Consider the following 115343-nt stretch of genomic DNA (forward strand, 5'->3'; position numbering starts at 1 on the left):
GTGGGCGAAGTTGTAACGCTGACCTACACGCTTGAAGTCGACGATCTGGACGGCGGCGTGACCAGCCGCGACTTCGTTGTGACCGTGACCGGCACCAATGACCAGCCGGATATTTTTGTTGATACCGGCGACAGCGCAGCTGAAGCGCTGATTGAAGGTAATGCGACACTGGGCACTGCCGGGACCCTGACTGTCAGTGATGTCGACGTAACCGATGTTGTCACATCGGGCGTGACGGGTGTCACCTGGACGCTGAGCTCGGGCACGGTGATGTATTCCAACGCCGGCCTGTTGAACATGTTCTCCATTGACCCGACACCAACGGTTCTTCCTTCGGGTGGCACGCGCAGTGCGGCATTGGACTGGACTTTCGACAGCAAGGGAGCGGCCTTCAACTTCCTCGGTGAGGGCGTTGTCGCCAAGCTTTACTATACGATTGAAGTGTCCGATGGCATTGCTGACGATGCCCAGGTCGTCGAGATCACGATCACCGGGACAAACGACGTGCCGGTTATCACCGGTTCGGTCAACCCGGCCAACATCAGCGAAGTGGTTGGTGATTCCTCTGCGCAGGACATCTTTGCCAGCGGCGGCACTTTCAGTGTCACTGATGCGGATCGTGGCGATACACTGACAGCGTCGGTCAGCGGCCCTGGTGTGGCGCTCTTCAACGGCGGCGCACTGCCGGTCGGCGTTGACGTGTCGGCTCTCATTGATGCGGCAGCGGTGAAGTTCTCTGCAGCGCAGGTATCAAATTCCGGGGCGCGGACCTTTACCTGGGACTATGATCCGACCGTCGCAAATCTCGATTGGCTCGGCGAAGGCGAAACCCTGACGATCACCTATAATGGCCAGATCAATGATGGCCACGTCACTGTCGACGGGCAGAATCTGGTTATCACGATCAAGGGCACCAATGATGCGCCGGTGATCGAAGCCACTTCTGAAATCGCCGGTGCGGTTACTGAAGGTGGTGACATTGCCGGTATCAACGAAGCTGGCTTTGGAGGCGCGCTGAGCTCGGATGTGGTTCTGACCGGCGGCTCCCAGGCGCTTCTGGCCGGGCTGGAAGTTGATGGCTCCGGGCTTGAGGCTGCACTGACCGCGATCACCGGTGAGCTTGGCGATGCGAGCCAGGCGATTGCCGTGATCTGGAACTATCTCGACGAAAACTACGTCAATGGCGGTCCGACCCAGGATCCGATCAACGAAGCCTTCATCCGTCTGGGTGCGGCCTATGCGGGTCTACTCAAGGCTGGCACGATCAGCCCTCTCGTCGATGTGACGGCGAAGTACACAGCGGACAACAACGGCAACAGCATTCCGCAGCGGGTGCAGAGCTTGCATGACAACCTTCTGGGCAACGTCAGCAGTGCGGCAATCACGCAGCGCTTTGCCGGCGACCCGCAGGAAACAACGCTGATCAACCTGGTCACAGGCGTCGACGCCAACCTGCTGACCCGTCCCTACTACTCAGGCAACGAGGGCACCTCGGACACCGATGTGCGGAACTTCGACATCGCCAACGGCTATGTCGAGGCGGCTTCGGGCCAGCTGACGGCTACCGATGTCGACAATGGCGAGACCGCGCAGCTGCTGTGGACGGGCAATGCTTCGGGTACCTACGGCACCTTCTCGATTGATACGAACACCGGCGAATGGGTCTACAAGCTCGACAACAGCCTTGCCTCGACGCAGGAGCTGACCGAAGGGCAGATCGTCACCGACAGCTTTGTTGCGACCGTCACCGATCCGCAGCTTGCGACCGACACGATCACGGTCACCATCACAATCACCGGCAGCAATGATGCGCCGGTGATCGAAGCCACTTCTGTCGTGACCGGTGCGGCAACGGAAGACGCCGATTCGGCAGCTCCGTCGACAGCCATTGCCGATTTCACCGCCATTAGCGGCGATATTGCGGCTCTGCTTGCGTCTTCGGGCTACAATGACGATATGGCCGGACTGCTGCAGAACGTGCTCGGCCTGCCGGGTGTAACCTCGATGGCGGACGCGATCACCGCAGTCTGGCAACACCTGGATACCCAATACAGCTCCTACTACGTCAACACGGTTAACGAAGCCTTCGTCCGTCTCGGACTTGAATATGCCGAGTATATTCAGGGCGGCGGAGCACCGCTGATCGATGTGATCGCCAAGTTCCAGGCCGACAACAACGGCAATGGCATTCCGCAACGGCTGCAGAGCCTGCACGACAATCTGCTGGGCAATCTCGATGGACCGTCGCTCGCCGACAAGTTCCTCGCCGCACCCGATGGCTCCAACAATACTGATCCGCAGGCTGCACTGCACGCCGAGCTCACCCAGGCGATCGATGATCTTGGCCTTACCGGCCGGCCGATCTATGGCGGGTATGAAGGACAGGCCAACAATGCGCTTGGCTTCGATCAGGCAAACGGCCTGCTGCCGGCTGCCTCTGGCCAGCTGACAGCCACAGATATCGACAGCGGCGAAACGGCGCAGCTGGATTGGTCGGGCGATGCCGCCGGCACCTATGGCAACTTTGCCATCGACGTCGATACCGGCGTGTGGACCTACTTCGTTAACAACAGCGCAGCTGCAACGCAGTCGCTCGCTGCAGGCCAGACCGTCACGGAAACCTTCACGGCAACCGTGACCGATCCGAACGGTGCGATCGACACGATCGACGTGACCATCACGATTACCGGCACCAATGACGCTCCGGTAATTGCGGCCAATGCGACGCGCGAGTTTGTCCGCGGTTTTGATGGTGCGGGCGACTCGATCGATGACTCCACCGGGTCAGGGTGGGGCCTGGTGGAACTGGTGTCGTCCAGTGATGCCGGTTACGTGCCGACCGAGGACGGCTCGGGCCATGCCCTGATCAGCGAAGCCGGAGGCAACGGACCGTTCACGCGGTTTGACGGTTACCGGACGGACTGGACCGGCGACTGGACGGCCGAGGTCAAGGTCTATCTCGATACGACCTGGGCCAATGGCACCGGGTTCGACTATACGGTCGCCGCGAGCGGCACGGATGGATCGCACCAGCGTGATTTCATCTTCCATGTTCTCAAGGCTTCCGACGGATCGCTGTATGTTGCGGGCAGCAACAACACGGATTTTGGTGCTAATGACGGCAAGATCCTCGGGATTGCCAACAAGGTGGCGGTGTCGACGAGCGGTTGGTACACGCTGCAGCACCAGTTCCATGATGTTGGCGGCGTTCTGAGCGTTGATCTCAATCTGGTTGACGCGAACGGCAATGTTGTGTGGACCGAGACACGGACCAATGCGCTTGACACGATCCCGGCTGAAGTTGGCGGCAACCGCTACGGCTGGTTCACCTTCGTCGACGTTCCAGGAGGACTGGCGGTTGATGGTCTGGGCTTGAATGTCGATGGCACTGAAACCAGCGTGGCCGAATTTGCCAGCGGCACCGGAGGCCTGCACACTGCGGGCGGCGAGATTCCGTTCACCGATGTTGACCTTAATGACGGCCATACAGTCGGTATTGCACCGCAGCCTCTTGGTTATGTCGGTGACTTCACTGCGCAGATCAATGTGGGTGACGAGGCCACGGGCGGCAACACCGGCGTGATTTCGTGGAATTTCGAGGTGGCCGAAACGGCGATCCAATCGCTGGCTGCTGGCGAGAGCCTGACGCAGGTCTATACAATCACTGTCAATGACGGCAATGGCGGCACAGACACCCAGGATGTGACCATCACGATCACAGGCACAAATGACGCGCCGGTGATCACCGAAGGTCCGGTTTCCGTTACCTATGCGGAGGCTGTGGATGTGGCGGGTGCGACCGGAAAGGGTGTCCTGACCGGAGATTCACTTACCGGATCGCTGGCCTTCAATGACGTCGATGTCAGCGACGTGCAGACGTTCAGGGTGGTTTCTGCAACGCGTCTTGTCGGGGGTACAGGCGACCTGTCCACCGCAGCTTTCGATGCGGCAGCACTTGCGCTGATGAGCGTTGGCGGGTCGGTTTCCTCAACCGCTGCAACTACCGGCGGCAGCATCAACTGGGAGTTCAACGCCAGCGATGATTTCTTCGATTACCTGAAGACGGGAGACGCCGTTGAGATCGAGTACGTGGTTGAAGTCGCCGACGGCAAGGGCGGTACGGCGACCCAGACGATCACGGTGACCGTCAATGGCGCCAATGACGTGTTGTTCAGTAGCGGTGACGACACCGTCGATCTGAGAGTGCTGACTGCAGCAGATGCACAGGACGACAAGTATCTCGACGCGATGGATGGGGACGATACCGTATATCTGCCGAACGCTGGTGACGCGCTCGCAGGTGAATATGGCCCGGGCAACGTCTTCAACGCCGGTGGCGGCTCCGATATCGTCAATGGCGGCGACATGGATGACACCATCAATGGCGGCTCCGGCGCGGATCAGCTCTTCGGCAATGGCGGCGATGACGTTCTGCGCGGCAACAACAATGCCGACGAACTGCACGGCGGCGCCGGCGAAGACAACCTGCAGGGCGGGGCGGGTGCAGACCGCATGTTCGGGGACGACGACAATGACGAACTGGACGGCGGTACCGGCAACGATCTGCTGGACGGCGGCACCGGCACCGACACCGCGGTCTATTCCCACACACTGACACCTGACATGGTCACTTTCGTCGCCGATGCCGATGCGGCTACAGCGGGCGACCAGGCCGGCTGGACGGTTGCGACCGCAAGCACCGAAGGCACCGACGGACTGATCGAGATCGAGATCATCGAGCACGGCGGCAGCGGTAATATCCTGCTGGTCGGCAATGGCGGTTTCGACAGCCTGCAGGACGCGGTGAATGCGGCAACTGCCGGCGACACGATCATGATCGCAGCCGGCACCTTTGTCGGCGACACGACCATCGACAAGGCGGTTACGATCCTTGGCGCGAACTGGGGCACAGCCGGCAACGGCGTGCGCTCGGCTGAAACGGTCATCGAGGGTGAAATCACAGTGACTGCGACAACCGGCACGGTTGTCATCAATGGTGTAGAAATCTCCAACACCAGCGGTCCGGCTGCGCAGTTCGACGGCGTGACCGTCGACGGCGGCGCTGATGTGACTATCGAGAACAGTGTTTTCCATGCAACCAGCACTGGTGTGGCTAACGGCGACCGCGGCATTTACCTGACGGTGAATGCAACCGGCGCTGTCAGCATCACGATGAACAGTTTTGGTGGCGCCGGTGGCGGTCATTACAACACCAATTTTGATCCGGCGATCAGGTCGGATGGCGCAGGCGTCGACCTGACCATCGATGACAATGTTTTCGGTCTGTCGCTGGGCTCGGCGATCAGGCTCGCGACCTATGATGAAGCAACAGGTTCGATCTCCGACAACTTGTTTACAAAGGTCGCCTATGGCCTGGTGATTGATGCGATTACCAACGGAACTGTTATTGACAGCATCAGCGGGAACGAATTCAGCAATGTTCTCGGTGAAATCAGCTTCACCAACGTTACCACCGATATCGACATTGACCTGAGTTCTGTGGCAACGAACAATTTCTCCAGCAATGGTGTTTTGAACATCTCGACTGGCAGTGGTGATGATGAAGTCACCGGTACAAGCGGCCAAGACAACATCAAGGGCAATGGTGGCGACGATACCTTCTTCGGCACGGGCGGCAATGACAGCTTTACCGGCGGCGAGACAGGTGAAACAGCAGGTATCGGCGATACGGTGGAGTATGCCGGCGACCGTGCCGGCTATGAGCTGACGCTGGTCACCGATGCCAATGGCTTTGTCGTTGACATCACCCAGGTAAAGGATGTGGCCCCGGCTGTTGACGGCGACACAGGAACCGACAGTCTGGCGGAAATCGAGATCGTCGGCTTTGGCGACTTCTCCATCAACCTGGCCCATGGCGTACAGCTGTTTGATGCCGGCGGCGTGCTGATTGCCTCTTTCGAGACAATCCAGGAAGCTGTCGACGCTTCGGCTGGCCGCTCCACCACGGACGATGTCATCCGGCTTGCGGAAGGCACCTACTCTGGCGATGTGCTCATCGGCCATTCGGTGACCATCGTCGGTCCGAATGACGGTGATCTGGCCAGCCTTACCCGGACCGGCGAAGCCGTTATCAGCGGTGAAATCACGGTCAACGGTGCGGCAATCGATGTCACACTCGATGGTGTGCGGCTGGAAAAACCTGCCGGTCAGCCCTCGCTGACGGTTGAAGGCGGCTCCAATGTCACGCTCGAGAACAGCGTGGTCTACCACCCGAACACGCCTTCAGGCGGAGTGGGGATTCTTGTCGACGCGGCGGCAACCGGCGCAGTCGACATCTCGAACAATGCCTTCGGCGGTGCCGGCTCAGGCCATTACGGCGTCAACTGGACCTTTGCGATCCAGTCCGATGCGTCGGGCCTTTCGGATCTTGTTATCTCGGGCAATGATTTCAACAGCGGCCACAGCGCCATCCATCTCGCTGTGTTTGATGCCGGCAATGCGCCCGACAACACACCGTGGACAGTCACCGACAACACCTTCTTCCGGGTGGTCAACGCGATCAAGATTGACGCGCTCGTTAACGGACCGGAACTGACCACGCTCGAAGACAACGTTTTCACCAATGTGATCACCGAGTTCAACTTCAGCGCTGTAACGTCCAACATCGTGTTCGATGCCGGGGGCAACCCGGATGCTGACGCAGCAACCAATACCGCATCGGGAAGTCCGATGAACATCGTCGGCGGCAGCGGCAACGACACGCTCACCGGCACCGGCGGCACGGACACCATAAATGGCGGGGCAGGAAATGATCGCCTGACCGGCGGCGGCGGCAATGACACCATCAAGGGTGACGCTGGCGATGACGCCATCGTCTGGAATGTCGGCGACGGTTCCGACAATGTTGATGGAGGCGCGGACAATGATACGCTCGAGGTCTCTGCGACAGCGGCAGGCCAGACCGTCACGCTGAACGCCGTTTCAGGAACGCCAGGCTTCACCGCCGCGTCGGGAACGGGCACGGTTTCCGTCCAGAACGTTGAAGAAGTCGAAATCGACTTCACCGCGGGAAGCGGCACACTCAACATCACCGGTGATTTCGCCACTTCCGGCGTCGCGGTCTCGACCATCAAGTTTGAAGGCGGGTCGGGCGATGACGTGGTCGATGGATCCAGCATGACCAGCACAGTCCCGGCATCGGACGTGCGTATTGTCGCGCACGGCCATGACGGCAACGACACGCTGCGCGGCGGAGTGGGTGACGACCAGCTTTACGGGGACGGCGACAACGACGTTCTCGCCGGCAATGACGGCGACGACCTGCTTGATGGCGGCGCCGGCAATGACCAGATTTCTGGCGGAGCAGGCAGTGACACCATGATCGGTGGCTCCGGCGACGATACCTTCTTCATCAATGGCGGCAACGACACCATCTTCGGCAACGGTTCGGACACGGGCGTTGCAGACAACGTCAACGCCGTTTCCAGCGAGAACGATACGGTCGTCATCTACGGTAACCAGAACGACTACGCGATTAGCCGTAACGGCAATGGCTCTTGGCAGGTCACCAAAGCTGGTTCGGGCGAAACCGATACGCTGAATGGTATTGAAGGCATCAACTTCAATGGCGGGGCCATCGAGCTCGACCTGACAGCCAATGTGCTGGTGTTTGATGCCAGCAACAATCTGGTCGGTACATTCGCGAGCATCGGCGCGGGCATCGCTGCGGCTGATGCGGGCTATACTGTGGAAGTGCACGAGGGGACCTACGTCGAGAACCTGACGATCGCCGAAGGGATCACTCTCAAGGGTGTCGGCAATGTTACTGTTGACGGCGCAGGCAGCATAGCACTGACGGTGAATGGTGGCGGCGCAGGCCAGACGCTGAGCATCGACAACATCGACTTCACCGGTGCGGGCAACCAGGTCATTCTGGTGAACTCGGCTGCCGTGTACGACAGCATCAGCCTGGAAGACGGCACGGTGACAGGCGGCAAGTACAACGGCCTGCACGTAAACAACGCCACTGGCGTGGCTGCGATCAGCCTCGACACAGTTGTCTTCACCGGCAACGCGACCACTGACTCGGGCGGTTCGGGCGAAGGTCCTGTCTCGTTCTACCTCTACAACGGCAATGTCACGCTGACCGGTGTGACTGTGGAGAACCCCGGTGCTGCTGCCGAGAACGGCATCCAGTTCCGCGGCGTCAATGCACCGTTCCAGCCGATGGGCACTGTTACGCTCGACGACGTGAACATCACCGGCACCTATTCCAAGGTCGGTATGGCAATTTACAATTTCGCCAACGCCAATGGTCTCAACATCATCGGTACCGGCCTGACGATCAACGTCACTGCCAAATGGCATGGCCTGAACATCGATGGCATCGACGGCAATCTGGATCTTTCCACCCTGCCGCTGAGCGTCACCAACAACTTCAGCACCAACGCTGACGACATCGCCATCCAGGGTCTGGGCGGCAACAACACCTTTGTCGGTGACGACAGCGATGATCTGCTGATCGGCGGCGCGGGCACCGATGTGCTGCGCGGCGGTGCCGGCAACGACTATCTGGTCGATGGCGGTGGAACCACCTTCGATGGCGGCTTGGGCGTCGACACGGTCGACCTTTCGGCTCTCACCGGCAAGGTCACGGTCGACCTCAATGATGGCGGCTCTGGTGGCGGCTATGCAGCCCATGGCGCAACCTTCACCGGCATCGAGAACCTGATCCTGAACGCAGCTGACGTCAGCGCTGGACCTGCCAGCCAGGTGATCGGCAACAGCTCCGACAACGTGATCGTCGGCTCGGGCCGGGATGACATCATCCAGGGCCGTGCAGGCAACGACACGATCTCGGGCAATGACGGCAATGACATCATCGACGGCGGCGCCGGCGCGGATGTGCTTTCGGGCGGTGCAGGCAACGACACGCTGCGGCTGTCGGTGGGCGGCGCAGCATCGCTGATCCACACGGTCAACCTGACCACCAACACGGTCTCGGGCGGCGAACTGGACGGCGACACGATCTCGGGCTTCGAGAACGTGACGGCGGCACACAATTCCACCGCTCACTTCACCGGCGACGCAAATGCCAACATCCTGACCGGCAGCAACAACGGCGACGAGTTGCGTGGCCTTGGCGGCGATGACACGCTGATCGGCGACCTTGGCTACAATGGCGGCACCGGCGACATCCTGGTTGGTGGAGCGGGCAATGACATGCTCAAGGGCGGTGGCGGCAGCGACACGCTGTACGGCAACGAGGAAAACATCGGGCTTGACGTCAACCGCCTGGCCCAGGCCGGCGAAAGCGACACCGCGCTATATGACGGTGTTGCGGGCAACTATAATGTCACCCGGGACACCAACGGCAACTGGCTGGTGGAAGACATCTCCGCTGGCAAGACCGACACGCTCTACGGCATCGAAGGCATCGACTTCGGCAGCAATGGCGTAGATCTCAACCTTCTTGCCAACGTCTTCGTGTTCGACGATTCCGGTAACCTGATCGGCACCTACGAGAAGATCCAGGAAGCGATTGACGCAGGCTCGACGATGGCCGGGTACACTGTCGAGGTGCATAAGGGCACCTATAACGAGAACATTACAATCGACAAATCGATCACTCTGATCTCGTCGGATGGCCGTGACGTGACCTTCATTGACGGTGTCAACAGCGGCTCCGAACTGGGCACGATAGAAGTCGATCCGAATGTCAACAATGTAACTATCGGTGGGATCGGGCACGGCTTCACGATCCGCGGGATCAATGGAAATGGCCCGATAGAGAAGGGCGCTGTCTACCTGCAGGGCGACCACACAGGTATCACCATCCAGGGCAACGATATCGTCGCACGTGGCGATGCGGGCCTGATGTCAGAATCTGCCGGTGCGGTGACCGATACGCTGATTGATGGCAATATCTTCTCGGGCCAGACATTCGAGGGGACGAATCCGTCCGGAGTTGGCTTCGGGACGCAGTTCGACGTGGGCAACAATGTGCCGCGGCAGCTGGTGGTGCTGGGCAATGGTGGCAGCGGGCCCTACACCTCGAACACGATTACCTTCTCCAACAATCTGGTGACCGGCACTGCCGGTGGTACCAGCTCGGATGATAGTGTGTCAGCGCAGGGCAATACGCTTGTTACAATCGATGCGGCGGATTCGGTGATCTCCAACAACACCTTCACCGGCTTTACGGATCGGTTTGGCACCGCGCTTCGGGCTCGTGGTCCGAACACTGATGTGACAGACAACACGCTTGATCATAGTCTGACCGGCGACAGCCGCGGGATGTTCATCGACAACAAGGGCGTTCCGGGAACCTACAGCGGCAACGTCTTGACCGGCGGCGCCGGAGGCGACGTGATCTTCGACATGACGCCTGGTGCGGATGTGCTCAACGGCAACGGCGGTAACGACATACTGATCGCAGGTGCCGGCGCTGATACCATCAACGGTGGCGATGGCGATGATGTCATCTACTGGAACACCGGCAATGGCGACGACAACGACGTTATCGACGGCGGCGACGACGCAACTGCGGCGGGAGATGTGCTGCGGGTCGTCAACGACAGCGGTGCACAGCAGACCATTACGCTCGATGCACCAGTCGCCGGTGGCTTCACGGTGAATGACGGATTTGATACCGCCACTGTCCAGAACGTCGAGGAGGTTGAACTTACGCTGTCGGCCTTTGGCGATACGGTCACGGTAACCGGCGACTTTGTGGCCTCCGGTGTGAACACCTCCACGATCCATATCGAGGGCGGTGTCGGTAACGACGTTGTCAATGGCTCAGGGATGACGGACACGGACCCCGATTCGAAGGTCGGTATCGACTTCAACGGCAATGGTGGGAACGACACCTTCACCTCCGGTGTCGGTAATGACACCTTCGACGGCGGCGCCGACATCGACACATACGTGGCAACCGGCGCGGCTTCGGGCTACACCATCTCGGTCGCCGCGGACGGAACGGTTACGATCACAGATCTGTTCAGTGGCGCGGTCGATACGGCCAATGCCAATGTCGAGTTCCTGGATATTGGCGGTCAGATCTTCGACATGAATGCTGATGTCTTCGTGCTCAATGCCGACGGCTATCTGGTCGGTACCTACGACAAGATCCAGGACGCGATCGATGCGGGTTCCACGCTTGACGGTTATACGGTCGAGGTCCACGAGGGCACTTACGACGAGAACGTGTCTGTCACCAAGGCGCTTTCCTTCGTCGGTGTCGGTGACGTATCTATCGACCCGACCTCGGGCAACGCCGTAAGTCTTGCCGGTGATCTGGGTGGTGGCAATGTGGCCATCGACAATATCGATCTCATCGGCGGTATTAACGGCGTTTATGTTGAAACCACGGCCAATGCCGGCAAACTGACGATTTCGAACAGCGAGATCAGCGGCAACTCCCAGCACGGCGTCTATCTGGTCGGCGATGATCCGGACAATGACGGCAATGGGCCGATCGTCGCCGGAATCACGGAATTGGAGATTGTCGATACCGACTTCGCCAACAACGGTTTCCAGACCAACTACAATGGCACCAGCCACGTCAAACTGTTCGGCTACCAGGGCGATGCTTCGTTCCAGGGCGTGACCTTTGTGGGTGCGACAGCTGCCACTGCACAGAACGACCGGCCTGACTTTGCCGTCGATATTACCGGCTATGTGAACAATGGAAGCGGCAACCCGGGCATACCGTATGTTGCACCGAATATCGGTACGGTCATCTTCAACGACGTTGAAGTGACGGGCGCTTACCACAAGAACCCGATCGCGATCTTCAACTTTGGCGAGATCAATGGTCTTTCGATCACCGGAACCGGCCTTGATCTCTCGGGCGCCGAAAGCAATTGGGGTCCGCTGTTCAATATTGACGGCGTGTCGGATGACACCATTGATGCGTCAGGTTTTGTGATCACGCTGCCGACCAGCGGCATCGTCACCGAGATCCAGGGCGACAAGCCAGGCCAGACGGCTGTTGACCAGGAGATCACGGGAACGGACTACAACGACCGGATCATCGGCAAGGGCGGCAACGATATCCTGCACGGTGGCGACGGCGATGATGAGCTTTATGGCGCTGACAAGCCGGGTCAGCCACTCGAGAACGAGGTCGGCAACGACACGCTCTACGGCGATGACGGCGACGATCGGCTGTTTGGCGGCGCGGGCGATGACACGCTCGTTGGCGGCAAGGACGACGACCTGCTCGACGGTGGTGAAGGCGACGATACCTATCTCGTGAAAACAACGAGCCATGGTTACGACACCTATCAGGACAGCGGTGCAGGTGGAACGGACCGTATTCTCGCGGACGGCAACAACACCCGGATCGGCCTGGCTGGGAACTTCTCCCAGGCCTCTTCCGGCATCGAGGAAATCAGCCGCAACGGACACAGCAGTGTGGTTGTTATCGGCGACAGCGGTGACAACACGCTGAACTTCTCCGGCATTGCCATGGACGTCGACGCCATTGATGGTGGAGACGGCGCGGACACGATCACCGGCACTTCGGCCGCCGATACGATCATCGGCGGCAAGGGAAATGACACCCTTGATGGCGGCGACAGCGGCGATACCTACGAAGTGTTCAGCACCGGCCACGGCTTCGACACCTATCAGGACAGCGGAGCCAGCGGCACCGACCGGATTGTTGCGACAAGCAACAACACCCAGATCGGCGTTGCAGGCGATTTCTCGAAAAACACATCGGGCATCGAGGAAATCACCGCAAATGGTCACAGCCAGGTTCGGGTTTCGGGCGACAGCGGTGACAATGTGCTCAATTTTGCGGGCATGACCCTCACGGACGTTGCCATTGTCGGCGGCGGCGGCAATGACACCATCACCGGCACCGACGGTGATGACACCATCAGTGGCGGCACCGGCAACGACACGATCACCGGCGGCAAGGGAAATGACACGCTTGACGGCGGCCATGGCAGCGACACCTACATGGTGCGTACCACCAGCCACGGCTTTGACACCTATCGGGACAGCGGCAATACCGGCACCGACCGCATTCTTGCTGCCGATAGCAACACCCGCATAGGCCTGGCTGGCAACTTCTCAAAGAATACCTCCGGCATCGAAGTCATCGACAGCAACGGGCACAGCAGTGTCGTGGTCTTTGGTGATGGCAATAACAACACGCTCGATTTCTCCGGGATGAGTGTCAACGTGGCCGCAATAAATGGCGGTTCAGGCGAAGACACGATCACCGGAACCTCTGCTGCGGATACGATCATCGGCGACCGGGACAACGACGTTCTGGATGGTGCAGGGGGTGGCGATACCTACGAGGTGAAGGGAACCAATCACGGCTTTGATACCTACCAGGACAGCGGCACATCGGGCGTCGATACCATCGTTGCGACAAGCGACGGGACACGGATCGGCCTGACCGGCAATTTCGGTGGTTCTGCTTCCAGCAACATAGAAGTCATCGACAATGGTGGTCATTCCAACGTCTGGGTATCAGGCGACAACGGTGACAATACCTTCGACTTCACCGGCATGACGGTCAATGTCGACCGGATTGAAGGCGAGGCTGGCAACGATATCATTACCGGAACAACCGCGGCAGATAAGATTGGCGGCGGAACCGGAGAAGACCAGCTCTTCGGCGGAGACAATGACGATACGCTTAGCGGCGGTGCGGACAACGACCAGCTCTTTGGCGGTTCGGGCTTCGATACGGCTGTCTATGACGACGGCGTCGCGAACTACGACGTTCAGGTCACCCGGGATGCCAACGGCTTTGTCACCGGCTTCTCCAGCGTTACCGAGACCACTGTGTTTGGCTTCAATGAGGGGACAGACACGCTGACCAGCATCGAGGCGCTTGAATTCAGCGACATCACCCTCGATCTGAGCGACAAGGTGCAGCTGTTTGATGGCTCCGACAACCTGATCGGCACGTTCGACACGCTGGACGCGGCAGCCGCTGCGGCAACGAGCGGTCAGACAATCCGTCTGTCGGCTGGCACTTATCAGCTTTCCGATACGCTGGTCATCGACCAGTCCATCTCTATTGTTGGCGCAGGTGAAGGCAGCGTTACGGTCGAAACGTCGGCTGACAACTACGGGATTCACGTGACGGCCAGTGATGTCACCATCAGCGGCCTCACGCTCGATGCATCCAACAGCTCGGTTTACGGCATCAAGGTCAATCCGGCGACCTCGGGCGGCTCCCTCACGGACTTCACCCTGCAGGATGTGACAGTCCAGGGTGCAGGCCGCTCCGAGATCGACCTCAACGGCGTCGACAATTCGAGCCTGACCAACGTCACTGCCGATGGCATGGGAACGGCCGGCGTCGGCATTGCGCTCACCGACAGCACCGGCATCGAGTTGACCGACATCACCACAACCGGAAACGACTGGGGCTCCATTGGCCTCTATTCGAAGGGTCAGTACTATCCCGTCGCCGGTACCAACGGCATCAGCTTCAATGGCGACTACACCCATAGCGAGGCGACCGGGATCTACGCCGATGAATCGGTTTATCTCGGCAACGAGACGTTTGTGACCAATATCGACTTCAGCGGCATTTTCGCGAGCGGCGATGTCTATGTGGTGCAGAACGACACGTTCCGCGGCGGAGAAAGCACGAATTTCACGTTCTTCTTCGAGACCCAGCCGGAGGCCGTTGCCTTTGCCCTTGGCCTGCAGGCCGGCGGCAACACCGACTCCGTCATCACAGGTCCGTTCGACGCGGGATTGCCCATCGATGCCGATCTCGGAACGCCGCTTCCCGGCGGCGCCACATTCATCGTGGCCGACGGGATGTCGATCCAGGAAGCAATCGATCACGCACAGGACGGGGACACGATCATCGTCCAGGCCGGCACGTTCACCGAGAATCTGACCATCGACAAGGACGTCACCATTACCGGCGCAAACAGCGGTGTCGCCGGTGACGGCGCGCGCGGCGCGGAGAGCTCTCTCGTCGGCGGGATTATCATCCTTGCGGACGGCGTGACCCTTGATGGTCTGCAAATCGTGGACGGCGCGAAGGTATCGTCTGCCTTCGAGTTTGCCGGCATCCATGTTCAGGCCGATAATGTCAGCCTGACCAATATGCTGATCGAGCGGACAGGCGGATTTGACGGCTATCGCGGTATCGTGACATCGGTCGGCGATGCTCAGGGTCTTGTTGTTTCGGGTTCGAAGATCACCGGTTTTGCCACTGGCATCTACGTCAATCCGGGTTCGGATGCGACGATCACCGGCAACGTTCTGGAAGCCAACAATGTCGGCCTTTCCAATGACGGTCCGGATGCTTCGGATATTTCCGGCAACAGCTTCGTCAACAACGTTCTCGAGCAGATCGGCGTCGGTGTCACGAACCCTGGCGCGACCAATGTTGGCGATATCGTCGGCGCCAACAGCTTCACGGGCAGTGCACCGGAAGTCTCGATCTATGGCCTCGACAATACGGGCCAGAACATCGAAGGCACGACGCATGATGACATTGTGTTTGGTGGAAGTGGCAATGACACCCTGCGCGGTCGCGGCGGAAATGACGAAATTCATGGCGGCGACGGTGACGACAACATTAATGGAAATTCCAATGTTGACGTGCTGTATGGTGATGCGGGCGATGACACGATCAATGGCGGTGGCGGCAACGACACCATAACCGGCGGTACTGGCGCTGACTTCATCCTCGGCGGCGGCGGCAACGATACAGTGATCTGGAGCGTTGGCGACGGGGCAGACGAGATCGACGGACAGGGCAATGGCGCTGCCGGAGATATGCTGATTGTCAAGAGCACCGGTGCGGGTCAGACCATCACGCTTGACGCCACCGCCGGAGACGGCGGCAATGGCTTCACGGTCTCCACAAACGACGGCAGCGGTGATGTCGTCGATGTCGACCGGATCGAGGAAGTGACCGTCGACTTCTCGGCGGGCGCAGGAACCCTGAAACTCGTCGGAGACTTCGCGGCCTCAGGCATCGCCGTCAACACGATCCACATCATCGGCGGTTCCGGTGACGATACGGTCGATGCGTCGGAGATGGTTTTCGGCACCGATGATTCCAAGATCGGTATCAAATTCGAAGGCGGTGGCGGCAACGACACATTCATCGTTGGCGGCAACGAGGCAGCCTATACCCAGACCTTGAACCCGAACGGCTCGATCACGCTTTCGGGACCTGGCGGAACCTATGTTGTCTCGGGCAGCGTGGAGACCATCCAGTTCGATGATAATTCGGTCACTGTCGAACCAATCTGGGTCATAGACGGTACAACAGGTGACATTTCCCAATTTGCGGACCTTGCCAGCGCCATTGCGGATGGTACGACGACAGATGGCGACACGGTGCGGATTGCAGCCGGCGAGTACTCGCTGACAAACGTGCTCAACATCTCAAAATCGTTGACGATCATCGGTGCCGGTGAAGGCGATGTGCTCATCCACAGCGCCACCGGAAACGGGTACGGCATCAACGTGACAGCTGATGACGTTCGCATCAGTGACCTGACATTCGATGCATCGGGAACGACCAGCTACGGCATCAAGGTCGCTCCAGGCGGTGCTCCTGAGAGTTCGCTAACCGGCTTCCAGCTGGAAAATGTGACGGTTCAGGGCGCGGGCCGTTCTGAAATCGATCTGAACGGGGTTGATGGCGCCAAGCTCATCAATGTGACGGCTGATGGCATGGACACGGCCGGTGTCGGAATTGCCATGTCGGACTCTACCGGCATCGAACTGACTGACATCAGCACCACTGGTAACAACTGGGGTTCGGTGGCTCTCTATTCAGCTGGCCGCAGCTACGAGCCGGGCACCAATGATATCAGCTTCAAGGGCAGCTACAGCCACGACGAGCCGATCGGTATTTATGCTGAAGAGGAGCCTCTTCTCGGCGCCGAGACTTTCGTGGCAAATGTCGACTTCGGCGGGATTTTCCCGGGTGGTGTCTACGCGGTGCAGAATGACGAGCATCGCAGCAGCGGAGAAGACTTCACCTTCTTCTTTGGGTCTGAATCCGACGCTGTGGATTTTGCACTGGGCCTGCAGGCGCTGAACGGCGGTAACACCGCTTCGGTTATCACAGGTCCGAATGGCCCCGACGATGTCGATGCCGAGCTGGGTTCGACCTTCATCGTGGTTGAAGGCATGTCGATCCAGGCAGCGATCAACAACGCATCGGACGGCGATACCATCATGGTCCGGGCGGGCACCTACAATGAAAGCCTGCTCATCGACAAAGCGGTCACCCTGATGTCAGCCGATGGCCCCGGCACCGCGGTGATCGAAGGATCGCTGCTGTCGGATCTCGGTGTGCCCCCGGGCATGGGGCTCGACGAATTCTTCGAGGCAAACCACCCTGCCTACTCGGCCAGCAACGGGATTACGATCGGTTCGGACGACGTCACGCTCAATGGCTTCACCGTCACCGGCTTCTCGGTTGGTGTTAACCTCGGGTCCTCCGATGGCGTGTCGATCACCAACAACGTCTTCACCGACAATGTGACCGGCGTCCGCAAGGGAACGGCAGCCGACGTGACCGATGTCACCATCAGCGGCAATACCTTCACCAACGGCATCCACGGACTGAATATCTATGCCGCATCCAATGGTGACGGCGCCTTCGACGGCGTGAAAATAAACAACAACGCCTTCTCCGACATGTCGGAAAAGGGGATGTACTTCGAGCAGCTGTCTAATGCGGCGCTGGCCGGGAACACGTTCGACGGTGTCGGCAATTATGGCCGCGTCTCGCCGCCATTCGGCGGAACCGATGGCGAGTTCGGACAGGCGATCGACATCAACCTGAAATACGAGACCTACGAGAATGTTAAGTTCGTGGACACGATCATAACAAACTCAGGTAATTCCGATCTCAACGGCGCTGGTGCATCCGGCCAGTTCGGTGCAGCCATAGGTGTCAAAATCCGCGACGACGGAACTACCTACGGCGCAAATCCGGCCTCGTTTAACGGCGAGATCGAATTCCAGGGCGGCAGTATCGATGGCACCAGCACCGGTTTCCGTATTGGTGAACCGGGCAAGGACAACAATGGTCCGCACGTGCTGATCGACAGCGTTCTCATTCAGAATGCGTCGGTGACCGATGTTGAAAATGCCACAGACCCGGCAACCGGCGGCGTGGTGACGGTCAATATGGACCCGATGCAGGGAACATTTGATGGTTCCTTGTCTCAGGCGGAACTGGTGATCAATGGTTCGGACAACAACGACACCATCATCGGCGGGGAAGCCGGTGACACGATGACGGGCGGCCTGGGCGACGACATCTATGTCGTCGATGGCAGCGACACGGTCGTCGAGGCGGCTGGCCAAGGCACGGATGAAATCCGGACCAGCGAGAGCTACACGCTGGGCGACAATGTCGAGAACCTGACGCTGCTCGATCTGGCGTCCAACACGGAGGACTTTGAGGACTTCGATCTCGGCGCTATCCAGGATGGCGAGAACGGCTGGAGAAGTGCCGGCACAACGCGCGACCAGAGCGTCGTGAGCGATGGCGGCGACCAGGCTTACCGGGTCTCTTCCGATCCCCATTCAGGCGACTTCGGCGGGCCATACACCCCGGAACTTGCCATCGCTGCGGGAGAAAGCTCCACCACGGCCGGGGCAGATTCGATCCAGGCGAAGTTCACCTTCAAGGCGGTCGATCCCAACCCTGCCGACAATTCGACACTGGAGGTCGATTTCGCAGTCGCAGGACAGAATGACCGCAACAACTACATGCGGATCGAGAACACCGGAGCCGGTATCCGCATCGCGGTTGCGCTTCCGCTCCTTGACGGGAACTGGGATACCGGTTCAAGTCTCAACGACTTTGATGCCTTCACCGGCAACAAGACGCTCATCGAAGGGGTGGATCCGACGGTCCAGCACACCATGACGATGGTTCTCAACCACGTTGATGGTCAGGACAATGATGTGATCAGCTACTACCTGGATGATCAGTTCATCGGTCAGTCCACGTCGTTCGAGAACTATCGGGATACCTTCCCTGGCTCCCATGAGTATCATGCCGAAGCCAACCAGACGGCCGGCCTGTTGTTCCGGACCTCTGCATCGGACGCGCCCACGGACGGGCCCGGCGGTGTCAACGAAGGCTTCATTTTCGATGACATTACCTACTCGACCTTCGACAAGGATGGTCCTGACGGCACCGGCAACGAGCTTGGCAACACAATCACCGGCAACAGCGGCGACAACACGCTGCTGGGTCTTGGCGGCGAGGACCTGCTGTTTGGCGGGTTCGGTGACGACATCCTCAATGGCGGTGAGGGCAACGACATCCTCAATGGCGGTCTTGGTCATGACGAGCTGACCGGTGGTCTCGGTGGCGACACCTTCGTCTTCGACGCGGAGGCCTTGTCCAACGCCATGGGCGCTGACGGCATTCTTGATATGATCGCTGATTACAACTTTGCGGATGGCGATGTTGTAGATCTCTCGGCGCTCCTCGGCTCCGAAGATGTCACTGATACCAATGCCAACGACTATGTCAGGATGGATGGGAAATTCCTGACGGTTGACGTTGATGGCACCACCGGCGGAGAGAATTTCGTCCAGATTGCCGAGTTCTCGGTCGCTCCGGGTGCGGAAGCACTCAAGATCCTGGTTGATGATGATACACACACAGTGACCATCTGATCCGACTCTGCCGGCCTTCAACCTCAGCGGGTTGATGGCCGGGCTTACACAGCGGATTTCAAAATGCTACAGCGTCACGTCATGATTGATGTGGCGCTGTAGTGCTATCATCGAGGTTGTTCGGGGGAAGTGCGTTGTTTCGGGGTTTGACAGCAAGAGAGATTGACGGTGACGGGATGGCGGCGGCCGCAGGGGCGTGGCCGGCGCGTGCCCTGCGTGCGCTCTTCCTGATGGCGTGCGTTGGACTGGCCGGGTGTCAGTCATCGAAGATGGGGGATGCGCTGGACACAGCGGGTTCCAACATCTCTGCGCTCGGCAACTCGACCTATGGCAGCGGGCCGGTGACGGTGACCATGCTGCTGCCGACGGATGCCGGGCTGAGGAAGAAAGCCGCCGACATCGCCGATGGTGCCAAGCTGGCACTCGATGACCTGGGCGCAGGGCAGCTCACAATTGATTTTCAGGCCTTCAGCTCGACCTCCGGGCAGGCCGCCAGCAAGGTTCAGGCCGCCACCGCCTCGGGTTCCAAGCTGATCATCGGGCCAGCGACAAACGGCGAAGTGTCGAGCATCATTTCAGGAACCAGCCAGCCGCGGCCGCCGATACTGGCGCTGGTGGCGAACAATTCGGCCGGCGGCAGCAACATCTGGCCGCTTTACGGTGATGCCATCGACAGCGCGCTCGAGGGTGTGGGTGTCGCGGTTGCGGCGAAGCAGAAGAACATCGTCGTGGTGCATGAAGCAGGCTTTCCGGCTGAAAACCTGCTGCGGCTGCGCGAGGGCATAAAGCTCAAGGGCGGCAACACCATCGGCTTCGTGCCCTATCCGGTCAGCGGCATCAATCTGCAGGCGGCCTTCGCCAAGGGCAAGGTGGTCTTCTCCAAGGCCAACACGATCGTGCTCCTGGGCGGCGGTGAAGCCATCGGTCAGGTGATCGACATTCTGGCGGCGGGCGAGTTTGGGCAATCGATCGCCACGGCAATCGCCACCTCGCTGATCCCGGAAGAGATCTACAAGCGGCCATCGGCGCAGGGGCTGATGGTGGCGATCCCTTCGACATCAAGCGTCGGCGTGATTTCCGACCGCTTCAAAGCCAAGTTTGGCCGCAGCCCCAGCTATGACGCGGCGATCGGCTATGATTCGATCGCCATTGCAGCGGGGCTGGTGCGCTCCGGTGGACCGGATGCGATCACGGTGGCAAACCTCACTTCAAGCCAGGGGTTTCGCGCAGCGACCGGACTGTTCCGGTTCCGCGCCGATGGCCGGATCGAGCGGCGCATGATTGTTCACCGCATCGAGAACGGAAGCCTGACCGTCATTCAGGAAGAGGGCGACGGCTTCTAGAATCTGGCTTTGCTAAGTTTTTCTGGTCCTCAGACGCTGGTTTTTGGCGGGCGGCGGTGATCTTTTCCTGACATGCACGCTAGCCGTGGACCGGTAATTGACCTCGCCAGAGGATTGCGCAGACTAGCGCTCAACACAGAATCAGGGTCGGGGAACCGTAAATGAGCATGAACATGACGGACGTTGACGACGCGCGCGGCCGCGGCGCGCTGCTCTGGCTCTATCCGGTTCTGATCGTTTTCGCGCTGGTTCTGTTTGCCCTGCAAACCTTGCCCCTGGTGCTGCCCATCGGGCCGATGAACTGGGACGTTCTGATCTATTACGATGCGATTGGCCGTATTGCGCAAGGCCAGTGGCCGTCCGTCGATTTCTTTGCGCCCGTCGGCCCGCTCGAGTATTTTCTGGCGGCGTTTTCCAACTGGTTGTTTCCCAACGCGCAACCGGTGCTTCTGACCCAGTGGATCTGGCTGCCGATCACGGTGCCGGTGATGGCGCTGATCCTGTGGGACACGGCGCACGGCGGCCGTGGCAGGCTGGCGTTCTGGCTGCTGCTGCCGTGGATGCTGTTTACGCTGCTGCCCTATAATGTGGTCGGTTTCTATCCCTATCCGGGGACTGATGCCTTCGGGATCTACAACCGGCACGGGGCGCATCTGATCTACCTGCTGGCCGTCACCGTGCTGTTCGTACGCGGGCCGGTGATACAGACGGTGCTGCTGTGCGTGCTGGTGCTGGCGCTGGCTTTCTGCAAGATCACGGCGTTTCTGGCTGCCGGGCCTATCCTGCTGTTTGGTCTGGTGCTTGGCCGGATCCGGCTGATAACCGCGATCATCACGGCGCTGGTCTGCGTCGGCGCGACCGGGATTGCGGAACTTACGACCGGGATGGTGGTGCCTTACGTGCAGGACATCATTGTGCTGGCATCAGATAACAGCGGTGCCTTGCTGCCGCGGTTCCTGACGGCGGCGTCGCTGCACTTCAACGTGCTTGGTGCAGGCGGTGTGTTGGCGATTGTCCTGCTGGTGGCAGCGATTTCCGGCCATTCCGCAGCCGGTGGCCGGACGGAAGGCAACCGGATTGCCCGGATGATCGATGCGGACTGGTTCTGGGTCGGTCTGCTTTTGCTGTGCGGACTTTTCTACGAGACGCAGAACACCGGCAGCCAGGCGTTCCTCCTGGTCTGGCCGGCGCTTCTGGTGATCTTGTCACGACCGAAGGCGGCTTATGGGCGTTACGGCGCAGCGATCCTTGTGCTGATAGGGTTCACTGTCGTGCCAAATGTCAGCACTGTGCTGCACAAGGCGGCGCGGGCGATGGCCACGGCGCCGGGATATATCGAGCTCGATGCGCCTGATCTGGGGCCCTTGGGGCGGTTTTCGGCCAAGGATGTCTTCGTCGAACAGGCGGAGCGGATGCGTGGCATCTATATCGCCGACAGGGACACCTATCAGGCGATTGCCGAAACCGAAGCACTGCCGTCATTCCTGCTGTTTTCAGATCCGGACTACCAGTACCTTCTGTTGAAGGAAATGCAGGCGGTGACCGTTGCCATCAAGCGGCTGGAGCGGAAGAACCGCCGGCGGTTCGAACGGGTTTTCGATCTCGATTTCGCCAATCCGTTTCCCTACATTCTCAACAAGAAGGGCGCGGAATATGTTGCCATCGGCGCGGATCCTAGCAGGGCGCTTCCCGCGCTTGACGCCAAGACGCGCGATGCGGTGGCGCAGACCGATCTGGTGCTGATGCCGACATGTCCGGTTCACCATGCGCGAAAGGAATTGCTGGAGCATTATGCCTCGGCCCTGACAGAGCATGAGCTGATTACGCTGACGCCCTGCTACGACGCTTTCATTCTGCCCGTCACTCCGTGAGGGGCATGGGTTGTGCGTAACCATTTGGGTGCGGCATTTGTGATCTTGACGGTTACAGCATGGCGCATGACAGTGCGGGTCTGAAACCAATCCAAACGTTCGGAGTATGTGATGGTCATCGATCCGCCCTATCTGATTTTTCTTGGCGATGTGCCTGACGCGCTTGCGGCCAAAACAGGCCTCGGGATCGTGGACTGGCGGCCCGAGTGGTGTGTCGGCCAGTTGCGCCTTGATGGCTGCCAGGCGGACGCGAACATCCCCGATCTGACAATTGAAGCTGCGGCGTCACAGGGTGTAAAAACCATGGTGGTTGGTGCGGTGAATGCCGGCGGTGTGCTGCCGCAGCACTGGATCGCGTCGATCGTCGCAGCGCTTGAAGCGGGGCTTGATGTGGCAACAGGCCTGCACACGCGGCTGGCCTCGATCCCGGCGATCCGTGACGCGGCCGTGAAGAGCGGAGCAAAGTTGCATGATGTCCGCTTTTCAGACCAACGCTTTGAGACGGGCAAGGGGACCAAGCGTCCGGGCTTGCGCTGCCTGACCGTTGGGACGGATTGTTCGGTGGGCAAGAAATACACGGCGCTGGCGCTTGAACGCGAAATGCGGGCGCGTGGAATGGATGCAGATTTTCGCGCCACCGGGCAGACCGGCGTGTTCATCTCAGGCCGCGGGGCCGCTATTGATGCCGTCGTCGCCGATTTCATTTCGGGCGCTGTCGAATGGATCGCGCCGGCGGCTGAACCCGATCATTGGGATCTGGTCGAGGGGCAGGGGTCGTTGTTCCACCCGAGTTTCGCCGGGGTGTCGATGGGTCTGCTGCACGGGTCGCAACCCGATGCCTTTGTGGTCTGCCACGAGCCGACGCGTACGACCATGCGCGGGGTCAAACATGGCCTGCCAAGCATTCGCGAAGTTATCAACATGACGATTGCCTGCGGACGGCTGACCAATCCGGCCATTACCTGTACGGGGATCGCGGTCAATACACAGAAACTGGGCGAAGCCGAAGCCAGGGCTTTGCTGGAAGGACTGGAGAAAGACTACGGCGTGCCGGCAACGGATCCGATCCGTTTTGGTGTATCCGCTCTGGTTGACCGGCTGGCAACGATCACCTCAAAAGCGTGAGGATGAGCGAAAGTAGTACTTGCAACGGCGGCAAAGGCGCATAAGGTAAACGAGCGTTCATTTAATTGATGGGCGCTTTGGGAAACGGCAGCTGAGAGGACGGCTGCCGGATCCGACAAGAAGACAGAAGTCGGCTTTGGCCGGTGGAAGTGTGGCCAACGGGAATGGCCAAATGCATGGGGTGAGAGCCATGCTTCCGGACAAGGCTGAAAGCCGTCCGGACAGGGAGGAGAGTGGAGGAATGGAAGCCACAGGCGTGACCGCCGGCGGCAAGCCGGTTACGTTTCCGCAGTATTTGCTGCTGAACGCCAAGCGTTTTTCAGCGCGGCCTGCGATGCGGATCAAGGATTACGGTATCTGGCAGACATGGACCTGGTCGGAGCAACGCGACGAAATTCGCGATTTTGCTCTTGGCTTGAAGGCCATGGGGCTTGCTGAAGGCGAGCGTATCGCCATTGTCGGATCCAATCGCCCGCGGCTCTACTGGGCGTTCTGCGCAGCTCAATCGCTCAAGGCTATTCCGGTGCCCGTCTATGCGGATTCCGTGGCGGAAGAGATGGCCTATGTGCTGCACAATGCGGGCGTGCGTTTCGCCGTTGTTCAGGACCAGGAGCAGGTGGACAAGGTCCAGTCTGTTCTGGACGAGATCCCTGCGCTGACCGACATCATTTTCGATGAGCCACGCGGATTGCGCGACTATGAGCGCACGCATCTGCACGATTTCGCCGCGATCCAGGAAAAGGGCCGGAAAGCTGCTGCGGCCGACCCGTCGGCTGTGCCTGACTGGGAAGCCGGGATCTGGGCTTCGACCGGTAACGAGATTTCGGCCATTCTTTACACGTCCGGCACCACTGGCCGGTCCAAGGGCGTGATGCTGACGGCATCGGCTTCGGTGAAGGCTGCTCAAGACACAGCCAAGTTCGATCACATGAGCGAGCAGGACGAGGTTCTTGCCTATCTGCCGCTGGCGTGGGTCGGCGACCACTATCTCAATTATGCGCAAGGTTATGTTGTCGGGTTGTGCATGAGCTGTCCCGAAAGCACGGAAACGGTGGCGCAGAACCTGCGCGAAATCGGTCCGACTTTCTATTTCGCTCCGCCGCGGGTTTTTGAAGGCCTGCTGACCAGCGTGATGATCCGAATGGAGGATGCGAGCAAGCCGAAGAAGTGGTTGTTTGACCATTATCTCGGCGTTGCGAAGGCTTACGGCGAAAAGATCCTGGAAGGCCGTCCGGTTCCGTTGTCGGGGCGGATTTCCTACTGGATCGGCGACAAGCTGATCTACGGTCCGCTCAGAAACGTTCTCGGGTTCACGCGCATCCGCACGGCCTATACCGCTGGCGAGGCGATCGGGCCGGACCTGTTTTCATTCTTCCGCTCGCTCGGCATCAATCTCAAGCAGCTATACGGCCAGACAGAGGCGTTCCTCTACGTGACCTGCCAGAAGGATGGGGAAGTGCGCCCCGACACCGTTGGTCCTGCAGCTCCCGATGTGGAGATCCGGATTGCCGACAATGGCGAGGTCCAGTTCAAGTCCCCCGGCATGTTTGCCGGCTATTACGGCGACGAGGAGAAGACCAGGGAAGCGATGACACCGGACGGCTGGGTGATGACCGGCGACGCAGGCATCTTTGATGCCAAGGGGCATCTCAAGATCATCGACCGGGCAAAGGATGTCGGCAAGCTGACGACCGGTGCGCTCTACGCGCCGAAATATATCGAGAACAAGCTCAAGTTCTTCCCCAACATCAAGGAAGTGGTGGCCTTTGGCGACGGGCGGGATTTTGTTGCGGTGTTTCTCAACATCGATCTGACAGCGGTCGGCAACTGGGCCGAACGCAACAACATCTCCTACGGCTCCTATCAGGAACTAGCGGGCCTGCCGCAGGTCTACGAGATGATGACCGGTCATATCAACCAGGTGAACCGGGATCTGGCCGCAGAGCCGATGATGGCCGGCGCGCAGATCAAGCGCTTTTTGGTCTTGCACAAGGAACTCGACGCCGATGATGGCGAACTGACCCGGACCCAAAAGGTGCGACGGGGCTTCCTTGCGGAGCGCTACGGTCCGCTGATCGAGGCGCTCTACGACGGATCGGCAGAGAAATTCATCGAGACGGAGATGACCTTCGAGGATGGCCGCAAGGGCGCTATCCGCGCCACGGTGAAGGTGGCCGATGCGGAAACCTATCCCACCTCAGATGCAATGCCGGAGGCTGCCGAATGAATGCGCGAATTCAACGTGTCGAGCTTCATGCACAGGATGATGGTCTCACGCCCGGCGACGTGATGCTGAAGATCGAAAACGTGTCACTGTCGTTTGGCGGCGTGAAGGCGATCTCCGACATTTCCTTCGATATCCGCAAGGGCGAAATTCGCGCCATCATTGGTCCGAACGGCGCCGGCAAGACATCGATGCTCAACGTGATCAACGGCTTTTATCATCCGCAGGAAGGTGTCATCACGTTTCGCGGTGAGGCCCGTTCGCGCATGCAGCCCTATGAGGCTGCCGCCTCGGGCATTGCCCGCACGTTCCAGAATGTGGCGCTTTTCAAGGGCATGTCGACGCTCGACAACATCATGTCGGGCCGGACCCTGAAGATGCACAAGAACTTCTTCTGGCAGGTTCTCAATGTCGGGCCTGCGCGCAACGAGGAAATCGAGCACCGGTTGAAAGTCGAGGAAATTATCGATTTTCTCGAAATCCAGCACATCCGCAAGACCCCGGTCGGCAAGTTGCCTTACGGGCTGCAGAAGCGGGTTGAGCTTGGCCGGGCCTTGGCGATGGAGCCGGATCTTCTTCTGCTCGATGAGCCGATGGCTGGCATGAATTTGGAAGAAAAAGAAGACATGAGCCGGTTCATTCTGGATGTGAACAGCCAGATGGGCACGACCATTGCGCTGATCGAGCACGACATGGGCGTGGTGATGGATATTTCCGACCGCGTCGTGGTGCTCGATTATGGCCGCAAGATCGGCGACGGGCCGCCTGAAGAGGTGAAGAACAACCAGGACGTCATCGACGCCTATCTGGGAGTGTCGCACTGATGGACATCTTGTATGCAATTCTTATTGATCCGTTTGTCCAGATGGCCGACCTGCCCGACTTCTTCCTGCAGGTTCTGTGGGAAGGGTTTGTCGCAGGCGTGCTTTACGCGCTGATCGCGCTTGGTTTCGTGCTGATCTACAAGGCTTCGGGCGTTTTCAACTTTGCCCAAGGCATCATGGTTGTGTTTGCCGGCCTGACGCTTGTCGGCCTGCACGAAAAGGGCGTTCCGGCCTACCTGGCGCTGATCCTGACCATCGGGGTGATGGGACTTCTGGCGCTCGCGGTCGAACGTTTCGTGATGCGGCCGCTGGTCAACCAGCCTGACATCATTCTTCTGATGTCGACCATCGGTCTGACCTACTTTCTGGTGGGATTCGGAGAGTTCGTCTTTGGCGGCGAACCCAAGCAGATGATCACCAGCGAGTTGGGTTTGCCAACGGGATCGACGGCCTTTGAAATTGGTGATGGCGGTCTCCTGATCCTGCAGCATATCGACATTGCGGCTGCAGTGATCGCGCTGATCATGGTTGGCGCGCTGGCGGTTTTCTTCAACAAGACCAGGATTGGCCGCGCGCTGCGCGCAGTGGCGGATGATCATCAGGCCGCTTTGTCGGTCGGGATTTCGCTCAACCAGATCTGGGCGATCGTCTGGTTCGCAGCCGGTATCGTCGCGCTGACGACAGGCATCATGTGGGGTGCACGTTCGGATGTGTCCTTTGCGCTCGAGATCATCGCCTTCAAGGCTCTGCCGGTGCTGATCCTAGGCGGTTTCACCTCGATCCCCGGCGCTATTGTCGGTGGCCTGATCATCGGTATCGGCGAGAAGGTCGGGGAGATCTACTGGGGACCGCTGGTGGGCGGCGGTATCGAGAGCTGGCTTGCCTACATGATTGCGCTGATCTTCCTGCTGTTCAGGCCGCAGGGCCTGTTTGGTGAACGCATTATCGAGAGGGTGTAACGATGCACAAGAGCAGACTTTCCGCTATCGTGATTGATGTTCATACCGACCACATCGAGCACTCCGCCGGGTTCTGGTCGCAGCTGCTGGGTCAGCCCTCGCATGTTGACGATGATGGCCAGCGGGCCACCATCCTGGCTGCGGACAAGGGTGTTTCGCTCGTCATCGAGGCAGTTCAGGACGAGGCGCGGATCCACTTCGATATTGAAACCGATGATCTTTCAGCCGAGATCCATCGCATTGAAGCGCTTGGCGGCCGCAAGGTCAGCGTTGTCGATCATTCGGTGATCATGGAAGCGCCGACCGGACACAGGTTTCGCCTGATTGGTCCGAATTCGCATCTGCTGCCGTCGAGCGGAAATGTCTGGGGAGACGACTGATGCTGTACCGCGAATCCGGCCAGTACAAGACCAACTATATTTCCGACCAGGCGATCTTTCCGATCAGGGAAGACCGGATCGGGATGGTGATCATCGGTCTGTTTGCCCTTGCCATCCCGTTTTTCGCAAGTGACTTCTTCCTCAACGCGATCATGACGCCGTTCCTGATCCTGGCGCTGGCAGCAATCGGGTTGAACATCCTGACCGGTTATGCCGGGCAATTGTCGCTCGGTTCCGGCGCTTTCATGGGCGTTGGCGCCTACAGCTGCTACAAGCTGACGACGATTTTCCCGGACACGAACATCATTATTCTGGTGCTGCTTTCGGGGCTGTTTTCCGCCGGTATCGGTGTGATTTTCGGATTGCCGTCGCTCAGGATCAAGGGGCTGTATCTGGCGGTGACGACGCTTGCGGCACAGTTCTTTCTCGAGTGGTGCTTCATCCGCATTCCGTGGCTCTACAACTACAATGCGTCCGGTGCGATCGAGGTGCCCGAGCGGCGTGGTTTCGGCGATATCATTTTGACCGGGCCATCGGCTGCGCCGATGACACAGTATTTTGTCGTGCTCGGCGTCGTTGTCGTCGCCACGCTTGCGGTCAAGAACATCGTCCGCGGACGGATCGGCCGGCAATGGATGATGATCCGCGACATGGACATCGCCGCTGAACTGATGGGCGTGCGACCGTTGACCGCCAAGCTCTCGGCCTTTGCCGTATCGTCCTATCTCTGTGGCGTCGCGGGTGCATTGTTCATCTTCTTCTATCTCGGTGCTGCCGAACCGTCGGCGTTCTCGATCACGCTGTCCTTCCAGATCCTGTTCATGGTTATTCTGGGCGGGCTGGGCAGTCTGGTCGGCTCCTACTTCGGTGCGGCGTTCATCTGGGGCCTGCCAATCGTGCTGCGTGCCGGACTTCCGGCCATGGGCATCGACATCGGCGCCGAGACTGTCTTTCACATTGCGACCATGGTTGTGGGCGCATTGATCATCATCTTTCTCATTGTCGAACCGCACGGGCTGGCAAGGCTCTGGTCGCTCGGCAAGGAGAAAATGCGCGTCTGGCCGTTTCCATACGGCTGACCAACTGGTGCTTTGCGTCGTGCCTGAGGAGGCAAGACGGAGAGGTTCCATAAACGACATCGTCCGGGCATGGGACCCGTCCGGACCAGACATGTCGGGAGGATCAGGGTCCCCGGACTGGTGCGGAAATCGCACCTAATGGGAGGAATACAATGCGACTGAAACGTCTGATTGCCGGAACCATCATGGCCGGTACATTGGCGGGCGCAGCGTTGCCGGCCTTCGCCGACGAACTGTTTGTACCGCTGTTCAGCTACCGGACCGGCCCCTATGCCGGCTCGGGCATCCCGATTGCCAACGGCATGCATGACTACCTCACCATGCTCAACGAGCGTGATGGCGGCATCAACGGGGTCAAGCTCCGGATCACGGAATGTGAAACCGGCTACGACACCCAGAAGGGTGTGGAATGCTACGAGCAGGTCAAGGGCGAAGGCGCGCTGGTCATCAGCCCCTATTCGACCGGTATCACGCTTCAGGTGATCCCCAAGGCATCCGTTGACAAGATCCCGGTTCTGTCGATGGCCTATGGTCTTTCGGCCGCGGCCGTGGGCAATACTTTCCCATGGGTGTTCAATCCACCGGACACATACTGGGATGGTGCGTCTGCCATTATCACCGACATCGCCCGTCGCGAAGGTGGCGCGGACGCGATGAAGGGCAAGAAGATCGGCTACATCTTCCTTGACGCCGGTTATGGACGTGAGGCGATCCCGCTTCTCGAGCAATTGTCCAAGGACATGGGCTTCGAGCTGCTGCAGTACCCGGTTCCAGGCAAGGAAATGCAGAACCAGTCATCGCAGTGGCTTAACATTCGCCGTGACAAGCCTGACTACATGGTGATGTGGGGCTGGGGCGCGATGAGCCCGACAGCTGTCAAGGAAGCCACCAAGATCCGCTACCCGATGGACAAGTTCTACGGTGTGTGGTGGTCCGGCGGCAATGATGATGCGGGTGCAGGCGGCGAAGCAGCCAAGGGTTACCGCACGCTCAACTTCCACGGCGTTGGTGCCGATTACCCGGTGATCGCTGACATCAAGAAGTACGTTGTTGACGCAGGCAAGAGCGAGGTCGATCCGGCCAAGTTCGCCGACAACCTCTACAACCGCGGAGTCTACAACTCGATGCTGATTGCCGAAGGTATCCGCAAGGCCCAGGAAATGTCTGGCAAGACGGTCATCGACGCCTCCGACATGCGCAACGGCCTTGAGAACCTCGACATCACCGAGGAACGTCTCAAGGACATGGGCATGGAAGGCTTTGCGCTTCCGATGAAGCTGTCCTGTGAAGACCATTCCGGCCACCACAAGGTCTATATCGTGGAATGGGATGGCAAGGATTGGCAGAAGTCGGGCGACTGGTTCTCACCGGACGTCGACATGGTCAAGCCGATGCTTGAAACGGCTGCAGCCGAATATGCCAAGAGCAATGCTCCCTGGCCTGAGCGGACTGAAGCCTGCGCCAACTGATGGCATGACGAACACCCCTCGCGCGCAGCATCAGCTTCGCGCGAGGGCAACCGCCCTGACGCTTTTTCAGACCGGAGAGGGTCCATGACGATGTCCACTTCCGTATCAACCGATGCGACCGCACAGCCCAACATCCTGGCAGTGAACAATATCGAGGTGATCTACGATCACGTGATCCTTGTGCTCAAGGGTGTGTCGCTGGTGGTGCCGGAAGGCGGGATCGTGGCTCTCCTGGGCGCCAACGGGGCCGGTAAATCAACGACGCTTAAAGCGATTTCCAACCTTCTGCGCTCCGAGCGCGGCGAGGTGACCAAGGGATCGATCGAATTTGAAGGCAAGCGGATCGAGGCGCAAACGGCCAATGAGCTGGTGCGACGCGGCTGCATCCAGGTGATGGAAGGCCGGCATTGCTTCGGCCACCTGACCGTTGAGGAAAACCTGCTCACAGGCGCGTTCACGCGGCGCGACGGCAATGCTGCGATCAAGCGCGACATAGAGATGGTGTACAACTATTTTCCGCGGCTGAGAGAACGGCGGACCAGCCAGGCCGGTTACACATCGGGCGGCGAGCAGCAGATGACGGCGATCGGCCGCGCGTTGATGAGCCGTCCGAAGATGATCCTGCTGGACGAGCCCTCGATGGGGCTGGCGCCGCAGTTGCAGGAAGAGATTTTCGAAATCGTCAAACAGCTCAATCAGGAGCAGGGCGTGTCGTTCCTGCTGGCTGAACAGAATACCAATATTGCGCTCAGATACGCGACCTACGGCTATATTCTCGAATCCGGACGCATTGTCATGGATGGCGTCGCCAAGGATCTGCGCGAGAACGAGGACGTCAAGGAATTCTATCTTGGCGTGGGCGGCGAAGGGCGGCGCTCGTTCAAGAACGTCAAGCACTACAAGCGGCGCAAGCGCTGGCTGGCCTGATAAACGGCCCCTCTTGATGCAAGGCAGCGGGCAGTTGTCGGCTGTAACGATTGTAAGGGGCACTTGCGGATTGATGCGGAAGTCGATAAAATAAACGAACGTTCATTTAATTGTGTGGGCCATGGCGCGACGAGCGGGAACAACTGGAGCTGAAACAGCGGAGAAGCTGCGCAACGCAGCGCTCGAACTGTTTGCGCGTTCAGGCTACGCTGCGGTGTCGATGCGCGAGATCGCCGCAGAAACCGGAGTTCAGGCCGGGGCGATCTACAACCATTTTCCGACCAAGCAGGACCTGCTCAACGATCTGCTGCAGGTTCACATGGAGACGCTGCTCACGGCCTGGGCCGAGGCAGAGGAGCCGGACCTGGCGCCGCCGCAGGCGCTGGAGCATTTTGTCCGGTTTCACATTCGCTACCACCTTGCGAGATCACGCGAGGTGTTTATCTCCTACATGGAGCTGCGCAATCTCGAGGGCGAGAATTTCGGTGCCATCGAGGCGCTCAGGCGCAGATACGAGAGTGTGCCGCGCGCCATTCTCGACCGCGGTGCCATGGACGGAACATTTGACATCATGGACCCGCAGGTCACCACCATGGCGATCATCGCCATGCTCAACGGCATGACCACCTGGTATCGCGAGAGCGGTCGGCTGTCGCTCGATGAAATCGAGACGCTGTATGTTCGTCTGGTGGCGCGCCTTGTGGGGCAAAAGAAGGAAGACTGAAGTGTTTACGACAGGCATGAATTTCGGGTTGGGCGAAGACATCGATGCGCTCAGGGACATGGTTTCCCGTTTTGCCAGCGACCGGATTGCGCCGGTTGCCGAGCAGACGGACCGCGACAACCAGTTTCCCATGCATCTCTGGCAGGAGATGGGCGCGCTCGGTCTTCTCGGCATGACCGCTGACCCCGATTTTGGCGGCACCGGCATGAGCTATCTCGCCCATGTGGTGGCGATGGAAGAGATCAGCCGCGCCTCGGCCTCTATCGGCCTGTCCTATGGCGCGCATTCCAATCTCTGCGTCAACCAGATCAACCGTTGGGGTACCACCGAGCAGAAGCAGAAGTATCTGCCCAAGCTTTGCTCCGGCGAGAATGTCGGTGCGCTGGCGATGAGCGAGCCGGGCTCGGGCTCTGACGTGGTGTCGATGAAGCTCCGCGCCGCGAAACGCAATGACCGTTACGTCCTCAACGGCAACAAGATGTGGATCACCAACGGGCCTGACGCCAACACGCTCGTGGTTTATGCCAAGACCGACCCCGAGGCGAAATCGCGCGGCATCACTGCGTTCCTGATCGAGAAGGGCATGGCCGGGTTCTCAACCGCGCAGAAACTCGACAAGCTCGGCATGCGTGGCTCCCACACCTGCGAACTTGTGTTTGAGGACTGCGAAGTGCCGTTCGAGAATGTGCTCGGCGAAGAAGGCCAGGGCATCAAGATCCTGATGTCCGGGCTCGACTACGAGCGTCTGGTGCTGGCCGGTGGGCCGCTTGGCATCATGGCGGCGGCTATGGACGTGGTTGTGCCCTACTGCCATGAGCGCAAGCAGTTCGGCGAACCGATCGGCAATTTCCAGCTGATGCAGGGCAAGCTCGCCGATATGTACACGACGATGAATGCTTGTCGTGCCTACGTCTACTCCGTGGCACAGGCCGCCGACCGCGGCGAGACCACGCGCAAGGATGCCGCCGGCTGCATTCTCTACGCTGCTGAAAAGGCGACGCTGCTTGCGCTGGAATCGATCCAGACGCTGGGCGGCAATGGCTATATCAACGATTATCCAACAGGTCGGCTGCTGCGCGACGCCAAGCTTTACGAGATTGGCGCGGGAACCTCGGAAGTGCGCCGCATGCTGATAGGGCGCGAAATGATGGCGGAAACGGCGTGAGCATCATCCAATCCAAAATCTCCACCGGCTCGCAAGCGTTCAAGGACAATGCGGCGCGGATGCATTCGCAGATTGCCGAAACAGCGCAGGCCGCTGAACTGCACGGGCAGGGCGGGCCGGAGGCGTCGCGCGAACGCCATGTCGGACGTGGCAAGCTGTTGCCGCGTGACCGGGTGGCGACGCTTCTGGATGCGGATTCGCCGTTTCTTGAAGTTGGCCGCTTTGCGGCGCATGGGCTTTATGGCGGCGACATTGCTTCTGCGGGGGTGATCGCCGGTATCGGCCGTGTCAGCGGTCGCGATGTGATGGTGGTGTGCAACGACGCCACGGTAAAGGGCGGCACCTATTATCCGTTGACGGTGAAGAAGCATCTGCGCGCCCAGGAAATCGCGCTCGAGAACAATCTGCCTTGCGTCTATCTGGTGGATTCCGGCGGCGCCAACCTGCCCAACCAGGACGAGGTGTTTCCCGACCGGGATCATTTCGGCCGGATATTCTTCAACCAGGCCAACATGAGCGCCAAGGGGATATCGCAGATCGCCGTGGTGATGGGGTCGTGCACGGCGGGCGGCGCCTATGTGCCGGCGATGAGCGACGAGACCATCATCGTGCGCGATCAGGGCACGATCTTTCTCGCCGGTCCGCCGCTGGTCAAAGCTGCTACCGGCGAGGTGGTGAGTGCGGAGGATCTCGGCGGCGGCGATGTGCACACGCGGCTTTCGGGCGTGGCCGATCATCTGGCTGACAATGACGCCCATGCGCTGGAGCTTGCGCGCCAGGCTGTGGCCAATCTCAATGGCCGGGGCAGGGCAGGGCTCTGCCAGATGGATTGTCTGACGCCCGAGGATCCGCTCTACGATCCGGCGGAAATCGCAGGCATCATTCCTGCTGATACGCGGCAGCCTTATGACATTCGCGAAGTGATTGCCCGCCTGGTTGATGGTTCGCGCTTTGACGAGTTCAAGGCGCGCTATGGCACCACGATTGTCTGCGGCTTTGCCCATGTGATGGGAATGCCGGTCGGCATCATCGCCAACAATGGCGTGCTGTTTTCCGAAAGTGCGGTGAAGGCTGCGCATTTCGTCGAGCTCTGCTCGCAGCGCAAGATCCCGCTGGTTTTCCTGCAGAACATCACCGGCTTCATGGTCGGCCAGAAATACGAGACCGGCGGTATTGCCAAGGACGGCGCCAAGATGGTGACGGCGGTTGCGACGACGCAGGTGCCCAAGATTACCATGATTGTCGGCGGTTCGTTCGGCGCAGGCAATTACGGCATGTGCGGTCGGGCCTATTCGCCCCGCTTCCTCTGGACATGGCCGAACAGCCGTATTTCGGTGATGGGCGGCGAACAGGCGGCGGGCGTGCTCGCCACCGTCAAGCGCGACGCCATCGAGCGCAAGGGCGGCGAGTGGTCAGCGGCGGACGAGGCAGACTTCAAGCGACCGACCATCGAGATGTTCGAAACTCAATCGCACCCGCTCTACGCCTCTGCGCGGCTCTGGGACGACGGCATCATCAACCCACTCAAGTCACGCGAGATCCTGGCGCTCAGCCTGTCAGCGGCGCTGAATGCGCCGGTGGAAGAGACCAAGTTCGGCGTGTTCAGGATGTGATGGAGATGGATTGGCAAACGCCGGAAACGTTCCACTTCGAGGAATATAGCATCCGATGGGGTTCGCTTGGTACAGGCGAGCCTCTGGTGCTGATGCACGGCACGCCGTTCTGGTCTTATGAATGGGCCCGATTGGCACCGCTTCTTGCGAAAGAGCGGAAGGTCTATTTCTACGACATGCTTGGCTACGGCAATTCGGACCGACCGGATGGCGACGTTTCGCTTGGCATCCAGAACCGGATTTTGGCAGCGCTCATCGCCCACTGGGGGCTGGTCAGCCCCGATGTTGTTGCTCATGATTTTGGTGGTGCGACGGCCTTGCGGGCGCACCTGATTGATGGCGTTGATTACAACAGCCTGACGCTGATCGATCCTGTGGCCATACGTCCGTGGGGTTCGCCGCTGGTGCAGCACGTCAAGCATCACGAACCGGCATTCGCGGGGATGCCCGGCTACATGCATGAAGCAATCTTGCCGGCCTATCTGCAGTCGGCCATGAAAAAACAAGCGACGGCTGAGGTGTTGGCGCCATATACTGACCAATGGATTGGCACGGAAAAACAGGCATCGTTCTATCGGCAGATCGCACAGATGGACCAGCGTTTCACCGACGATGTGCAGGATCGTTATGCGGATATACGCTGCCCGGTTCAGATCCTCTGGGGTGAGGACGACGAGTGGATCCCGATCGAGCGTGGACGGGAACTGCACTCAATGATCCCGGGATCAGATTTCATTTCCGTCCCCGGAGCGGGGCACCTGATGCAGGAGGATGCTCCGGAAGCCATTGCCTTTCATCTCCAGGCGTTTCTTAAATCAAAAGGACGGCAGTGATGCTCAAGAAAATCCTCATCGCCAACCGGGGCGAGATTGCCTGCCGGATCATTCGCACGGCGCGGAAGATGGGCATTGCAACGGTCGCGGTCTATTCCGAAGCCGACGCCAAGGCGCTGCATGTCGAAATGGCGGACGAGGCAGTGCTGATTGGCCCGGCTCAGGCTTCAGAGAGCTATCTCAAGGGTGACGCGATCCTGAGTGCCGCCAAGCGCACAGGTGCGGATGCGATCCATCCAGGCTACGGCTTCCTGTCGGAGAACCCCGGCTTTGTCGATCAGGTTGAAAAGGCCGGGCTGATCTTCATCGGGCCGTCGGCCAAGGCAATCCGCGCCATGGGGCTGAAAGATGCGGCCAAGGCGCTGATGGAAAAGGCCAATGTGCCGGTCGTGCCGGGCTATCACGGCGAAGCGCAGGAGCTGGTGGTGCTCGCAGGCAAGGCCAACGAAATCGGGTTTCCGGTGCTGATCAAGGCGCGCGCAGGCGGCGGTGGCAAGGGCATGCGCAAGGTTGACCATCAGGGTGATTTTCCGGCAGCACTTTCCTCGGCAAGGCGCGAAGCCAAGGCCTCGTTCGGCGATGACCGGGTGCTTGTCGAGAAATATGTGGCCACGCCACGTCATATCGAGATCCAGGTGTTCGGCGACAATCACGGCAATGTGGTGCACCTGTTTGAGCGCGACTGCTCGGCGCAGCGACGGCACCAGAAGGTGATCGAGGAAGCGCCGGCACCGGATATGCCCAAGGAGATGCGCGCGGCGATGGGTGCTGCAGCAGTGCAGGCCGCAAAGGCAATCAATTATTCGGGCGCAGGAACGGTGGAATTCATCGTCGACGCCAGTGACGGGCTCAAGGCTGACCGGTTCTGGTTCATGGAAATGAACACGCGGCTGCAGGTCGAGCATCCGGTGACCGAACTGATCACCGGTCTTGATCTGGTCGAATGGCAGATCCGTGTTGCAGGCGGCGAGGCCCTGCCGCTCAAACAAGACGAGCTTTCGATCAACGGGCATGCGGTAGAAGCACGGATCTATGCCGAGGACGCGGAAAAAGGGTTTCTGCCTGCCGTTGGCCGGCTAATTCATCTGCGGTTTCCAGGCGGCGACATCAGGGTCGATGCTGGCGTACGCGCCGGCGACGAGATCACGCCGTTTTATGATCCGATGATCGCCAAGGTGATTGCGCATGGCAAGACCCGCTCCGAGGCGCTTGGCAAGCTCGCCGGAGCGCTGGGCCGCACCGAGATTGCCGGGACCGTCACCAATACCGCATTCCTTGCAAGGCTTTGCCGGGACGCGGATTTCGCTGCCGGTCGTCTGGACACTGGTCTGATCGATAGGAACATTGCCAGCCTGACGGCGCGCGCGGCAGCGCCCACGCCAATCGCTGCGCTGGCAGTTCTTGCGGCATCAGGGATGGTGCCCTCCGGAACGCAAAAGGCCGCGTCGGTCATGGCGATCGGTCCTTTCGAAATCTGGGGTGCTCCGAAGCGGTCGGTGAGCCTTGTGATCGAAGGAACGGAGAGGGGCTTCACCGTTGAACGTGAGGGCTCGGATAAATGGCGCATTGCCGGTGACGGGCTTGATCAAGGTGAACTGCACTTGCAATCGGTTGTCCGAACAGATGATGACTGGACATTCAGTGCCGGCGGTGTGACGCAGCGGTGCCGGCTGGTTCAGAGTGGCATTGAAGTGACGGTCTTCCATGAGGGACTGACGCACCGGTTCGGCAAGCCGCAAGGCACGCGTGGCGATGATCTGGCTGCGGGCGGAGATCAGGTGGTCTCGATGATGCCGGGGATCATCAAGCAGGTGCTTGTGGCTCAGGGCCAGGAGGTCAAATCCGGCGAGGCGATGGTGATCATCGAAGCGATGAAAATGGAGATGACCCTGTCGGCGCCGCGCGATGGGGTGGTGGCCGAAGTGCTGGTGAGCGTTGGTGCGCAGGTGGCAGACGGGGTGAGCCTGGTGCGGCTGGAGGTGGAAGCCGCAGCAGCCTGACCTTCGATAATTATTGCCCGTAGAAGCCATACCGGTTGGAAATCGGCAGCTGGCTGGTTGAAGTTGCGCCTGAAATGGCCCACTTCAATCTTCGGCCGAGCCCTCAAGGACAGGAATTTTCATGACCGAAACACCCGAAACCGTACTGGACTTCTGGTTCAATTCGCTGACGCCGAAGGATTGGTTCGTCAAGAGTGACGATATCGATCAAACCATCACCGAGCGGTTTTCGAGCCTGCATCTGGAGCTTTCGCGCGAGATAAGCGACGAATGGCGTGCGACCCCCGAGGCACGGCTGGCGCTGATCATCGTGTTCGATCAATTCCCGCGCAACATCTATCGCGGCACACCATTGGCTTTCGCAACCGATGGTCTTGCGCTGAAAGAAGCCAAGGCTGCGCTGGCGATGGGTGCCGACAAGGCGACCGGCGAAGACCGGCGGATCTTTTTCTACATGCCATTCGAGCACTCCGAGGATATTGTCGAGCAGGAGCGTTGCGTGGCGCTTTGCGAGGCGCTGGGCAATGAAAACTTTCTCGACTACGCCAACCAGCACCACGACATCATCAAACGATTTGGCCGTTTCCCGCATCGCAATCCGATTCTCGGACGGGCATCGACACCTGACGAGAAAGCCTATCTGGCCGAGCCTGGCGCCGGCTTCTGAGCTTACCGGCAAAGCCCGCTCGATCATTGGCACACTTGAACAATTGCCGTGCTGGCGCAGTCACCATTTGAGAAGCGCCAGCAGCCTGCTATGAATGACGCAGTGTTGGTGAAATGGACAGGGTTTTCATGCGTTTTGATGGGTTGATCGCGGCAATCTTTGCAGGCGTCATGCTGGCTGTGACTGCCGCATCCGTGAGTGCGCAAACGGCTCCTCCAGCCGAAACCTCGCAGCCGGAACTGCCGAGTGCTGCCGCTGTCGACAATCCAGCACCACCTGCGGCGTCGGCGGCAGCCCCCACCCAGGTTGCACCGGTCGACCCCATTGCATCACCGGCGATTGCGGCGGCTGAAGACAAGCTTACCTCGGCGGAAACCAGCATCGCGCGGTTGACCTCCAGGGTGGAGGAGAACTCGGGCAACGACAGCTCGCTGGTCGAGCTCAAGGTTGAAGTCGAAACCCTGGCGCGCAGCATGCTCGATATCGGCGTGTCGTTGCGTCCAAGGCTTACTGAAATCAAGGCTCGGATCGACCAGCTGGGACCTCCACCCGCCGAGGGAGAGCCGGCCGAGCCCGAGGCAGTGATTGCGGAGCGAAACCGCTTGGCCGTGGAGCGGGCGCAGATCAACGCCCTGACTGGCAGAGCCGAGGCAGTTTCTGTCAGGGCCAATCAGCTCGGTGACCGGATTACAGAAGCGCGGCGGGACCTTTTCACCACGACCCTTTTCAAAAGGACCGAAATCGGCCCGGCGATGCTGTCTCAGGCACTGATCGCGCTGGACGATGAAGGCAGCGATGTGCTGCGCACCTACGGATCCTGGGTGAAATTCGTCTGGGCCTTCAAGTGGCACGCGCTGCTCGCCTGGGTGTTTTTCTCGCTTCTTGCCGCGCTTGTGTTTGTGCCGGGAGCCTACCGTCTGTTTGGCGGGCTGATTGACCGTGATCCTGGCAACGAGGCGCCTGCCTATACAAGCCGCTTGTCGGTGGCGTTCTGGTCGACGGTGATACCGACAGCGGCCATGACTGCGCTGGCGGGGACAGTCTACGTGCTGGCGCAGAGTTTTTCGATTCTGCGCGTGGATGTTGCGCCGGTCATCGTCAGCGTGCTTGTAACACTGGTGGCGATTTTCTTTGTCGGCAAGCTGGCGCGCGGAATTCTGGCGCCGCGGATGTCTGCTTGGCGACTGGTCAATGTGTCCAATGGTGGCGCTCGGGTGCTCTACCTTCTGGTGGTGGCGATGATAATCGTCAACGGTCTCGATATTGTAGGTGACCAGCTCAGCCAGTCGCTCGGATCTCCGGTGGTGCTGACGGTTTTCAAGGGCATTGTCTCCGTCTTCCTGATGGCACTCATTCTGATCGGCATGGCGCTGGTCAAGCCGATGGTCGCCGCATCGGGAAATCCGGCTGACTCAGGGCGCCCCTGGCCGCGGGTTATCTCGGTCACGCTTTTAGGTGCCGGTTTCGGCCTTATGGCAACCGCAGCGCTGGGCTATGTCGGGTTTGCCCGTTTCGCTGCAACCCAGATCGTGGTGACCGGCGCGATCCTGACGACGATGTATATCGGCTATCTTTCAGGCAAGGCGATCTCCGAGCCCGGAGCCTTTGCACAAACTGCGATCGGGCGACGCATCGAAGACCGGTTCGAGCTCGGGTATCTTGCTCTCGACCAGTCAGGGTTGGGAGCGGGGCTGCTGATAAGCCTGGCCGTGCTGCTGGTCGGCATACCCATGATCCTGCTGCTATGGGGCTTTCAGGTTCAGGATATCGAGCTGTGGTTCTACCGCCTGATGACCGAGATCCGCATCGGCGGGATCACCATTTCCATTGTCGGCATCCTTTTCGGTATCCTGCTGTTCCTGCTCGGTCTGTTGGTCACCCGGTGGTTCCAACGCTGGCTCGACGGCAGTGTCATGGCTCGTGGACGGATGGATACGGGCGTCCGCAATTCGATCAAGACCGGGGTTGGTTATCTCGGCGTTGCCATCGCGGGACTGATCGGCATTTCCGCTGCCGGCATAGATCTTTCAAGCCTGGCTCTGGTTGCCGGTGCGCTGTCGCTGGGTATTGGTTTCGGACTTCAGAACATCGTCAGCAACTTTGTCTCGGGTCTGATCCTGCTGGCCGAGCGGCCATTCAAGGTTGGCGACTGGGTGGTGACCGGCTCGACCGAGGGGTTTGTCAAGAAGATCTCGGTTCGCGCCACAGAGATCGAAACATTTTCGCGGCAATCCATCATCGTGCCCAATTCGGAACTGATCAACGCACCTGTTGGCAACTGGACCCATCGCAACTCGCTCGGGCGTGTCGATGTGCCGATCGGTGTGAGCTATGATGCCGATCCGCGCAAGATCATCGAAATTCTGACCGAGGTGGCCGAGGGCCATGAACTGGTGCTCAACAATCCGGGGCCTGTCATCTACTTTGCGGGCTTTGGCGATTCATCACTCGATTTCGAAGTCAAGGCGCACGTGGCCGATGTGCTCACAGGCCTGTCAGTGCGCACCGAACTGCGGTTGCGTATTTTTGAAAGATTGAAAGCCGAAGGCATTGAAATTCCGTTCCCGCAACGCGATCTGAACCTCAAGATTGGCGATCAGGGTGAGCCTGTGACGGTGCTTGCGGAAAAGCTGATGAGCGGCAAGACGAGATCCGTCATGGCGTCGGCTGTTGCCAAACCTGTCGATAGCAAGCCTTCCGGGCGCAAGAGCCCCAAGCGGAAGACAGAAGCCAAGAGCAGGCAGGACTCCATGGAAGACGACTCCGGTCCTGACGGGGGTGACCGCTGATCATGTCCCATTCAGGCTGCGTTCATTTTCAAAATGCAATAAAGCATCCATACCGAGCCAAAGACGGCTCGAAAGAGTTCCAACAGGGAGCGGCGGTCTGACCGCCGAACACCGATGAAAAATATCATTCTTGGGTTGGCCTTAAGTCTCGCAATGGTTGGTGGCGCAACGGCCGCAAGCATCACCAATAAGGATGCGCAGTCGCAGGTGTTGATCGTCACCGAATCCGGCAACAAGATAGAAATGGCTGTCGAGGCAGGTGCCACTGTCAATTTCTGCCCGACTGGGTGTTTTGTGACGATGCCCTCGGGCGATCGCGAAACGCTTGCCGGCGGCGAAACCATCGACATTGTCAACGGCGCTGCGGTTATCAAGTAGTCTGTAGCCAGACATTCCTGACAAAGCCGCGGCTCTCCAATGAGAGTCGCGGCTTTTGCTGTTTTTGCCTGACTGTTTTTGCCTGGCTGATTGTCCGCAGCATCTGTACCCGAAATTGGTGGTCCGATTGTCGCTGGTCGTACAGCATGGCGATAATGTCGTAGACAGGCTGTAGTTTTAGTACGGCAGAATCTAAATTCTGTTCAAAGCGCAATCAGGGCAGACTTCAATGGCAGAGTTTCCGAAGCAGGCAAAGGTCGTCATCATCGGTGTGGGCGGGATCGTGGGGGCGTCGATCGCCCATCACCTGATCGAGCGCGGATGGGACGACATCGTCGGAATCGACAAGTCCGGCGTGCCCACCGATATCGGCTCGACGGCGCATGCGTCTGACTTCTGCTACACGACCAGCCACGACTATCTTTCTGTCTGGACCACCCAGTATTCGATCGATTTCTTCGAAAAGATGGGCCATTACGCCCGCATCGGTGGGCTGGAAATCGTTCGCGCCGGCGACGATGCATGGATGGAAGAGGTCAAGCGCAAGATCTCCTCGGGCAAGGCCTTTGGCACGCGGGCCAGCTTCATTGGTCCGGCAGAGGTGAAGGAAAAATTCCCGCTGGTCGAAGAAGAGATGGTGGCTGGTGCCCTTTGGGACCCGGACGCCGGTCTTGTCATTCCTCGCTCTCAGACAGTCGCGGGCAAGCTCGTTGATGCTGGCGAGAAGAGCGGCAAGCTGAATGTCTTTGCCAACACGCCCGCGCAATCGCTTATCGTAGAAGGCGGTCGGATCAAGGGTGTCGTCACCCATCGCGGCACCATCATGGCTGATCATGTCATCGTTTGTGCCGGCATCTGGGGCCGACTGATCGCCGAAATGGTGGGCGAGGACCTGCCGGTCATGCCGGTCGACCATCCGCTGACCTTTTTCGGCCCCTACAATGAATTCCAAGGCACCGGCAAGGATATCGGCTATCCGCTCATGCGCGACCAGGGCAATTCGGCCTATATGCGTGACACGGGTGACCCGAAGACCGCCGAAGGTGGCCAGATCGAGTGGGGCTACTACGAGACCGACAATCCGCGTCTCTGCCATCCGCGCGAGATTCTTGAAAAGCACGAGGCACGGCTTTCACCCTCACAGCGCGATCTCGACATGGAACAGATCCTAGAGCCGCTCGAGCGCGCCATGGAACTCACCCCCATTCTCGGCGAGCTCGGCTATAACGAGAGCCATTCCTTCAATGGCCTTCTGCAGGTGTCCGCTGCCGGTGGCGCTTCCTGTGGCGAAAGCCAGAAGGTACGCGGTCTGTGGTATTGCGTTGCCATCTGGGTCAAGGACGCGCCCGGTTACGGCAAGTTGATTGCCGACTGGATGACGGATGGCCGTACCGAGATCGACCACAACTCGATCGATTACGCCCGCTTCTATCCCCATCAGATGACCGAGGAATTCATCAGGAATCGCTGCTACGAAGCGGCCCAGAAGATCTATTTTCCGGCTATCCATCCGCGCGAACCCTATGCAACGAGCCGTGGCGTCAAGCGTTCGCCGTTTTATGAGCGCGAAGTCGAACTTGGCGGTCACTTCATGGAACTCGGCGGCTGGGAGCGTTCGCATGGCTACGCGTCCAACGAACACCTCTTGGAAAAATACGGCGACAAGGTTCCTGTTCGTGCAAACGAGTGGGACAGCCGTCACTTCTGGCGCGTGTCGAATGCCGAGCACCTGGCGCTGTCTGAGGATTGCGGCATCATAAACCTGTCGCACTTCCACATGGTCGATATCGAGGGGCCTGACCACGTTGCGCTGATGGAATGGCTGTGCGCGGCCAAGATCGGCGGCGACAACAATATCGGCAAGGGCATCTACACCCATTTCCTTGATGATGAAGGCATGGTGCGCGCCGACTTTACCGTCATCCGCATGCAGGATCGCTGCCGGCTTATCAACGGTGCCGATGCCGGCCCGCGCGACTTCCACTACATGAAACGCATCGCCGAGGACAAAGGCTATGACGTCACCATTACCGATGTCACCGAGAAGTTCATCACCATCGGTATCTGGGGCCCGAATGCCCGCGATACGCTGAAAAAGGTGGTGGCAGATCCGGCTGGTCTGGACATCGAGAACTTTGCCTTTGCGGCGATCAAGCCGATCGAGATTGCAGGCAAGACGGTGTCTGCATTCCGTCTCTCCTATGTCGGTGAGCAGGGGTGGGAGCTGCACATGAAGTACGAAGACGGGCTCGCCGTCTGGGACGCGCTCCGGTCAACCGGCGTTATGCCGGTCGGTGTCGAGACCTACGCAAACTCCCGCCGCATGGAGAAGAGCCTGCGTCTGCAGAATGCGGATCTTCTGACCCAGTACAACCTGATTGAAAGTGATCTGGCCCGTCCGAAGGTCAAGGAGGCCGATTTCCGCGGCAAGGCCAAGCACCTTGAATACAAGGCACGCGAGCACCAGCCAGCGATGCTGTGCACGCTGGTGATGACAGACAATGTCGATGCGAAAGGGGTGGCCCGCTACCCCGTCGGCGCCATGCCGGTAATGGATCCAGAGACGGGCAAGACGCTTGTCGACGAGCTCGGCCGCATTTCCTACACGACTTCGGTCGCCTACGGCCCGACCATCGGCAAGAACATCGCGCTCGCCTACCTGCCATGGAAATATTGCCAGGTGGGGCGCAAGTTGAACGTCGAATATTTCAGCGAAGCCTATCCGGTTGAGGTGGCTGCAGTTGGCTACAAGCCGCTTTACGATCCGGAGAACCTCAAGCCGCGGAGCTGACGCCAAGCTTTTCGACACCTGTTACCGGGTGGCTGGTGATTGGCCTTGCCGTGCGATCCGGACAGTGCTGCGCTCAGGGCATAGATTGACAGGCATCTGCTCCATCGATGCCTGAAAATCTGGTTCTGCCTTCGATCCTGTCATGCTAATTTGAGCCATGACTGGATGGATCAGGGTGGCCCTTGTGGCTGCGGGTTTGCTGACAGCCTTGTCCGGCGCGCAAGCGCGGGAGCCTGTTGATGTTGCGCTCGTGCTGGCGGTGGATGTGTCGCGCTCGATGTCACCGCGTGAACTGGCCATCCAACGCGAGGGATACGCCGCTGCGCTCAATCATCCGGATGTCGTCCGTGCCATCAGTCAGGGCGCCTATGGCCGCATCGCCGTTACCATGTTCGAATGGGCTGGCGAGAGTTCGATCGCCGAGGTGTTCGACTGGACGCTTGTGGAAACAGGTGCTGATGCGGACAGGCTTTCGGCGATTGTGAGCAGCTCCAAACCGGTCGGGCTGCGGCGGACATCAATCTCCGGCGCGATTGTGCACGCGCTCAAGCGTCTGGACGAGGCGCCATTCGACGGTTTCCGGAAGGTCGTTGATATCTCCGGTGATGGCCCCAACAATCAGGGGCAACCGGTGCTGGCCGCGCGAGAGGAAGCCTTGGCAAAACGCATCGTCATCAACGGATTGCCGCTGATGACCAGCGATGGACCGGGCAGCGGGTTCAACATTCAGGATCTTGACGTCTATTACGGCGAATGCGTGATTGGCGGGCCGGGGAGTTTTCTGGTGCCGGTGACGAGCTGGGATCAATTCCCTGAAGCCATCCGGCGCAAGCTGATCCTCGAGATCGGCGGATTGCCTGCCATCGACCCGGCAATCCTCCCGGCACAGGCATTACCCTCACAGCGGCTGCTGACATCATCCCAGCCCTATGATTGCCTGATCGGTGAGAAGATCTGGGAGCAGCGGCAATGGATGTTCGATGACCGGTAGTTGCCGGGCGGTTTCATGAAAGACTGCTGCTGATCTGGACGTTAGACGCTCCCGTGTGAGCGTTACCTGTTCCAAGCGCCACATCAGGGACGTCAGGTGGGAACCCGACAGCAAAGCGCTCGCCGATCCTGAGTGGCTGCTCTCAACGCGGGATTTTATGCTGGTAACGTGGCGCATTTCGTCGCGCCAGACGATGAAAATAGTGCCGCTGGTTGGTTTGATGTTAACCGAAATTCAATCCCGGCATGATTAGCGTATCCTAAGAAATAGGGGCGCGCGCATGTTTATCGGACTTTCGGGAATGCAGTACAATGGTGGGTCTCTTAATGAGCACCGCATTATCGTGGCGGAAGACTCAAATGTCTTCACCTCCATGATTGGTCAGAAGCTGAAGGAAAGCTTTGATATCGACATCGAAATTTGCCGTAGCTTTGAAGACCTTCAACTGGCCTTCGACTACAATGATCGCCCGATTACGCTGGCAATTTCGAACGTCAATCTGCCCGGTGCGGAAAATGGCGAGGCGCTGGCTTACCTAGCTGGCCTGTCGATCCCGATCATTGTCTTCACCGGCACATTTCACGAGAAAACACGCGAAGGCATCCTTGCCCGTGACATCGTCGACTATGTGATCAAGGACAGCATCCTGGCGATCGACATGCTGGAGGAATCGGTCTGCCGGTTCCTGACCAATCATCGCCACCATGTGCTCATTGTTGATGACAGCCCGACGGCGCGCGCGCTTCTGCGAAGCCGCCTCGAGCGCTTCAACTTCAAGGTTACTTCCGCCGAAAGCGGTGCGGAGGCTTTGAGCCTTCTGAAAGTAACTCCCGATATCGGATTGGTCATCACCGACTACAACATGCCCGATATCGATGGTTTTGAACTGACGCGGCGTCTGCGCGCGGTTCGTGGCAGCCACGAGCTTCGGATCATCGGCGTCTCCTCATCTGACAATCGCCTCCTGTCGGCTCGGTTTCTGAAAGCCGGGGGCAATGATTTCATGCTGCGCCCCTATGTGGACGAGGAATTCTACTGCCGCGTAAACCAGAACCTGGATACGCTTGACCAGATCCAGTCCGCGCGCCGAATGATTGGAAAAACACCCGGAGCGAAGGTCGCATAGCTCGGCCCGAAACCGCGCCACCGACCGTCTGGTTGGCCCGCGCACAAATGGAGTAGCCGATTTGCCAAGAGCTTCAAAAGACCTCGAATTCAAAGCCAACCTGTCGCCAACCGGGGAGCGGCTTCGTGTGTTGCTGGTCGAAGACTCGCGGATGTTCACCTCGGCGCTCAAGTTTAGGTTCGAAGCAGATCTCGGGGTTGAGGTCGTCACCTGCAGTTCGTTGGCCGAGATGAAGCAGGCTGCGCGTGATGCCAATCATGGCTTCTTCGTTGCTGTCACTGATCTCAACCTGCCTGATTCACCTCATTGCGAGGCGCTTGATTACGCTCTTGAGATCGATTTGCCGACGATTGTCTTCACCGGAAAATTCGACTTCAACACGCGCGCCAGCATTTTGAAGAAGAATGTCCTCGACTACGTGATCAAGGATACTGACCGGGCATTCGATGAAATCGTCTCGGCGGTCAAACGGATCATAACCAACCGCAATTATCGTATTCTGGTCGTGGATGACACGAAGACCCAGCGCAGCATTCTTTCGGCCATGCTGCTGGCGCAGAAGTTCGAAATAGTAGAGGCCGCCTCCGGGCAGCAGGCCCTGGAAGCCATCGCGGCAAATCCGGATATCAAGCTGGTTCTGACCGACTATCACATGGGTGACATGGACGGCTATCAGCTGACGCGCAAACTGCGCCGGGACCATTCCGATGACACACTCCGCATCATCGGAATTTCCAATTCCAACGACCCGGAGTTGTCGGCCAGCTTCCTGAAGGCAGGCGCGAGCGATTTTCTCTATCGCCCCTTTGTCCAGGAAGAGTTTCAGTGCCGCATCGCGCAGAATATCGGCATTCTGACGAAGATGGAGGCTTTGAAAGAAGCCTTGGCATCTTATTCAGACCTGGCGGTACCCGCCTGAGCTGACCCAAGCATACCCTGACAGGGATTGTGCGGACTTCACGCTGCGGTGAGGTACTGCTTGCGCTCGGCGCGTTCTTGCTGCGGCGAGCGGTTGTAGAGTTCGCGGTAGCACTTGGAGAAGTGCGAGGCGGAGACGAAGCCGCAGGCAACCGCCACTTCGACAACCGGCATCGGTGACTGGATCAACAGGTGCCGTGCCCGGTCAAGCCGGATTTCCAGATAGTAGCGCGCCGGTGATCGGCCCATTTCCTGGCGGAAGAGACGCTCGATCTGGCGCCGCGAAAGGCCCGCGTCATCTGCGATCTCGATCAGTGACAACGGTTCGGACAGATTTGCTTCCATCAATTCGATGATCGACAGAACCTTGGCGTTTTGCACCCCGAGACGCGCACGCAGCGGCAGCCGCTGGCGGTCATGGGCGTTGCGGACACGATCGGTCAACGCCATTTCGCAAATGCGGTTGACCAGGGTGTCGTCATGATCTTCACCGATCAGGCTCAGCATCATGTCGAGCGCAGCCGTGCCGCCTGCGCAGGTATGAATGGTGCCATCGATTTCATAAAGGTCGGCAAAGACATTTGCCTTCGGGAAGGCTTCGGCGAAGCCGGGCAGATTTTCCCAGTGGATGGCGCAGCGGCGGCCCGACAGCAAGCCTGCCTGAGCAAGGATATGTGCGCCGGTGCACAGTCCGCCGACGGCGACGCCGCGGTTGTGCTCTTCACGCAGCCAGGCCAGCACCGACTTGTTCTGGAACTGATCGACATTGACCCCCGAACAGACGAAAACCATCGTTGGCCGGTTTTCACCCGACAGGCTGCGCCGCTCGTCTGCGAGCGACGTGTTGACGCCGACCACAACCTGGTTTGACGCAGGCACAGGTTCGCCATCATGCGACGTCAGCCGCCACTTGTAGCATTCATATCCGAGCATCCGGTTGGCCAGACGCAATGGTTCGATCGCCATCGAGAAGGCGATCATGGAGAAATCCGGAACCATGAAAAATACGATCGACCGCTTGTGCTTATTCTGTGAGGCCATGCCCAAAACCCTGTGCGGGCCTCGGCGAGGCCCATGTCGCGATCAGGCCATAAAAATCGTGATTTGTCACTGGCGGGACAGCGAATTTTTATGGCTTGCGACATGGGCGGGCTGGCGATCACAGCATCGGGCGGGTATGAATATCCTGCTGTATACGGTTCGCCGAGGGGCGATCTCTTGGAGCTTGCCAGCCTATGTCCTTCTGCAGTTCAAGCGGAAGGTTGAGCATGGTGCTTTCCATGACCGCGCGCTGGTGGTTGGCATGCCACCGGCGGGCATGGCGGACGATGCGAGAAATACCGAACATGTCTGATGTCTCCTTGATCGGCGTTGACCAGTCAGGCTGGATTGACAACACCATCACTCCGATGCATCATTCAATCAAACGAAATGAATTGACTTCATCGATCAATGGAATTGAACCTTATGAACGCTCCCTTGAACCACCCTCTGCTGATGCTGGATCCGGATGTGCTGCGCAGCTTCGTCGCGATCGCCGAGACGGGCAGCTTCACTGCTGCCGCGGCGCGGATTTACCGGACGCCGTCGGCGGTCTCCATGCAGATCAAGCGGCTTGAAGAACAATTGGGTGTATCGGTGTTTCTGCGCGATGCGCGCAATGTCTCTCTGACCCATGATGGTGAGGTGCTGCTGGGCTATGCCCGGCGGTTGATCGCGCTCAACCGGGAAGCGATCTCGCGCTTTGTGACATCTGATGTGTCCGGTGTGGTGCGGATAGGGTCGCCATCCGATTATGGTGAGGCGGTGCTGCCGTCGGTGCTCAAGCTGTTTGCAAAGTCGCACCCCTCGGTGGTCGTTGACGTGGTGATCGACCAATCCTCCAGCCTGCTGAAGCGGTTTGCATCAGGTCACATCGATATCACTCTGGTCAGTTGCATGAGGAACCACACGCCGGGACCTGACGAAGTGATGATGACTGATGATATCGTCTGGGCCGGCGCCAAGGGTGGACAGGCCTGCCTGATGGACCCGCTGCCGGTTTCGATGTGGGATGAAGGCTGCGTTTGGCGCGAAAGTGCACTGACGGCGCTCGAAAAGGTTGGGCGGTCCTACCGTGTGGCTTTCATGACGTCACATATGGCCGGCCAGCGGGCGGCAATCCTGGCGGACCTGGCAGTCGCGCCGATGGGGCGGAGCTTCGTCGGGCCAGATATCCAGATACTGGACGAGAATTGCGGGCTTCCCGCGCCCGGAGAGTATCAATTGCTGCTGAAAGTTGCTGCCGATCCATCGCCGCAGGTTTCTGCGCTCAGCGATCATTTTCGCGCTGGTTTTGAACGGTTCAACCAGACTGGCTCGTTTGACATGTGAAGTGGGTATCCGCGGGAGGGCTGCGGCGATGAATGCTGGCTGAACGGCTTGTTCAGCGTCAGGATAGATGTGCTTGTGTAGATTGCAGATACCGGCGCATTCAACCGAGCGCCAAAGGGGAGACAAGATCATGAAACCATCCATCCGCATCATTCTGGCCCTCGCTGCTGCAGTCGTTGGCGCCACCGCAGTTCCTGCAATGTCGTCGGCGTTTACCGCCGGCACGATCACGGCCATCGCGCCTGACGACGCACTCAACATTCGCAAATGGCCCTCGGCGCAATCCAAGATCATTGACGCCTATGAACTCAATGAGCAGATCAGCCTGACTGGCCGCTGCAAGGATATCATCACCAATATCTCGTTCCGGATTGACGGCTATGGCGGCGTCGAATGGAAATACGCCCAGATGAAGAAAGCCAATGTCTGGTGCCAGGTGATGACCAATGACGCTGAACTCGGCTGGGCGCGCGGCAAGTATATCCGGCCGGAGTGAACCCGGTTTCGCCTCAGGTTTTCACAAGTGATGAAGCGTCTGCTTTGGCCCGGCTGCGGGCCATCGCCACATGAACGATTATTGCCGCACCGTAGCAGGTAATCAACAACACCGGTAAACCGAACGCCGCGCCAGTCGATGCGACGGCCAACAGTGCCGGGGTTCCCAGTGCATTGCCGATATTGCCTGTCTGGGCGATGCCGCCATTGGCGAGCGCCCGGTCGGGCAGGTTTGAGTTTAGCTCCGGCACCGCTGCGAAGCTCGCGCCCTGAACCAGCCCGAGCGCTGCGAACAACGCAATGAAAAGCCAGGCGCTCGGGCCCGTCAGCAGGAACACCACCACGAGCAGGATGGCGATCGCAAATCCTGTGATGATGACCGAGACGGCGGAGATGTATTTGAGCAGGATATTGCCCACGGTCATCGACGAGATAATGCTGGCCAGCGGCATAGCAGCGGCGACAAAGGGGCGGCTTGAGGGATCAACCATCGAGGGCAGCACCGCCAGCATGGCGACAAAGGTCAGCGTGTAGAACACCCAGCCTAGTGCCGGTGCGGCAATGAACGGTGAGGAATAGACAGTTACGTGGCGGCGAATGATGTCCACGGCTGACGGCCATGGCGGCGCGTTGCGGTGGTTCTCGGCTGGCAGCTGCAGTGCGAGAAGGGCTGCGAACATGGCCATGTAGACGGCGTGGATCACAGGCAGTCCGGGAAGGCCGTAGGACCCAAGGATTGCGGGAGCCGCGAGCGCGATGGCCGCGAAGGCGACGCCGAAATAGCTGCCCCACAGCGTAAGCGCCATGCCCTGATAACGCTGCGATGTCAGTTGGGCGATCAGGGTTGGAGCCGATACGACGATTGCCAAGTGCGACAGGCCTTCAAGCAGGCGGCTCGCCAGCATCCATTCGAACCCGGGCAGTGTTGCTTGCCAGGTGGAAATCAGAGCTCCCGACACCAGGCCCCCAAGCAGCAGGCGGCGCACGCCGATCTGAATGGCTATGACGCCAGCGATCAGCCCGAGAACCATCCCCATCACAGAAATGAACGAAACGAGATAGCCGGACGCTGCGCCGGTCTCGCCATAATAGGCCTGCAGTTCGGGGAAGATCACCACGATCTTGGCAAATTGCGCCGCGGCCCCAAGGCCGGCTGCCCACAAGGCAAGAACAAGAAGCAAAGGTGAGCGGATCAGGGAGGTCATCCCAAATGCCGTAGAGCCAAGTTCGATTCGGGTAAAGCGTGAGGATGTGACCCGCGCTGTTTCTCTGCCCCTTCGGCTCGTCCCGAGGATCTTGATGACTGTAGCGTTGATGACCGGTGCGATTGTTTTGGAGATTGCTCACCCTCGCCACAAGGGTGAGGGTGACGATTGCTTGTCGGCCTAGTCGCGGTTGCGCCGTCCGCCGCGCCGACGTCCCGCGCCGGGCTCGATGCCGTCTGCGGCATCGGTATCCATGGAACGTTCCGGCAATTTGACCACTTCGATGAGTTTCGGGAACGCGTCGACCTTGTTGGGGAAGGCCATGGCGTTGACGAAATGCTCCTGGAACTTCGGCTCCAGAGCGGTTTCGATCTTCTCGATGCGGGTCACGGTCTCCTCGATCTCGCGGCGGTAACCGCGATTGAGCAGCGCCATGCGTGCGCCGGTACCTGCCGCGTTTCCGACGGCCTTGACCTTTTCCAGATCGCAATCTGGCACAAGCCCCAGAATCAGCGCATATTTCGGCTCGATGAAGGAGCCGAACGCGCCGGCAAGACCGATGCGGTCGACGTGGTCTAGGCCCTGCTTGTCCATCAGCAACTTGACGCCGGCATAAAGGGCGGCCTTGGCCAATTGGATGGCGCGGACATCGGTCTGGGTCACCATCAGCTTCTGTTCGCCATCGCGCAGCAGATAGGAGAAGGTGCGGCCATTGGTGATGATGCGTGGGCTGGTCGCCGCAAGATCGCCATTGATCACGCCATCCTCGGTGATGATGCCCGCGAGATACATTTCGGCGATGATCTCGATGATGCCCGAGCCGCAGACGCCGGTGACGCCGACTTTCTTGGCGGCTTCATCAAATCCGGGCTCATCCGACCATGGCTCGATACCGATCACGCGGTAGCGAGGTTCAAAGGTGAGCGGATCGATTCGGATCCGTTCGATGGCGCCGGGGGCTGCGCGCTGGCCGCAGGAGATTTCCGCGCCTTCGAAAGCCGGGCCGGTTGGCGAGGAGGCTGCGACCGTGCGGGTGGAGTTGCCCAGCACGATTTCGGCGTTGGTGCCGACATCGACCAGCAACATCATCTCGTCCTGGCGGTGCGGGCCTTCGGTCAAGGTTGCCGCGGCCGCATCGGCACCGACGTGGCCCGCGATGCACGGCAGCATGTAGACGCGAGCACCCTTGTTGAGCGGGAGGTCGATTTCCGATGATTTGACGTTGACCGCGCCCGAGACAGCGAGCGCGAATGGCGCACCACCAAGTTCGGTCGGGTCGATGCCCAGAAACAAATGGTGCATGATCGGGTTGCCGACGAAGACCGCGTCGAGAATATCGGTTCGTTCGATCTCGCCTTCCTTGCAGACCTTGTCGATAAGCCCGTTGATCGCCTCGCGCACGGCAACTGTCATGCCTTCGCGGCCTTCCGGGTTCATCATCACATAGGAGACGCGGCTCATAAGATCCTCGCCGAAGCGGATCTGCGGATTGGACGTGCCGGATGAGGCCAGCGTGCGGCCAGACAGCAGCGAGGACAGATGCATGGCAATGGTGGTCGAACCGATATCGCAGGCAATGCCGTAAGCTTCGTTCTTGAGGCCCGGATAGAGCGCAACAAGCGTGGCCTGTCCACCATCAACCGGTTCATGCACTGCAGCCGTGACTGTCCAGTTGCCCTTGCGCAGGATCTGCTGCACCTGGCCAAGCAAATAAGTGTCGATGGCGAGATTCTTGAAGCCCCAGTCGGCCTCAATGGCAGACAGCAAACGGTCGAGGTCGCCGAGCGGCTTGTGCATGTCGGGTTCTTCAACCTCGACATAGCACATCTGGATCGCCGGATTGCGTTCGATCACGCGGCCATCGGAATCCTTGCGCACCACCTGCGCATTGACCACCGCGTCCTGCGGGATGTCGATCACGAGATCGCCGAGGATCTTGGCCGAGCAGGAGAGCCTGCGACCTGATTTCAGGTCGCGCTTTTCAGCGTAACGTACCTCGTTGCCGCCAAAAGGCGAGATGTGCTCGTTTGACGAGGTGATGCCGTGCTTGGCGAAAACGCCTTCCTGCACGTCTATCTGGCAGCGACCGCAAATGCCGCGGCCGCCGCAGACGCTTTCCACGTGAACGCCCAGTTGCCGCGCGGCATCGAGCACGGGAGTTTCCGAGGGAAAGCGCCCGCGCTTTCCCGACGGCATGAACAGAACGAGGTGGTCGGTCATTTCTGGTTTATGCTCCGCCGGAACGGCCTGCACGTCCGCCGCGTCGGCGTCCGCCATCGCCCGATGGCGCTGCAGCCTGGGGAGCAGGGGCGGAGCCTGCGACATGCGGCTGGTAGTCCTTGTAGGTCTTGATCCAGTTGGTGCAGTTGGGGTCGGTTCCGTTGAGCACGTTGGCTGCGCGAACGGCTTCCATTTCTGCCGGACGGCAGGGGTTCATGATGGCCGAGGTCATGCCTGCGCCAATCACCATCGGGATGAAGCCGGCATTGATGCCGTGGCGGTGTGGCAGGCCGAAGGAGACGTTGGAGAGGCCGCAGGTGGTGTTGACCTTGAGTTCATGACGCAGGCGGTGCAGCAGGGCAAAAACCTGGCGGCCGGCATCGCCGAGAGCGCCGATCGGCATGACCAGCGGATCGACCACGATGTCATGCGGCTTGATGCCGTAATCCATGGCGCGTTCGACAATCTTCTTGGCGACGGCGAAGCGCACGTCTGGATCCATGGATATGCCGGTCTCGTCATTGGAGATCGCCACAACCGGCACGTCGTATTTCTTGCACAACGGCAGGATGGCTTCGAGTTTTTCCTCCTCGCCGGTGACCGAATTGACCAGCGGGCGGCCCGTGGCAACCTTCAAGGCGGCTTCAATGGCTGCGGTCACGGAGCTGTCGATCGACAGCGGGATGTCGACCAGGCCCTGGACGATTTCCATGGTCTGGACCAGCAGGCCCGGCTCGGTCTCGTTCGGGTTGACCGAGGTGACGCCCGCGTTGACGTCGAGCATGGTAGCACCGGCAGCAACCTGCTCCAGCGCGTCCTTGATCACGGTATCGAAGTTTCCGGCAATCATCTCGGCAGCGAGCTTCTTGCGACCGGTCGGGTTAATGCGCTCGCCAATCACGCAGAAAGGCTGATCAAAGCCGATGATCACTTCTCGGGTGGCGGAGGCGACGATTGTGCGGGTCATGTTCGATCCTTGCGGTGAAGACATAAAGATTTGTTTATATCGTTATAGATTTTTGGCGCGAGATGCAAGCCTTCGGGTCTAGACCGCAGCCTCTCCGTCACCCGCAGCGCCTGCCAGTTCATGCGGCATCTGCTTGGGTTCCTCAAGGATTTCCTCCATCCGCTGGGCGACCAGTTCGTCGACCTGATTGGGCTCCTTGCGCCAGGGTCGACGGTCCTTGAGGACGCCTGATTCGTGCACGATCTCGGCGACGAATTCTTCCTGGCGGTAGGCCATGACGTGGATGCCGGAGACACCATCGATCTCCTTGACCTCGTTGATGATGTCGATGCAGATCTGCTTGCCTTCCTTCTTCTGATCCTGAGCGCCTTCCAGGCGCTTGATGATCTCGTCTGGAATATGCACACCGGGAACATTGGACCGCATCCATTTGGCCGTCTTCGCCGAGGCCAGCGGACCGACGCCGCAAAGAATGAAGCACTCCTTGTCGAGCCCCATGTCGCGCACCTGGCTCATGTATTTGCGGAACATCGGCACGTCGTAGCAATACTGGCTTTGGACGAACTGGGCGCCGGCGGCGATCTTCTTGGCAAGGCGGTGAGGGCGGAAATCATAAGGCGGCGCGAACGGATTGATGGCGGCGCCGAGGAACACTGTGGGCGGGCTGGTCAGTTTACGGCCCGAGAGGAACTTCGAGTTATCGCGCATGATCCGGATGGTTTCGAGCAGTGACATGCAATCGAGATCGAACACTGGCTTGGCGCCGGGCTGATCGCCCGCCTGCACGCCATCGCCGGTCAGGCACATTATGTTCTGCACGCCCATGGCGGAGGCGCCGAGCACGTCGCCCTGAATGGCGATGCGGTTTCTGTCGCGGCAGGAAATCTGCAGGATCGGGGCGTAACCCATGCGGGTCAGCAGCGCGCAGATGCCGACAGACGACATGTGGGCGTTGGCGCCCGAGGCGTCGACCGCGTTGATGCCGTCGACCCAGCCGTCGAAAATCGCGGCGCGCTCATAGACATCATGTGGATTGGCGCTGTCGGGCGGGTTGAGTTCGGCGGTGACGGCGAATTCACCACGACGCAGGATGCGTTCGAGCCGGCCCAGGGACGAGTGTCCGGGTATTGGCTCCAGCAGGGCGCTGGGATCAAGCGGGTTGGAATCCTGCTGGCTCATTGCTGAGCTCCCTGATTGGCGGCGGTTTCACGGTCGGCTGCGGCGTTGGCGGTGACACGCAACCAGGACGATGTCTCGCGCAACGACTGGTCTACCGGCTTCTGGACATTGAAGATATTGTCGCGACCGTTCATCTGGCTGGCCCCGGTCCAGGCCTGAACCCAGACGCAGGGCATGTCGGGCTCGACTTCGCAATTGCCATTGGCGCGGACACCGCCGCAGGGGCCATTGCGCAATTGCTTCGGGCAGTTCATCGGGCAGGACATGCCGGTCGATGACAACACGCACTGACCGCACATGCGGCAGTCGAACAGGAAGCCCTTGACGTGTTTCTCCACGAATTTGACCGGCCCCTCGGCGCGCTGATATCCGACCGCTTTCCAAAGTGGATGGAGCATCAGGAAGGCATCGGCAAAGCGCGCATAGAACCATTCCAGCCCGCGTGAATGGCGAACGGACCACAGCCTGATGGCAAAGCTGCGGGCGTTGCGGCCAGTCGCCGAAACGCCAGCCGGCTTGTAGGAGGTTTTTGGTGCAGCCTTCTTGTTGAGGCTCGCCTGTGTCGGTTTGGTCGGTTCGTCAGCCATGGCTCTCCCTGCCGCCGCCCTTGACCAGCGCCACCAGGCGTTCCTTGTCGAAGGCTGCTTCAAACTCCGCCGCGGCCTTGTCGGCTTCGGCTTCAAGATCGTCAGAAACTTCGACCGGATCAGCACGCCGCCAGTCGGCGAGGTAATCATCGGTCTCGGCTGCACCCGTCCGCATGGCGCACATATCGATTGCTTCGGTGAATCTGAGGGTCAGTTCGCGCTTCGCGGAAGTGCGTCCCTTCTTGACGATCACCTGAGCTGGAATGTCACGCCAGTAGACGATGATGAGGTTGGCCATGGAAGTCTCCTTGGAAGTTACAATGCGCATGGGATTTTTTGTCAGCTTCGCTCACGACGACGTGCGGCGCGTCAAAAACGACCTGTGTGGTGTGCGAGGTATTTGGGATCGCCTCCGGGGTCAAACCGAGGCTGTTGAAAACTACCAGATCCGCTTGAAAATGCCGGTCATGAGGTAGGTCCAGATCGGGGGGTGAAAACGCTGCACGGAGGGCAAAGCGCTCGCCTTGGGCTGAAGCTCACCCTTGAGAGCATCTTCCACAGCGCGGACGACGATCTCGCGAGATCCTGCGGCCATGGCGAGAGAATCGGTGAGGAGGGATTCGCCGGGATAGGGCGTAAGGAAGGCCTGATAGAGTGTATCACCGGTGTCGACCCCGGCATCAACCAGATGCACGGTGGTGCCGTAGTTCTCGTGATCGCCGGTTGCGCGTGCCCACCAGCCGCCGGCCAGTCCCCGGTATTTGGGGTTGATGCCGGAGTGATAATTGATCACTGGACAGGAAATCGCGGCGAGTGTCGCTTTTGACAGCATCCGGCAGCCAGCCAGAAAGACCACATCGGGATTGCGTTCTGAAAGCAGATCAAGGCAATCGCGGCCGTTTGCTGACGAGACGTTCGTTACGGCCACATCAGACGCCAGTTCGGGCTGGACGCCGCTGGTGCTGATGATCTGGTTTGTTCGCTCTTGTGCAAAGCGCTTGCCAAAACGGGAGATGAACATGGTGCCGAATTGGCCTGCTGTCTGGAACCAGCCGATCTTGCGCGCCCGGCGCTTTAGAAACACGCTTTTGGATTCTGGCTGCTCCAGCACCACTTCGAGGTTTTCAAATCGAGACGCCAGGGCGTTGACGATGACCCAGGCATAGGGTCCGCCGGCGGTTATAACGACAATTTTGTTCTGTTTGGCCATGCCGCTTCCAACGATGTGAAGACGCAAGGATAATTCGGCCGGGTTAAGATCCGACTACAGGGCGACAATAGTCAGGTATGACCGGACATTAGCGGCAGCTGAGGGATCGTCGTCAGAACAGGTGCAGCAACAATGCGCCGGTAGCCGTCACTACGAAGGCGGCGATAGCCACCGAAACGATGCCGGCCAAAACACCCAAGGCCAGGCAATTGCCGTCGCGCTCGGTATGGGCGACGCCCAGAATGGCGACGGCAAACGCCGGCAGCCAGTTGCCGAAGGGAATCGGCAGGACGCAGGTGATGGACAGAATGAGCGCAAAAATGCCGAACAGCCGTTCGCGGATTGCGCCGCCGAGGGGCCAATTGCGTGGCCGCACCCAGTTTTCCGCACTGCGAAGCCAGGGCGAAACCCGGGTGACCATGCGCAGGAATGTGGCACGGTCGACCGAATAATTGGCAAGCGCACGCGGCAGCCAGACCTTCTGGTAACCCATCACCATCTGCCAGGCGACAAACACCATTGGCAGACCGAGAACCATTGTCGCGCCGGGTGGAAGCGGAATCAGGTTGGGAACCGAGAAAACCAACAGAAAGGCGCCAAATGAGCGATCGTTGAGGGCATTGGCAATTTCACGCATGCTGACGCGTTCGCCCGCATCGCGCGCCAAACGCTCGAGAAGCTCTGACAGCTTCTCGGGATGCCGGCGTGTGCCGGCTGCAATGGCGGGAACGGTGGCGGTGGCGGCGGACTGGTGACTCACTGCGGATACCCTGAATGACAACTGCAATCTATCTAAGCACGGATTGCTTAAAAATTGTGGCAATAATCATCTCATTTCCGCAGAGGAGAATTTATTCAGCGTTAATGTTTTGCGTCGTTGTGACGGCTGTCGCAAATGGATCTGAGTTCAGAGCTGCGCCAGTGCCTTTTCCAGATCGCCGTAGCCGGTGAATTGCCGTTCGAAACGCAGGCCAAGGCGCTCTGCAGCAGCGCGGGCCTTTTCTTCGAGCTCCGGGCTATCGGTCTGGGCAAGATAGAGCGCGCGTTCGTAGTGACCGAAATAGGTATCGCGCAACTCGGGAAACCGGTCGAGGCCGAGAGGGCGGATCAAGAAGGCATCGAATTGCCGGGCGAGAAAGTCGGTGATGAAAAAGGTCGTCATCATGTCGTCGCCGGCTTCTTCAAAAGCCCGATTGCCGACATAGAACGAAAAGCAGTGCGGGCCTTCAATCCGTTCAACCCCTTGGGCGGCGCAGACCTTGTCGAGTTCGCCGCCGGTGCCGCAATCCGCATAGCCGATGAAGATGTGCTCGAAGCCTTCTTCGCGAGCCTCGCGAATGGCGCGATCGACCGCAGGGGCGATGCGGTCGGGATGATGATGGAAATTGGCATCAATGCATTTGAGGTCGATATGGTCATGGCCAAGCTGTCGGTTGAGCGCCAGGACCTCACGACCAATCATGCCGCAAGCGATAACCCTAACTTTCTTTTCAGTCTGGCTGACTGATTTCGGTCGCCCCGCCATGATGTTGCCTTTCCCCTGGGTCACATTCTGCACCACAACACTTTATTCGGGGTTCAGCAGAAAATGACACATTTCAAGATCGCAACCGTCCTCATCCTTGCGCTGACGCTGGCCTCTTGTGCCAACACGATAAGAGGCGTCGGTCGGGACGTAAAGGAATCGGTGAATGCAGTCGGTGACGCTGTCACCGACTGATTAGCTCAAATGCGTGCGGACCAAGCCAGATGAGGATCAGGCCCCGGCGCGCTGATTGTGCCGGCGCTTGATCAGTTCCTTGGCGGTCTCGACTGCGACAGCTGCGTCGCGGCAATAGGCATCGGCGCCAACGGCCTTGCCGAATTCCTCGTTCAGCGGCGCGCCGCCAACCAGAACGATGAAATCGTCGCGGATGCCCTTTTCCTTCATCGTGTCGATGACGACCTTCATGTAGGGCATGGTGGTGGTCAGCAGGGCTGACATGCCGAGAATATCAGGCTGTTCGCGCTCGATGGCTTCAAGGTATTTTTCGACCGGGTTGTTGATACCGAGATCGATGACGTCAAAGCCTGCGCCTTCCATCATCATGCCGACAAGGTTCTTGCCGATGTCGTGAATGTCGCCCTTGACGGTGCCGATCACCATCTTGCCGAGCTTGGGTGCGCCGGTCTCGATGAGAAGTGGGCGCAGGATGAACATGCCGGCCTTCATGGCGTTGGCGCTCATCAGCACTTCCGGCACGAACAGGATGCCATCGCGAAAGTCTTCGCCGACGATTCGCATGCCTTCGACCAGTGCCTCTGTCAGAAGGTCATAGGGGGTCCAGCCGCGAGCGAGGAGGATGTTCGTGCCTTCCTCGATCTCTTCCTTGAGTCCATCATACAGATCATCGTGCATCTGCTGGACAAGTTCATCATCAGAGAGTTCGGACAGGATGATTTCTTCGTCAGACATCGGGTTCTCCCTTGAATAAACCTGTCCGGTGGTTCGACGCACCAGACCCATTATGCATAGCGTTATAGGCGTTCGTTTGCAAAAAGTTCCTTGAAAACGACGCGCATGTCGGAAAAAGCGACGAGGTGCTCTTAATGCGGTATTCCTGATGCGCCAAGGCTTGGCGCATTGAGGAATGTGCGGGGGCGGGTTTTGGTTAGCATGGGTTTATAGGCGTGATGTTGCGCCTCTCAAAATCAAGCAGGCATTCGATGGCTCATCCAGACACGCTTTCCACCCCTGATTTGGCTCCAGACGCAGCGTCGGAAGCTGCAGCGGGACGGCGCGGCAAAGGCGCCGCAGCGCGGCGCGCGCTCAGGAGCGGCGGCGGGCCTGGCCAGTCAATGCCCTTCATCATGCGCAAACTTGGGACTTATGACGTTCTGGACGAGGAAGGCCTGGCCCTTATCGAACACAACGCCGACACGATTCTTGAGGAAATCGGCATCGAGTTCCGCGACGACGCGGAAGCGCTTGAGCTGTGGCGCAAAGCAGGTGCCAATGTGACGGGCGAGCGGGTCCGCTTTCCCAGGGGATTGTGCCGCGAACTGTTGAAGACTGCACCGGAAGTGTTCACCCAGCATGCCCGTAATCCTGCGCGCTCGGTACAGATCGGCGGCAAGGCAACCGTGTTTGCGCCAGTCTATGGTCCGCCTTTCGTGCGCGATCTTGATGGCGAGCGGCGCTATGCGACGATCGAGGACTTCCGCAATTTCGTCAAGCTGGCCTATATGGCGCCGTCGCTTCACCATTCAGGCGGCACGGTTTGCGAGCCGGTCGACGTGCCGGTCAACAAGCGCCATTTCGACATGGTCTACAGCCACATGAAATACAGCGACAAGCCGTTCATGGGGTCGGTGACAGCACCTGAACGGGCCGAAGACACGATCGAGATGTGCAAGATCCTGTTTGGCGCCGAGTTCGTCGACCAGAACTGCGTGACGCTCAACCTGATCAACGCCAACTCGCCGATGGTGTTTGACGAGACCATGCTCGGCGCGCTGAAAGTCTATGCCCGCAACAACCAGGCCTGCGTTGTCTCGCCGTTCATTCTTGCCGGCGCCATGAGCCCTGTGACCGTGACCGGTACCTTGACCCAGATCCTCGCGGAAGTGCTCGCAGGCGCCGCCTTCACGCAGCTGATCCGGCCAGGTGCACCGGTGCTGTTTGGAACATTCGCGGCTTCGATCTCGATGCAGTCGGGCGCACCGACTTTCGGAACGCCGGAACCTTCGCTGGTCTCCTATGGTGCTGCGCAGCTGGCGCGGCGGCTGAAAATTCCGTTCCGGACAGGCGGGTCGCTCTGCGGTTCCAAGGTGCCGGATGCGCAGGCTGCGCACGAAAGCGCCTCGACGCTGAACATGACGCTGCTGGCGGGCACGAACTTCGCGCTGCACTCGGCCGGATGGCTCGAAGGCGGACTGGTCAGCTCCTATGAGAAGTTCATGATCGACGTCGACCAGCTCGGTATGCAGCAGCGTTTTGCCGAAGGCATTGATCTGTCGGAAACAGGGCAGGCGCTGGACGCTATTGCAGAGGTCGGTCCGGGCAACCACTATCTCGGTTGCGCGCACACGCAGGCCAATTTCCAGCAGGCGTTCTTTCGCTCGTCGCTGGCCGACAACAATTCCTATGAGCAATGGCTAGCAGAAGGCGAAAAGCGCATCGAGGAACGCGCCCGCAGCCTCTGCCGCTCATGGCTTGACGGTTATGTCGCTCCGGAGCTGGATCCGGCGATCGACGAGGCGCTGCTTGCCTATATTGCCGAGCGCAAGGAATCGATGCCCGACGCGTTCACTTGAACACAGCCCGATAAAGCCAGGGAGACAGGCGGTCAGGACAAGGTAGCGGGCCTCATCCACAAAGAGGTCTGGCGCTCTGCGTTCAAAAACGGGGAGCAGGGTGGATAACCCGCACATGAGCGCCGCTGTCGCGGCGGCGCTGGAGCCGAGCGGCCTTGTGCCGCGCGGATGGCTGAAGCCGGCGGCCGGTGCTGCACCGATGCTGGCCAGCGGAAAACCGGCGACATCCATATGTCTGATTGGTCATGCCGGCGGCGGTTTCTGGCCGGTATTCGATACCTGGCTGCAGGGGCATCCTGGGTTTGCGGACCCTCTCGATACCTGGTCCAAGACCGTAGTTGGCCCGATTGCTGCCTCGTGTGGCGGCGAGGCGGTGTTTCCCTCCGACAGGCCATGGCATCCGTTTCAGCAATGGGCAATGACTGCCGAAGGGCTGAAACCCTCGCCGCTTGGGTTGCTCATTCATCCTGACTACGGATTATGGCACGGCTATCGCGGGGCGATCCTGTTTGATGATGTCGCGTTCGCAGGAGAGGGCGCGGCACCGGACCTGGCCGTCGAGACAGGCATGCTTCATCCTTGCGACACATGCACCGGCAAGCCTTGCCTGTCTGCCTGCCCGGTCGAAGCTTTCACGCCGGCGGGGTTTGCCGTCTCAGCCTGTCGCGACTACCTGAAACTGGACAAGGGCAAGCAGGGCTGCATGAAATCGGGATGCCTTGCGCGCGATGCTTGTCCGGTGGGACGGAATTATCGATATGGCGGGGAACAAATTCGGTTCCATATGGCGGCTTATTCATAAATTGGTGTCATAGAACCCAAGGATTGCCGGATTGGTATCGTCAAAGCTTCAATAATGGAGAAGCGTGCCTGCATGGAATCGAAGACCCGCATCGAAGGACCAGCGGATCAGGATTTGGCCGAACGGGCGTCTATTGGCGATCGGGACGCCTTTTCCATGCTTGTCGAACGCCACTATGCTTTCATTCATCGCGTGGCATGGAAATGGTGCCGGGACCGCTCTGCGGCCGAAGACATTGCGCAGAACGTCTGTCTCAGGCTCGGATTTGCGATCCGAAACTGGCGCAACGAGAGCGCTTTCAAGACATGGCTCTACCGTATCACGATCAATGCAGCCCATGACCATGCCCGGTTCGTTGCCCGCGAGATGCGCAAGGCTCAGGCCATGGCGGTCCATGCCGCAACTCTCGGGGAAGAAATCGAGACCTACAAGCCAAGCCACAGTGATTACGTATGGGATGCAGTTCGCACCCTGCCGGATAAACAGCGCGATGCCATGCTTCTGGTTTACGGCGAGGAATTGAACCATGCCGATGCCGCCGCGGTGATGGGCTGCGCGGAATCCACGGTTTCCTATCATCTGCACACTGCGCGCAAGCAGTTGAAAAGCCTTCTGGGCAAGTCCGGAGCAGAGCAATGATCGATGATGATCTCAAGAGACTGGCGCGCAGCGCGCCGCCTCCGCTAGAGGATGCAAAACGCAAGGCGCTTGAGGCGGCACTGCACGCCTTTGACAAGTCAGGTCCTGAAAAAGTAAAGGCGTCCGCCCAAGGATCGCCCGATGACGGACGTCTTACCCATGTCGCAACCTCGATATGGAGTGGACTGATGAGACAGCGCTATATGGCGGGCACGGCCCTTGCCACCTTGATGATCCTGCCTGCCGCAGCCTACATGACCTGGCAGATTTCCCAGAACCACGACGGCTGGCAGCCGAAATTGCTGTCGCCCCTGGAGATGGGCACCAACGCAGACCGTGAAACAGCCGAGAAGAGCGCGGTGCCGCGTATCTGGCAACAAAGGGAAGTGGAACAGGTGGCTTCGGAGCCGGTGCCGCAGGTGGCTGCTTCGCCAGCGGCGGAGCGTTCGCGGAACCTCGACGCCTCCGTGCCTCAACGCTCAACCGGTCAGCCGATGGGCGGAGTTGCGCGACAGGGGCTATCCGGTCAGATCACCCGGCAATCGTTTGATGATGCGGACAAGCCCTATGCCTCTCCGTTTGGGGAAATCGAGTGGAACCGGATTGAGAGCTTTGAGAGCAACGGCGTCAAGTCTGTCACCGAAAACCCGGTTTCCACATTTTCGGCAGATGTTGACACGGCGTCATACGCGATGGTGCGCCGTGCGCTCAAGCAGGGCGTGCTGCCCGATCCAAAAACGGTTCGGGTCGAGGAGATGGTCAATTATTTCAACTATGACTACCCGGCTCCCGACACTGCCGAGACACCATTCCGCGCGACGGTGACCGTGACCCCGACGCCGTGGAACGCCAACACGAAACTGTTGCACATCGGGGTCAAGGGCTACGACCTCAAGCCTGCTGCGCGGCCGCATGCCAATGTGGTCTTGCTGGTCGATGTTTCCGGATCGATGCAGGAAGCCGACAAGCTGCCTCTCCTGAAATCGGCATTCCGGCTTTTGATCCAGGAGCTTGAACCCGAAGACACTGTCTCGATCGTCACCTATGCGGGCGATGCGGGTACAGTGCTTGAGCCGACGCCTGTCTCTGACAAGGCCAAGATCCTTGATGCGCTTGATGAATTGCGACCTGGTGGATCGACTGCGGGGGCTGCGGGGATCGAGGAAGCCTACCGACTGGCTGAGAAGGGCTCCGTCAAGGACGGGATCAATCGCGTGCTGCTTGCCACCGACGGCGACTTTAATGTCGGCGCCAGTGACGACGACGCGTTGAAAGCCATGATCGAAAAGAAGCGTGAAAGCGGCGTGTTCCTGTCCATTTTCGGCTTCGGGCAGGGCAACTACAATGACCAGCTGATGCAGGCACTCGCACAGAATGGCAACGGCGTCGCGGCCTACATCGACACCTTGTCTGAAGCTGAAAAAACGCTCGTGCAGGAAGCCTCGGCGTCGTTGTTTCCGATCGCATCGGATGTGAAATTCCAGATCGAATTCAATCCCGAAGTGATCGCCGAATATCGCCAGATCGGGTTTGAGACGCGCGCGCTTGACCGCGAGGATTTCAACAATGACAGCGTGGATGCAGGCGAGATCGGCTCAGGCCACACCGTGACAGCGATTTATGAGATCACGCCTGTGGGCAGTCCTGCTATTCTGAACAGCGATTTGCGTTATGGTGATGCGCCGCAGACTTCGGATTCTGCGTATGGTGATGAACTGGCGTTCCTCAAGATCCGGGCAAAAGTACCGGGCGAGGCGCAGAGTAAATTGACCGAAATTCCCGTGCTCAAGGACGCCGAAGTGAGCAGCTTCGCGGACGCGCCCGAAGATGTGCGGTTTTCGATCGGCGTCGCTGCCTTCGGGCAGAAACTGCGCGGAATTGATCAGGTCGACAGCTTTGGCTTTGAGGCCATCGAAAAGATTGCAGCTGATGCCCGTGGCGAGGATCCATTCGGCTACCGCTCGGAGTTCCTGCAACTGGTGCGGCTTGCCATGGGCCTTGAGCAGTAGCAGCTGAAGACCTGCCTGAGATCTGGCGGACGCGGTCTGGGGTGCCTCGCAGGGCAGTTCAGATCGCTCTCGCTGCCCGGCATTTTGGCGTTGGCAAGCGCCGCCAGGCGATCAAACGTAACAACCGTAAGGCTTGGTATGTCAGTCTGCCTTCAGAAATAACCTATTAAAAACATACAGATAATCTGATTTTTCGCGAACTCTCCAATGCTGGCTCTTGCAAAAGATATATCTTTACGTAGATAAGACGCTATAAAGTGTTATCGAAGTTCAGAAAGGAAATCCAGATGTTTGGAATGAACAAACACAGATGCCATGGCGAACACCGCTATTTTTCCGGCCCGGAAGGATCAGGTGGGCGCGGTCGTGGCGGCGGTGGACGCGGCCCATTCGGGCGGCATCGCGGTGGGCCGTTTGGCGGCCGCGGCAAACGCATGTTTGACGCCGGCGCATTGAGACTTGTGGTCCTGGGCCTGATTGCCGAGCAGCCACGCCATGGCTACGACATCATAAAGGCGCTGGAAGCCCGTTTCCAGGGGGCCTACAGCCCAAGCCCCGGCGCGATCTATCCAATGCTGCAGATGCTGGAGGAGGCTGATCTCGTGTCTTCCCAGATGCAGGGCGCCAAGAAGCTCTTTGCGATCACCGAAGAGGGGAAAGCCTATCTTGAGGAAAACCGCGTCGATCTCGACCGGATCAACGCCCAGATCGACGAGGCGTCGGAAGAGATCCAGGGCGTCTCGCTCGGAGCGGAATTCCGCATGCTGCGCCGGTCGCTGTTTAGCCAGTTGCGTAGCGGCGGATACTCCGCCGAGCAGGCACAGCAGGCGCTTGAGATCCTGAAGAAGGCCCGCAAGGACATTGAAGATCTGCATGCCGGATCAGAGAAGAACTGAACAGGGCAGGGCTGAAATCCCGTATCAACAGAAAAGGCCGGCGCATGCGCCGGCCTTTGCAATTCAGAGCAGTCGGTTCTTAACCGCGGCGGCCGCGACGTTCGCGGGTGGGCGCCGGGCCGGTGCTGGCAACCGTGTTGCGCATCGGGCCGATGCGCTCGACAATGCTTTCCACTGTCGGGCGCTGGGCCTTGATGTGGTTGTCGACTGCCACACGCATCGCAGCCAGATGGTCGCATGATGTGCCACAGCAACCGCCGATGATGCGCGCGCCGGCATCGATTGCCAGTCTTGCGTAATCAGCCATCAGCGGCGGTGTGCCGGAGTAATGGATTTCGGCGCCACGGAATTCCGGAATGCCGCAATTGCCCTTGACGATGACCACGGCGTCCGGATCGGCACCGGTCATGTCGAGGAGAGAGGACAGGATGTCTGAGGCACCGACGCCGCAATTGGCGCCGACCGCAAACGGGCCGTCGCCGATGTCCTTGGCGAGTGAATGAATGTCGCGCGGGTGCACGCCCATCATGGTCTTGCCGGCGGTGTCGAAGGAACCGGTGTAGACGTAAGCCAAACCGCAGCTGACGGCTGCTTCCGCCGCGGCCCGGATTTCGTCGGTGGCCGACATGGTTTCGATCCAGACGATGTCGATGCCGCCGGCCTTGAGACCCTTGATCTGTTCGGCAAAGGATTCGACCGCTGATTCATATGTCATTGCGCCAAGCGGAACCAGAAGGTCGCCGGTCGGGCCGACGGAGCCGCCGACGATGACCTTGCGCGGCGCCTTGTCAGCCACTGCGCGGGCGATCTCTGCCGCCTTCTTGTTGAGTGCGAATACCCGGTCATCGGCCTGGTGCAGCTTGAGCCGGTTGCGGGTTCCGCCAAAACTGTTGGTCAGAATGATGTCGGAGCCTGCGTCGACAAAATCCTGGTGCAGCTTGGTGATTTTTTCAGGTGCCGTTTCCAGCCACATCTCTGGTGCTTCACCCGATTCAAGCCCCATGGCGAACAGGTTGGTTCCGGTGGCGCCGTCGGCAAGCAGGATGCCTTTTTCGGACAGCAGGTCGGCAAGCGGGTTGGACACGGACATTCAAATCTCCTGTTAAGCTGAGTATCGTATAAAGATATCTTTATGTCATTGCAATAGAGCTGATGTGGTCGAATTGAAAAACCCCGCAGGCAATTGCTTGGCTGCGGGGTTTGACTGGTTCGGCCGTGGGTCGGGAGATCCCGATCACTCAACGGTGTGCGGTCTCAGGCGGCAACAGTCTCATGGTCGACAGGGGTTACCATCGCCGAGATGACTTCCTGAATGTCGAGCGCGCCAATGGGCTTGCCGTCCGCGTCCGTCACATGAGCGAAAGAAGCACTGCTGTCGGTCATCTTCTTGGCCGCGACTTCGAGCACTGTTCCTGTCTTGATCGGCATGCCTTGCGGCTCGCCGGAAAGCGGCGTCATGACCATGTCGACGGAGATGACTCGTCCGCGATTGACCTCTCGCACAAAGCTCGAAATGTACTCGTCGGCCGGACGAAGCACGATTTCCTGCTTGGTGCCCTGCTGCACCACTTCACCATCCCGGAGGATGGCAATGCGGTCGCCCAGGCGAAGCGCCTCATCGAGATCGTGGGTGATGAAGACAACGGTCTTGCGGATTTCCTTCTGCAAATCCAGCAGCACTGTCTGCATGTCCATGCGGATCAACGGATCGAGTGCCGAGAAGGCTTCATCCATCAGCAGGATCGGCGCGTCGTTGGTCAGCGCCCGGGCAAGGCCCACGCGCTGCTGCATGCCGCCTGAAAGCTGGTTGGGATAATTGTCCTCGAAGCCATCGAGGCCAACCCGTGAAATCCAGCGGCGGGCCTGTTTTTCCTGCTCTTCGCGGGGAATGCCCTGGATTTCCAGACCGTAGACCGTGTTCTCAAGAACCGTGCGGTGGGGCAGAAGCGCGAACTTCTGAAACACCATTGCGGTCTTGTGACGGCGGAACTCGCGAAGCTCGTTCTCGTTCATCTTGACGACATCGTCATCGCCGACGATCACTTCGCCGGCCGTCGGGTCGATCAGCCGGTTGATGTGACGGATCAGGGTGGATTTGCCCGAGCCGGAAAGGCCCATGACAACCTGAATGCCGCCGCCGGGCATATCGATATTGATGTCCTTCAGACCGAGCACATGGTTGTGCTTGTCGTTGAGCTCGGTCTTGGTCATACCACCCTTGACGGCATCGATATAGGCATCCGGGTTGGCTCCGAAAATCTTGTAAAGATTGCGGATGTTGATCCCGATTCCGGTGTGTTGGTCAGCCATGAACCACCTCCAGGTGCTTCTGCAGCCGCTTGCCATAGGCCTGGCTGGTGCGGTCAAAGATGATGGCGATGCCGACAATGGCGAGGCCGTTGAATATGCCAAGCGTAAAGTACTGGTTGGCGATGGCCTTGAGGACCGGCAGACCAAGGCCCTGAACACCGATCATGGAAGCAACGACGACCATGGCGAGTGCCATCATGATGGTCTGGTTGACGCCGGCCATGATGGTCGGCAACGCCAGTGGCATCTGCACGTTCTTAAGCCGCTGCCAGTTGGACGAACCAAATGCATCGGCCGCCTCCAGCACATCCTTGTCGACCAGCCGGATGCCGAGATTGGTCAAACGGATGATCGGCGGAATGGCATAGACCATCACAGCAATCAGTCCCGGTACCCGACCAATGCCGAGCAGCATGACCACTGGAATGAGGTAGACGAAACTCGGCATCGTCTGCATCACGTCGAGGATCGGGTTGAGGACCGCCTGGACCCTGTCGGACCGGCCCATGAGAATGCCTATCGGTATGCCGAAAATGATAGCCATTATGGTCGCCACGACCGTCATTGCGACGGTTTTCATGGTGTCTTCCCACATGTCGAAATAGCCGATCAGCAGCAGTGTGATGATAACACCGATGGTAATCTTCCAACTGCGGCTTGCCAGCCATGCGATCACTGCGAAAGCCAGGATGACGAGGGGCCAAGGCGAAGTGGTGAGCAATTGCTCCACGCGATACATGAACCATTGCACTGGATAGAGTGCGGTTTCAAATACATCGCCATACGCGCGGGTGAAGTTGCGAAAACCGAGATCGATTGCCTTTTTCAAGGCAGTCAGTCTGTCGGTGTCCATGGCGGGAAATTCTGTGAGCCAGTCCATATTCACGCTCCAAATACGGAAAATAGTGTTGGCTGATCGTCAGGCGACCAGCAATTCATCGCTGCCTGTGGCCAGACGAATGCACCTTTTGGCGCGTGCCCCGGTCCCGGCTCCAGACTGCTGCGGTTTTGTGTTCCCCGACCGCGGCTGCCTGAATAAAAATGTGGCGGACCTAAGCCCGCCACACTGTAAGCGATGGGTTACATCACTGCTTTCTTGACCTTTTCGGCCGCTTCAGGAGACACCCACTTCGTCCAGATGTCCTCATTTTCCTTGAGGAAATGACGGGCTCCGGCTTCACCTGTAGCCTGGTTGTCAGCCATCCAGGCAAGCAAGGTGTTCACAGTGGAATTCGGCCAGCTGCGGTTGGCAAGGTAGTCATAGGCCGGTCCAGCGCGCTTCTTGAAGCTGTCGGTCACGACAGTGTAGACTTCCGACTTCGACCAGGCGTTCTTGACTGGATCCGGGCAATCGGTGATCGATGTGCAACGGTCCCATTCAGCCTTGTCGTGCGGCACGCCATGATCGAGCTTGACCATCTCGTATTTGCCGAGGATAGCGGTTGGAGCCCAATAGTAACCGAGCCACGGATCTTCGCTCTCGTAAGCCTTGGCGATCGAGCCGTCGAGACCGGCAGCGGAACCGGTTTCAACTGTTACCCAGCCCTTTTCTTCAGCGCCATAGGCCTTGAAAAGGTTGGTTGTGATGATGCGGCAGCCCCAGCCTTCAGGGCAGTTGTAGACGCCGCCCTTGCCTGCATTTTCCATGCCGGGAGCAGGGAAAAGTTCAGGGTGTGCAAGAGCATCGTCAATTGTCTTGATTTCAGGATGGGCTTCCGCGAAATATTTCGGGATCCACCAGCCTTCAACGCCGCCATCGCTGAGCGATTCGGACGCATAGTCAAGCTTGCCTTCTGCAACAGCTGCGTCGAGCAGGGTGCGCAGCGAGTTGATCCAGGCTTCCGGAGCAACATCCGGTTCCTGCTTTTCAACCATTGAAGTGAGTGTCGGTGTGGTGTCACCGGCAACCAGTTCTGCCTGGCAGCCATAACCTTCAGAGAGAATGATTTCGTCGATATTGGCCAGAACTTCGGCCGAGGCCCAGTTCATGTTGGCGATAGTCACGCGTCCGCAATCTTCTGCGGATGCTGCGCCGGCAAAGCCCATAAGGCCAACGGCGAGAACGGTGGAAGCGAGAAGCTTCTTCATGTGTAAGACCTCCCAGTCTTAATTGATGCAGTGGTTGTTCCATTTTTCGGCAGATCCGGTCACTGCTGTTTACCGGAAACCGATGGAATTGAAGGCAGACCGCCTCATGGTCATTGAAAACCAATTTTCACGCTAAATAAGACGCGAAGGCGACATCAGACGACGCAATTGGAACCCACGGAACTCTGTCGCAAGCGATTGGCCGGTTGATTTACCGCCCTTCAGGGTAAGGACTTGGTGAAAGAAATCAACCGTATCATTGAGAATTCGTGATTCAGGTGGTCACCGATGGTGCGCCGCATCATGCCAATGCAGGCAGTGCAAATAAAATGCATGATTCATGATTGCTTAGGGTTTCACTAACGCTCCGGTAACGATGTCCGGGTTAAACCTGTTTCCACGGCGGGGGACAACCGCCGACCATCCCGGATAAGGTATTGCGTACCGGGATGTCGCGAACCTCGCGCGTATTTGTGAGGGCGTCAGTGTATTTGGCAGGCCGCCCGGATCTCACGATCCGGGCGGCCTTCGCATTTGAAGGGCTGACCGGTCAAAATAAAAAGGCCGGACGATCGCTCATCCGGCCTTCTGAAATCTCGTTCAAACACGCTTTCCCGAAGGGCGCCGTTGGGTGGCTTCAACCTGCGGAAAGGGTGCGGATGAGGCTGTTGAGAATGCCTGACTTGCGCTTCTCGTTAGCCTTCTGAACCGGAAGCACGTTGTTCCATGCGATCTGAACGCGATTGGCGGAGTTGAATACATAAAGCATGGCGATGTCCTTCCGTTTGGTGTTGACGACATTATTCAAATGGCAATCACCATCTGCCGCTGCTCTATGCTTATCGGGTGGGGTGAGCTGCATTGAATCCGCCGCGGCATGTCGCAATTCAGATGTCGCAAAAAGAAATTGCCGAAGGTTTGAAAACGCGGTGAACGAATGGTTAGCGCGAGCGCTTGAAAAAGCCTTTTGATCTGCTGTTTGCGGTGCTATCGACGGTCCCATGACACGGGCGTTGATGTTTCAGGGAACAGGTTCGGATGTTGGCAAGACCGCACTGGTTGCGGGCTTTTGCCGGCTCGCGGCTAATCACGGACTGAAGGTCCGGCCGTTCAAGCCGCAGAACATGTCCAATAACGCCGCGGTCGCCGATGATGGCGGCGAAATCGGCCGGGCGCAGTGGCTGCAGGCACTGGCCTGCCGGGTGCCTGCCAGTGTGCACATGAACCCGGTGCTGCTCAAACCTCAATCGGAAACCGGTTCGCAAGTGGTGGTTCAGGGCAAGGTCTTCGGGCATGCAAAGGGCCGCGATTACCAGAAGCTCAAGCCCCAGCTGATGGCGGCGGTCCTCGACAGTTTCGGCCGTGTATCGGAGCAGGCGGATCTTGTGCTGGTTGAAGGCGCCGGCTCTCCGGCGGAAATCAATCTCAGACCAGGCGATATCGCCAATATGGGATTTGCGACATCGGCCCGGGTTCCGGTGGTGCTGGTCGGTGACATCGACCGGGGAGGGGTGATCGCATCGCTGGTCGGGACCCACACAATCCTGCCCGACGAAGACCGGGCGATGATCGTTGGCTACCTCATCAACAAGTTTCGCGGTGATGTCAGCCTGTTTGATGACGGCATTGCTGCTGTCGACGGTTTTACCGGTTGGTCGTGTCTTGGTGTGATACCATGGCTGAAAGCCGCAGCGCGACTGCCTGCTGAGGATTCGGTGGCACTCGAGCGGCTGGTCCGGGGAGACGCGCGGGCGCTCAAGGTGGCAGTACCAATCTTGTCGCGGATCGCCAATTTCGACGATTTCGACCCGCTCAAGGCCGAACCGGAAGTCGAACTCGTGTTCGTGCGGCCCGGTGAGCGGCTGCCCGAAGATGCCGGTCTTGTTATCCTGCCGGGGTCGAAATCGACGATTTCCGATCTCAACGATTTCCGTCAGCAGGGCTGGGACAAAGATCTGCAGGCGCACCGCCGGCGCGGCGGTCGCATAATCGGTATTTGCGGCGGTTACCAGATGCTGGGACAGAGTGTGCTGGATCCGCAGGGGCTTGAAGGTGGCGCGACATCTGCCGAGGGGCTCGGGTTGCTCGATATCGACACCGAGATGGCGCCCGAAAAGACTGTCCGCAACATCGAAGCCCGGTCCGCCGAGTACGATGTGGGCTTGTCGGGCTACGAGATTCATCTCGGTATCAGTCGCGGTCCGGATAGTGCCCGGCCGATGACGCTTCTCGATGGCCGTCCCGACGGCGCGATATCAGCCGACGGCAAGGTATCTGGGACCTATCTGCACGGCCTGTTCGATTCGGATTCCTACCGCGCGAAGCTCCTCGCGGAATTTGGCATTCGGGGCGGGGAGACCAATTTCCGCGCCGATGTGGACAAGGCGCTCGATGAAATTGCCGGTGAACTTGACCGACTCGTCGGCTTTGAACGGCTGATGGAAGCTTCCGCTCAGATCGGTCGCTGATGGAAGCGGCAATGGCGCAGCTGCGATTGACAGCCCGCCGCGTCAGCCCTATCAATTGAAGTTCGAATGGTTCCAGAAAACCGAACTGGTTTTCAGGATCAAAAGGGAATGCGACGGGGTGGACCCAATCAGGGCATCCTTATCGCAGCCGACCCCGCGACTGTAGAGCGGCGAGGCAAATGTCACCGGCACGGAATGCCAGAGTGACGGGAGACAATGGTGTCTTTCCGTCAACTTGAAGCTCCGGACCGGAAACGCCACTGACGTGGCGGCATGATCAATCGGCGCGGACGCCTCTTTGTCTACGAATCGTCCCGTTTTCATGACCGCCATAAACGTCGGGAAGGTTGGCATTTGCTGATGTTCGACGGCAACGTCGACGCGACCCGTGAGCCAGGAGACCTGCCATTCGCACCGGTTGAGAGCCGGACCTTTGGGAGAGGTATTCTCCCGAAGCCATTCACGGAGGTTGTCATGGCTGTTAAGATTCAAACGCTTTCACTCACCGATCGCATCGGTGCGCGCACTGTTGCCGGACTGATGGCGCTGGTCATCGGTTCCATACTGGTGTTCGGGGTTGGCCTCGCCAACTCTCAGGCGCTGCACGATGCAGCGCACGACACCCGTCATTCCTACGGCTTTCCCTGCCACTAAGGGATTGATCCTATGATTGTCAGGTTGCTCCTGGCGGCTCTTGCCGCCGGGCTCATTGCGGGTTTCGCAATGACGCCCGCCCAATATGTCAAAACCATTCCGCTGATCATGCAGGCGGAAGCCTACGAGAATGGCGAAGCTGGCCATTCTCACAGTGCTGCCGAGCCCGCGCATGAACATGCGGGAGATCACGGCCATAGTGATGATGGGTCGATGCTTGGCTTTGGCCGGCTTGGCGATACGATCCTTGCCAATCTGGTTGCCGGAGCGGGCTTCGCGCTGATGCTCGCTGCCGTGGCGTTACTGACGGGGATGGATTTCCCCGGGGGCCGCCAAGCTCTCACGCGGGGTGTTCTTCTGGGAGCAGCGGCCTGGTTCTGCGTCCAGCTTGCGCCTGCGATGAGCCTGCCACCGGCGGTTCCGGGTTTTCCCTATGCCGACCTTGGTGACCGTCAGGGCTGGTGGATGATTGCGGTGCTCGCCTCAGCGGTGGGGATCTGGTGTCTCGCCATGCGGCCAGAATGGCCGATCAAGGTGCTGGGCGTTGTGATCATCGTTGCACCGCATATCTGGGGCTCGCCAATTCCCGAAGATCTGTCGAGCGAAGTACCCGCCTATATCGCCTCTGCCTATGCTGCGGCCTCGCTTGCAACAACCTTGTTCTTCTGGCTGCTGCTTGGCGGGTTGCTGGGGTATTTCCTGTCTCGGGTGCCCGAGGAAAGAGCGGCGTGACAGACGGTCTGCCAAAGGTGACGCTTGTGCTGGGCGGTGCCCGCTCGGGCAAATCCGGTTTTGCCGAAGGCCTGGTCGAACGCGCCTCCGGATCAAGATTGTACCTGGCAACGGGTCAGGCCTGGGATGACGAAATGCGCGACCGCATTGCCTCACACCAGGACCGGCGCGGGCAGGGCTGGGAGACTATCGAGGCTCATCTGGAACTGGCGAAGTCGCTTGAAGCCAATACACGCGCCGACCGTCCGGTGCTGGTCGATTGCCTCACCCTGTGGGTCACCAATCTTATGCTCGGCGAGCACGACATCGACGCCGCGTTTGACGAACTTGCCGGATCACTGCCTTCGCTTGAGGGGCCTGTGGTCTTTGTATCGAATGAGGTGGGGCTGGGCATCGTGCCTGACAATGCCATGGCGCGGGCGTTTCGCGATCATGCCGGCCGCCTCCACCAGTTAATCGCAAGCCTGGCCGACGAAGTCTATTTCGTCGCCGCCGGCCTGCCACTCAAAATGAAGGGCTGACGCCATGATGGGTTCAAAAATTCCTGCAACCGTGATCACCGGCTTTCTCGGCGCGGGCAAGACCACGCTGATCCGGCACATGCTGTCCAACGCCAAGGGCAAGCGGATTGCGCTGATCATCAATGAATTCGGCGATCTGGGCGTCGATGGTGATGTGCTCAAGGGCTGCGGCGAGGAAGTGTGCCGCGAGGAAGACATTGTCGAGCTGACCAATGGCTGCATCTGCTGCACCGTGGCTGATGATTTCATCCCGACCATGGAAAAGCTGCTGGCGCGCAAGGATCGTCCTGACCATATCGTCATCGAGACATCCGGTCTTGCATTGCCGCAGCCGCTGGTCGCGGCCTTCAACTGGCCTGGCATCAAGACGCAGGTGACCGTCGATGGCGTGGTGACGGTCGTTGACAGTGCCGCTGTCGCTGCCGGCCGCTTCGCCCACGATCACGACAAGCTTGACGCGCAACGGCTGGCGGATGACGGACTCGATCATGAAAGCCCGCTGGAGGAATTGTTCGAGGACCAGCTGACCGCTGCCGACCTGATCATTCTCAACAAGGCCGATCTGATCAGCGCTGAAGATCTTGAAGGCGTTCGCGCCGGAATATCGGAGCACATGTCGCGCAAGCCGATTTTCGTCGAAGCGCGGCAGGGCGAGGTGGCGCCAGAGGTGCTGCTCGGTCTGGGTATCGGCACCGAAGACGATATTTCGAACCGCAAGTCGCACCATGAGCTGCATCATGCGGACGGCCATGAGCATGATCATGATGAGTTCGAGAGCTTTGTCGTTTCGCTTGGTCCGGTCAGCGATGCGGCCGCCTTCAGCGAAGGCCTAAAGGCTCTGATCGTTTCGCACGACATTCTGCGGCTCAAGGGTTTTGCCGACATTTCCGGCAAGCCTATGCGGATGGTGGTGCAGGCGGTCGGAAGCCGGATCGACACGCATTTCGACCGGCCATGGGCTGCCGGAGAGGCTCGGGAAACCAGGCTCGTCGTCATCGGACTGCATGACATTGACGAGGCTGCCATTCGCGAGAGCCTGGCCGGGCTCGCCGGTTAAGCAGGATGCATCTTCTTGTCGCACAGAAGGGAAGCCTGAGCGACGGCAATGAGGCCGTCGATCTTGGCCAGAGCCCGGGCGACATTCTGTTCCTGAGTGCGGCGGACACCGAGCTTGCGAGCATTGCCGCAGCACGACAGACGACTGGCCAGCTGAAGTGGCGGCTGGCGAGTCTTTCCGATCTCAAGCACCCGATGTCGGTCGACACCTTTGTCGCCAGGATGGCGCCGAAGGCGAAGCTGGTGATCGTGCGCGCACTCGGCGGGGCCAGCTATTTCGCCTATGCGCTCGAGAGCCTGCATGCGGCCTCCGTCGCGCATGGTTTCAAGATTGCAGCGCTTCCCGGCGATGACCGGCCTGATGCGGGGCTGGAGCCGCTGTCGACGCTGGATCATGCGGCGCGGGATCAGCTTTGGGCTTACCTGATCGAGGGTGGGGCCGAGAATGCGCGCGGGCTGATCACCTATGCCGAAGCACTGATTGAAGGCGGCGAGCGACCCGGACCGGCAGCACCGCTGCTGAAAGCCGGGTTGTGGCATCCGAACACTGGAAATCCGGGGCTTGCCGACGTCAAGCGGGACTGGACCCACGGCGCGCCGGTGGCGGCAGTCTGCTTTTACCGGGCGCTGGTGCAGAGCGGGCAGACGGCACCCGTCGCAGCCTTGTGCGACGCATTGAAAGCCGAGGGCGTCAACGCGCTTCCGGTGTTTGTCTCCAGTCTCAAGGATCCGGTGTCGATGGGCACGCTCGAAGCGATCTTTGCCGATGCGGCGCCCGACGTGGTGATCAATGCCACTGGTTTTGCGGTGTCGTCACCGGGCGGACAGACCAAGGGCACGGTGCTTGAATCCACCGGTGCCCCGGTGTTGCAGGCCGTGTTTGCCAGCGGTGGCCGCGAGGCCTGGGCGGCATCGCATCAGGGGCTGACCTCGCGCGATCTCGCGATGCATGTGGCTTTGCCGGAAGTTGATGGCCGGGTGCTTGCGCGCGCGGTGTCGTTCAAGGCGGCGGCGCGGTTTGACGAGATGGTCGAGGCCAATATCGTTACCCATGCGCCGGAGCCTGACCGGGTGCAGTTCGTCGCTCAATTGGCATCGCGCTGGGCGCGGTTGCGGCGGACACAAGCAGCGGATCGCCGGGTGGCGATCGTGCTGGCGAATTATCCCAACCGGGATGGTCGCATCGCCAACGGCGTGGGGCTCGACACGCCCGCGGGCACGGTTGAAGTGCTGCGTGCGATGGCGAAGGCCGGATATAAGGCCGGTGAGCTTCCGGCTGATGGTGACGCGCTTGTGACCGCGCTGAAGGCCGGGCCGACCAATGCCGTGCGCGATGAACGCAGCGGCGGGGTTCCTCTTCCCATCGACGATTATCAGGCGTTTTTTGCGACGCTGGATCCTGCCATCCAGTCAGCTGTGAACGAACGCTGGGGCGCGCCGGAGACTGACCCGTTTTATCGCGATGGGGTATTTCATCTGGGCTTGCTGCGCTTTGGCAATGTGGTTGTCGGTATCCAGCCGGCGCGTGGCTACAACATCGATCCGAAGGCCAGCTATCACGCGCCGGATCTGGTTCCGCCGCATGGCTATTTCGCCTTCTATGCCTGGCTGCGCGGTCACTTTGACACCCATGCGGTCATCCACATGGGCAAACACGGAAATCTCGAATGGCTGCCTGGCAAGGCGCTGGCGATGTCGCGGGCGTGCTATCCTGAAGCGGTGCTCGGGCCCATGCCGCATGTCTATCCGTTTATCGTCAATGATCCGGGCGAGGGGACACAGGCCAAGCGGCGGACATCGGCTGTCATCATCGATCACCTGACGCCGCCCCTGACCCGCGCCGAAAGCTACGGGCCGCTCAAGGATCTCGAGGCACTGGTGGACGAATACTACGAAGCCTCCGGCCACGATCCGCGACGGCTGAAGCTGCTGAAAGGTCAGATCCTCGATCTCGTGCGAGACATCGGGCTCGACAGCGATGCTGGCATAGCGCCCGGGGATGATGATGATCTGGCGCTCGAAAAGCTCGACGCTTGGCTGTGTGACCTCAAGGAAATGCAGATCCGCGACGGGCTGCACATCTTTGGCAAATCGCCTGAGGGTGGGCTGCTCACCGATCTGACTGTTGCGCTGGCGCGGATCAAGCGTGGCGAAGCGACCGGCGAAGACAGCCTGCAGCGGTCGATAGCAAGGGATGCGGGTTTGTCAGGGTTCGACCCGCTCGATTGCCTGATGGGAGCTGCATGGGATGGTCCGCGGCCGGCGGTGCTGCAGGCAGTATGCAGCGATCTCTGGCGCACCAATGGCGACACGGTCGAGCGGATCGAACTGCTGGCGATTGAACTGGTTTCCGGGCGGACTGCCTTGCCGACAGAGTGGGAAGCCACAGCGGCGGTGATGGCCAATATTCAAACCCTGATCAAGCCATCTGTCGAAGCTTGCGGAGACGCCGAGATTGCCGGTCTGCTGACCGCGCTTGATGGCCGGTTCGTGGGTCCCGGACCGTCGGGTGCTCCGACGCGGGGGCGACCTGATGTGCTGCCGACGGGGCGGAATTTCTATTCGGTCGACAGCCGTGCGGTGCCGACGCCGGCGGCCTGGGAGCTCGGGCAGAAATCGGCGGAACTGCTAGTCATCCGCCATCTGCAGGATCACGGCGAGTGGCCGACATCGATGGCGCTGACGGCCTGGGGCACATCCAACATGCGCACCGGCGGTGATGATATTGCCCAGGCGATGGCGCTGATCGGGGCCAGGCCGCTCTGGGATCCGGCCTCGCGGCGGGTGACCGGCTATGAGATCATTCCACTGGCGATGATGAGCCGGCCCCGGGTTGATGTGACCTTGCGGATATCGGGATTTTTCCGCGATGCTTTCCCGGACCAGATCGCTCTGTTTGACCGGGCAGTCCGGGCTGTTGCTGCGCTAGACGAGGACGAGGGCGACAATCCGCTGGCGGCGCGGGCCAGAACAGAGATCGCGCGCCTGATGCAAACCGGTGTGGCTGAAGCGGACGCCGGACGTCAGGCGTCCTTCCGTGTGTTCGGCTCCAAGCCCGGCGCTTATGGCGCAGGGCTGCAGGCGCTCATGGACGAGGGTGGCTGGACCGACCGTGGCGATCTCGCCGAGGCCTTCGTGGTCTGGGGCGGTTATGCCTATGGTGCGGGCGAAGAGGGGCAGGCGGCGCACGAGCTGTTCGAGCAGCGGCTGTCGACCGTGGAAGCGGTGGTGCAGAACCAGGATAACCGGGAGCATGATCTCCTGGATTCCGACGACTACTACCAGTTCGAGGGCGGCATGACGGCTGCGGTCGAAGCTGCGCGGGGGACACGGCCTGCGATCTACCACAATGACCACTCGCGCCCCGAACGCCCGGTGATCCGCTCGCTTGAGGAAGAGATCGCGCGTGTGGTGCGCGGCCGCGCGGTCAACCCGAAATGGATCGCAGGCGTCAAGCGCCATGGCTACAAGGGCGCCTTCGAGATGGCGGCGACAGTCGATTACCTGTTTGCCTTCGCCGCGACCACGGGTGCGGTGCGCGATGCGCATTTCGACGCGGTCTATGAGGCCTATCTGATGGATGAAGATACGCTGGCCTTCCTGCGCGACAAGAACCCGGATGCTCTGAAAGAAATGGCAGCGAAATTCGAAGAGGCGATCGAGCGCGGGCTGTGGACGCCCAAGAGCAATTCGGCCAAGTTTGCGCTTGCTGAAGTGACTGGAAGAAACACGGGGCATGGTTGAACCGGCGACGGACCGTCCGGGTGCGTGCACCTGTTTCAGGGACTTTTGTACCGTCACCGACACAGGACCGAAAAACGAGGACTGCGCATGACAATCGAAATGACCGTTATCGAAGGCGGTGACGAGGAGTTCGCCAACACAGTCGAGTTCATGATCGATTCGGTCGCTGAGAAACTCGGGAAGCCGTTCGATCCGGAACCGTTTCACCTCAGGGCCAGTGATGCTGACGGGCAACTTGTTGGCGGTCTTGCAGCTCATAAAGTTCAGGGCTGGCTGTTTATCAAGCTGCTCGGTATTGCGGAAGGACAGCGCGGCAACGGGATTGGCCGCACGCTTCTGTCGCGGGCTGAAAGTTTTGCCCGCCGGGAAGGGCTTGTCGGTGTATATCTTGATACATTCGAATTTCAGGCGCCGCGTTTTTATGAGGCTCAGGGCTACACTGAATGCGGCCGCCTGCCGGCCAGCGGTGGCGCACCGCAACGGATCTGGTTTGCCAAAACGTTTGATGACGCGGACGCTGGCAAGAATTGAGAATTGACCCTGGAGGCTGCAGTCATTGGCGGCCAGGATTTGAGACGAACAGGATGGATATGCGATGAGCGAACGCGGCAAGATCACCGACGGCATGAGCGAGGACGAGCTCAACGCCCGCCACGCCGATAAGATGGCCAAGAAGAAGGCGGCTCGTGAGAAGATCATGGCCACCAAGACAGGCGAAAAGGGTCTGGTGATCGTCCATACCGGCAAGGGCAAGGGCAAATCATCCGCTGCGTTCGGCATGATCTTCCGCCATATCGCGCACGGCATGCCCTGTGCGGTGGTGCAGTTCATCAAGGGCGCGATGTCGACCGGAGAGCGCGACCTCATCCTGAAGAACTTTTCCGACATGTGCCAGTTTCACACCATGGGTGAAGGGTTTACCTGGGACACGCAGGACAAGGCGCGCGATATTGAAATGGCGCAAGCCGCCTGGGAAAAAGCCAAGGAAATGATCCGCGACGAGCGCAATTCGATGGTGCTGCTGGACGAGATCAACATCGCGATCCGCTATGATTACCTTGACGTCAATGAGGTGATCGCGTTTCTTGAAGCTGAAAAACCGGCGATGACCCATGTTGTACTCACCGGGCGCAACGCCAAGGACGAGCTGATCGAGTTCGCCGATCTGGTGACCGAGATGGAGATGATCAAGCATCCGTTCCGCTCTGGTGTAAAGGCGCAAATCGGCGTGGAGTTCTAGCACCGCTAACAGCACTGGAGTGCGTGATGGGTCTTTCGGCAAGCTGGCAATTCTGGGCACTGGTGGCGGCGGTGTTCGCCGCCTTGACCGCGATCTTTGCCAAGATCGGCATCAGTGATATCGACAGCGATCTGGCCACCTTCATCCGCACCTGCGTGATCATGCTGGTGCTTGGCGCCATGCTGACGGCGATGGGCAAGTGGCGGCAGCCGCAGACCATCCCGCTCAAGACGTGGATCTTCCTTGGCCTTTCCGGCCTCGCAACCGGCGCGTCCTGGCTTGCCTATTTCCGGGCTCTCAAGATCGGCGACGCCTCGCGGGTGGCGCCGATCGACAAGCTCTCCATCGTGCTCGTGGCGATCTTCGGCGTGGTGTTTCTGGGTGAGCATCTGTCCGCCATGAACTGGTTTGGTGTCGGCATGATCGCGTCAGGCGCAATCATCCTCGCTGTTTTCTGAGCCGGATTTCAGACACCAAACCAAATGCGGACCGGATTGGCTGGATCGGCCATCAGTTTGGCGGCAAGTGCGCAGCAGGTGATCACCAGCAGTGGCTTGATGATTCTGGCGCCGTTCTTCATCGCCAGCCGTGAGCCGAGTTGCGCGCCCGCAAACTGGGCTGCGCCCATCATCAAGCCCACTTTCCAGTATATAACACCAGCAAAGGCAAAGACGGCAAAGCCGCCGAGATTGGACGCGAAGTTCAAAAGCTTGGTGTGGGCCGTGGCTTTCAGCAGCCCAAAACCTGCCAGCGCAACAAAGGCCAGCATGTAGAAAGAGCCGGCACCGGGGCCGAAGACGCCATCATAGAAACCGATCATCGGTACGATCATCAGGCCGAACAGGAACGGCGAAATCCTGCGGGCGCGATCAATATCGTTCATGTTCGGCTTGAACGCGAAATAGAGCGCTATAGCGACCAGCAGGAAGGGCAGAAAAGCGCGGAAGATGTCGCCGGGAATGATCGTTGCCAGCATGGCGCCAAGCGCTGAGCCTGCCGCCGCGAGCACTGCCGATGGCAATTGCGCCTTGAGATCGACATGGCCCTTGCGGGCATAGGCGACGGTCGCTGACCCTGAGCCGAACAAACCCTGCAGCTTGTTAGTTCCGAGCGCTTCAACCGGCGTAAAGCCTGCCAGCAGAAGCGCGGGCACGGCGATCAGGCCGCCGCCGCCGGCAATCGAATCAACAAAACCGGCCATGAATGCTGCTCCGAGTAGCAGCAAGGTGAGTGTGAGCGTCAGGTCTTCCATGGGTCAGCCTTCAGTGCGAGGACGAAACGGCAGAAACGAGGCGGGACCTATTGCACGGGTTGATGCTCTGGACAATCGGCGGTGACCCGCTACTTTTTAGGGTATATGGGGAATCACCCAGGCCTGAGGGGGCTGTTGTGATGCTGGGGCTTTTTATGTCTATCGCGCGGTTGTTTGAACGCGAGCCGCAGTTTTCTGGCTCGCTCGCCGAGTTGTCCGAAGATCCGGTCAGGTTGGCGGAAATTCTGCTTCTGTTCCGGATGGTGCTTGCCGACGGGATTGTTCAACCGTCCCAGCTCACCGCCTTCGAGCGCATCTGCGAGCAGCATTTTGGTGTCAGCCGCAGGGACATGCCGGAATTGCACGCGCTTCTTGATTCGCCCAAAGCCCGTTCTTACGAAGCTCAAGCCTTTACGCTGCTCGGCCAGCTTGACATGAAGGCGCGAACCACCCTTCTTGACGACATGATGCGGATTGCGCGCGCCAACACCAACAGGAATGAGCGCGACGACAGATTGATCCGGAGGACTGCCAGTCTGCTCGGGCTGGAGCCAGGGTCCGTGGGCGTCGAGGAAAAGGAACAGGCCATGAATGATACGGCAGGCAAAAGCCCCAGCTTCGGCGAGCGGGTGCGGGCGCTTCTCGACCAGTCCACGTCGCTGAGCAAGGTTGCAAACGACCCGGTGCTGACGGCGGAACTGCTGCTGTTGGTCAGGATGTCGTTCGCGGACAAGACGGTTGAGCCTGCGGAAGCGGATGCCTTTGCTGCAATCTGCACACGCCTTCTGGGGCTTAACGGCGACGAGCTGACTGATATTCTCAGATATCTCAATGACTTCGGATATGAGACCACGGATGCGCAGGCTGCGGAAATGCTTGCCGACCTCGATGAAGCCCGCAAACGGGAAATTCTGGATCATCTTGCGATTGTTGCCAAAGCCGGTGGCGAGGTTGATGACCGGGAGCGCCGCCTGTTTGAAGCCACCGCCCGGCGGCTTGGCTTCGCCTGAAGCCACATTCTGGCGCGCATTTCTGCTTTGACGCAGATCAGCGCCTGGCTGGCGCAATCGGGGTTTGACCTCCAAATCCCGAACGCCTATGACTCGCCCCCATGTGCGACGGCGCCTGATGACAGGCTGAGAGATATTCCGGTGCGGCCGACTTAATTCAAGGGCCAACTCCGGTGCTGTCCGGTTCGGTAAGACGAGATGCTGCTTCAGGGTTGGCGTCTTTTCATCCGGCGTATCGTGCTGATTTTGTCACGTTGTCCGGAGGCCCCGATGCGCACCCTTGTTCTATCCTTTGTTGGTTCTGTCTTTTTCACGCACGCAGCCTTGGCTCATGGCGGCCATGTCGGCGATCTGGCAGGGCATTCGCATTGGGTCGGATGGGCTGCAGCTGCAGCTGCAGGAGCGATTGCCGCGTGGGCCATAAAGCGCGGCAGCAAGGGCAAGGCCGCGGCCAAGGACAGTTCAGACAAGGCCGATAGCGGCAAGCAATCCGAAACTGTGGAGGCCTGAACCGTGAGCAATAGCGGGATCCCCGAGAAGACCGGCATCATGGTTTGCGGCCACGGCAGCCGCAACCAGAACGCAGCACGCGAATTCGCCACCGTGGCTGAAGGACTGAAGGCCCGCTATCCGGATGTGCCGGTGGAATATGGCTATCTGGAATTCTGCAATCCGGTGATATCCGAAGGGCTCGACCGGCTGCGCGCCAAGGGCGTCACCCGGGTGCTGGCCGTGCCGGGCATGCTGTTTGCCGCCGGTCATGCGAAGAACGACATTCCTTCGGTGCTCAACACCTACCAGGCGCAGAATCCCGGTACGGTGATCAATTACGGACGCGAACTCGGCATCGATCTCAAGATGATCCGTGCAGCTGGCGCGCGGATCCAGGCGGCGCTCGACACGGCCAATGCCGAACAGGGCAGGGTGGAGCTGCACGACACGCTGTTGATGGTTGTGGGCCGGGGATCATCCGATCCTGATGCCAATTCCAATGTCTCCAAGGTCATGCGGATGCTGTGGGAAGGTTTTGGCTTTGGCTGGGCCGAGACCTGCTATTCCGGTGTGACCTTCCCGCTGGTCGGCCCCGGACTCAGCCATGCGGCAAAGCTTGGCTACAAGCGCGTCATCGTGTTTCCGTATTTCCTGTTCACCGGCGTTCTGATCAAGCGGATCTATTCCGAGACAGACGCGGTGGCAGAAAACCATCCCGACATCCAGTTCATCAAGGCCTCTTATCTGAGCGATCATCCGCTGGTCATCGACACGTTCCAGGACAGGGTGCAGGAGATCGTTGACGGTCAGGCGCTGATGAACTGCCAGATGTGCAAATACCGCGAGCAGGTGCTGGGCTTCGAGGCCGAAGTCGGCCTTCCGCAGGAAAGCCATCACCACCATGTCGAGGGCATCGGCGGCGGTCTGGAAAATTGCCCGTGCAACGGCGACTGCGATGCCTCCTGCCGCGAGCAGGAATTCTGCGAGAAGCACGGCCTGCCATGGACGCCGGTTCACAGCCATGCAAGCCCGGCGCCGCTGGAACCGGTGCATGACCATTCCCATGACCACGATCATTCGCACGGGCATGATCATGGCCACGATCACCACCATGCTCACGGGCATGATCACGGGCACGACCACGGGCACTCGCACGATCATGGCCACGGGCACAGCTATGACCATTCCCATGACCAGGGCCATTCTCACGACCATCATCACCATCCCTATCCGCATGCCGACCATCCGCATGGGCCGCGCTCGATGGAAAAGAAGAAGAGCTGAGTCTTGATCGCCTCCGCACCCATCCGTGATCCGGCGGAAATCTACCGACGGTCGTTCGCCATCATACAGGCGGAAGCGGATCTCGTGCGCTTTGGTGCGGATGCCCGTTCGATCGTGGTGCGGATGATCCATGCCTGCGGGATGGTAGACTTGGCGGATGACATTGTCGTCTCCCCGGGGTTTGCACAAAGCGCCCGGGCGGCGCTGGAAGCCGGTGCGCCAGTGCTATGCGATGCGGAGATGGTCCGGCATGGGGTGATCACGCGGCTGATGCCTGCCGGTAACGAGGTGATGTGCCTGCTCAATGAGCCGCAGGTGCGCGAGATAGCAGCCCGCGACGAGACCACGCGGTCGGCGGCGCAGGTTGATCTCTGGGCCGACCGGATGGCGGGTGCGGTTATTTCCATCGGCAACGCGCCGACGGCGCTGTTCCGGCTTCTCGAGTTGATTGATGCCGGTGCTGCCAAGCCCGCTGCCATCATTGGTGTGCCGGTGGGATTCGTCGGTGCTGCCGAAAGCAAGGATGCGCTTGCAGCCGATCCGCGCGGTGTCGATTTTCTGACGGTCAAGGGACGTCGGGGCGGCAGCGCGCTTGCGAGTTCCGCGGTCAACGCTATCGCCGGGGGGCTCGAAGGTCATGGCTAGCGGTTCGGGGGCCGGGGCGCCCTGGCTGACCATCATCGGTATCGGTGACAACGGGCTCGACAGCCTGACGCCACCGGCACGCGTGCTGTTTGAGGCGGCTGAGACGATCATCGCGCCCGAGCGGGTCTTGGCACGTATCGATTGCGGGGCGCGGGAAACGATTGCCTGGACCTTTGGCATCAAGGAAACCATCGCGCTGGTGATGGCGCGGCGCGGGACGCCGGTGACCATTCTGGCGACGGGCGACCCTATGTTTTTTGGCGTCGGCGCGACCTTGATGCGTCAGCTCGATGCGAGCGAGATGCGGGTGATCCCGTCTCCGTCGGCGTTCTCGCTGGCCGCCGCCCGGCTCGGATGGGCGCTGCAGGACGTTGCAATGATTTCCCTGCATGGACGCTCGGTGCATGGCCTCGCTTCACATGTGCACCCCGATGCGCGGATCATTGCGCTGACCTCTGCCGGGCACACCATTGTAGAGGCGGCGCAGATCCTGAGCGCTCGTGGCTATGGCCGCTCCGAGATGCATGTGCTGGAACACATGGGCGGACCGGACGAACGCATAAAGGTAATGCGCGCTGACAGGATTGCCGCCGACAAACCTCATTTTGCAGAGTTCAACACGCTGGCGATAGCCTGCGTAGCTCAGCCCGGAACGGTGCTGCTGCCATCGGTTCCAGGGCTGCCGGACGACGCTTTCGAGCATGACGGACAACTGACCAAACGTGAGGTGAGGGCGGTGACCCTGGCGCGTCTTGGTCCGGTGCCTGGCGGATTGATGTGGGATGTCGGCGCCGGATGCGGATCGATCGGCATCGAATGGATCCGCGCGGCGCGTGGGGGCAGGGCGATTGCCATCGAAGCCGTTGAGACCCGCCGAAAAATGACAGCGCACAATGCGATAACATTGGGTGCGCCGGGTCTCGAAATTGTGGCCGGGACAGCGCCGGATGCACTTGCTGATCTCGAGATGCCGGACGCCGTTTTCATCGGCGGCGGAATCTCCAATGACGGCGTCTTTGAAGCGGTCTGGGAATCGCTCAAGCCGTTCGGCCGACTGGTCGCCAATGCGGTGACGGTGGAAGGCGAAGCGCGGCTTTTCGCGCTGCAGTCGGTGCATGGCGGCGAGTTGATCCGGCTTCAGGTGAACCGCGCCGAACCTGTCGGCCGCTATCTCGGATGGAAGCCGCTGATGCCGGTGACGATCTGGTCGGCGACAAAAGGACTGGATGCATGAGCGGCAAATTGTACGGGCTCGGGCTTGGTCCCGGTGACCCTGATCTGATCACGCTGAAGGCGCATCGCATCCTGCAGAGTGTGCCGGTGATTGCCTGGCCGGCGCCCGATACGGGCCCAAGTTTTGCGCGCGCGATCGCCGCTCCACACCTGCCGGGTGGGCAGACGGAAATCCCGATCGTGGTGCCGATGCGGACCGAGCGGTTTCCGGCGCGCGACATTTACGACAAGGCGTCAGTCGAGATCGCGGCGCATCTCGACGCGGGCCGGGACGTGGCGGTGCTGTGCGAGGGTGATCCGTTTTTCTATGGCTCGTTCATGTATGTGTTCGAGCGGTTGGCGGCTCAGTACCCGACCGAGGTGGTGCCGGGGGTCTCGTCGATGATGGCTGCGGCGAGTGCTGCGGGGCGCCCGCTGGCTGCGCGCAACGATGTTCTCAGCGTCGTGCCGGGTCCACTTAGCGATAAAGAGCTCACAAATCGATTCAACGCGGCAGATGCATTAGCGATCATTAAAATAGGCAGGCATTTCAAACGCTTGAGGGCGTTGATTGAAAAGTTGAATCTGCTACCTCATGCAATCTATGTGGAACGCGTGTCCCTCGATGCCGAACGCCTTATGCCGCTTGCCGAAGTCCCCGAGGACACGGCTCCATATTTTTCGATGATCCTGATCTACAAGGGCGGCGAGGACTGGATCCAGACGCTGCCCGGGAGCAAAACATGACCACTTCTCCCGCCATCATCATTCTTTCCGATGCGGCCTTGCCGATGGCGAGGCGCATCGCCCGGGCAACTGGCGGCCAGGTGCACGGGCTGGACCGACGTATAACGCAAACCATTGACGTAACCTTTACAGACGTGGGGTCACATTTAGCCTCCCTGTTTCAGAATGGCCGCGCGATCGTCGCGCTGATGGCATCGGGTGCGGTGATCCGGCTTCTGGCGCCGCACCTCGGCGACAAGATGAGCGAGCCTCCGGTAATCGCTGTCGCCGAAGATGGCTCGTGCGTGGTTCCGCTTCTGGGTGGCCATCACGGCGGCAATGACCTGGCGCGCAAGATCGCCGATATCGTTGGCGGTATTGCTGCCATCACCACGGCGGGCGATCTTAAATTCGGCATCGCGCTTGACCAGCCGCCGGAAGGTTGGGCGCTGGCCAATCCTGAAAATGCCAAACGGGTGATGGCTGATCTGGTTGCCGGAAAATCGGCGCGGCTAGAGGGTGAGGCGGCATGGCTCAGCGAGAGCGGCCTGCCACTGTCGGCTGATGGAGACGTTGTTCTGGCCGTCTCGAACAAGATTGTTTCGCAGCCTGCACACGGTTTGCTGTACCACCCGAAAAATCTGGTTCTCGGCATCGGCTGCGAACGTGGCGCCGGTGGCGATGAAGCTCTGGCTCTGGCCCTTGAAAATCTCGCTCTGGCTGGCCTGTCGCCCGCCTCGGTCGGGCTTGTGGCATCTATCGATGTGAAGGCCGATGAGACTGCGGTTCATCATGTGGCGAAGCATTTGGGTTGCCCTGCACGTTTCTTCGATGCGGCAACGCTGGAAGCTGAAACGCCGAGGCTGAAGAACCCTTCTGACATCGTCTTTGCGGAAGTCGGCTGCCATGGCGTGGCCGAAGGTGCGGCACTGGCGGCGGTTGGCGCGTCGGGCGAACTGATCGCAGAAAAGCACAAGAGCCGCCGAGCGACATGCGCCATCGGGCAGGTTCCTCAGCCGTTCACAAGTGCGACCCTGCCGGGTCGGGTACGCGGCAAGTTGATGGTGGTCGGCATCGGGCCGGGGTCTGATGGCTGGCGGTCGCCGGAAGTCTCGGCGATGGTTTCGGCTTCGACTGATCTTGTCGGCTATTCGCTCTATCTCGATCTGCTCGGACCGTTGGCCAAGGGCAAGGCCCGGCACGACTTTGATCTCGGCAAGGAAGAGGCGCGGGTGCGCCATGCTATGGAACTGGCGGGCGAGGGTAGGTCGGTGGCGCTGGTCTGTTCCGGCGACGCCGGGATCTATGCCATGGCGACGCTGGTGTTCGAGCTGCTCGACAAGGCCGAAGGTGTTGATGGGCTGACAGCCGAGGCGCGTCGGATCGAGATCGCAGTGTCTCCTGGTATCTCGGCGCTGCAGGCGGCAGCCGCACGCGCCGGTGCGCCACTGGGTCATGATTTCTGCACCATCTCGCTGTCGGATCTGCTGACACCCTGGGAAGACATCAAGCGCCGTGTCACAGCCGCAGGTGAGGGTGATTTCGTCATTGCGTTCTACAATCCGGTGTCAAAGAAGCGCCGCACCCAACTGGCTTGGGCGCGCGACAAGCTGCTTGAGCATCGCCCGGCTTCCACGCCGGTTATCCTTGCCACCAATCTTGGCCGCGAAGGTGAGCTGATCCGCATCGTGCCGCTCGGCTCGCTCGATGTCGATGATGTCGACATGCTGACCGTGGTGGTGGTCGGGTCATCCAATTCCTCGACGGTCACCACTGGCGACGGCAGGACATGGGTCTACACACCGCGCGGCTACGCCCGCAAGGAAGGCAGCGCCATGACACATGTTGGGACACAGATTTCAGGAGACGCGGCATGACCGTTTATTTCATCGGAGCCGGCCCCGGCGCGCCTGACCTCATCACCGTGCGCGGATTGAAGCTGATTGAGCGATGCCCGGTCTGCCTTTATGCAGGCTCGCTGGTGCCCGAGGAGATCGTCCATGCTGCTCCGGAAGATGCGCTGGTCCGGGACACCGCACCGATGCATCTTGATGAGATCATCGAAGAGATGAAGACCGCGCACTCGGCTGGTCAGGATGTGGCGCGCGTGCATTCAGGCGATCCGGCGATCTATGGCGCGGTGGCCGAACAGATGCGGCGGCTGGATGCGCTGGGTATCGATTATGAGGTTGTTCCCGGCGTTCCTGCCTTTGCAGGTGCTGCGGCGCGGCTTGCCACCGAGCTGACGCTGCCCGAAATTGCCCAGACTGTGATCATCACCCGCACTGGGATGAAGGCATCGTCGATGCCCGAGTTCGAGCAACTCGAGATCCTCGGCCAGTCGCGGGCGACGCTCGCGATCCATCTGTCGATCCGCAATCTCGACTACATCAAGCGAGCGCTTGAGCCCTATTACGGAGCCGATTGCCCGGTGGTGATCGCCTACCGCGCCACCTGGCCTGACGAGCTCTACATCCGCACCACGCTGGACGGCATGAAGGAAGAGGTACGCGCCCACAAGATCACCCGCACGGCGCTGATCATGGTGGGCAAGGTGTTCGGCGACGTCAATTTCCGCGACAGCGATCTGTACAATTCCGAGTACTCGCATGTGCTCAGGAACGTCGGGAAAAAGAAGAAGGCGAAGGTGGCGTAGCCACCTCTCTCAGCTTCGCCCAACCATGATCACCGGCAGCCCCAACTCCCGCGCGGCTTCGATCTTGGCGTAGGCGGCGGTGCCGCCAGAATTGCGGCAGACGATGTGGGTGACCTTATGGGCGATCAACAGCATTGTCTCCGCCGCCGGCGTGTCTCCGGGACGACCCAGGACGAGGGCGTGATCGGGAAGCTCAAGCGGGGTTTTCGGCGGGTCGATCATGCGGACAACGAAATGGACATCGTCGCGGCTCGCAAACAGGCCGATATATTGGGAGCCCAAGGCCAGTAGAACGCGGGCGCGGGGCGGGATGGTATCACGCGCCTGCTCCAGCGTTTCCACTTCGACCCAGTTGTCGCCCGGTTGTCTGGCCCATGGCTTGCGGGTTCGGTTTTCGTGCGGCACGCCTGCAATTCTGGCGGCTTGAACCGCGTTGGCACTGATCTGGCGAGCGAAGGGGTGGGTGGCGTCAATCAGGCGTGTCACGCCTGTCTCACGCAGGTACCGGGCCAGACCCTCGACGCCGCCAAAGCCGCCGATGCGGGTTTCACCTGCGACCGGCGCGGGTTCCTTTGTGCGTCCTGCCAGCGAAGTGATGATGCGCGCTTCCGGCCTTGCCGCGACCAGCTCTCTTGCCAGATCCGCGGCTTCTTTTGTGCCACCCAGAATCAGAATGGTCTCGGTGATTTCGGGATTATTCGGCATGGGCGATAAGCGCTCCGGCACGATCGGTGACCATGACATCGACTTGAACAGGCGCGCCGCGCAACGTATCGAGCACTATAGTGCGCGCCTTGTCTGCGATGATCGCCGGCAGATCCAATCCCTGAAGGCGAGTCAATTCAAGCACTTCCAGCGCGGTATTGGCACCGAGCATCCGATACTTTAACTCGGCACCGGCGCCCAGCGCTTCTGCCTGTGCGGCGAGCCAGGCCATGTCGACCTGGCTGCGGCCCGAATGCAGGTCGAGTGCGCCTTGCGCCAGTTTGGTGAGCTTGGCAAAGCCGCCGGCGATGGTCAGGCGCGGAACCGGATGTATGCGAAGATATTTCAGCAGGCCGCCGGCAAAATCGCCCATGTCGAGGCAGGCGATGTCGGGCAGGCCGTGGAAGCCCTGCGCGGTCTTTTCGGAGGTGGAGCCGGTGGCGCCGAGCACGTGCGGCAGGCCTTCGGCGCGGGCGACATCAATGCCCCTATGGATCGAATGGATCCAGGCCGCGCAGGAAAACGGATGCACAATGCCGGTGGTGCCGAGCACCGAGAGCCCACCGATAATGCCCAGCCGCGGGTTCCAGGTCTTGAGCGCCAGCTCGGCGCCGTCCTCGATGGCGATCTCGATCTCGATATCGGGTGCGATGCCGTGCTGCTCGCAAAGGGCTGTTACGACATCAGTCATCATCTGCCGTGGAACGGGGTTGATGGCAGGTTCGCCGACCGGCACAGGGAGCCCGGCCTTGGTGACGATGCCGACACCTTCGCCTGCCTTGAAGACGATGCCGGACCCTTTGGGCAAGCGGCGCACACTTGCCAACACCAGAGCGCCGTGGGTGACGTCGGGATCGTCGCCGGCATCCTTGATGATACCTGCCATGGCATGCAACAGGGAAGTCGATTCGCGGGCGAGGGCGAAGCTCGGGGTCTCGCCCTTTGGAAGGGTGATCTCGACCGGATCGGGGAAGTCACCGGTGAGCAAAGCCGTCAGCGCAGCCTTGGTTGCGGCGGTGGCGCACGCGCCCGTGGTCCAGCCGCGGCGCAGCGCCCTGGCAGGCTTTTCCACCCGAATTTCGTTTTCGTTCGCCACCATGTCGCAGTTCTCGGTCGTGTCTTGCCTGTTGCCGTTATAGAGTGCGATTGGTACGGGTGTAACCCATGGTGTTTTGCAGGATTTACCTCGCGAGCGTGAACGGAAAAGCATGAACGACTGGCAACAAACTCTGCCGCAGATGAAACCTGGCGAAGTGTGGCTGGTGGGCGCCGGACCGGGTGATCCCGGCCTGCTGACGCTGCATGCCGCCAATGCGCTCGGCCAGGCTGATGTGATCGTTCACGATGCGCTGGTCAACGCCGATTGCCTCAAGCTCGCGCGAACCGGCGCCCTGCTGGAATATGCCGGAAAGCGCGGTGGAAAGCCTTCAGCCAAGCAGCGCGATATTTCATTGAGGCTGGTCGAACTGGCGCGGGAAGGCAAGCGCGTGTTGCGGCTCAAGGGCGGCGATCCGTTTGTCTTCGGTCGTGGCGGCGAGGAAGCTCTGACCCTGGTCGAGCATCACATTCCCTTCCGGATCGTGCCGGGAATCACCGCCGGGATCGGTGGCTTGGCCTATGCCGGCATCCCGGTGACGCATCGCGACACCAACCATACCGTGACCTTCCTGACCGGGCATGATTCGACGGGCGTCGTGCCCGACCAGATCGATTGGGACGGCGTGGCGCGCGGCAGTCAGGTCATCGTCATGTACATGGCGATGAAACACATCTCGACAATCACCTCACGGCTGATCGGTGCGGGTCGGAGTGCGGAAGAGCCGGTGGCATTTGTCACTGATGCTTCGACTGCGACGCAGAACGTGCTTGAGACCACGCTTGCGAGGGCGGCGGATGACGTTGCCGCATCTGGATTGCAGCCGCCGGCGATCGTGGTCGTCGGGCAGGTTGTACGGCTTCGCTCGGCGCTTGACTGGATGGGCGCGGCTGCGGGCAGGGTGTTGACCGCCGATCCTTTGGGAAATCGCGCTGAAGCGCAGAAAGACAGTGCATGACAGGCCTTATGATTGCTGCGCCCCGGTCGGGTTCAGGCAAGACAACAGTTACACTCGGACTGCTCCGGGCGCTCAAGCGCCGGGGTGTGGCCCTTGCTCCCGGCAAGGCCGGTCCGGACTATATTGATCCCGCATTTCATGCTGCCGCCAGCGGTGAGGCCTGCCTCAATTATGACCCTTGGGCGATGCGCGGCGATATGCTGCTTGCCAATGCCTCGCTGCAATCGCAAGGCGGCAGGATGCTGATGATCGAGGCGATGATGGGCCTGTTCGATGGCGCGGCGGACGGCTCGGGGTCTGCGGGCGATCTGGCCGGACTGCTCGGCCTGCCGGTGATCCTGGTCATTGACTGCACAGGCATGTCCCATTCGGTTGCGGCGCTGGCGCGCGGTTTTGCCAATTTCCATCCTGATGTGCTGGTGCCCGGGGTTATTCTCAATCATGTGGCAAGCCCCCGGCATGACGGAATGTTGCGTCAGGCGCTGGAAAACGCCCGCGTCGAAGTGCTTGGCGCCTTGCCGCGAAACGACAAGCTTGTGCTGCCTGAACGCCATCTCGGACTGGTACAGGCCGGGGAGAACGAAAAGCTCGCCGAATTGATTGACGCCGCCGCCGACGTAATGGAAAGCCGGATTGACCTCGACAAGCTGCTCAGGCTAGCGCAACGCGCGCCCGCCAAACCGGCGCCGGCCAACATTCCCCGGCTGCCGCCTCCCGGACAGAAGATCGCCGTGGCGCGGGATGTGGCCTTCGCGTTTTTCTATGAGCACATGCTGCTCGGCTGGCAGCGGCGCGGGGCGGAACTGTCGTTTTTCTCGCCGCTGGCTGATGAAGCGCCCGCAGCCGATTGCGATGCGGTGGTGCTGCCCGGCGGATACCCTGAACTTCATGCAGGCCAGATCGCCGGCGCAAGCAACTTCAAGGCGGGCATGAAGGCTGCGATTGATCGGGGCATTGCTGTTTATGGCGAGTGTGGCGGCTACATGGCGCTGGGTGAGGGGCTGATCGATGCGGAGGGCGCGCGTCACGAGATGCTCGGCGCCTTGCCGCTGGTGACAAGCTTTGCCAACCCCAAGCGACATCTGGGCTACCGGCGGCTTACGCCAATGCCGGGTTTTTTCTGGAACATGGAACTGTCCGCACACGAGTTTCACTACGCCACGGTCGTCTCGGAGGGTGAAGCGGACGCACGACTGTTCTCGTCGCGAGACGCGCTGGGTGCGGATCTTGGCCACACCGGGCTACGACGCGGCAATGTTACAGGTTCCTTCATGCATGTGATTGACCGGATCGATTAGAAAAATGACAACACAGACAGACGCACCGATCGCCCATGGAGGTGCGCTTTCAGACGCCATCGCCCAATATGGCGGCACCGCTCCCGAATGGCTTGACCTGTCGACCGGGATCAGTCCTTTCAGCCTGCCGCTGCCGGAATTTTCAGCCGATGTCTGGCGGCGTCTTCCGGAGCAGGCCGAGGTGAAGCGGGTGTGCGAACTGGCGATGCGGCACTATGGCGGGGCGGTGATGCCGATTGCAGTGCCCGGAACCCAGTCAGCCATTCAGTTGCTGCCATTTCTGACGCCCAACGCATCGGAAGTTGCCATCGTCTCGCCGACATATGGCGAGTATCAGCGGTCCTATCAGCGCATGGATATCGCGATTGATCCGATTGAAGCGCTTGATGGTGCGACGGTGACGCGCGCAAGTGTGGCTGTGCTTGCAAACCCGAACAATCCGGACGGGCGGGAAACATCACGCGACGATATCTTCGGTTTTGCCCGGGCGCAGCGTCACCGGCTGGTCATTGTCGACGAGGCGTTCGCCGACATGCGTCAGGATCTGACGATGGCGGGGGCTGCGGGTACAGAACCGAACCTGATCGTGATGCGCTCTTTCGGCAAGTTCTTTGGCCTGGCTGGACTGCGGCTCGGATTTGTTTTCGCGGAGCCGGGATTGGCGAAAGTGCTGAGCGACCGGCTCGGGCCATGGGCCGTTTCCGGACCAGCACTGGCAATTGCCGCCCACGCGTTTTCCCGCATCGATCTTGTCGGTGAACTTCGCAAGAAGATGGAAAAGGCGCATGCGATGACGCGGTCTGCGTTGAGGATGGCTGGGGTGTCGATGGTTGGCGAAACCGAATTGTTTTTCTATTGCGAAGTGGGTGATGGTGCGGCTATTCGCGACTTGCTCGCCAGCCACAAGGTGCTGGTGAGGGATTTTGACCACAGCCCGTCGCGGATTCGCATAGGGCTTGCTCCGGACGAGTTGTCTGCCGTCAGGCTTCGCGAAACCATGCGGCTCGCGCTTGCGGGCCAGCGTCCTTCGTAATGGGTCATCTTGCGGTCCTTCTGGTCGCCCTGATTGTGGATCGCATCATCGGGGATCCGGATTGGCTTTGGCGGCGCATAAGCCATCCGGTGGTTCTCTTCGGGCACGCCATCGGGTTTGCGGATCGACGTTTCAACCATACCGCTGATACCGGGCGCGTTCGGCGCCGCAAGGGGCTCATCGCGATCGTGGTATTGCTTCTGGTTGTGGCTGCTTGCGGCGGCGCTCTTTCTCATTTCTTCGGTCATCTGGGTGTTGTCGGCATCGTCCTTGAGGTGGTCGTGGTCGCCGTGTTTCTGGCGCAGAAAAGCCTTGCCGATCATGTCGCGGCGGTCGCAACCGGGTTTCGTGAGAACGGACTTGCCGGCGGCCGCAAGGCGGTTTCGATGATTGTCGGGCGGGATCCGGACGCGCTCGATCAGGCGGGAGTGTCGCGTGCTGCAATCGAAAGCCTAGCCGAGAATTTTTCAGACGGGATAGTTGCACCTGCACTTTGGTATGCGGTTTTCGGGTTGCCGGGTCTGCTGGCCTATAAAATGCTCAATACTGCGGATTCGATGATTGGCCATCTCAACGAGCGCTATCGTGATTTTGGTCGCGCGGCGGCAAGACTTGATGATCTGGCCAACTGGCCTGCAGCCCGATTGTCAGCGATGCTGATTGCTGCCGGGGCAGGATTGGTCAACGGACCGGCAGCCATGCGCCGGGCTGCAGAGCGTTCGCTCACCGATTCCAGCCTCCACCGGTCGCCCAATGCGGGATGGCCTGAGGCGGCAATGGCGGGCGGGCTTGGGTTGGCGCTTGCCGGACCGCGGCAATATGGTGGTGAGATGGTACTGGAGGCCAGCCTGAACGCATCGGGACGTCAACAGGCAGGTGCCGGAGACATCCTCGATGCACTCAAGATCTTCCTGCGTGCATGTGACTGCCTGTTTCTACTGACTGCTCTGGCGTTTCTTGCTTCGTTTTAAAACAGCAAAATCAAACTCTTAGGTTTAAGGAGATAATTTTATATTGTATTTTAACTTTAACTTGGAAATTCATCTGTCTAAAGTATTCCTCAGTTAGTGCAATCAGCAGCAGGGCAACTGGGGAAACAATCATGCGAAATCTGTTTTTGGCTGGGCTTCTTGCCCTCTCACTTATACCATTTTCATCGGCTTCGGCGTTTGCTGCAAAGCTGATCGCCAGCGTCGACATCTCGAGCCAGACCATGGTGGTCAGTCAGAATGGCAAGGTGAAGTACAGATGGCCCGTTTCCACAGGCCGTTCGGGTTATTCCACGCCAACGGGAAGCTATTCGGCACAATGGCTCTCGCGGCATCACCGCTCGCGCAAATACAACAACGCGCCGATGCCTTACGCAGTGTTCTATCACAGAGGCTATGCGGTTCACGCAACCTACGACACCAAGCGTCTGGGCCGGCCGGCATCGCATGGCTGTGTGCGCCTGGCGCCCGAAAACGCCGCCAAGTTCTTCGCGCTTGTGCAGCAGGTTGGCAACAGCAATACCCGCATCGTGATCAATCACTAAGCGGGACTAGCCTCTATTCGGCCCGGAGAAGTCCGGGTCGATCAAGCGCCGGCTTCGACTATTTCAGCTGGTGCTTGATGGCCCACCGGTCATGGAACCATTGCCACTGACCGGGATATTCACGCACCCAGCTTTCGACCTTGTCATTGAGCTTCTGAGCTGTAGCCGCGACATCGACGCTACCGTCAGGGCGACGGGGAATTTCCATTTCTGGTTCGATCTCTAGCCGGTGCCTGCCACCTGGCAGACGGATCGAGCGGGCCGGATAAACCGCGCAATCATACTGGCGCACCAGCTTGGCCAGCAGTGGATTGGTGTGGACCTCAAGGCCGAAGAATGTGGTCTCTTGTCCCTTGTGGAATTTCTGGTCAACAAGCACGCCAACACCCCCGCCGGCCTCGAGCCGCTTTGCCAGCGTGAACGCGGCGCCAGCGCGCGACGGCACAAGGTGACCCATCTTGGTGCGCCGAGCCCCGAGGACTTTTTCGGCAATGTATGGATTGTTGGGCGGGCGAAACAGCGCCATCACATCCAGATCGTATGCGGACGCCACGATTGGCAGAAATTCAAAATTGCCGGTATGGGCGGTGAAGACGATGAATGGTTTCTTCTCGTCGCGCAGCTTGTCAAAGAGGTCGTCGCCTCCGGTCTCAATCCGTCCGGGCGCGCTTGCTTTCCGATCAAAATCAAAGAGTTCGTCGAGGAAGACGTACTCAGCCGCAAGCCTGGACATGTTGCCCCACATGTCCAGGGCAATTTGTTCGTGTTCCGCTTTTGATTTCTCCGGAAAGGCTCGGGCCAGATTCGTCATCGCCAGCTTGTGGCGAGGTGTGAGAGGGCCGATCCGCCGGCCCATCGCATCGACAAAGTTGATCGCCCTGTCGGCCGGGAGCAGTGAAATTACCCTCAGTATGCTGAAGATCGCTTGCGCGATGACCCAGTCCCTGGCTCGCCTGAGAGCAATGACAACGCGCGTCAGCGCCATGCGGTAAGTGTTCGACATCGTCTTGCGTTGGCCTCAATCCATCCGGAGGATGATCTTTCCGAAGACGTCACGGCCTTCCATGCGGGCGAGCGCGGTGTCGATGTCATCGAAACCGACTTCCGTGTCGATCACAGGCTGAACAAGCCCCGCTGCCATTTTCTGCATGGCGTCGGCCATGTTTTCCATCCGGCAGCCGAAGGAGCCAAACAGCTTGAGTTGCTGCTGGAACAGCATCATCAGGTTCATTTGTGTCGACACGCCCGAGGTGGAGCCACAGGTGACCAGCCGTCCACCGCGTTTGAGCGACAGCATGGAACCGGCCCATGTATCTACGCCAACATGCTCGAACACCACATCAACGCCGCGTTTCTTGGTGAGTTTGCGCACCACACCCTCGAAGCGATCCTCGCGGTAGTTGATCACGTGATCAGCGCCCAGTGCCTTGGCCGGCTCGATCTTCGCGTCGGAGCCAACGGTGGTGATGACGGTGCAGCCGATCTTCTTGGCGAGCTGAATGGCCGCAGAACCGATACCGGACCCGCCTGCGTGGATCAGGATGGTTTCGCCCGGCTCAAGCTTGGCGTTGTCAAACAGCATGTGCTCGACTGTGCCGAAGGTGACCGGTGCCACTGCTGCGCCAATCGGTGTCACACCGGGAGGTGCGGGAACCAGAAGCCGCGCCGGCAGATTGACCTTTTCCTGGGCGAAGCCATCAAGATGGAAGCCATGGACGCCGCTCACATGTTCGCACAGATTGTCACGGCCTTCGCGACAGGGGCGGCAGAGGCCGCAGGTGCGCGCACCATAGATCGAAACCAGCTGGCCAGGAACGAGGCCTGAAACACCATGACCGATGGCATCGACGACGCCAGACGCCTCGGCGCCGATGACCAGCGGCATCTTGCGCTTGGCGAATGCCATGCCGCGCCAGCCCCAGACATCGATGTGGTTGAGTGCGACGGCCTTGATCGAAATTGTCACTTCGCCAATGCCCGGCGGCGGGGGAGGAGGCAGATCCACTGTCTCAAGCTTGCGATCTTCGATCAGCTGCAATGCCCGCATGAATATTGTCCTTCTCCGATTGGCGGAGCCTCGCTACCGCCAGTGTCTTTACAGGCTTCCCTGTCCGCCGAGCATCCAGGTGAGTGCCATGTCTTTGCGCTCACCGTTTCAAAAGGTGCATGATCGACGTGGCTCAGGCCGTATGCCAGAACGGGAGATGACTTAAGCGGGTTCCGCCGACATGACAAGGCATGCGTTTTGTCCGCCGAATCCAAACGAATTTGACAGAACGCTGGTCACCGTTGCATCGCGTTTGACGTTAGGCACCACATCGAGCGGAATGGTGGGATCCGGATTGTCATAATTGATGGTGGGCGGCAGAATACCAGTACTCATGGTCAGCAACGAGAATACCGCTTCCACGGCGCCCGCTGCAGTCAGCGTGTGGCCGATCATCGACTTGTTGGACGAGACCGGCACCTCGGGCATACGCTCGCCGAATACGGTCGACAGCGCCAGATATTCCATCTTGTCGTTTTCCGGCGTCGAGGTTCCATGGGCATTGATGTAGCCGATTTCATCGGCCGACAGTCCGGCATCCTCAAGAGCCGCGCGAATGGTGGCGATTGCCGGCGCGCCGCCCGGTGACGAGCGTGTGCGGTGGAAATCGTCGGCTTTCTCGCCGCAGCCGCTGATGATGCCAAGAACCCTGGCACCGCGGGCGATCGCCGCCTCGAGCGATTCGAGCACCAGCGTTGCCGATCCCTCGGCAATGACGAAGCCGTCGCGATCCTTGGTGAAGGGACGAGAGGCTTTCTCGGGCGGATCGTTGTTGGTGGACAATGCAGAGAGCAATGAAAACCGGATCAGGGCTTCCGCACTGACCGATCCATCTGTGGCAACGCTGAGCGCGCGTTCGGTGCGTCCCTGACGGATTGCCTCGACGCCAAGCTGGATGGCGGTGGCACCGGATGCGCATGCAGTTGAGAGTGTGACCGGCAGTCCGCGGGTTCCGAACCTGTCGGCCAAACGCTCGGAGATCGATCCGAACAGCATCGCTTCATGGGCGACAGGGTCTGCCTTCTCGCGCAGGACAGCAAGAAACTGGTCATAGGCGTTTCCGGTCATCTGCTCGGCAGTGACGCGGTCGCCAAGGTCGAAACGTGTGCTCCACTCGGGCTCGATCGGCGGAGCGGCAAGAAACAGAGGGCCGTTGAAATCATCCGAAATACCAGCCTGCGCCAGCGCCTCGATTGTGGTTTCGCGCGCAAAAGCGAAGGAACGCTCGACGGCGTTGGGTGCGGGCACATCAATGAAATCCACTGTGCCGCAAATACGGGTGGACAATCCCTCGGAGGGAAACCGTGTGATCGGATGGATGCCTGATCTGCCAGCGGTCAAGGCTGCCCAGTTGTCTTTCACACCCTGGCCGAGGGAAGAGACGACGCCCATGCCGGTGACTGCGACAAGCGGACGGCCAAGATGGTCTTTGTAGGCTGCTTTGCTCATGACATCCTCGTCAGTCGGGCGATGCCTTCACCGCGGACATGGCCAATGGTGGTCACGATCGCCGCGTTGGCAGCTGTTGATGCAATGGCGTCTTCGCCGTCTGCAAACGGGCTCATCGGTGCTTCATCGTCAAGAGCCAGGCAGGCGAGCGCCACTGCTGTCGGGAAATGCGCTTCGATGGAATGGCCGAACAGCGCTCCGACTGTGCGCAGAGGTGAGGCCGGGAACCGTGTTCGCAGGAAGGCCCGTTCACGGGCGCTGAGTTCGGGGAACCCGCTGGCTCCGGAGAATACCACGGTGTCATGGCCGCCTGATGCGCCGGTGTCATCGGCTAGACGAGCGAGCCGTTGCTCCAGACGGTCACCGTCGCGGGAGCCGCGATCTCCCAGAACGGCGTCCAAGCGGGCGTAAATGTGCGCGCCACGCGCCTGAGCATGTTCCAGTGATTCGAGCACCAGAAATGCGCCTGCGGTTCCGAGGTTCATGCCGCTTGCCGTGCCATCGCTGGTCCAGAAAGGTTGCTGCGGGCCTCTGCCGAGCCCTTGGATGGCTTCCCTGATCATCAGCAGGTCGAGCCGCTCGGCAAGGTAGGCCCCGCCTACCAGGCAGTGGGTGGATTGCCCGGCGGCGATGCGGGCATAGCCGGTTTCGACTGCCGAAATACCCGCGCCTTCTTCGCCCATCAGTGTGCGCGAGGAGCCCGTGACCTTGTGAACGATGGAGATGTTGCCTGCGAGCAGATTGGACAATTGCGCGAGAAACAGCGTCGGACGCAATTCGGTGGTCAATTTCTCGTTGAGCAATTGTTCCCGGTCGTTGCGTTTTCGGCTTTCCTCGATGATCAGCGTGTCAACAGCAACATCGCGCTCGCCGCCGCCGGCAGCAACGATCATGTCCATCGAGGCGCAGGCCTCGGCATCTTCCTTGAGCCCTGCATCATCGAGTGCGAGGCCTGCTGCGTAAACACCCAGACGCTGCCAGTTTTCCATCTGGCGCTGATCGCCACGGCGCGGAATTTGCGCTGACCAGTCGATCTCGGGCAGGGGGTGGACCGTGTAGGGCACAAAACGCTCGCTGTCGGTCACCTTGGCCGGCGTCGTACCCGCCAGCAACTGGTCGCGATGGGCCTGGAGCCCCACTCCGAGCGAGGTCACAAGACCTACGCCGGTCACGACAACCTGGTGGCGTGTATCTGTCATTGCCGTTCTCCTGCAGCGGTCGCCATGGCGGTCATTAAACCCACTTCCTGTGCCCGGTTTCGAACGATATCGGCAAGTGGAACCTGATCGAATGCGACGGTTCTAAACTTGAGCTGGCTGTCAGCCACCTTTTTGCCGTTGCTGGTTATCCTTGCCTTGGTGACCGCATAGCCCGAGCCTTCATGCTCCAGAACCGCAGTGATCTCCAATGGTGTTCCAGGCTTGACGAAATCGCGCATCTTGGCGCTATCCACAGCCATTAGGAAGGGCATCGCGGCAAAGCCGGTCTTGGCCAGGATAACGAAACCGCTGGCCTGGGCCATGGTTTCGATCAGCAACACGCCAGGCACCAGCGGCATGCCGGGAAAATGGCCTTCAAACACAGGGCTGGCATCGGGGACCGTCGAGCTCGCGACGAGCGTTCCGGTATCAAGGTCAAGCGCCTCGATCCGGTCGATCATCTGGAAATACTCAAGCTGCATGAATGGACCCGCCGCGCCGGGCGTCAGCCCTTTGCAGCCCTCAGCTCGTCGATCTTGGCGCAGAGATTGCCAAGCACGAAGTATTCTTCTGTCGAAGCCTTGCCGTCATTGACTTCCTGGGTCCACTGCTCGAGCGGAATCTTGATGCCGAATTCCTTGTCGACCGCGAAAACGATATCGAGGAAATCGAGGCTGTCGATGCCCAGATCATCGATGGTGTGGCTTTCGGTGGTGATAGAATCGCGGTCAATCTCGCTCGTCTCGGCGATGATGTCAGCGACCTTGTCAAATGTTGCGGTCACGGTCATTTCCTCATTGGATGGTGGTTTGGGCGAAGCTATAGAAAAATCCGGCGCAAAAGCCAATGGCTTCTTTGCCCCGCCGCTTTCCAGCCCGCCCTTTTCTCAGCACCAAATGGGATCGGCAGGATCAGACTGCAAGCGAATGGCGCGCAACTCCGGTACCGAAGTAACCGTCAAATGCCGATGCCACGGAGCGGACAAACGGTCTGCCCTTTGCGGTAATCTGGAAAAGACCGCCGGTGAATTCGATCATCCCGTCAGTATCGCATCCCGCCAGATATTCAGCTTCATCGAGGATGCTCTCGGCTGCGCCGCCGAACTCGTGCCGGATTGTGGCGAAGGCAAAAGCGAAATCGCACATCAGAAGCTCGATGATACGGGCGCGTATCCTGTCTTCTGTTGAAAGTTCGAAACCGCGCACAACGGGGAGCTGCCCGAGATTGACCTGTCGCTGATACTCGCCGGTCGACGGCTGGTTCTGGACGTAGCCCTGCGGCAATTGTCCGATGGACGAGGCGCCCAAACCAATCAGCGCGTCTGCCGTATCGCTGGTGTAGCCCTGGAAGTTGCGGCGTATAGTGCCTGATGCGGCGGCGACTGCCAGGCTGTCAGCAGGCAAGGCGAAATGATCAATTCCGATGGCGGTGTATCCGGAAGACGTAAGCGTCGAGGCGGCGCGGTTCATTTGCGCAAATCGTTCCGTCAGATCAGGCAGGACGGATTCATCGATCATTTTCTGGTGCGTTTTCATCCACGGAACATGGGCGTAGCCAAACAAGGCGATTCGGTCGGGTGCGAGCGAGAGGACCTGTTTGATGGTGCGGTCGACGGAATGCCGGGTCTGATAGGGCAGGCCATAAAGCACATCGCAATTGACGGAGCGCACACCACGGGCGCGCACCTGCTCGACGACGTCGCGGGTCTGCTCGAACGTCTGTTCGCGATTGATCGCTTTCTGGACTTTCTCGTCAAAATCCTGAACCCCGATGGATGCGCGCGTCATGCCGATGGCTGCAAGAGCGTCGTATTTTTCAGCCGTCAGGTCGTTGGGGTCCATTTCGACGCTGATCTCTGCATCAGGATCAAAATTGAACCGAGTCCGCAGCATCTGATTCAGCGCGATCATGTCGTCGGGCCGCAACATGGTTGGTGACCCGCCGCCCAGGTGCAGCGCGGTGACCCGGCACGCCGGATCGATCAGGCCGGAAATCGTTTCCATCTCGTTTTCAAGTGCGCTCAGGTAGGTCTTCAAAGGCGCGTATTTGAGGGTCTGCTTGGTGTTGCAGCCGCAGAACCAACACAGACGGTCGCACCACGGAATGTGTATATAGAGTGACAATGATTGTCCGGGCGTGAGCTGGCGTAGCCAGCGTGCATAGACATCGCCGTTTATGCCTGCATGAAAATGCGGCGCGGTTGGGTAGCTGGTGTAGCGTGGTGCCGGGCCACCGTGCTTGCGGACGAAATCTTTTTGCATTTTTGTGTCTCTCTCTTGCCAGCCCGTACAATGCCCGTTGTCAGCTCTGCCGCCTTGACTTTGATCAAACCGCGCTGTTGTTTGAATGCAAATTCAAGCTTCCTGAATGGCTTGGGCGCCAACGAGGATTTGATGGACGCGAAACGCAAAGACATCCACAATTCCGACATTCCTGTGCTTTGCCGGGCCTGCGAAGCGCGCCATAGGGGCGTATGCGGGGCGCTTTCGACGGATCAGCTTGTCATTCTCAACAAGCAATCGACCCTCAAACGTGTTGATTCGGGCGTTGAACTGATCGGCGAAGCCCAGCAAGCTGAAAGCTACTCCAACATCATATCCGGGGTGGTGAAACTGACGAAGATGATGGCCGACGGGCGCCAGCAGATTGTCGGGCTGCAATTTGCGCCGGATTTTCTCGGTCGTCCGTTCCGCGCTGACAGTGGGATCACGGCGGATACTGCGACCGAGGTCAATATCTGCAGTTTCCCAAGGACCATGATCGACCGCATGATCAAGGACACCCCGGAACTCGAACACAAGTTGCTCGAGCAGACGCTGAAGGAACTCGACGAGGCGCGCGACTGGATGCTGACCCTGGGTCGCAAGAACGCTTCGGAGAAGGTCGCGAGTTTCCTGTATCTTATCGCCACCCACATCAACCCGGAACTGCAAGCCGGATCGGTCAGTTTTGAACTGCCGCTGACACGGTCAGATATCGCCGATTTTCTAGGGCTGACGATTGAAACCGTGAGCCGGCAGATGACGAAACTGCGCAAGGATGAGGTCATCCTGATCCGGAACAACCGGCAGGTTGACGTGCCTGACCTGGGCAGACTGGCTGAGAGAGCGTCGCAATAGATTAGGTGCAAACCTCTCAACGCTTCTTACTGCGCATTTGCCTTTGCAACCCGGAAGTTTTGGCTGAGGTATGTCATTTTGCTTGCAGTGACTAACGCCTTGCCCAAAGGCGGCACTTGATCCCGCGCTGAGATTTTGAGCTGTGTACTCAACAATTTGTCACGTTCTTTGCGGGTTGAAATATCAACCTTTTCTGTTCGTTTGAGCCCTCTTTCTCAAATAATGGGATGCCTCCAATTGTCGGTTTTGAACCGATTTTGCTGCAAATAACCTAGCAATTTTAACGGGATAGCGTTCACTGTCCCTCTTATTTTTGTTGTAGACAATGTGTATTTTTGAAGTGCTGGCTTTCTTGGTGGGTGTTTGTGACAATTTGTTATCTGTTTGAGCTATGATGTCATGCTTTCGTTGGCTTGCCGAAAGAGTAAAATTACCCTTATACAGAAGCCACTAAAGTAGCCGGGGAAGAACAATCGAGGGCTTGATGCTATCTGCTCTGATCCAGAATTTTGACCAGCTTGCCAATGAGCTGCTCGTTGCCGTTCGTGACGGCGATGAAGTCGAGATCAGTCGACTGGATGCGCAAATTCTGCCGTTGACGCGCCGCATCTTCGATTTCGAGGCTCGCGATCACGCCGAGGTCATGGCGCAGATAGCCTTTTTCAATCGCCTCGCCATGAAAAACTGCGAGGATGACGGCAGTGTTAGGCATTACACGACGCTGATGTCGTCATTGTTTGCCCGCTATCTGGAACGGAATGGCGTCCGCAGGCCCCTGGTTTCAAGCCGGGATCAGGCTCCATCGTTCGCCGGGTACGATCCTTCATTGCACGAACTTGTTCTGGATTCGATTCCGGAGAGGGTTGCGGTTTTCGATCTCGATTATCGCTACATTTACTGCAACCAGCGCAACGCCGAGTTTCACAACAAGCGCCCATCCGATTTCATCGGCAAGCATCTGCTCGATATGATCGACCGCAAACGCTTTAATTCCAGGGCGAAACCACGCATCGACGAATGTATTGGCGGGGCACGGGTTTCCTATTCCTATGAAGCCGCTGACGCCCATGGGCGATTGTTCGCGATCAAGTGCCGGATGACGCCGCTGACAGGGCCCGACGATGCGATTGCCGGTGCGGTACTGGTTTTGAGTATGCAGCCGATGTTTGCCCGGACGGCCTGAAGGCGCGGCGGATACCCTGTCGCATTCGCTGTTTTTGGCGTTGCGAAACTTCGGACGCTTATAACCTGTTTCCAAATGGTTTCCCTCAACGCGCCTGAGCAACCTGATCGTGATGGACGTGGAAGAAACGATTCTACGTTGACGTTTACGTGAACGTCAGTATTTGCTAGGGAAGAACGAAAATCCTGTCGCTTCCCGGCTCGACTTCGTGCGCGTCATTTGCCAAACAGGGTGTACCGGCCAAAAGGCCAGCCGGTGTGTCTGGGGCGCGGGCATATTCATGCTCCCGGACAACACCGAGCCCGATATTTGATTGATCTTCTGCGTGCGCTTCGCCAAAGGCGTCGCGGGATCGAAAAGGTGAGGACGTCTGATGACTGAAGTGAATGAGCTTCCCGAGCGCGAGAGCATGGAATTTGATGTGGTGATCGTGGGCGCGGGACCAGCCGGTCTGTCGGCCGCCATCCGGCTCAAGCAGATCAATCCCGAGCTGACAGTCGTCGTTCTTGAAAAGGGCGGTGAAGTCGGCGCGCATATTCTCTCTGGCGCTGTGGTGGATCCGATCGGGATCGACAAACTCATTCCAGACTGGCGCGATGATCCGAATCATCCGTTCAAGACTGAAGTCAAGGCGGATCACTTCCTGGTGCTTGGGCCTGCCGGTTCGGTCAGGTTGCCCAATTTCATGATGCCGCCGCTGATGAGCAATCACGGCAATTACATCGTGTCGCTCTCGAACGTGGCCAAATGGCTCGGCGACCGAGCAGAGGCGTTGGGCGTGGAGATCTATCCGGGCTTTGCAGCAACCGAAGTGCTGACCGACGACAACGGCGCAGTGATCGGCGTCGCCACCGGTGACATGGGTATTGAGCGCAATGGCGAGCCGGGCCCCAACTATGCGCGCGGCATGGCGCTGCTCGGCAAATATGTGCTGATCGGCGAGGGCGTGCGAGGATCACTCGCAAAGCAGCTGATTTCACGCTTCAAGCTCGATGAAGATCGCGAGCCGCAGAAATACGGCATCGGCCTCAAGGAACTCTGGCAGGTCAAGCCGGAGCATCACAAGCCTGGCCTCGTGCAGCATTCGTTCGGCTGGCCGCTTGATCTGAAGACCGGCGGCGGGTCGTTCCTTTATCACCTTGAGGACAATCAGGTCGCGGTCGGTTTCGTCGTTCACCTCAACTACAAGAACCCGTGGCTGTCGCCATTCGAGGAATTCCAGCGCTTCAAGACCCATCCGGCAATCGCCCAGGTATTCGAGGGCGGCAAGCGGCTCGGCTATGGCGCGCGCGCGATTTCCGAAGGCGGCTGGCAGTCGGTGCCCAAGCTCGCCTTCCCGGGCGGCGCGCTGATCGGCTGCTCGGCCGGTTTCGTCAATGTCGCCCGCATCAAGGGATCGCACAATGCGGTTCTGTCGGGGATGATGGCTGCAGAACATGCCGCAGAAGCCATTGCCAGCGGACGGGCGCAGGATACGCTCGACGGCTACGATGCTGCCTGGCGCACCTCGGAGATCGGCAAGGACCTGAAGAAGGTTCGCAACGTCAAGCCGCTGTGGTCGAAGCTCGGCACCGTTGGCGGCGTGGCGCTCGGCGGCCTCGACATGTGGCTCAACACGCTGTTCGGCATCTCGCCATTTGGCACCATGAAGCACGGCAAGCCTGATTACGCCGCTCTTGAACCTGCGGCACAGCACAAGAAGATCGCTTACCCGAAGCCGGATGGTGTGCTCACCTTCGACAAGCTGTCCTCGGTGTTCTTGTCCAACACCAACCATGAGGAAGACCAGCCGGTGCATCTGCAGGTCAAGGACATGGCGCTGCAGAAATCCTCTGAGCACGACGTCTATGGTGGCCCGTCCAATCGCTATTGTCCTGCAGGCGTCTATGAATGGGTCGAAACCAATGGCACGCCGACCTTCGTGATCAACGCGCAGAACTGCGTCCACTGCAAGACCTGCGACATCAAGGACCCGAACCAGAACATCAACTGGGTGCCGCCCCAGGGCGGCGAGGGGCCGGTCTATACCAATATGTGAGGACGGTGCTGATACGCTCGGCTCGAAATCGCAGCTTTGTCTTGCTGGCTTTGGGAGACTGATCACCGCGAAGCTTCACCGAAGAAGCCGCCATTCACTGATCGTGTGACAGTTCGACGTGCGGGCCGAAGTGCGGGCGTCGATCTTGCGAGGTCAGAATGATATCCTGCAGTGACAGCGAAACAAATCAAATTGAAACAGGTGGGCGGCCAACTGCTACGGCTGCCTCCGTTGGGCCTTTGGCCGTGACATGCCTTGATGGATCAAAATCAGACAATCTATTGAGACGCGGCGGACCCAATTTTGAAGTTAAAATTCAACATTTAGAGTTCCTCACGATAAAAGTCGCACGCCCGCCTTTTCCATGGCCCTCGCAGGAGAGTGCAAGATTTGTGGTGAACTCTCCGGGATTGGCACGAGAACACATGGGAGCGCTAAACCCGAAAAATGGCGAGCCGCGCAACATAGGTTAATGCGGGCCTCTGGCACTTGAGTAAAATAGACCGTTCATCGGTGCACACGTCTTAAAACGAGCCTCTTGGCGAGGCTAATGAGCCCGAGTGCATAAGCCAATGCCGCAATAGACAGCAATATTGCGCTTGTGGCAGAGTGTGCCCTTTCCATCACATCCAGAAGCGGCTGAACCAGTAGGATAATCCAAAGTTGAACAGTGCAGCAGCATTTCTGGATGGAGGCGGCGAAATGGGGGCGCTGATGCGAGCCCATGATTGGGTTTCGACGCCGCTCGGCAGGCCGACAACATGGCCGCAATCCCTAAAATCGGCGCTCTCGATTTGTTTGCAATCACCGGCCGTATGCGCCCTCTACTGGGGTCCTGATTTCCGCATGCTCTACAATGACGCCTATGCGCCTGCGCTTGCAGAGCGCCATCCAATGGCTCTTGGGGAGCCCCTGGCGGAAGTTTGGTCCGAAATTTGGGACGTGCTTGGCCCTCAACTCCAGGCCGTCGTGACCACTGGTCACGGTTTTTCGGTCCAGAACCAGCCCCTATTGATGCTCCGGAGCGGCAAGCTGGAAGAGACATTCTGGGTCTACAGCTTTACCCCTATTCGGGGCGAGGCGGACGACTATGTTGGTATTTTCGTGACCGCCCTCGACAACACCGAGCAGGTGTTGGCGGAACGACGCAACGCTGCCGAGCGTGAGCAAATGTGGGGCTTGTCGCAAGACTTGTTGGTGGTGGCTGGCTCAGACGGTACGTTGAACGCAGTGAATGCCGCATGGACCAAGTTGCTTGGGTGGCAGGAACCGGAATTGGTGGGCCAGTCGTTCATTGAATTTGCTCATCCTGACGATCTGGATGCCACTTTGGCCAAGTTTGCCAGCATCGCCCAGACTCCATTGACCAACCCTTACGAGTTTCGGCTACGTCATAAGGACGGCACCTATCGTTGGTTTTCCTGGACGGCTGCATTTTCGAACGAACAGGTTTACGCCAATGGCCGTCACACCACACAGCTACATGAACAGGACGAAAAGCTGCTGCTGGCGCGAACTGACGCGCAGCTAAGAGAAGAGTTTATCGCCGTTCTAGGCCACGACCTTCGTAACCCTCTGGCCTCCATTGGTGGCGCGGCTCGTATGTTGCTACGCGAGCCGCAAAATGAAAAATCTATCGATATTTTGAGGTTGATGCAGGGTAGCGTCGTCCGCATGTCAGGTCTGATTGACAATGTTCTGGACTTCGCCCGTGGCCGTCTGGGTGGCGGGATCACGTTATCTCAAGACGCACTTGAACCCCTTGAGGATACATTACGTCAGGTCGTGGATGAACTTCGTACCGCGACAGAAAAAACCATCGAAGTCGATATTCGGATTGAGGAACCTGTTGTTTGTGATCGCCCGCGCATCGGACAGCTGGTGTCGAATCTTTTGGGCAATGCCTTGACCCATGGCGCCGCTGACCAACCCATTGTCCTCCATGCCTCGACCGGGGCAGACCAATTTGAATTGTGGGTGTCAAACCAAGGAGGCCCAATTTCCGAAAAAGCAATGGAGCGTCTTTTCCAACCGTTTTTCAGAGGCGAAGTCCGCGACAGTCAGCAGGGCCTCGGCCTTGGACTTCATATTGCCTCGGAGATCGCCAAAGCGCATCGGGGCACACTGACCGTTCAATCCACCAACGAAGAAACCCGATTTATTTTGCGTATGCCATTACTTCCGTTTGATGAGGTAGCACATGCCACATGACGGCGTATGTCGTAGCTATCCAAGCACCTTGAACCAAGCGCTGGATTGTGACTTATCGTAGAGCCATAGTGCCCATTTCGGCCTTTACAAAAATCAGCCCGCGGCGCTCCGCCCGCGTAAGAGGCCAACTCGGTATGCGGGCATGGCCGCGCGACAAGGCGGGATCCGAGAACCCCGCCTTGAGTCCGTTACTGAAACGCCGTCTCGAAGAAGCTTCTAAGCTTGCGTGAATGCAGCCGTTCGGGCGGCATGGCGGCGAGTTTCTGCATCGCCAGCAGTCCGATCTGCAGGTGCTGGTTGACTTGCGTCTTGTAAAACGCCGAGGCCATGCCGGGCAGCTTGAGTTCGCCGTGCAGCGGCTTGTCGGAGACGCAGAGCAGGGTGCCGTAGGGCACGCGGAAGCGGAAGCCGTTGGCGGCAATCGTGGCCGATTCCATGTCGAGCGCGATGGCGCGTGATTGCGAGAGGCGCTGAACCGGACCGCGCTGGTCGCGGAGTTCCCAGTTGCGGTTGTCGATGGTGGCCACCGTGCCGGTCCGCATGATGCGCTTGAGGTCGTAACCTTCAAACCCGGTTACTTCGGCGACCGCTTCCTGGATTGCCACCTGAACCTCGGCCAGGGCCGGGATCGGCACCCAGGCCGGCAGGTCATCGTCGAGCACGTGATCCTCGCGGACATAGGCATGGGCCAGCACATAGTCGCCGAGATTCTGGCTGTTGCGCAATCCTGCGCAGTGGCCGAGCATCAGCCAGGCATGCGGGCGCAGTACCGCGATATGGTCGGTGATGGTCTTGGCGTTGGATGGACCGACGCCGATATTGACCATGGTGATGCCGCCATGGCCCTTTCGCTTGAGATGATAGGCAGGCATCTGCGGCAAGCGCGGCGGAGCCACGCCCTCGGTCGGGCTGCCTTCACCGAGCGGCGTGATCAGATTTCCCGGCTCGACAAAGGCTTCGTAGTCGCCATTGCCTTCGGACATCAGGGCGCGGGCATGGGCGCAGAACTCGTCGATGTAGAACTGGTAGTTGGTGAACAGCACGAAATTCTGGAAATGATCCGGTGCCGTCGCGGTGTAGTGCGACAGACGCGCCAGCGAATAGTCTATGCGCTGCGCCTTGAAGGGCGCCAGCGGAAGCAGTTCGCCGGGGGCGGGCTCGTAAAGCCCGTTGACGATTTCATCATCGGTGGTGGCAAGATCCGGCGTGTCGAACAGATCGCGCAAAGGCATGTCGAGCTTTTCGGCGACGGCCGCCTCGACATAGGCACCTTCGCCAAAGGCAAAATGCAGCGGGATAGGGGTGTCGGATTCGGAAACGGTAAGGGCGCCGCCGTGATTACGCAACAGGAGTTCAAACTGGGTCTCTAGATAGCTGCGGAACAGCGCGGGCCGGGTTATGGTTGCAGCGTAGCGCCCTGGCGAAACCACGTGTCCGTAGGACAGGCGGGAATCGACCTTGCCAAAGGACGTCGTCTCGAGACTTATCTGGGGATAGAAGGCGCGATAGCGGCCTGCGGGTTTTTCTGTCGCAAGGCCTTGAAAGGCCTCGCATAAAAAGCGGGTGTTGCGATCATAAATGGCTTCGAGTGCAGCAACTGCACTTGCCGCATCGGAAAATTCCTGCGGTTTGATCGGGTCTGGCGAAATAAAGCCGTTGGCTGTGTGGGAAGAGATTCGTTGGTTCATGCACCGTTATAGACGAAAAATGTTGACAAGGAAAAGACGACTAGCGCCGAAAGCACTTTCAACTCAGTGCGTGGACAGTGTCACAGGTCTCGCAGTTGTTCTCACCATCTCAAGCCCTAGCGGCTGTTGCGCTGCAGGCTGACATACAGAACGTATCCGGCGCCTGAAAGGCCGGGGCCCTTGTCGCCGGTCTGTGCGTAGGCGAAGGCGCCGACGGGGCCGACCAGAAAGCTGACCAACGCGGTCATGCGCAGCAGGGTGGTGATGGTGTGCTGGATACGGATAGTCATGAAATCAATCCTTTGAAGCTGGTCTCAGCGCGAAGCTGTGCATTTCATGTCGGGAATAGAAACGCAGAGGTCGATCCCGCCCTTGTGCCAGCCATACCGGCTGTTTTCGCTGTTGCCGACGGCAGCTGCCATCAGCAGGGCGAAGATCACAAAGATCAGGCAGATGATTGTGAAGCGTCTTGCAATCGTGCTCATGCGTCTTGTCCCCTTCTTGTGAGAGGAACATTCGCATTTGCCGTCTGAACCAAACCTGAGACGGGCGTTCATCTGGCGTTCAAACAGGTTAACCGGCTCGCCTCGCGGTCTGGCTTCTGGCGATGTCGAGATTTTGCCCGAGCGGTGGCGGAGCGATAGGGTTTACCAATTGATCATCGTAAAGCCTGAAACACCGTTGTTAGCGGGGCGTATTATGAGAATGTAAAACTCCGCCATTCATATTCAGCCTTACTAATTGAGAGGCTTGGAAGATGCGGCTATCTCCGGATGACATCATGCGCGGCCCATCCGACCGGCCGACACTCGATCGACTGCTTCGCTTCGATGCCGGGACCAAGGCGATCTATGAAGCCGAACACGGAGTTGCTCGGGCAGCACATTTGCGCCACACAGTCAGCTTCGGGCTTCTGCTTTACGTCCTGCATGACATTTCGGTGTTTCTGTTATTGCCTGACGAATACTGGATCATCTTTCTCGCAACCATATTTGTCATTGTCCCGAGTTCGCTTGCGGTGGCTTATTCCGTCGCGAAAGTCTCTTCCGAAGTCAGAGAGATCATGGTTCTGGGGGCGATCCTCAGTGCTACAGCCTTGCCTGTCTTCATGCTTTACTATTCGAATGCCCCGCACAGCACCCATATGAATGTTGAAGTCATATTGTGCATTGTCTTTGCAAACATGCTGATGGCGCTCAGGTTCCGGTATGCGCTGGCCTATTCACTGATGACGCTGTTTGCCGCTATCCTTGCTGTGTCTATGAAGAATGGCGTGGCGCCAAATCTTAAAATTGCGCTTTGTTTTCAGTTCACAAGCGTGTGTATCCTGACCGTCTATGCGAATTACCTGTTCGAGCGGCGGCGCTGCAGCGACTATTGCATCTCGCTTGAGGCCAAGGTCCGGGCTGAAACTGCCGAGACATCGGGAAAACAGTTCCAGGTCATGTCGAAGACCGATGCGCTGACTGGCTTGCCCAACCGCAGGTTTCTCGATGAGCGGCTTGAAGAATGGTGCGCCGGCCGTCGTTCCGTCGTCATCATGATGATCGACGTCGACCACTTCAAACTCTTCAACGATACGCTTGGCCATCTTGCGGGTGATGATTGTCTCAGGGTGATCGGGGAAACCTTCAACAGCGCGTTCAATGAGCCGGATCTGTTTTGCGCCCGTTTTGGCGGTGAAGAGTTCACCGTGGTGGTCAGGGGCGCGGGAGAGCTGCAGGTGGCGCGTCTGGCAAGTGCGATCGTGCGCTCCATCGAAGCCTTGGGGATCCCGCATCCCGGCCGGTCCGACGGTGTCGACGTTGTTACCGCCAGCATCGGCGTGGCCTTCAAGCACAAGGGTGTCACCGGCTCACCGGCCGAGTTGCTGTCGCAGGCTGATGACGCGCTGTACAAGGCCAAGCGCAGAGGCCGCAATTGCTATGTCGTTGGCGATCCCGCGCGCCCGGGCATGCCGATTTCAGCGTCACTCGGCGCGCGCTGAGCTGCCGTAATGCCGCCCCGAGGGGCTTGCCAATCGCTTCCGCCTATTCCACATCTTGGCCTTGGAAACGGAAGGAATGGTAATGACCACCCAGACCAAACCAATTGAGCTTTATTACTGGCCGACGCCGAATGGCTGGAAAATCACGATCATGCTCGAGGAGCTCGGCGTTCCATACGAGGTCAAATATATCAATATCGGCAAGGGCGAGCAGTTCGAGCCGTCATTCTTGGCGATTGCCCCCAACAATCGGATGCCGGCGATCATCGATCCCGAAGGCCCGGGCGCAGAGCCGATTTCGGTTTTTGAATCAGGCGCCATCCTGCAATATCTCGGCCGCAAGTTTGACAAGTTCTACCCATCCGACGAGCGGGCGCGCACCGAGGTCGACCAATGGCTGTTCTGGCAGATGGGCGGGCTGGGGCCGATGGCCGGTCAGGCGCATCATTTCCGCCAATATGCGCCTGAACAGGTGCCCTATGCGATCGAGCGCTACACCAATGAGGTCAACCGACTTTACGGCGTGATGGACCGGCGGCTTGCCGACCGGGATTATCTCGCCGGCGCGTATTCGATTGCCGACATGGCAGCCATCGGCTGGGTCAGGCCTCACAAGAACCAGGGGCAGGATCTCGATGATTTCCCAAACCTCAAACGCTGGTTCGAAACATTGATGGCGCGGCCGGCGGTGGAAAAGGGATGCAGCATCGGCATCGAATACCGGAAGAACCTCGCCGACGACAAGGATGCCCAGAAGGTTCTGTTCGGACAAAAGGCTCGGTAGCGGCCCTCAGATAGACAAGACCCGCGCCGGGATGCCAGCGCGGGTCTCTTTCCAGTCTCAATCCGGCGATTTCACGCGGATAGCCACAGTTGCGGGCATCTACTGTCGTTTCCAGTTTTCACCCTTGCAAAAGACTTTGAGAACGCAGCCTTCCAGCTTCATGGTATTCCCATTGACATTTGCACGGCCAGCATAGGTCTTGTCTTCTTTCAGGTCGGTCAGGG

89 protein-coding genes, 2 pseudogenes and 1 riboswitch (1 of these 92 running past the window's edge) are annotated in these 115343 nt (G+C 59.4%); of the genes and pseudogenes, 60 read left to right on the plus strand and 31 right to left on the minus strand.

Annotation, left to right across the window (positions count from 1 at the left end):
- The first annotated feature begins 57 nt into the window (after positions 1-57).
- From WNZ14_RS20520 to WNZ14_RS20630, 23 genes are all read left to right on the plus strand, one after another.
- A complete protein-coding gene (locus tag WNZ14_RS20520; protein ID WP_342870551.1) occupies positions 58-19626 on the plus strand; it encodes a VCBS domain-containing protein in 19569 nt (6522 codons plus the stop codon).
- Positions 19627-19802: 176 nt separating this feature from the next.
- Positions 19803-20969 carry a hypothetical protein gene (locus tag WNZ14_RS20525; protein WP_342870552.1) on the plus strand — a complete coding sequence of 389 codons (1167 nt, stop codon included), beginning with the start codon at positions 19803-19805 and terminating at the stop codon, positions 20967-20969.
- A 161-nt stretch (positions 20970-21130) separates the two neighbouring features.
- Positions 21131-22840: a hypothetical protein gene (locus tag WNZ14_RS20530; protein WP_342870553.1), complete on the plus strand. Its 1710-nt coding sequence runs from the start codon at positions 21131-21133 to the stop codon at positions 22838-22840.
- Positions 22841-22951: 111 nt separating this feature from the next.
- Positions 22952-23965 carry an N-acetyltransferase DgcN gene (gene dgcN, locus WNZ14_RS20535; RefSeq protein WP_342870554.1) on the plus strand — a complete coding sequence of 338 codons (1014 nt, stop codon included), beginning with the start codon at positions 22952-22954 and terminating at the stop codon, positions 23963-23965.
- A 241-nt stretch (positions 23966-24206) separates the two neighbouring features.
- Positions 24207-26192 (plus strand): AMP-binding protein, encoded by a 1986-nt coding sequence (locus WNZ14_RS20540; RefSeq protein ID WP_342870697.1) that lies wholly within the window; start codon positions 24207-24209, stop codon positions 26190-26192.
- Positions 26189-27013, plus strand: a complete 825-nt coding sequence (locus tag WNZ14_RS20545) for an ABC transporter ATP-binding protein (RefSeq protein WP_342870555.1) — start codon at positions 26189-26191, stop codon at positions 27011-27013. Before WNZ14_RS20540 ends, WNZ14_RS20545 begins: the two co-directional genes overlap by 4 nt.
- Positions 27013-27972: a branched-chain amino acid ABC transporter permease gene (locus WNZ14_RS20550; RefSeq protein WP_342870556.1), complete on the plus strand. Its 960-nt coding sequence runs from the start codon at positions 27013-27015 to the stop codon at positions 27970-27972. The genes WNZ14_RS20545 and WNZ14_RS20550 overlap by 1 nt, the downstream gene beginning before the upstream one ends.
- 2 nt (positions 27973-27974) lie before the next feature.
- Complete coding sequence (locus WNZ14_RS20555) at positions 27975-28352, plus strand: VOC family protein (protein ID WP_342870557.1); 378 nt, start codon at positions 27975-27977, stop codon at positions 28350-28352.
- Positions 28352-29431, plus strand: coding sequence for a branched-chain amino acid ABC transporter permease (locus WNZ14_RS20560; RefSeq protein WP_342870558.1), 1080 nt, complete (start codon positions 28352-28354; stop codon positions 29429-29431). Before WNZ14_RS20555 ends, WNZ14_RS20560 begins: the two co-directional genes overlap by 1 nt.
- A 152-nt stretch (positions 29432-29583) precedes the next feature.
- On the plus strand, positions 29584-30900 hold the full coding sequence (locus WNZ14_RS20565; RefSeq protein WP_342870559.1) for an ABC transporter substrate-binding protein: 1317 nt from the start codon (positions 29584-29586) through the stop codon (positions 30898-30900).
- Positions 30901-30984: 84 nt separating this feature from the next.
- A complete protein-coding gene (locus tag WNZ14_RS20570; RefSeq protein ID WP_342870560.1) occupies positions 30985-31827 on the plus strand; it encodes an ABC transporter ATP-binding protein in 843 nt (280 codons plus the stop codon).
- Between the two features lie 121 nt (positions 31828-31948).
- Positions 31949-32551, plus strand: coding sequence for a TetR/AcrR family transcriptional regulator (locus WNZ14_RS20575; RefSeq protein WP_342870561.1), 603 nt, complete (start codon positions 31949-31951; stop codon positions 32549-32551).
- Position 32552: 1 nt separating this feature from the next.
- A complete protein-coding gene (locus WNZ14_RS20580; protein WP_342870562.1) occupies positions 32553-33716 on the plus strand; it encodes an isovaleryl-CoA dehydrogenase in 1164 nt (387 codons plus the stop codon).
- Positions 33713-35329, plus strand: coding sequence for a carboxyl transferase domain-containing protein (locus tag WNZ14_RS20585; protein WP_342870563.1), 1617 nt, complete (start codon positions 33713-33715; stop codon positions 35327-35329). Before WNZ14_RS20580 ends, WNZ14_RS20585 begins: the two co-directional genes overlap by 4 nt.
- Positions 35330-35334: 5 nt before the next feature.
- On the plus strand, positions 35335-36162 hold the full coding sequence (locus WNZ14_RS20590; protein ID WP_342870564.1) for an alpha/beta hydrolase: 828 nt from the start codon (positions 35335-35337) through the stop codon (positions 36160-36162).
- Positions 36162-38162, plus strand: a complete 2001-nt coding sequence (locus WNZ14_RS20595; RefSeq protein WP_342870565.1) for an acetyl/propionyl/methylcrotonyl-CoA carboxylase subunit alpha — start codon at positions 36162-36164, stop codon at positions 38160-38162. The genes WNZ14_RS20590 and WNZ14_RS20595 overlap by 1 nt, the downstream gene beginning before the upstream one ends.
- A gap of 121 nt (positions 38163-38283) precedes the next feature.
- Positions 38284-38829: a DUF924 family protein gene (locus WNZ14_RS20600; protein ID WP_342870566.1), complete on the plus strand. Its 546-nt coding sequence runs from the start codon at positions 38284-38286 to the stop codon at positions 38827-38829.
- Positions 38830-38957: 128 nt separating this feature from the next.
- Positions 38958-41618, plus strand: coding sequence for a mechanosensitive ion channel family protein (locus WNZ14_RS20605; RefSeq protein ID WP_342870567.1), 2661 nt, complete (start codon positions 38958-38960; stop codon positions 41616-41618).
- A 114-nt stretch (positions 41619-41732) separates the two neighbouring features.
- Positions 41733-41996 (plus strand): hypothetical protein, encoded by a 264-nt coding sequence (locus WNZ14_RS20610; RefSeq protein ID WP_342870568.1) that lies wholly within the window; start codon positions 41733-41735, stop codon positions 41994-41996.
- A gap of 229 nt (positions 41997-42225) precedes the next feature.
- Positions 42226-44787: an FAD-dependent oxidoreductase gene (locus WNZ14_RS20615; protein ID WP_342870569.1), complete on the plus strand. Its 2562-nt coding sequence runs from the start codon at positions 42226-42228 to the stop codon at positions 44785-44787.
- A 157-nt stretch (positions 44788-44944) separates the two neighbouring features.
- Positions 44945-45778 (plus strand): DUF1194 domain-containing protein, encoded by an 834-nt coding sequence (locus WNZ14_RS20620; RefSeq protein ID WP_342870570.1) that lies wholly within the window; start codon positions 44945-44947, stop codon positions 45776-45778.
- A 280-nt stretch (positions 45779-46058) separates the two neighbouring features.
- On the plus strand, positions 46059-46904 hold the full coding sequence (locus tag WNZ14_RS20625) for a response regulator (protein WP_342870571.1): 846 nt from the start codon (positions 46059-46061) through the stop codon (positions 46902-46904).
- Positions 46905-46965: 61 nt separating this feature from the next.
- Positions 46966-47823: a response regulator gene (locus WNZ14_RS20630; protein WP_342870572.1), complete on the plus strand. Its 858-nt coding sequence runs from the start codon at positions 46966-46968 to the stop codon at positions 47821-47823.
- A 38-nt stretch (positions 47824-47861) separates the two neighbouring features.
- On the opposite strand, the gene WNZ14_RS20635 is transcribed toward WNZ14_RS20630, so the two are convergent.
- A complete protein-coding gene (locus tag WNZ14_RS20635) occupies positions 47862-48863 on the minus strand; it encodes a GlxA family transcriptional regulator (protein ID WP_342870573.1) in 1002 nt (333 codons plus the stop codon).
- A gap of 118 nt (positions 48864-48981) precedes the next feature.
- Positions 48982-49170: a hypothetical protein gene (locus WNZ14_RS20640; protein ID WP_342870574.1), complete on the minus strand. Its 189-nt coding sequence runs from the start codon at positions 49168-49170 to the stop codon at positions 48982-48984.
- Positions 49171-49289: 119 nt separating this feature from the next.
- Here WNZ14_RS20640 and WNZ14_RS20645 point away from each other — a divergent pair, with 119 nt between their 5' ends.
- Positions 49290-50195: a LysR family transcriptional regulator gene (locus WNZ14_RS20645; RefSeq protein ID WP_342870575.1), complete on the plus strand. Its 906-nt coding sequence runs from the start codon at positions 49290-49292 to the stop codon at positions 50193-50195.
- A 130-nt stretch (positions 50196-50325) separates the two neighbouring features.
- Positions 50326-50691 carry an SH3 domain-containing protein gene (locus WNZ14_RS20650; protein ID WP_342870576.1) on the plus strand — a complete coding sequence of 122 codons (366 nt, stop codon included), beginning with the start codon at positions 50326-50328 and terminating at the stop codon, positions 50689-50691.
- Positions 50692-50704: 13 nt separating this feature from the next.
- Here the strand turns inward: WNZ14_RS20650 and WNZ14_RS20655 are convergent, their stop codons facing one another.
- The 9 genes from WNZ14_RS20655 to WNZ14_RS20695 form a co-directional block, all read right to left on the minus strand.
- Entirely contained in the window at positions 50705-51895 is a 1191-nt protein-coding gene (locus WNZ14_RS20655; RefSeq protein WP_342870577.1) for an MFS transporter, read from the minus strand.
- A gap of 180 nt (positions 51896-52075) precedes the next feature.
- Entirely contained in the window at positions 52076-54115 is a 2040-nt protein-coding gene (locus WNZ14_RS20660) for an ASKHA domain-containing protein (protein ID WP_342870578.1), read from the minus strand.
- A 7-nt stretch (positions 54116-54122) separates the two neighbouring features.
- A complete protein-coding gene (locus WNZ14_RS20665; RefSeq protein WP_342870579.1) occupies positions 54123-55082 on the minus strand; it encodes a methyltetrahydrofolate cobalamin methyltransferase in 960 nt (319 codons plus the stop codon).
- Positions 55083-55160: 78 nt separating this feature from the next.
- Positions 55161-56261 carry a methylenetetrahydrofolate reductase gene (locus tag WNZ14_RS20670; protein WP_342870580.1) on the minus strand — a complete coding sequence of 367 codons (1101 nt, stop codon included), beginning with the start codon at positions 56259-56261 and terminating at the stop codon, positions 55161-55163.
- Positions 56258-56848 carry a methylenetetrahydrofolate reductase C-terminal domain-containing protein gene (locus WNZ14_RS20675; RefSeq protein ID WP_342870581.1) on the minus strand — a complete coding sequence of 197 codons (591 nt, stop codon included), beginning with the start codon at positions 56846-56848 and terminating at the stop codon, positions 56258-56260. Before WNZ14_RS20675 ends, WNZ14_RS20670 begins: the two co-directional genes overlap by 4 nt.
- Positions 56841-57146, minus strand: a complete 306-nt coding sequence (locus tag WNZ14_RS20680) for a virulence factor (protein WP_342870582.1) — start codon at positions 57144-57146, stop codon at positions 56841-56843. Before WNZ14_RS20680 ends, WNZ14_RS20675 begins: the two co-directional genes overlap by 8 nt.
- Positions 57147-57287: 141 nt before the next feature.
- Positions 57288-58058, minus strand: coding sequence for a formyl transferase (locus WNZ14_RS20685; protein WP_342870583.1), 771 nt, complete (start codon positions 58056-58058; stop codon positions 57288-57290).
- Between the two features lie 112 nt (positions 58059-58170).
- Complete coding sequence (locus tag WNZ14_RS20690) at positions 58171-58818, minus strand: exopolysaccharide biosynthesis protein (RefSeq protein WP_342870584.1); 648 nt, start codon at positions 58816-58818, stop codon at positions 58171-58173.
- A 147-nt stretch (positions 58819-58965) separates the two neighbouring features.
- Positions 58966-59583: a DUF1638 domain-containing protein gene (locus WNZ14_RS20695; protein ID WP_342870585.1), complete on the minus strand. Its 618-nt coding sequence runs from the start codon at positions 59581-59583 to the stop codon at positions 58966-58968.
- A 63-nt stretch (positions 59584-59646) separates the two neighbouring features.
- Here WNZ14_RS20695 and WNZ14_RS20700 point away from each other — a divergent pair, with 63 nt between their 5' ends.
- Positions 59647-59778, plus strand: a complete 132-nt coding sequence (locus tag WNZ14_RS20700; RefSeq protein WP_342870586.1) for an EncA/B family entericidin — start codon at positions 59647-59649, stop codon at positions 59776-59778.
- A 36-nt stretch (positions 59779-59814) separates the two neighbouring features.
- Here the strand turns inward: WNZ14_RS20700 and WNZ14_RS20705 are convergent, their stop codons facing one another.
- Positions 59815-60513, minus strand: coding sequence for a B12-binding domain-containing protein (locus tag WNZ14_RS20705; RefSeq protein ID WP_342870587.1), 699 nt, complete (start codon positions 60511-60513; stop codon positions 59815-59817).
- 251 nt (positions 60514-60764) lie between these two features.
- Between WNZ14_RS20705 and WNZ14_RS20710 the strand changes: the two genes are divergently transcribed.
- From WNZ14_RS20710 to WNZ14_RS20730, 5 genes are all read left to right on the plus strand, one after another.
- Complete coding sequence (locus WNZ14_RS20710) at positions 60765-62354, plus strand: trimethylamine methyltransferase family protein (RefSeq protein ID WP_342870588.1); 1590 nt, start codon at positions 60765-60767, stop codon at positions 62352-62354.
- Between the two features lie 115 nt (positions 62355-62469).
- Positions 62470-63156, plus strand: coding sequence for a ferredoxin (locus WNZ14_RS20715; protein ID WP_342870589.1), 687 nt, complete (start codon positions 62470-62472; stop codon positions 63154-63156).
- Between the two features lie 72 nt (positions 63157-63228).
- A complete protein-coding gene (locus WNZ14_RS20720) occupies positions 63229-63795 on the plus strand; it encodes an RNA polymerase sigma factor (protein ID WP_342870590.1) in 567 nt (188 codons plus the stop codon).
- Entirely contained in the window at positions 63792-65804 is a 2013-nt protein-coding gene (locus tag WNZ14_RS20725) for a VWA domain-containing protein (RefSeq protein ID WP_342870591.1), read from the plus strand. Before WNZ14_RS20720 ends, WNZ14_RS20725 begins: the two co-directional genes overlap by 4 nt.
- Positions 65805-66091: 287 nt before the next feature.
- Entirely contained in the window at positions 66092-66700 is a 609-nt protein-coding gene (locus WNZ14_RS20730) for a PadR family transcriptional regulator (protein WP_342870592.1), read from the plus strand.
- A gap of 79 nt (positions 66701-66779) precedes the next feature.
- On the opposite strand, the gene bmt is transcribed toward WNZ14_RS20730, so the two are convergent.
- The 5 genes from bmt to WNZ14_RS20755 all read right to left on the minus strand — a co-directional run bounded on the left by bmt (position 66780) and on the right by WNZ14_RS20755 (position 71867).
- Positions 66780-67790 carry a betaine--homocysteine S-methyltransferase gene (bmt, locus tag WNZ14_RS20735; protein ID WP_342870593.1) on the minus strand — a complete coding sequence of 337 codons (1011 nt, stop codon included), beginning with the start codon at positions 67788-67790 and terminating at the stop codon, positions 66780-66782.
- Between the two features lie 164 nt (positions 67791-67954).
- Positions 67955-69010, minus strand: coding sequence for a glycine betaine/L-proline ABC transporter ATP-binding protein (locus WNZ14_RS20740; protein ID WP_342870594.1), 1056 nt, complete (start codon positions 69008-69010; stop codon positions 67955-67957).
- Positions 69003-69890 carry a proline/glycine betaine ABC transporter permease gene (locus WNZ14_RS20745; protein ID WP_342870595.1) on the minus strand — a complete coding sequence of 296 codons (888 nt, stop codon included), beginning with the start codon at positions 69888-69890 and terminating at the stop codon, positions 69003-69005. The genes WNZ14_RS20740 and WNZ14_RS20745 overlap by 8 nt, the downstream gene beginning before the upstream one ends.
- Positions 69891-70090: 200 nt before the next feature.
- Positions 70091-71098, minus strand: a complete 1008-nt coding sequence (locus tag WNZ14_RS20750) for an ABC transporter substrate-binding protein (RefSeq protein WP_342870596.1) — start codon at positions 71096-71098, stop codon at positions 70091-70093.
- A gap of 637 nt (positions 71099-71735) precedes the next feature.
- Positions 71736-71867: a hypothetical protein gene (locus tag WNZ14_RS20755; RefSeq protein ID WP_342870597.1), complete on the minus strand. Its 132-nt coding sequence runs from the start codon at positions 71865-71867 to the stop codon at positions 71736-71738.
- Positions 71868-72099: 232 nt separating this feature from the next.
- Between WNZ14_RS20755 and WNZ14_RS20760 the strand changes: the two genes are divergently transcribed.
- From WNZ14_RS20760 to WNZ14_RS20800, 9 genes are all read left to right on the plus strand, one after another.
- On the plus strand, positions 72100-73566 hold the full coding sequence (locus WNZ14_RS20760) for a cobyric acid synthase (RefSeq protein ID WP_342870598.1): 1467 nt from the start codon (positions 72100-72102) through the stop codon (positions 73564-73566).
- Positions 73567-73616: 50 nt separating this feature from the next.
- A riboswitch (cobalamin riboswitch) is annotated at positions 73617-73991 on the plus strand.
- Positions 73992-74040: 49 nt separating this feature from the next.
- Entirely contained in the window at positions 74041-74220 is a 180-nt protein-coding gene (locus tag WNZ14_RS20765; RefSeq protein WP_342870599.1) for a CbtB-domain containing protein, read from the plus strand.
- Positions 74221-74232: 12 nt separating this feature from the next.
- Positions 74233-74952 (plus strand): CbtA family protein, encoded by a 720-nt coding sequence (locus tag WNZ14_RS20770; RefSeq protein WP_342870600.1) that lies wholly within the window; start codon positions 74233-74235, stop codon positions 74950-74952.
- A complete protein-coding gene (cobU, locus tag WNZ14_RS20775) occupies positions 74949-75473 on the plus strand; it encodes a bifunctional adenosylcobinamide kinase/adenosylcobinamide-phosphate guanylyltransferase (RefSeq protein WP_342870601.1) in 525 nt (174 codons plus the stop codon). The genes WNZ14_RS20770 and cobU overlap by 4 nt, the downstream gene beginning before the upstream one ends.
- 4 nt (positions 75474-75477) lie before the next feature.
- The gene (cobW, locus tag WNZ14_RS20780) at positions 75478-76530 is read left to right on the plus strand and encodes a cobalamin biosynthesis protein CobW (RefSeq protein ID WP_342870602.1); all 1053 of its coding nucleotides are present in this window, start codon (positions 75478-75480) and stop codon (positions 76528-76530) included.
- A gap of 5 nt (positions 76531-76535) precedes the next feature.
- A complete protein-coding gene (cobN, locus tag WNZ14_RS20785; RefSeq protein ID WP_342870603.1) occupies positions 76536-80273 on the plus strand; it encodes a cobaltochelatase subunit CobN in 3738 nt (1245 codons plus the stop codon).
- Between the two features lie 87 nt (positions 80274-80360).
- Positions 80361-80804: a GNAT family N-acetyltransferase gene (locus WNZ14_RS20790; protein WP_342870604.1), complete on the plus strand. Its 444-nt coding sequence runs from the start codon at positions 80361-80363 to the stop codon at positions 80802-80804.
- A gap of 64 nt (positions 80805-80868) precedes the next feature.
- Positions 80869-81513 (plus strand): cob(I)yrinic acid a,c-diamide adenosyltransferase, encoded by a 645-nt coding sequence (gene cobO / locus WNZ14_RS20795; protein ID WP_342870605.1) that lies wholly within the window; start codon positions 80869-80871, stop codon positions 81511-81513.
- Positions 81514-81539: 26 nt separating this feature from the next.
- Positions 81540-81971 carry an EamA family transporter gene (locus WNZ14_RS20800; RefSeq protein ID WP_342870606.1) on the plus strand — a complete coding sequence of 144 codons (432 nt, stop codon included), beginning with the start codon at positions 81540-81542 and terminating at the stop codon, positions 81969-81971.
- Between the two features lie 8 nt (positions 81972-81979).
- Here WNZ14_RS20800 and WNZ14_RS20805 read toward each other — a convergent pair whose 3' ends face one another.
- Complete coding sequence (locus WNZ14_RS20805) at positions 81980-82765, minus strand: TSUP family transporter (protein WP_342870607.1); 786 nt, start codon at positions 82763-82765, stop codon at positions 81980-81982.
- Between the two features lie 140 nt (positions 82766-82905).
- Between WNZ14_RS20805 and WNZ14_RS20810 the strand changes: the two genes are divergently transcribed.
- From WNZ14_RS20810 to cobM, 8 genes are all read left to right on the plus strand, one after another.
- Positions 82906-83775: a TerB family tellurite resistance protein gene (locus WNZ14_RS20810; protein WP_342870608.1), complete on the plus strand. Its 870-nt coding sequence runs from the start codon at positions 82906-82908 to the stop codon at positions 83773-83775.
- A 270-nt stretch (positions 83776-84045) separates the two neighbouring features.
- Positions 84046-84285: a DUF6732 family protein gene (locus tag WNZ14_RS20815; RefSeq protein ID WP_342870609.1), complete on the plus strand. Its 240-nt coding sequence runs from the start codon at positions 84046-84048 to the stop codon at positions 84283-84285.
- 18 nt (positions 84286-84303) lie between these two features.
- A complete protein-coding gene (locus tag WNZ14_RS20820) occupies positions 84304-85551 on the plus strand; it encodes a sirohydrochlorin chelatase (RefSeq protein ID WP_342870698.1) in 1248 nt (415 codons plus the stop codon).
- Between the two features lie 3 nt (positions 85552-85554).
- A complete protein-coding gene (locus WNZ14_RS20825) occupies positions 85555-86196 on the plus strand; it encodes a precorrin-8X methylmutase (RefSeq protein ID WP_342870610.1) in 642 nt (213 codons plus the stop codon).
- Positions 86189-87430, plus strand: coding sequence for a precorrin-6y C5,15-methyltransferase (decarboxylating) subunit CbiE (gene cbiE, locus WNZ14_RS20830; protein WP_342870611.1), 1242 nt, complete (start codon positions 86189-86191; stop codon positions 87428-87430). The genes WNZ14_RS20825 and cbiE overlap by 8 nt, the downstream gene beginning before the upstream one ends.
- The gene (cobI, locus tag WNZ14_RS20835) at positions 87427-88155 is read left to right on the plus strand and encodes a precorrin-2 C(20)-methyltransferase (RefSeq protein ID WP_342870699.1); all 729 of its coding nucleotides are present in this window, start codon (positions 87427-87429) and stop codon (positions 88153-88155) included. The genes cbiE and cobI overlap by 4 nt, the downstream gene beginning before the upstream one ends.
- Positions 88152-90011: a precorrin-3B C(17)-methyltransferase gene (gene cobJ / locus WNZ14_RS20840; protein WP_342870612.1), complete on the plus strand. Its 1860-nt coding sequence runs from the start codon at positions 88152-88154 to the stop codon at positions 90009-90011. The genes cobI and cobJ overlap by 4 nt, the downstream gene beginning before the upstream one ends.
- Positions 90008-90790 carry a precorrin-4 C(11)-methyltransferase gene (cobM, locus tag WNZ14_RS20845; RefSeq protein WP_342870613.1) on the plus strand — a complete coding sequence of 261 codons (783 nt, stop codon included), beginning with the start codon at positions 90008-90010 and terminating at the stop codon, positions 90788-90790. Before cobJ ends, cobM begins: the two co-directional genes overlap by 4 nt.
- Positions 90791-90799: 9 nt before the next feature.
- Here the strand turns inward: cobM and WNZ14_RS20850 are convergent, their stop codons facing one another.
- Together WNZ14_RS20850 and WNZ14_RS20855 are read right to left on the minus strand one after the other, a co-directional pair.
- Complete coding sequence (locus WNZ14_RS20850) at positions 90800-91495, minus strand: cobalt-precorrin-6A reductase (RefSeq protein WP_342870614.1); 696 nt, start codon at positions 91493-91495, stop codon at positions 90800-90802.
- The gene (locus WNZ14_RS20855; RefSeq protein WP_342870615.1) at positions 91485-92594 is read right to left on the minus strand and encodes a cobalt-precorrin-5B (C(1))-methyltransferase; all 1110 of its coding nucleotides are present in this window, start codon (positions 92592-92594) and stop codon (positions 91485-91487) included. Before WNZ14_RS20855 ends, WNZ14_RS20850 begins: the two co-directional genes overlap by 11 nt.
- A gap of 109 nt (positions 92595-92703) precedes the next feature.
- Here WNZ14_RS20855 and cobA point away from each other — a divergent pair, with 109 nt between their 5' ends.
- The 5 genes from cobA (at position 92704) to WNZ14_RS20880 (ending at position 97414) form a co-directional block, all read left to right on the plus strand.
- A complete protein-coding gene (gene cobA / locus WNZ14_RS20860) occupies positions 92704-93549 on the plus strand; it encodes a uroporphyrinogen-III C-methyltransferase (protein ID WP_342870616.1) in 846 nt (281 codons plus the stop codon).
- Positions 93546-94847 (plus strand): cobyrinate a,c-diamide synthase, encoded by a 1302-nt coding sequence (locus tag WNZ14_RS20865; protein WP_342870617.1) that lies wholly within the window; start codon positions 93546-93548, stop codon positions 94845-94847. The genes cobA and WNZ14_RS20865 overlap by 4 nt, the downstream gene beginning before the upstream one ends.
- Positions 94848-94851: 4 nt before the next feature.
- Complete coding sequence (locus WNZ14_RS20870; RefSeq protein WP_342870618.1) at positions 94852-95880, plus strand: threonine-phosphate decarboxylase; 1029 nt, start codon at positions 94852-94854, stop codon at positions 95878-95880.
- Positions 95880-96851 carry an adenosylcobinamide-phosphate synthase CbiB gene (gene cbiB, locus WNZ14_RS20875; RefSeq protein ID WP_342870619.1) on the plus strand — a complete coding sequence of 324 codons (972 nt, stop codon included), beginning with the start codon at positions 95880-95882 and terminating at the stop codon, positions 96849-96851. Before WNZ14_RS20870 ends, cbiB begins: the two co-directional genes overlap by 1 nt.
- Positions 96852-96982: 131 nt before the next feature.
- Entirely contained in the window at positions 96983-97414 is a 432-nt protein-coding gene (locus WNZ14_RS20880; RefSeq protein WP_342870620.1) for a L,D-transpeptidase, read from the plus strand.
- A 58-nt stretch (positions 97415-97472) separates the two neighbouring features.
- On the opposite strand, the gene WNZ14_RS20885 is transcribed toward WNZ14_RS20880, so the two are convergent.
- The 7 genes from WNZ14_RS20885 to hemN all read right to left on the minus strand — a co-directional run bounded on the left by WNZ14_RS20885 (position 97473) and on the right by hemN (position 104370).
- Positions 97473-98399 (minus strand): lipid A biosynthesis lauroyl acyltransferase, encoded by a 927-nt coding sequence (locus WNZ14_RS20885; RefSeq protein ID WP_342870700.1) that lies wholly within the window; start codon positions 98397-98399, stop codon positions 97473-97475.
- A gap of 33 nt (positions 98400-98432) precedes the next feature.
- Complete coding sequence (locus WNZ14_RS20890) at positions 98433-99461, minus strand: zinc-binding dehydrogenase (protein WP_342870621.1); 1029 nt, start codon at positions 99459-99461, stop codon at positions 98433-98435.
- Between the two features lie 162 nt (positions 99462-99623).
- Positions 99624-100910, minus strand: coding sequence for a beta-ketoacyl-ACP synthase (locus WNZ14_RS20895; protein WP_342870622.1), 1287 nt, complete (start codon positions 100908-100910; stop codon positions 99624-99626).
- On the minus strand, positions 100907-102109 hold the full coding sequence (locus WNZ14_RS20900) for a beta-ketoacyl-ACP synthase (RefSeq protein WP_342870623.1): 1203 nt from the start codon (positions 102107-102109) through the stop codon (positions 100907-100909). Before WNZ14_RS20900 ends, WNZ14_RS20895 begins: the two co-directional genes overlap by 4 nt.
- Complete coding sequence (locus tag WNZ14_RS20905) at positions 102106-102591, minus strand: 3-hydroxyacyl-ACP dehydratase FabZ family protein (RefSeq protein ID WP_342870624.1); 486 nt, start codon at positions 102589-102591, stop codon at positions 102106-102108. Before WNZ14_RS20905 ends, WNZ14_RS20900 begins: the two co-directional genes overlap by 4 nt.
- Before the next feature lie 23 nt (positions 102592-102614).
- Entirely contained in the window at positions 102615-102899 is a 285-nt protein-coding gene (locus tag WNZ14_RS20910; RefSeq protein ID WP_342870625.1) for an acyl carrier protein, read from the minus strand.
- Positions 102900-103020: 121 nt separating this feature from the next.
- Positions 103021-104370: an oxygen-independent coproporphyrinogen III oxidase gene (gene hemN / locus WNZ14_RS20915; RefSeq protein WP_342870626.1), complete on the minus strand. Its 1350-nt coding sequence runs from the start codon at positions 104368-104370 to the stop codon at positions 103021-103023.
- 132 nt (positions 104371-104502) lie between these two features.
- On the opposite strand from hemN, the gene WNZ14_RS20920 reads away from it, so the two are divergent.
- The 5 genes and pseudogenes from WNZ14_RS20920 to WNZ14_RS20940 form a co-directional block, all read left to right on the plus strand.
- Positions 104503-105228, plus strand: coding sequence for a Crp/Fnr family transcriptional regulator (locus tag WNZ14_RS20920; RefSeq protein WP_342870627.1), 726 nt, complete (start codon positions 104503-104505; stop codon positions 105226-105228).
- Between the two features lie 484 nt (positions 105229-105712).
- Entirely contained in the window at positions 105713-106411 is a 699-nt protein-coding gene (locus tag WNZ14_RS20925; protein ID WP_342870628.1) for a PAS domain-containing protein, read from the plus strand.
- A gap of 373 nt (positions 106412-106784) precedes the next feature.
- Positions 106785-108449, plus strand: a complete 1665-nt coding sequence (locus WNZ14_RS20930; protein ID WP_342870629.1) for an electron transfer flavoprotein-ubiquinone oxidoreductase — start codon at positions 106785-106787, stop codon at positions 108447-108449.
- A 1170-nt stretch (positions 108450-109619) separates the two neighbouring features.
- Positions 109620-109877, plus strand: a pseudogene (locus tag WNZ14_RS20935) (PAS domain-containing protein); the annotation flags it as partial.
- A 69-nt stretch (positions 109878-109946) separates the two neighbouring features.
- A pseudogene (locus tag WNZ14_RS20940) lies at positions 109947-110660 on the plus strand (HAMP domain-containing sensor histidine kinase); the annotation flags it as partial.
- Between the two features lie 188 nt (positions 110661-110848).
- On the opposite strand, the gene WNZ14_RS20945 reads toward WNZ14_RS20940, so the two are convergent.
- From WNZ14_RS20945 to WNZ14_RS20955, 3 genes are all read right to left on the minus strand, one after another.
- A complete protein-coding gene (locus tag WNZ14_RS20945) occupies positions 110849-112348 on the minus strand; it encodes an AMP nucleosidase (RefSeq protein WP_342870630.1) in 1500 nt (499 codons plus the stop codon).
- 116 nt (positions 112349-112464) lie between these two features.
- Complete coding sequence (locus tag WNZ14_RS20950; RefSeq protein WP_342870631.1) at positions 112465-112638, minus strand: hypothetical protein; 174 nt, start codon at positions 112636-112638, stop codon at positions 112465-112467.
- A 24-nt stretch (positions 112639-112662) separates the two neighbouring features.
- Complete coding sequence (locus tag WNZ14_RS20955; protein ID WP_342870632.1) at positions 112663-112833, minus strand: hypothetical protein; 171 nt, start codon at positions 112831-112833, stop codon at positions 112663-112665.
- A 296-nt stretch (positions 112834-113129) separates the two neighbouring features.
- Between WNZ14_RS20955 and WNZ14_RS20960 the strand changes: the two genes are divergently transcribed.
- Together WNZ14_RS20960 and WNZ14_RS20965 are read left to right on the plus strand one after the other, a co-directional pair.
- The gene (locus tag WNZ14_RS20960; RefSeq protein WP_342870633.1) at positions 113130-114335 is read left to right on the plus strand and encodes a diguanylate cyclase; all 1206 of its coding nucleotides are present in this window, start codon (positions 113130-113132) and stop codon (positions 114333-114335) included.
- A gap of 82 nt (positions 114336-114417) precedes the next feature.
- Positions 114418-115119 (plus strand): glutathione S-transferase family protein, encoded by a 702-nt coding sequence (locus tag WNZ14_RS20965; RefSeq protein WP_342870634.1) that lies wholly within the window; start codon positions 114418-114420, stop codon positions 115117-115119.
- A 99-nt stretch (positions 115120-115218) separates the two neighbouring features.
- On the opposite strand, the gene WNZ14_RS20970 is transcribed toward WNZ14_RS20965, so the two are convergent.
- On the minus strand, positions 115219-115343 hold the 3' end of the coding sequence (locus WNZ14_RS20970; RefSeq protein ID WP_342870635.1) for a DUF2147 domain-containing protein. Its footprint extends 352 nt past the window's final position; 125 of the gene's 477 nt are visible here — the last part of the coding sequence; its start codon lies beyond the right edge, outside the window; it ends in the stop codon at positions 115219-115221.

It is taken from the genome of Hoeflea sp. AS60 (genome assembly GCF_038900115.1).
In the GTDB taxonomy this organism is placed as follows: Bacteria; Pseudomonadota; Alphaproteobacteria; order Rhizobiales; family Rhizobiaceae; genus Hoeflea.

What these genes read in the sequence shown, in the direction of transcription:
- WNZ14_RS20525 (WP_342870552.1), top strand. Translation starts at nt 19,803, where the DNA reads ATGGCGGCGGCCGCAGGGGCGTGGCCGGCGCGTGCCCTGCGTGCGCTC.
- WNZ14_RS20530 (WP_342870553.1), top strand. Translation starts at nt 21,131, where the DNA reads ATGAGCATGAACATGACGGACGTTGACGACGCGCGCGGCCGCGGCGCG.
- dgcN (WP_342870554.1), top strand. Translation starts at nt 22,952, where the DNA reads ATGGTCATCGATCCGCCCTATCTGATTTTTCTTGGCGATGTGCCTGAC.
- WNZ14_RS20540 (WP_342870697.1), top strand. Translation starts at nt 24,207, where the DNA reads ATGGAAGCCACAGGCGTGACCGCCGGCGGCAAGCCGGTTACGTTTCCG.
- WNZ14_RS20545 (WP_342870555.1), top strand. Translation starts at nt 26,189, where the DNA reads ATGAATGCGCGAATTCAACGTGTCGAGCTTCATGCACAGGATGATGGT.
- WNZ14_RS20550 (WP_342870556.1), top strand. Translation starts at nt 27,013, where the DNA reads ATGGACATCTTGTATGCAATTCTTATTGATCCGTTTGTCCAGATGGCC.
- WNZ14_RS20555 (WP_342870557.1), top strand. Translation starts at nt 27,975, where the DNA reads ATGCACAAGAGCAGACTTTCCGCTATCGTGATTGATGTTCATACCGAC.
- WNZ14_RS20560 (WP_342870558.1), top strand. Translation starts at nt 28,352, where the DNA reads ATGCTGTACCGCGAATCCGGCCAGTACAAGACCAACTATATTTCCGAC.
- WNZ14_RS20565 (WP_342870559.1), top strand. Translation starts at nt 29,584, where the DNA reads ATGCGACTGAAACGTCTGATTGCCGGAACCATCATGGCCGGTACATTG.
- WNZ14_RS20570 (WP_342870560.1), top strand. Translation starts at nt 30,985, where the DNA reads ATGACGATGTCCACTTCCGTATCAACCGATGCGACCGCACAGCCCAAC.
- WNZ14_RS20575 (WP_342870561.1), top strand. Translation starts at nt 31,949, where the DNA reads ATGGCGCGACGAGCGGGAACAACTGGAGCTGAAACAGCGGAGAAGCTG.
- WNZ14_RS20590 (WP_342870564.1), top strand. Translation starts at nt 35,335, where the DNA reads ATGGATTGGCAAACGCCGGAAACGTTCCACTTCGAGGAATATAGCATC.
- WNZ14_RS20595 (WP_342870565.1), top strand. Translation starts at nt 36,162, where the DNA reads ATGCTCAAGAAAATCCTCATCGCCAACCGGGGCGAGATTGCCTGCCGG.
- WNZ14_RS20600 (WP_342870566.1), top strand. Translation starts at nt 38,284, where the DNA reads ATGACCGAAACACCCGAAACCGTACTGGACTTCTGGTTCAATTCGCTG.
- WNZ14_RS20605 (WP_342870567.1), top strand. Translation starts at nt 38,958, where the DNA reads ATGCGTTTTGATGGGTTGATCGCGGCAATCTTTGCAGGCGTCATGCTG.
- WNZ14_RS20610 (WP_342870568.1), top strand. Translation starts at nt 41,733, where the DNA reads ATGAAAAATATCATTCTTGGGTTGGCCTTAAGTCTCGCAATGGTTGGT.
- WNZ14_RS20615 (WP_342870569.1), top strand. Translation starts at nt 42,226, where the DNA reads ATGGCAGAGTTTCCGAAGCAGGCAAAGGTCGTCATCATCGGTGTGGGC.
- WNZ14_RS20620 (WP_342870570.1), top strand. Translation starts at nt 44,945, where the DNA reads ATGACTGGATGGATCAGGGTGGCCCTTGTGGCTGCGGGTTTGCTGACA.
- WNZ14_RS20625 (WP_342870571.1), top strand. Translation starts at nt 46,059, where the DNA reads ATGTTTATCGGACTTTCGGGAATGCAGTACAATGGTGGGTCTCTTAAT.
- WNZ14_RS20635 (WP_342870573.1), bottom strand. Translation starts at nt 48,863, where the DNA reads ATGGCCTCACAGAATAAGCACAAGCGGTCGATCGTATTTTTCATGGTT.
- WNZ14_RS20640 (WP_342870574.1), bottom strand. Translation starts at nt 49,170, where the DNA reads ATGTTCGGTATTTCTCGCATCGTCCGCCATGCCCGCCGGTGGCATGCC.
- WNZ14_RS20645 (WP_342870575.1), top strand. Translation starts at nt 49,290, where the DNA reads ATGAACGCTCCCTTGAACCACCCTCTGCTGATGCTGGATCCGGATGTG.
- WNZ14_RS20650 (WP_342870576.1), top strand. Translation starts at nt 50,326, where the DNA reads ATGAAACCATCCATCCGCATCATTCTGGCCCTCGCTGCTGCAGTCGTT.
- WNZ14_RS20655 (WP_342870577.1), bottom strand. Translation starts at nt 51,895, where the DNA reads ATGACCTCCCTGATCCGCTCACCTTTGCTTCTTGTTCTTGCCTTGTGG.
- WNZ14_RS20660 (WP_342870578.1), bottom strand. Translation starts at nt 54,115, where the DNA reads ATGACCGACCACCTCGTTCTGTTCATGCCGTCGGGAAAGCGCGGGCGC.
- WNZ14_RS20665 (WP_342870579.1), bottom strand. Translation starts at nt 55,082, where the DNA reads ATGACCCGCACAATCGTCGCCTCCGCCACCCGAGAAGTGATCATCGGC.
- WNZ14_RS20670 (WP_342870580.1), bottom strand. Translation starts at nt 56,261, where the DNA reads ATGAGCCAGCAGGATTCCAACCCGCTTGATCCCAGCGCCCTGCTGGAG.
- WNZ14_RS20675 (WP_342870581.1), bottom strand. Translation starts at nt 56,848, where the DNA reads ATGGCTGACGAACCGACCAAACCGACACAGGCGAGCCTCAACAAGAAG.
- WNZ14_RS20680 (WP_342870582.1), bottom strand. Translation starts at nt 57,146, where the DNA reads ATGGCCAACCTCATCATCGTCTACTGGCGTGACATTCCAGCTCAGGTG.
- WNZ14_RS20685 (WP_342870583.1), bottom strand. Translation starts at nt 58,058, where the DNA reads ATGGCCAAACAGAACAAAATTGTCGTTATAACCGCCGGCGGACCCTAT.
- WNZ14_RS20695 (WP_342870585.1), bottom strand. Translation starts at nt 59,583, where the DNA reads ATGGCGGGGCGACCGAAATCAGTCAGCCAGACTGAAAAGAAAGTTAGG.
- WNZ14_RS20700 (WP_342870586.1), top strand. Translation starts at nt 59,647, where the DNA reads ATGACACATTTCAAGATCGCAACCGTCCTCATCCTTGCGCTGACGCTG.
- WNZ14_RS20705 (WP_342870587.1), bottom strand. Translation starts at nt 60,513, where the DNA reads ATGTCTGACGAAGAAATCATCCTGTCCGAACTCTCTGATGATGAACTT.
- WNZ14_RS20710 (WP_342870588.1), top strand. Translation starts at nt 60,765, where the DNA reads ATGGCTCATCCAGACACGCTTTCCACCCCTGATTTGGCTCCAGACGCA.
- WNZ14_RS20715 (WP_342870589.1), top strand. Translation starts at nt 62,470, where the DNA reads ATGAGCGCCGCTGTCGCGGCGGCGCTGGAGCCGAGCGGCCTTGTGCCG.
- WNZ14_RS20720 (WP_342870590.1), top strand. Translation starts at nt 63,229, where the DNA reads ATGGAATCGAAGACCCGCATCGAAGGACCAGCGGATCAGGATTTGGCC.
- WNZ14_RS20725 (WP_342870591.1), top strand. Translation starts at nt 63,792, where the DNA reads ATGATCGATGATGATCTCAAGAGACTGGCGCGCAGCGCGCCGCCTCCG.
- WNZ14_RS20730 (WP_342870592.1), top strand. Translation starts at nt 66,092, where the DNA reads ATGTTTGGAATGAACAAACACAGATGCCATGGCGAACACCGCTATTTT.
- bmt (WP_342870593.1), bottom strand. Translation starts at nt 67,790, where the DNA reads ATGTCCGTGTCCAACCCGCTTGCCGACCTGCTGTCCGAAAAAGGCATC.
- WNZ14_RS20740 (WP_342870594.1), bottom strand. Translation starts at nt 69,010, where the DNA reads ATGGCTGACCAACACACCGGAATCGGGATCAACATCCGCAATCTTTAC.
- WNZ14_RS20745 (WP_342870595.1), bottom strand. Translation starts at nt 69,890, where the DNA reads ATGGACTGGCTCACAGAATTTCCCGCCATGGACACCGACAGACTGACT.
- WNZ14_RS20750 (WP_342870596.1), bottom strand. Translation starts at nt 71,098, where the DNA reads ATGAAGAAGCTTCTCGCTTCCACCGTTCTCGCCGTTGGCCTTATGGGC.
- WNZ14_RS20755 (WP_342870597.1), bottom strand. Translation starts at nt 71,867, where the DNA reads ATGCTTTATGTATTCAACTCCGCCAATCGCGTTCAGATCGCATGGAAC.
- WNZ14_RS20760 (WP_342870598.1), top strand. Translation starts at nt 72,100, where the DNA reads ATGACACGGGCGTTGATGTTTCAGGGAACAGGTTCGGATGTTGGCAAG.
- WNZ14_RS20765 (WP_342870599.1), top strand. Translation starts at nt 74,041, where the DNA reads ATGGCTGTTAAGATTCAAACGCTTTCACTCACCGATCGCATCGGTGCG.
- WNZ14_RS20770 (WP_342870600.1), top strand. Translation starts at nt 74,233, where the DNA reads ATGATTGTCAGGTTGCTCCTGGCGGCTCTTGCCGCCGGGCTCATTGCG.
- cobW (WP_342870602.1), top strand. Translation starts at nt 75,478, where the DNA reads ATGATGGGTTCAAAAATTCCTGCAACCGTGATCACCGGCTTTCTCGGC.
- cobN (WP_342870603.1), top strand. Translation starts at nt 76,536, where the DNA reads ATGCATCTTCTTGTCGCACAGAAGGGAAGCCTGAGCGACGGCAATGAG.
- WNZ14_RS20790 (WP_342870604.1), top strand. Translation starts at nt 80,361, where the DNA reads ATGACAATCGAAATGACCGTTATCGAAGGCGGTGACGAGGAGTTCGCC.
- cobO (WP_342870605.1), top strand. Translation starts at nt 80,869, where the DNA reads ATGAGCGAACGCGGCAAGATCACCGACGGCATGAGCGAGGACGAGCTC.
- WNZ14_RS20800 (WP_342870606.1), top strand. Translation starts at nt 81,540, where the DNA reads ATGGGTCTTTCGGCAAGCTGGCAATTCTGGGCACTGGTGGCGGCGGTG.
- WNZ14_RS20805 (WP_342870607.1), bottom strand. Translation starts at nt 82,765, where the DNA reads ATGGAAGACCTGACGCTCACACTCACCTTGCTGCTACTCGGAGCAGCA.
- WNZ14_RS20810 (WP_342870608.1), top strand. Translation starts at nt 82,906, where the DNA reads ATGCTGGGGCTTTTTATGTCTATCGCGCGGTTGTTTGAACGCGAGCCG.
- WNZ14_RS20815 (WP_342870609.1), top strand. Translation starts at nt 84,046, where the DNA reads ATGCGCACCCTTGTTCTATCCTTTGTTGGTTCTGTCTTTTTCACGCAC.
- cbiE (WP_342870611.1), top strand. Translation starts at nt 86,189, where the DNA reads ATGGCTAGCGGTTCGGGGGCCGGGGCGCCCTGGCTGACCATCATCGGT.
- cobI (WP_342870699.1), top strand. Translation starts at nt 87,427, where the DNA reads ATGAGCGGCAAATTGTACGGGCTCGGGCTTGGTCCCGGTGACCCTGAT.
- cobJ (WP_342870612.1), top strand. Translation starts at nt 88,152, where the DNA reads ATGACCACTTCTCCCGCCATCATCATTCTTTCCGATGCGGCCTTGCCG.
- cobM (WP_342870613.1), top strand. Translation starts at nt 90,008, where the DNA reads ATGACCGTTTATTTCATCGGAGCCGGCCCCGGCGCGCCTGACCTCATC.
- WNZ14_RS20850 (WP_342870614.1), bottom strand. Translation starts at nt 91,495, where the DNA reads ATGCCGAATAATCCCGAAATCACCGAGACCATTCTGATTCTGGGTGGC.
- WNZ14_RS20855 (WP_342870615.1), bottom strand. Translation starts at nt 92,594, where the DNA reads ATGGTGGCGAACGAAAACGAAATTCGGGTGGAAAAGCCTGCCAGGGCG.
- cobA (WP_342870616.1), top strand. Translation starts at nt 92,704, where the DNA reads ATGAACGACTGGCAACAAACTCTGCCGCAGATGAAACCTGGCGAAGTG.
- WNZ14_RS20865 (WP_342870617.1), top strand. Translation starts at nt 93,546, where the DNA reads ATGACAGGCCTTATGATTGCTGCGCCCCGGTCGGGTTCAGGCAAGACA.
- WNZ14_RS20870 (WP_342870618.1), top strand. Translation starts at nt 94,852, where the DNA reads ATGACAACACAGACAGACGCACCGATCGCCCATGGAGGTGCGCTTTCA.
- cbiB (WP_342870619.1), top strand. Translation starts at nt 95,880, where the DNA reads ATGGGTCATCTTGCGGTCCTTCTGGTCGCCCTGATTGTGGATCGCATC.
- WNZ14_RS20880 (WP_342870620.1), top strand. Translation starts at nt 96,983, where the DNA reads ATGCGAAATCTGTTTTTGGCTGGGCTTCTTGCCCTCTCACTTATACCA.
- WNZ14_RS20885 (WP_342870700.1), bottom strand. Translation starts at nt 98,399, where the DNA reads ATGGCGCTGACGCGCGTTGTCATTGCTCTCAGGCGAGCCAGGGACTGG.
- WNZ14_RS20890 (WP_342870621.1), bottom strand. Translation starts at nt 99,461, where the DNA reads ATGCGGGCATTGCAGCTGATCGAAGATCGCAAGCTTGAGACAGTGGAT.
- WNZ14_RS20895 (WP_342870622.1), bottom strand. Translation starts at nt 100,910, where the DNA reads ATGAGCAAAGCAGCCTACAAAGACCATCTTGGCCGTCCGCTTGTCGCA.
- WNZ14_RS20900 (WP_342870623.1), bottom strand. Translation starts at nt 102,109, where the DNA reads ATGACAGATACACGCCACCAGGTTGTCGTGACCGGCGTAGGTCTTGTG.
- WNZ14_RS20905 (WP_342870624.1), bottom strand. Translation starts at nt 102,591, where the DNA reads ATGCAGCTTGAGTATTTCCAGATGATCGACCGGATCGAGGCGCTTGAC.
- WNZ14_RS20910 (WP_342870625.1), bottom strand. Translation starts at nt 102,899, where the DNA reads ATGACCGTGACCGCAACATTTGACAAGGTCGCTGACATCATCGCCGAG.
- hemN (WP_342870626.1), bottom strand. Translation starts at nt 104,370, where the DNA reads ATGCAAAAAGATTTCGTCCGCAAGCACGGTGGCCCGGCACCACGCTAC.
- WNZ14_RS20920 (WP_342870627.1), top strand. Translation starts at nt 104,503, where the DNA reads ATGGACGCGAAACGCAAAGACATCCACAATTCCGACATTCCTGTGCTT.
- WNZ14_RS20925 (WP_342870628.1), top strand. Translation starts at nt 105,713, where the DNA reads ATGCTATCTGCTCTGATCCAGAATTTTGACCAGCTTGCCAATGAGCTG.
- WNZ14_RS20930 (WP_342870629.1), top strand. Translation starts at nt 106,785, where the DNA reads ATGACTGAAGTGAATGAGCTTCCCGAGCGCGAGAGCATGGAATTTGAT.
- WNZ14_RS20945 (WP_342870630.1), bottom strand. Translation starts at nt 112,348, where the DNA reads ATGAACCAACGAATCTCTTCCCACACAGCCAACGGCTTTATTTCGCCA.
- WNZ14_RS20950 (WP_342870631.1), bottom strand. Translation starts at nt 112,638, where the DNA reads ATGACTATCCGTATCCAGCACACCATCACCACCCTGCTGCGCATGACC.
- WNZ14_RS20955 (WP_342870632.1), bottom strand. Translation starts at nt 112,833, where the DNA reads ATGAGCACGATTGCAAGACGCTTCACAATCATCTGCCTGATCTTTGTG.
- WNZ14_RS20960 (WP_342870633.1), top strand. Translation starts at nt 113,130, where the DNA reads ATGCGCGGCCCATCCGACCGGCCGACACTCGATCGACTGCTTCGCTTC.
- WNZ14_RS20965 (WP_342870634.1), top strand. Translation starts at nt 114,418, where the DNA reads ATGACCACCCAGACCAAACCAATTGAGCTTTATTACTGGCCGACGCCG.